At 61.7% G+C, this 112,326-nt stretch carries 109 protein-coding genes and 3 pseudogenes (2 of these 112 only partly in view); 65 read left to right on the top strand and 47 right to left on the bottom strand.

Translation table 11 applies throughout. From position 1 onward, the window contains the following. The 4 genes from EFB14_RS14270 to EFB14_RS14255 form a co-directional block, all read left to right on the top strand. Positions 1–95 carry the end of a LysE family translocator gene (locus EFB14_RS14270; protein WP_126826238.1) on the top strand. The gene continues 541 nt to the left of window position 1, outside the view, so 95 of the gene's 636 nt are visible here — the last part of the coding sequence; its start codon lies beyond the left edge, outside the window; it ends in the stop codon at positions 93–95. A 131-nt stretch (positions 96–226) separates the two neighbouring features. Continuing rightward, a complete protein-coding gene (locus EFB14_RS14265; RefSeq protein ID WP_126826235.1) occupies positions 227–667 on the top strand; it encodes a c-type cytochrome in 441 nt (146 codons plus the stop codon). Positions 668–861: 194 nt separating this feature from the next. Then, positions 862–1,776 carry a cytochrome c gene (locus tag EFB14_RS14260; protein ID WP_126826232.1) on the top strand — a complete coding sequence of 305 codons (915 nt, stop codon included), beginning with the start codon at positions 862–864 and terminating at the stop codon, positions 1,774–1,776. A 72-nt stretch (positions 1,777–1,848) separates the two neighbouring features. Continuing rightward, positions 1,849–2,124 (top strand): hypothetical protein, encoded by a 276-nt coding sequence (locus EFB14_RS14255; RefSeq protein WP_125846292.1) that lies wholly within the window; start codon positions 1,849–1,851, stop codon positions 2,122–2,124. A gap of 63 nt (positions 2,125–2,187) precedes the next feature. Here the strand turns inward: EFB14_RS14255 and EFB14_RS14250 are convergent, their stop codons facing one another. Continuing rightward, positions 2,188–2,682, bottom strand: coding sequence for a GNAT family N-acetyltransferase (locus EFB14_RS14250; RefSeq protein ID WP_126826229.1), 495 nt, complete (start codon positions 2,680–2,682; stop codon positions 2,188–2,190). Between the two features lie 336 nt (positions 2,683–3,018). Here EFB14_RS14250 and dmeR point away from each other — a divergent pair, with 336 nt between their 5' ends. The 3 genes from dmeR (at position 3,019) to bla (ending at position 5,344) form a co-directional block, all read left to right on the top strand. Next, the gene (gene dmeR, locus EFB14_RS14245; protein ID WP_126826226.1) at positions 3,019–3,291 is read left to right on the top strand and encodes a Ni(II)/Co(II)-sensing transcriptional repressor DmeR; all 273 of its coding nucleotides are present in this window, start codon (positions 3,019–3,021) and stop codon (positions 3,289–3,291) included. A 24-nt stretch (positions 3,292–3,315) separates the two neighbouring features. After that, entirely contained in the window at positions 3,316–4,320 is a 1,005-nt protein-coding gene (dmeF, locus tag EFB14_RS14240) for a CDF family Co(II)/Ni(II) efflux transporter DmeF (RefSeq protein ID WP_126826223.1), read from the top strand. 106 nt (positions 4,321–4,426) lie between these two features. Further along, complete coding sequence (gene bla / locus EFB14_RS14235) at positions 4,427–5,344, top strand: class A beta-lactamase (protein WP_126826220.1); 918 nt, start codon at positions 4,427–4,429, stop codon at positions 5,342–5,344. 57 nt (positions 5,345–5,401) lie between these two features. Here bla and EFB14_RS14230 read toward each other — a convergent pair whose 3' ends face one another. The 3 genes from EFB14_RS14230 to EFB14_RS14220 form a co-directional block, all read right to left on the bottom strand. Beyond that, the gene (locus EFB14_RS14230) at positions 5,402–5,866 is read right to left on the bottom strand and encodes a hypothetical protein (protein ID WP_126826217.1); all 465 of its coding nucleotides are present in this window, start codon (positions 5,864–5,866) and stop codon (positions 5,402–5,404) included. Between the two features lie 97 nt (positions 5,867–5,963). After that, positions 5,964–8,303, bottom strand: coding sequence for a glucose/quinate/shikimate family membrane-bound PQQ-dependent dehydrogenase (locus tag EFB14_RS14225; protein WP_126826213.1), 2,340 nt, complete (start codon positions 8,301–8,303; stop codon positions 5,964–5,966). A gap of 209 nt (positions 8,304–8,512) precedes the next feature. Next, positions 8,513–10,015 carry a protein adenylyltransferase SelO gene (locus EFB14_RS14220; protein WP_126826210.1) on the bottom strand — a complete coding sequence of 501 codons (1,503 nt, stop codon included), beginning with the start codon at positions 10,013–10,015 and terminating at the stop codon, positions 8,513–8,515. 275 nt (positions 10,016–10,290) lie between these two features. Here EFB14_RS14220 and EFB14_RS14215 point away from each other — a divergent pair, with 275 nt between their 5' ends. Continuing rightward, positions 10,291–11,745, top strand: a complete 1,455-nt coding sequence (locus EFB14_RS14215) for an MFS transporter (protein WP_126826208.1) — start codon at positions 10,291–10,293, stop codon at positions 11,743–11,745. A gap of 3 nt (positions 11,746–11,748) precedes the next feature. On the opposite strand, the gene EFB14_RS14210 is transcribed toward EFB14_RS14215, so the two are convergent. Together EFB14_RS14210 and EFB14_RS14205 are read right to left on the bottom strand one after the other, a co-directional pair. Then, complete coding sequence (locus EFB14_RS14210) at positions 11,749–12,273, bottom strand: DUF1697 domain-containing protein (RefSeq protein ID WP_126826205.1); 525 nt, start codon at positions 12,271–12,273, stop codon at positions 11,749–11,751. 92 nt (positions 12,274–12,365) lie between these two features. Next, positions 12,366–14,474, bottom strand: coding sequence for a S9 family peptidase (locus EFB14_RS14205; RefSeq protein ID WP_126826202.1), 2,109 nt, complete (start codon positions 14,472–14,474; stop codon positions 12,366–12,368). A 249-nt stretch (positions 14,475–14,723) separates the two neighbouring features. Here EFB14_RS14205 and EFB14_RS14200 point away from each other — a divergent pair, with 249 nt between their 5' ends. Both EFB14_RS14200 and EFB14_RS14195 read left to right on the top strand, forming a co-directional pair. Continuing rightward, positions 14,724–15,113 carry a DUF930 domain-containing protein gene (locus tag EFB14_RS14200; RefSeq protein ID WP_125846281.1) on the top strand — a complete coding sequence of 130 codons (390 nt, stop codon included), beginning with the start codon at positions 14,724–14,726 and terminating at the stop codon, positions 15,111–15,113. 102 nt (positions 15,114–15,215) lie between these two features. Then, a complete protein-coding gene (locus EFB14_RS14195) occupies positions 15,216–16,013 on the top strand; it encodes a polysaccharide deacetylase family protein (RefSeq protein WP_126826199.1) in 798 nt (265 codons plus the stop codon). Between the two features lie 34 nt (positions 16,014–16,047). On the opposite strand, the gene EFB14_RS14190 is transcribed toward EFB14_RS14195, so the two are convergent. The 3 genes from EFB14_RS14190 to EFB14_RS14180 all read right to left on the bottom strand — a co-directional run bounded on the left by EFB14_RS14190 (position 16,048) and on the right by EFB14_RS14180 (position 19,566). Then, positions 16,048–17,340, bottom strand: a complete 1,293-nt coding sequence (locus tag EFB14_RS14190; protein WP_125846279.1) for an NAD(P)/FAD-dependent oxidoreductase — start codon at positions 17,338–17,340, stop codon at positions 16,048–16,050. 18 nt (positions 17,341–17,358) lie between these two features. After that, positions 17,359–18,528 carry an AI-2E family transporter gene (locus tag EFB14_RS14185; protein WP_126826196.1) on the bottom strand — a complete coding sequence of 390 codons (1,170 nt, stop codon included), beginning with the start codon at positions 18,526–18,528 and terminating at the stop codon, positions 17,359–17,361. Positions 18,529–18,705: 177 nt separating this feature from the next. Beyond that, positions 18,706–19,566, bottom strand: a complete 861-nt coding sequence (locus tag EFB14_RS14180) for a VOC family protein (RefSeq protein WP_126826193.1) — start codon at positions 19,564–19,566, stop codon at positions 18,706–18,708. Positions 19,567–19,626: 60 nt separating this feature from the next. On the opposite strand from EFB14_RS14180, the gene EFB14_RS33425 reads away from it, so the two are divergent. The 5 genes from EFB14_RS33425 (at position 19,627) to EFB14_RS14155 (ending at position 22,655) form a co-directional block, all read left to right on the top strand. After that, positions 19,627–19,773 (top strand): hypothetical protein, encoded by a 147-nt coding sequence (locus tag EFB14_RS33425; protein ID WP_245438244.1) that lies wholly within the window; start codon positions 19,627–19,629, stop codon positions 19,771–19,773. 111 nt (positions 19,774–19,884) lie between these two features. After that, positions 19,885–20,304, top strand: a complete 420-nt coding sequence (locus EFB14_RS14170; RefSeq protein ID WP_125846275.1) for a universal stress protein — start codon at positions 19,885–19,887, stop codon at positions 20,302–20,304. A gap of 134 nt (positions 20,305–20,438) precedes the next feature. Next, positions 20,439–21,107: a PAQR family membrane homeostasis protein TrhA gene (gene trhA, locus EFB14_RS14165; RefSeq protein ID WP_126826188.1), complete on the top strand. Its 669-nt coding sequence runs from the start codon at positions 20,439–20,441 to the stop codon at positions 21,105–21,107. 181 nt (positions 21,108–21,288) lie between these two features. Next, positions 21,289–21,804, top strand: a complete 516-nt coding sequence (locus EFB14_RS14160) for a GNAT family N-acetyltransferase (RefSeq protein ID WP_126826183.1) — start codon at positions 21,289–21,291, stop codon at positions 21,802–21,804. A 149-nt stretch (positions 21,805–21,953) separates the two neighbouring features. Further along, positions 21,954–22,655: a pentapeptide repeat-containing protein gene (locus EFB14_RS14155; RefSeq protein ID WP_126826179.1), complete on the top strand. Its 702-nt coding sequence runs from the start codon at positions 21,954–21,956 to the stop codon at positions 22,653–22,655. A gap of 62 nt (positions 22,656–22,717) precedes the next feature. Here EFB14_RS14155 and EFB14_RS14150 read toward each other — a convergent pair whose 3' ends face one another. After that, complete coding sequence (locus EFB14_RS14150) at positions 22,718–23,245, bottom strand: GNAT family N-acetyltransferase (RefSeq protein WP_126826176.1); 528 nt, start codon at positions 23,243–23,245, stop codon at positions 22,718–22,720. A 110-nt stretch (positions 23,246–23,355) separates the two neighbouring features. After that, a complete protein-coding gene (gene msrB / locus EFB14_RS14145) occupies positions 23,356–23,769 on the bottom strand; it encodes a peptide-methionine (R)-S-oxide reductase MsrB (RefSeq protein ID WP_126826173.1) in 414 nt (137 codons plus the stop codon). Positions 23,770–23,956: 187 nt separating this feature from the next. On the opposite strand from msrB, the gene EFB14_RS14140 reads away from it, so the two are divergent. The 9 genes from EFB14_RS14140 (at position 23,957) to EFB14_RS14100 (ending at position 31,102) form a co-directional block, all read left to right on the top strand. Beyond that, positions 23,957–24,172: a hypothetical protein gene (locus EFB14_RS14140; protein WP_126826170.1), complete on the top strand. Its 216-nt coding sequence runs from the start codon at positions 23,957–23,959 to the stop codon at positions 24,170–24,172. Between the two features lie 129 nt (positions 24,173–24,301). Next, positions 24,302–26,668 (top strand): putative monovalent cation/H+ antiporter subunit A, encoded by a 2,367-nt coding sequence (locus EFB14_RS14135; RefSeq protein ID WP_126826167.1) that lies wholly within the window; start codon positions 24,302–24,304, stop codon positions 26,666–26,668. Positions 26,669–26,672: 4 nt separating this feature from the next. After that, entirely contained in the window at positions 26,673–27,092 is a 420-nt protein-coding gene (locus EFB14_RS14130) for a Na(+)/H(+) antiporter subunit B (protein ID WP_126826164.1), read from the top strand. Then, a complete protein-coding gene (locus tag EFB14_RS14125; protein WP_126826644.1) occupies positions 27,092–27,469 on the top strand; it encodes a Na+/H+ antiporter subunit C in 378 nt (125 codons plus the stop codon). The genes EFB14_RS14130 and EFB14_RS14125 overlap by 1 nt, the downstream gene beginning before the upstream one ends. Positions 27,470–27,527: 58 nt before the next feature. Next, positions 27,528–29,081 carry a Na+/H+ antiporter subunit D gene (locus tag EFB14_RS14120; RefSeq protein WP_126826161.1) on the top strand — a complete coding sequence of 518 codons (1,554 nt, stop codon included), beginning with the start codon at positions 27,528–27,530 and terminating at the stop codon, positions 29,079–29,081. Next, positions 29,078–29,551: a Na+/H+ antiporter subunit E gene (locus EFB14_RS14115; RefSeq protein ID WP_126826158.1), complete on the top strand. Its 474-nt coding sequence runs from the start codon at positions 29,078–29,080 to the stop codon at positions 29,549–29,551. The genes EFB14_RS14120 and EFB14_RS14115 overlap by 4 nt, the downstream gene beginning before the upstream one ends. After that, positions 29,548–29,901, top strand: a complete 354-nt coding sequence (locus EFB14_RS14110; RefSeq protein ID WP_126826155.1) for a cation:proton antiporter — start codon at positions 29,548–29,550, stop codon at positions 29,899–29,901. The genes EFB14_RS14115 and EFB14_RS14110 overlap by 4 nt, the downstream gene beginning before the upstream one ends. Then, entirely contained in the window at positions 29,898–30,230 is a 333-nt protein-coding gene (mnhG, locus tag EFB14_RS14105; protein ID WP_126826152.1) for a monovalent cation/H(+) antiporter subunit G, read from the top strand. The genes EFB14_RS14110 and mnhG overlap by 4 nt, the downstream gene beginning before the upstream one ends. Before the next feature lie 440 nt (positions 30,231–30,670). Beyond that, the gene (locus EFB14_RS14100) at positions 30,671–31,102 is read left to right on the top strand and encodes a Ros/MucR family transcriptional regulator (RefSeq protein WP_008528845.1); all 432 of its coding nucleotides are present in this window, start codon (positions 30,671–30,673) and stop codon (positions 31,100–31,102) included. 283 nt (positions 31,103–31,385) lie between these two features. On the opposite strand, the gene EFB14_RS14095 is transcribed toward EFB14_RS14100, so the two are convergent. Further along, complete coding sequence (locus tag EFB14_RS14095) at positions 31,386–31,808, bottom strand: SufE family protein (protein WP_126826149.1); 423 nt, start codon at positions 31,806–31,808, stop codon at positions 31,386–31,388. A 335-nt stretch (positions 31,809–32,143) separates the two neighbouring features. Beyond that, complete coding sequence (locus tag EFB14_RS14090) at positions 32,144–32,638, bottom strand: DUF5330 domain-containing protein (protein ID WP_126826145.1); 495 nt, start codon at positions 32,636–32,638, stop codon at positions 32,144–32,146. A gap of 412 nt (positions 32,639–33,050) precedes the next feature. Here EFB14_RS14090 and EFB14_RS14085 point away from each other — a divergent pair, with 412 nt between their 5' ends. From EFB14_RS14085 to EFB14_RS14075, 3 genes are all read left to right on the top strand, one after another. After that, the gene (locus tag EFB14_RS14085; RefSeq protein ID WP_210302824.1) at positions 33,051–34,631 is read left to right on the top strand and encodes a sensor histidine kinase; all 1,581 of its coding nucleotides are present in this window, start codon (positions 33,051–33,053) and stop codon (positions 34,629–34,631) included. Beyond that, on the top strand, positions 34,603–35,523 hold the full coding sequence (locus tag EFB14_RS14080) for a peptidoglycan-binding domain-containing protein (protein ID WP_126826139.1): 921 nt from the start codon (positions 34,603–34,605) through the stop codon (positions 35,521–35,523). Before EFB14_RS14085 ends, EFB14_RS14080 begins: the two co-directional genes overlap by 29 nt. Positions 35,524–35,672: 149 nt before the next feature. After that, positions 35,673–36,017 carry a DUF1491 family protein gene (locus EFB14_RS14075; RefSeq protein WP_126826136.1) on the top strand — a complete coding sequence of 115 codons (345 nt, stop codon included), beginning with the start codon at positions 35,673–35,675 and terminating at the stop codon, positions 36,015–36,017. A gap of 12 nt (positions 36,018–36,029) precedes the next feature. On the opposite strand, the gene EFB14_RS14070 is transcribed toward EFB14_RS14075, so the two are convergent. The 4 genes from EFB14_RS14070 to EFB14_RS14050 form a co-directional block, all read right to left on the bottom strand. After that, positions 36,030–37,079, bottom strand: coding sequence for a DUF2336 domain-containing protein (locus EFB14_RS14070; RefSeq protein WP_126826133.1), 1,050 nt, complete (start codon positions 37,077–37,079; stop codon positions 36,030–36,032). Positions 37,080–38,208: 1,129 nt separating this feature from the next. Next, positions 38,209–38,757: a DUF1254 domain-containing protein gene (locus tag EFB14_RS14060; protein WP_126826128.1), complete on the bottom strand. Its 549-nt coding sequence runs from the start codon at positions 38,755–38,757 to the stop codon at positions 38,209–38,211. Then, positions 38,750–39,337 carry a DUF1214 domain-containing protein gene (locus EFB14_RS14055; RefSeq protein WP_126826125.1) on the bottom strand — a complete coding sequence of 196 codons (588 nt, stop codon included), beginning with the start codon at positions 39,335–39,337 and terminating at the stop codon, positions 38,750–38,752. The genes EFB14_RS14060 and EFB14_RS14055 overlap by 8 nt, the downstream gene beginning before the upstream one ends. Positions 39,338–39,486: 149 nt before the next feature. Then, positions 39,487–41,649: a transglycosylase domain-containing protein gene (locus tag EFB14_RS14050; RefSeq protein WP_126826121.1), complete on the bottom strand. Its 2,163-nt coding sequence runs from the start codon at positions 41,647–41,649 to the stop codon at positions 39,487–39,489. Positions 41,650–41,845: 196 nt separating this feature from the next. On the opposite strand from EFB14_RS14050, the gene EFB14_RS14045 reads away from it, so the two are divergent. Continuing rightward, entirely contained in the window at positions 41,846–42,322 is a 477-nt protein-coding gene (locus EFB14_RS14045; protein WP_126826119.1) for a YcgN family cysteine cluster protein, read from the top strand. Between the two features lie 6 nt (positions 42,323–42,328). Here EFB14_RS14045 and EFB14_RS14040 read toward each other — a convergent pair whose 3' ends face one another. Beyond that, positions 42,329–42,889 (bottom strand): TetR family transcriptional regulator, encoded by a 561-nt coding sequence (locus tag EFB14_RS14040; RefSeq protein WP_126826116.1) that lies wholly within the window; start codon positions 42,887–42,889, stop codon positions 42,329–42,331. A gap of 115 nt (positions 42,890–43,004) precedes the next feature. On the opposite strand from EFB14_RS14040, the gene EFB14_RS14035 reads away from it, so the two are divergent. Then, complete coding sequence (locus EFB14_RS14035) at positions 43,005–43,919, top strand: SDR family oxidoreductase (RefSeq protein ID WP_126826113.1); 915 nt, start codon at positions 43,005–43,007, stop codon at positions 43,917–43,919. Positions 43,920–43,928: 9 nt separating this feature from the next. Here the strand turns inward: EFB14_RS14035 and EFB14_RS14030 are convergent, their stop codons facing one another. The 4 genes and pseudogenes from EFB14_RS14030 to EFB14_RS14015 all read right to left on the bottom strand — a co-directional run bounded on the left by EFB14_RS14030 (position 43,929) and on the right by EFB14_RS14015 (position 48,063). After that, a complete protein-coding gene (locus tag EFB14_RS14030; RefSeq protein ID WP_125846251.1) occupies positions 43,929–45,032 on the bottom strand; it encodes a fatty acid desaturase in 1,104 nt (367 codons plus the stop codon). 804 nt (positions 45,033–45,836) lie between these two features. Beyond that, positions 45,837–46,171: pseudogene (locus EFB14_RS14025) on the bottom strand (hypothetical protein). A gap of 26 nt (positions 46,172–46,197) precedes the next feature. Continuing rightward, complete coding sequence (locus tag EFB14_RS14020; protein WP_183604854.1) at positions 46,198–46,575, bottom strand: hypothetical protein; 378 nt, start codon at positions 46,573–46,575, stop codon at positions 46,198–46,200. Between the two features lie 93 nt (positions 46,576–46,668). Continuing rightward, positions 46,669–48,063, bottom strand: a complete 1,395-nt coding sequence (locus tag EFB14_RS14015; protein WP_125846249.1) for an MFS transporter — start codon at positions 48,061–48,063, stop codon at positions 46,669–46,671. A 124-nt stretch (positions 48,064–48,187) separates the two neighbouring features. Here EFB14_RS14015 and EFB14_RS14010 point away from each other — a divergent pair, with 124 nt between their 5' ends. Beyond that, on the top strand, positions 48,188–49,150 hold the full coding sequence (locus EFB14_RS14010; protein ID WP_126826111.1) for a LysR family transcriptional regulator: 963 nt from the start codon (positions 48,188–48,190) through the stop codon (positions 49,148–49,150). A 6-nt stretch (positions 49,151–49,156) separates the two neighbouring features. Here EFB14_RS14010 and EFB14_RS14005 read toward each other — a convergent pair whose 3' ends face one another. The 3 genes from EFB14_RS14005 to EFB14_RS13985 form a co-directional block, all read right to left on the bottom strand. Beyond that, positions 49,157–49,537 carry a VOC family protein gene (locus EFB14_RS14005; protein ID WP_125846247.1) on the bottom strand — a complete coding sequence of 127 codons (381 nt, stop codon included), beginning with the start codon at positions 49,535–49,537 and terminating at the stop codon, positions 49,157–49,159. 529 nt (positions 49,538–50,066) lie between these two features. Further along, the gene (locus EFB14_RS13990) at positions 50,067–50,396 is read right to left on the bottom strand and encodes a hypothetical protein (protein ID WP_125846244.1); all 330 of its coding nucleotides are present in this window, start codon (positions 50,394–50,396) and stop codon (positions 50,067–50,069) included. After that, positions 50,393–50,656, bottom strand: a complete 264-nt coding sequence (locus EFB14_RS13985) for a hypothetical protein (protein WP_126826103.1) — start codon at positions 50,654–50,656, stop codon at positions 50,393–50,395. Before EFB14_RS13985 ends, EFB14_RS13990 begins: the two co-directional genes overlap by 4 nt. A gap of 515 nt (positions 50,657–51,171) precedes the next feature. Between EFB14_RS13985 and EFB14_RS13980 the strand changes: the two genes are divergently transcribed. The 4 genes from EFB14_RS13980 (at position 51,172) to EFB14_RS32895 (ending at position 53,869) form a co-directional block, all read left to right on the top strand. Then, on the top strand, positions 51,172–51,489 hold the full coding sequence (locus tag EFB14_RS13980; RefSeq protein WP_126826101.1) for a co-chaperone GroES: 318 nt from the start codon (positions 51,172–51,174) through the stop codon (positions 51,487–51,489). 47 nt (positions 51,490–51,536) lie between these two features. Then, on the top strand, positions 51,537–53,171 hold the full coding sequence (gene groL / locus EFB14_RS13975; RefSeq protein WP_126826098.1) for a chaperonin GroEL: 1,635 nt from the start codon (positions 51,537–51,539) through the stop codon (positions 53,169–53,171). A 66-nt stretch (positions 53,172–53,237) separates the two neighbouring features. After that, entirely contained in the window at positions 53,238–53,630 is a 393-nt protein-coding gene (locus EFB14_RS13970) for a hypothetical protein (protein ID WP_126826096.1), read from the top strand. Between the two features lie 68 nt (positions 53,631–53,698). Further along, complete coding sequence (locus tag EFB14_RS32895; RefSeq protein WP_164737529.1) at positions 53,699–53,869, top strand: hypothetical protein; 171 nt, start codon at positions 53,699–53,701, stop codon at positions 53,867–53,869. Positions 53,870–53,948: 79 nt separating this feature from the next. Here the strand turns inward: EFB14_RS32895 and EFB14_RS13965 are convergent, their stop codons facing one another. Genes EFB14_RS13965 through EFB14_RS13955 form a run of 3 tightly spaced genes read right to left on the bottom strand, consistent with a single transcriptional unit; the run spans position 53,949 to position 57,001 of the window. Beyond that, positions 53,949–55,115, bottom strand: coding sequence for a Gfo/Idh/MocA family protein (locus tag EFB14_RS13965; RefSeq protein ID WP_164737528.1), 1,167 nt, complete (start codon positions 55,113–55,115; stop codon positions 53,949–53,951). 7 nt (positions 55,116–55,122) lie between these two features. Then, positions 55,123–56,046, bottom strand: coding sequence for a TIM barrel protein (locus EFB14_RS13960; protein ID WP_125846238.1), 924 nt, complete (start codon positions 56,044–56,046; stop codon positions 55,123–55,125). 40 nt (positions 56,047–56,086) lie between these two features. After that, positions 56,087–57,001, bottom strand: coding sequence for a sugar phosphate isomerase/epimerase family protein (locus EFB14_RS13955; RefSeq protein ID WP_126826094.1), 915 nt, complete (start codon positions 56,999–57,001; stop codon positions 56,087–56,089). A gap of 189 nt (positions 57,002–57,190) precedes the next feature. Between EFB14_RS13955 and EFB14_RS13950 the strand changes: the two genes are divergently transcribed. Continuing rightward, positions 57,191–58,195: a LacI family DNA-binding transcriptional regulator gene (locus EFB14_RS13950; RefSeq protein ID WP_126826092.1), complete on the top strand. Its 1,005-nt coding sequence runs from the start codon at positions 57,191–57,193 to the stop codon at positions 58,193–58,195. A 24-nt stretch (positions 58,196–58,219) separates the two neighbouring features. On the opposite strand, the gene EFB14_RS13945 is transcribed toward EFB14_RS13950, so the two are convergent. Both EFB14_RS13945 and EFB14_RS13940 read right to left on the bottom strand, forming a co-directional pair. After that, positions 58,220–59,125: a S1C family serine protease gene (locus EFB14_RS13945; RefSeq protein WP_125846235.1), complete on the bottom strand. Its 906-nt coding sequence runs from the start codon at positions 59,123–59,125 to the stop codon at positions 58,220–58,222. A 157-nt stretch (positions 59,126–59,282) separates the two neighbouring features. Next, positions 59,283–60,227 carry an AraC family transcriptional regulator gene (locus tag EFB14_RS13940; RefSeq protein WP_126826090.1) on the bottom strand — a complete coding sequence of 315 codons (945 nt, stop codon included), beginning with the start codon at positions 60,225–60,227 and terminating at the stop codon, positions 59,283–59,285. A gap of 124 nt (positions 60,228–60,351) precedes the next feature. On the opposite strand from EFB14_RS13940, the gene EFB14_RS13935 reads away from it, so the two are divergent. From EFB14_RS13935 to EFB14_RS13925, 3 genes are all read left to right on the top strand, one after another. After that, positions 60,352–61,305 (top strand): SDR family NAD(P)-dependent oxidoreductase, encoded by a 954-nt coding sequence (locus tag EFB14_RS13935; protein WP_126826089.1) that lies wholly within the window; start codon positions 60,352–60,354, stop codon positions 61,303–61,305. A 420-nt stretch (positions 61,306–61,725) separates the two neighbouring features. After that, positions 61,726–63,129 (top strand): aminotransferase-like domain-containing protein, encoded by a 1,404-nt coding sequence (locus tag EFB14_RS13930; protein WP_125846381.1) that lies wholly within the window; start codon positions 61,726–61,728, stop codon positions 63,127–63,129. Positions 63,130–63,387: 258 nt separating this feature from the next. Then, positions 63,388–63,756 carry a DUF983 domain-containing protein gene (locus tag EFB14_RS13925; protein WP_125846231.1) on the top strand — a complete coding sequence of 123 codons (369 nt, stop codon included), beginning with the start codon at positions 63,388–63,390 and terminating at the stop codon, positions 63,754–63,756. Here the strand turns inward: EFB14_RS13925 and EFB14_RS13920 are convergent. After that, positions 63,726–64,652 carry a LysR family transcriptional regulator gene (locus tag EFB14_RS13920; RefSeq protein ID WP_126826088.1) on the bottom strand — a complete coding sequence of 309 codons (927 nt, stop codon included), beginning with the start codon at positions 64,650–64,652 and terminating at the stop codon, positions 63,726–63,728. The two genes, EFB14_RS13925 and EFB14_RS13920, sit on opposite strands and share 31 nt — an antisense overlap. A 149-nt stretch (positions 64,653–64,801) precedes the next feature. Here EFB14_RS13920 and EFB14_RS13915 point away from each other — a divergent pair, with 149 nt between their 5' ends. From EFB14_RS13915 to EFB14_RS13900, 4 genes are all read left to right on the top strand, one after another. Further along, on the top strand, positions 64,802–65,413 hold the full coding sequence (locus tag EFB14_RS13915; RefSeq protein ID WP_125846229.1) for a glutathione S-transferase family protein: 612 nt from the start codon (positions 64,802–64,804) through the stop codon (positions 65,411–65,413). 46 nt (positions 65,414–65,459) lie between these two features. Then, on the top strand, positions 65,460–66,392 hold the full coding sequence (locus EFB14_RS13910) for a pyridoxamine 5'-phosphate oxidase family protein (RefSeq protein ID WP_126826085.1): 933 nt from the start codon (positions 65,460–65,462) through the stop codon (positions 66,390–66,392). 78 nt (positions 66,393–66,470) lie between these two features. Beyond that, positions 66,471–66,932: a nuclear transport factor 2 family protein gene (locus EFB14_RS13905; protein WP_126826082.1), complete on the top strand. Its 462-nt coding sequence runs from the start codon at positions 66,471–66,473 to the stop codon at positions 66,930–66,932. Positions 66,933–66,950: 18 nt separating this feature from the next. Beyond that, positions 66,951–67,511 (top strand): TetR/AcrR family transcriptional regulator, encoded by a 561-nt coding sequence (locus EFB14_RS13900; RefSeq protein WP_126826079.1) that lies wholly within the window; start codon positions 66,951–66,953, stop codon positions 67,509–67,511. Positions 67,512–67,671: 160 nt separating this feature from the next. Here EFB14_RS13900 and EFB14_RS33760 read toward each other — a convergent pair whose 3' ends face one another. Further along, complete coding sequence (locus EFB14_RS33760) at positions 67,672–67,803, bottom strand: hypothetical protein (RefSeq protein ID WP_281015403.1); 132 nt, start codon at positions 67,801–67,803, stop codon at positions 67,672–67,674. Between the two features lie 156 nt (positions 67,804–67,959). On the opposite strand from EFB14_RS33760, the pseudogene EFB14_RS13895 reads away from it, so the two are divergent. Both EFB14_RS13895 and EFB14_RS13890 read left to right on the top strand, forming a co-directional pair. Further along, positions 67,960–68,654, top strand: a pseudogene (locus tag EFB14_RS13895) (hypothetical protein); the annotation flags it as partial. A gap of 9 nt (positions 68,655–68,663) precedes the next feature. After that, a complete protein-coding gene (locus EFB14_RS13890; RefSeq protein WP_125846380.1) occupies positions 68,664–68,969 on the top strand; it encodes a Dabb family protein in 306 nt (101 codons plus the stop codon). 222 nt (positions 68,970–69,191) lie between these two features. Here the strand turns inward: EFB14_RS13890 and EFB14_RS13885 are convergent, their stop codons facing one another. Then, on the bottom strand, positions 69,192–70,415 hold the full coding sequence (locus EFB14_RS13885; protein WP_126826076.1) for an MFS transporter: 1,224 nt from the start codon (positions 70,413–70,415) through the stop codon (positions 69,192–69,194). Positions 70,416–70,493: 78 nt separating this feature from the next. Then, a complete protein-coding gene (locus EFB14_RS32890) occupies positions 70,494–70,649 on the bottom strand; it encodes a hypothetical protein (protein WP_164737527.1) in 156 nt (51 codons plus the stop codon). Between the two features lie 247 nt (positions 70,650–70,896). On the opposite strand from EFB14_RS32890, the gene EFB14_RS13880 reads away from it, so the two are divergent. From EFB14_RS13880 to EFB14_RS13815, 14 genes are all read left to right on the top strand, one after another. Further along, positions 70,897–71,145, top strand: coding sequence for a hypothetical protein (locus EFB14_RS13880; RefSeq protein WP_126826073.1), 249 nt, complete (start codon positions 70,897–70,899; stop codon positions 71,143–71,145). Positions 71,146–71,199: 54 nt separating this feature from the next. Then, positions 71,200–71,871: a response regulator transcription factor gene (locus tag EFB14_RS13875; RefSeq protein ID WP_125846223.1), complete on the top strand. Its 672-nt coding sequence runs from the start codon at positions 71,200–71,202 to the stop codon at positions 71,869–71,871. Continuing rightward, on the top strand, positions 71,861–73,264 hold the full coding sequence (locus EFB14_RS13870) for a sensor histidine kinase (RefSeq protein ID WP_126826070.1): 1,404 nt from the start codon (positions 71,861–71,863) through the stop codon (positions 73,262–73,264). Before EFB14_RS13875 ends, EFB14_RS13870 begins: the two co-directional genes overlap by 11 nt. A 118-nt stretch (positions 73,265–73,382) precedes the next feature. Continuing rightward, on the top strand, positions 73,383–73,805 hold the full coding sequence (locus EFB14_RS13865) for a hypothetical protein (RefSeq protein WP_125846221.1): 423 nt from the start codon (positions 73,383–73,385) through the stop codon (positions 73,803–73,805). Positions 73,806–73,886: 81 nt separating this feature from the next. Further along, positions 73,887–75,065 carry a c-type cytochrome biogenesis protein CcmI gene (gene ccmI, locus EFB14_RS13860; protein ID WP_126826067.1) on the top strand — a complete coding sequence of 393 codons (1,179 nt, stop codon included), beginning with the start codon at positions 73,887–73,889 and terminating at the stop codon, positions 75,063–75,065. Continuing rightward, on the top strand, positions 75,062–75,544 hold the full coding sequence (gene ccmE, locus EFB14_RS13855; protein WP_126826064.1) for a cytochrome c maturation protein CcmE: 483 nt from the start codon (positions 75,062–75,064) through the stop codon (positions 75,542–75,544). The genes ccmI and ccmE overlap by 4 nt, the downstream gene beginning before the upstream one ends. Next, positions 75,541–77,529, top strand: coding sequence for a heme lyase CcmF/NrfE family subunit (locus tag EFB14_RS13850; protein ID WP_126826062.1), 1,989 nt, complete (start codon positions 75,541–75,543; stop codon positions 77,527–77,529). The genes ccmE and EFB14_RS13850 overlap by 4 nt, the downstream gene beginning before the upstream one ends. Then, positions 77,526–77,981, top strand: coding sequence for a cytochrome c-type biogenesis protein (locus EFB14_RS13845; protein ID WP_126826060.1), 456 nt, complete (start codon positions 77,526–77,528; stop codon positions 77,979–77,981). Before EFB14_RS13850 ends, EFB14_RS13845 begins: the two co-directional genes overlap by 4 nt. A 231-nt stretch (positions 77,982–78,212) precedes the next feature. Next, positions 78,213–79,796, top strand: a complete 1,584-nt coding sequence (locus EFB14_RS13840) for a Do family serine endopeptidase (protein WP_126826057.1) — start codon at positions 78,213–78,215, stop codon at positions 79,794–79,796. 74 nt (positions 79,797–79,870) lie between these two features. Beyond that, positions 79,871–80,617, top strand: coding sequence for a response regulator transcription factor (locus EFB14_RS13835; protein ID WP_125846215.1), 747 nt, complete (start codon positions 79,871–79,873; stop codon positions 80,615–80,617). Next, positions 80,614–82,023, top strand: a complete 1,410-nt coding sequence (locus EFB14_RS13830) for a sensor histidine kinase (protein WP_126826054.1) — start codon at positions 80,614–80,616, stop codon at positions 82,021–82,023. The genes EFB14_RS13835 and EFB14_RS13830 overlap by 4 nt, the downstream gene beginning before the upstream one ends. Before the next feature lie 104 nt (positions 82,024–82,127). Further along, positions 82,128–82,493 carry an ArsR/SmtB family transcription factor gene (locus EFB14_RS13825; protein WP_126826051.1) on the top strand — a complete coding sequence of 122 codons (366 nt, stop codon included), beginning with the start codon at positions 82,128–82,130 and terminating at the stop codon, positions 82,491–82,493. Next, the gene (locus EFB14_RS13820) at positions 82,490–82,966 is read left to right on the top strand and encodes an SRPBCC family protein (protein ID WP_125846212.1); all 477 of its coding nucleotides are present in this window, start codon (positions 82,490–82,492) and stop codon (positions 82,964–82,966) included. The genes EFB14_RS13825 and EFB14_RS13820 overlap by 4 nt, the downstream gene beginning before the upstream one ends. 133 nt (positions 82,967–83,099) lie before the next feature. Further along, a complete protein-coding gene (locus EFB14_RS13815; RefSeq protein WP_126826048.1) occupies positions 83,100–86,057 on the top strand; it encodes a bifunctional [glutamine synthetase] adenylyltransferase/[glutamine synthetase]-adenylyl-L-tyrosine phosphorylase in 2,958 nt (985 codons plus the stop codon). A gap of 33 nt (positions 86,058–86,090) precedes the next feature. Here the strand turns inward: EFB14_RS13815 and EFB14_RS13810 are convergent. The 4 genes and pseudogenes from EFB14_RS13810 to EFB14_RS33755 all read right to left on the bottom strand — a co-directional run bounded on the left by EFB14_RS13810 (position 86,091) and on the right by EFB14_RS33755 (position 94,955). Further along, positions 86,091–88,036 (bottom strand): annotated as a pseudogene (locus EFB14_RS13810) (methyl-accepting chemotaxis protein). A gap of 478 nt (positions 88,037–88,514) precedes the next feature. After that, entirely contained in the window at positions 88,515–90,824 is a 2,310-nt protein-coding gene (locus tag EFB14_RS13805; protein ID WP_126826045.1) for a PAS domain-containing sensor histidine kinase, read from the bottom strand. 192 nt (positions 90,825–91,016) lie between these two features. Next, the gene (gene pepN, locus EFB14_RS13800) at positions 91,017–93,665 is read right to left on the bottom strand and encodes an aminopeptidase N (protein WP_126826042.1); all 2,649 of its coding nucleotides are present in this window, start codon (positions 93,663–93,665) and stop codon (positions 91,017–91,019) included. Positions 93,666–93,848: 183 nt separating this feature from the next. After that, the gene (locus EFB14_RS33755; protein ID WP_126826038.1) at positions 93,849–94,955 is read right to left on the bottom strand and encodes a methyl-accepting chemotaxis protein; all 1,107 of its coding nucleotides are present in this window, start codon (positions 94,953–94,955) and stop codon (positions 93,849–93,851) included. 340 nt (positions 94,956–95,295) lie between these two features. Between EFB14_RS33755 and EFB14_RS13785 the strand changes: the two genes are divergently transcribed. Both EFB14_RS13785 and EFB14_RS13780 read left to right on the top strand, forming a co-directional pair. Then, positions 95,296–96,234: a DMT family transporter gene (locus EFB14_RS13785; protein WP_126826034.1), complete on the top strand. Its 939-nt coding sequence runs from the start codon at positions 95,296–95,298 to the stop codon at positions 96,232–96,234. 246 nt (positions 96,235–96,480) lie between these two features. After that, positions 96,481–97,353, top strand: coding sequence for a hypothetical protein (locus tag EFB14_RS13780; protein ID WP_126826029.1), 873 nt, complete (start codon positions 96,481–96,483; stop codon positions 97,351–97,353). On the opposite strand, the gene EFB14_RS32885 is transcribed toward EFB14_RS13780, so the two are convergent. From EFB14_RS32885 to EFB14_RS13755, 6 genes are all read right to left on the bottom strand, one after another. Beyond that, on the bottom strand, positions 97,354–97,512 hold the full coding sequence (locus EFB14_RS32885; RefSeq protein WP_164737526.1) for a hypothetical protein: 159 nt from the start codon (positions 97,510–97,512) through the stop codon (positions 97,354–97,356). 45 nt (positions 97,513–97,557) lie between these two features. Beyond that, a complete protein-coding gene (locus EFB14_RS13775; RefSeq protein ID WP_125846203.1) occupies positions 97,558–97,749 on the bottom strand; it encodes a hypothetical protein in 192 nt (63 codons plus the stop codon). A gap of 132 nt (positions 97,750–97,881) precedes the next feature. After that, positions 97,882–98,769, bottom strand: coding sequence for a uracil-DNA glycosylase (locus EFB14_RS13770; protein ID WP_125846202.1), 888 nt, complete (start codon positions 98,767–98,769; stop codon positions 97,882–97,884). A gap of 68 nt (positions 98,770–98,837) precedes the next feature. Next, positions 98,838–100,130 carry an Hsp70 family protein gene (locus tag EFB14_RS13765; protein ID WP_126826024.1) on the bottom strand — a complete coding sequence of 431 codons (1,293 nt, stop codon included), beginning with the start codon at positions 100,128–100,130 and terminating at the stop codon, positions 98,838–98,840. Positions 100,131–100,346: 216 nt separating this feature from the next. After that, complete coding sequence (locus EFB14_RS13760; protein ID WP_126826019.1) at positions 100,347–103,463, bottom strand: efflux RND transporter permease subunit; 3,117 nt, start codon at positions 103,461–103,463, stop codon at positions 100,347–100,349. Continuing rightward, positions 103,460–104,755, bottom strand: a complete 1,296-nt coding sequence (locus tag EFB14_RS13755) for an efflux RND transporter periplasmic adaptor subunit (RefSeq protein ID WP_126826016.1) — start codon at positions 104,753–104,755, stop codon at positions 103,460–103,462. The genes EFB14_RS13760 and EFB14_RS13755 overlap by 4 nt, the downstream gene beginning before the upstream one ends. A gap of 268 nt (positions 104,756–105,023) precedes the next feature. On the opposite strand from EFB14_RS13755, the gene EFB14_RS13750 reads away from it, so the two are divergent. Next, a complete protein-coding gene (locus tag EFB14_RS13750) occupies positions 105,024–105,902 on the top strand; it encodes a phosphotransferase family protein (RefSeq protein ID WP_126826013.1) in 879 nt (292 codons plus the stop codon). A 10-nt stretch (positions 105,903–105,912) separates the two neighbouring features. Here EFB14_RS13750 and EFB14_RS13745 read toward each other — a convergent pair whose 3' ends face one another. Further along, complete coding sequence (locus EFB14_RS13745) at positions 105,913–106,701, bottom strand: SDR family oxidoreductase (protein ID WP_126826010.1); 789 nt, start codon at positions 106,699–106,701, stop codon at positions 105,913–105,915. 254 nt (positions 106,702–106,955) lie between these two features. On the opposite strand from EFB14_RS13745, the gene EFB14_RS13740 reads away from it, so the two are divergent. The 3 genes from EFB14_RS13740 to EFB14_RS33885 all read left to right on the top strand — a co-directional run bounded on the left by EFB14_RS13740 (position 106,956) and on the right by EFB14_RS33885 (position 109,732). Continuing rightward, positions 106,956–108,620, top strand: coding sequence for an electron transfer flavoprotein-ubiquinone oxidoreductase (locus EFB14_RS13740; RefSeq protein ID WP_125846196.1), 1,665 nt, complete (start codon positions 106,956–106,958; stop codon positions 108,618–108,620). Positions 108,621–108,754: 134 nt separating this feature from the next. After that, the gene (locus tag EFB14_RS13735) at positions 108,755–109,375 is read left to right on the top strand and encodes a L,D-transpeptidase (protein WP_126826007.1); all 621 of its coding nucleotides are present in this window, start codon (positions 108,755–108,757) and stop codon (positions 109,373–109,375) included. A 126-nt stretch (positions 109,376–109,501) separates the two neighbouring features. Continuing rightward, positions 109,502–109,732: a DUF6719 family protein gene (locus EFB14_RS33885; RefSeq protein ID WP_126826004.1), complete on the top strand. Its 231-nt coding sequence runs from the start codon at positions 109,502–109,504 to the stop codon at positions 109,730–109,732. A gap of 47 nt (positions 109,733–109,779) precedes the next feature. Here EFB14_RS33885 and EFB14_RS13725 read toward each other — a convergent pair whose 3' ends face one another. Beyond that, positions 109,780–110,685: a DMT family transporter gene (locus tag EFB14_RS13725; protein WP_126826637.1), complete on the bottom strand. Its 906-nt coding sequence runs from the start codon at positions 110,683–110,685 to the stop codon at positions 109,780–109,782. Between the two features lie 96 nt (positions 110,686–110,781). On the opposite strand from EFB14_RS13725, the gene EFB14_RS13720 reads away from it, so the two are divergent. Beyond that, positions 110,782–111,303 carry an Lrp/AsnC family transcriptional regulator gene (locus EFB14_RS13720; RefSeq protein ID WP_183604852.1) on the top strand — a complete coding sequence of 174 codons (522 nt, stop codon included), beginning with the start codon at positions 110,782–110,784 and terminating at the stop codon, positions 111,301–111,303. A 28-nt stretch (positions 111,304–111,331) separates the two neighbouring features. Here the strand turns inward: EFB14_RS13720 and mgtE are convergent, their stop codons facing one another. After that, a protein-coding gene (gene mgtE, locus EFB14_RS13715; protein ID WP_126826001.1) for a magnesium transporter crosses the window boundary here: on the bottom strand, positions 111,332–112,326 show its 3' portion. The gene runs 379 nt beyond the window's last position; 995 of the gene's 1,374 nt are visible here — the last part of the coding sequence; its start codon lies off the right edge, out of view; it ends in the stop codon at positions 111,332–111,334.

Here is a 112,326-nt window from a genome sequence, read left to right as displayed (position 1 = left end):
ATCCTGACGTCACGGCCTTTGTAGGCCGCTTCGCCGGGATGCTGCTGATCGCGGTTTCCGCTTTCAGTCTCTGGCAAGGCTGGAAAACCGCCTGAGTCATCGCGGCTTATCACATTGTTTTTATGTTGATACGGCAAAACGTGACTATCTCGGCGCATGGATTTTGGCATGCTCCCGGTGCAGATTGACCGGCGGCCGCCTTGGTCGAGGAAAAATGGAGAGGAATATGAACTGGAAAGCAGTAGCTGCGGCTGTGGCGATGGCCGGCATGGCCGTCGGCTCGGTGACCGCCGCTGACGGTACTCATGATTCACGCGTTGCGCTGATGAAGCAGATCGGCGGTTCTGCCGGGGCCTTAGCAGCCATCGCCAAGGGCACCAAACCCTATGACGCCGAGGCAGTGAAGACGGCGCTGACGACAATCGCCGCAACGGCCAAGGTTTTCCCCGATCAGTTCAAGCCGGGCTCGGACACGAACGACGAAGGCGCAAGCCCGAAGATCTGGGAAAACATGGATGACTTCAAGGCGCACGCCGCCAAGCTTTCCAGCGATGCCGAAACCGCGCTCGCCCAGCTTCCGGCCGACCCCGCGGCCGTCGGCGCCACACTCAACACGCTCGGCGCCAATTGCGGCGGCTGTCATAAGGCCTATCGCCTCAGCAAATGAGCGATAGGCCGTTCTGATCTAAAGCAATTCCAGCAAAGGCGTGCAGCGGTTTTGCGCCCCGGAATTGCGCAGGCGAAACATCCCCGATCCGCGCCGGCCTTGCCGCTGGCGCGGATCACCTTATTCTCCGCCCGTGCGGGCTGGTCGCAGAATCGCTCCGCGCAGGAAAATCTCGGCAAAAGGGGAGGCGGCGCATGGTCCGTAGGTTCATCCGGTTTCTGCTCTGTCTGATCGGCGTTGCCGTCCTCGGCGGTGGCGCCTTCTATCTCGTCACCGCGCCCGATCCGCTGCCGGAGAGCCATTGGGCCAATCTCGGCGCGCCGGATACGGCAAACGGCGAGATGGTGTTCTGGGCCGGCGGTTGCGTCAGCTGTCATGCCGCGCCGGGTTCGGAAGGTGACGCCAAGCTGACGCTTTCAGGCGGCCTCGCGCTGAAGAGCCCTTTCGGCACCTTCCATGTGCCGAACATTTCGCCGGATGAAAAAGCAGGCATCGGCGCCTGGACGTTTGCCGAGTTCGGCAACGCGATGAAGCGCGGCATCGGCCCTGACGGCAAGCACCTTTATCCGTCCTTTCCGTATGGCTCCTATTCCCGCATGAGCGACAAGGACGTCAACGATCTCTTCGCCTTCCTGAAAACCCTGCCAAAGAGCACGAACGTCGCGCCGCCGCACGAACTGCCGTTCCCTTTCAACATCCGGCTTGCGCTCGGCGGCTGGACGTTTCTCTATTTCAGCGATCAGCCGCGCGTGGCTCTGGCAAAGAGCGATGACAAAGTGAAGCGCGGACAATATCTCGTCGAAGGCCCGGGTCATTGCGGCGAATGCCATACGCCGCGTGATGCGCTCGGCGGCTTCAAGTCCGATATGTGGCTCGCCGGTGCTCCCAACCCGGAAGGGAAGGGCCGCATACCTGACATCACCCCGGCTTCAAAGAGCATCGGCAGCTGGAGCGAAGCCGATATCGCGAACTACCTCGAAACAGGTTTCACGCCCGATTTCGATTCCGTCGGCGGCTCGATGGTCGATGTGCAGAAGAATATCACTCATCTGCCGGCGCCCGACCGCGAGGCGATTGCAGCCTATCTGAAGGCGGTGCCGGGTCGCTAGACGATCCCGCTCCGGGCAAGCGTGGTGCTTCATTCTCGGCCATCGATGCAACGCGCCGTACCGTCAGGACCGATGAACGCAAGACCGACCCTCGAGCAGCTTGACCTCGTCATAACCCGCATGCGCGATCGGCTTGCCGGACGCAATGCGCTGCTCGCGGTCTGGTTCGTCGAGACCATGGCGGTGATGGAGGCACGCTTCGCCGAGGCGCAGGAAGATCCGCGGGATCTTGCGCCGGCCCGCGCAGCAGCGTTCGCCTTCGTCAAGGCTGCTCTCCATCAATGGGCGACACGGCCGCCGCACGAGAGACAGCCGGAGGCCGTGACAGGGAAACGTTCCGCGAAATAGGTGCAGGCGTCCAAAACGCGCAGCGTTTACGGATAGCATCGGACAATCCTGGTCCCATGCGTCTCAGCCGATCGACTGCATGTAGCGCATGCCGGTAACCGGACGCGGGGTGAAATCCAGCTGTTCGTAGAAGCGGTGTGCCAGCACGTTTCCGGTCGCCGCGCTGACGGAGAGGTAGCCGCAGCCGGCGTTGCGTGCGGTCTCCCGCGCCCGATCGACGAGCAATTGGCCGGTGCCGTGGCCGCGATGGCCGTCGCGCACGAAGAGATGGTGCAGGTCCATGCCGCGCTTGCCTTCCTGCGCCCTGTAGAGCGGCACCAGAATGGCGTAGCCGATCAGCCCTTCGCTCGTCTCGGCAACGAGTGCATGAATCCAGGGCATCGCGCCGAAGAGATCGCGCTCCAATTGCTCCGGCGTCGTGCCCGAGGGATCGCCGTGATGGGCGGCAAGCAGGGCGATCATCTCGTTGAGTTCGGGCAGGTCGCGCGGCTTGGCGGCACGGATCGTCACCACCGACGGGCGCATCAGTGAAATTTCGCTGTCTTCGATTTCGGTCATGGTCTTCGCGTCCTTTGATATTCTGCCGTCAGGACGCTGCCGATACAACAAAGCCGCCTGACGGCGGCTTGTTGACAATATGATCTTGTCCGGCCGCCCTTTACAGGTACAGCCAAAAATACGAGCGGCTCTGGTGCGCGTTTTTGATCATGGGCTCATAAATCGTCGCAAATGCGTTTTTTGTCAATGGCGGATTGCGCCGAGTATCAGCCTTCAGCGGCAAATGCTTCGCCAGCACGGGCTTTCGTCATGCTGAAGCGGCAGCGAGAGACATACCATTTCAGTGGACGGCATGTTGACGATAGTATACCCCCCTATATTAAATTGAGGCTTGCCATGTCCCACACCACCTTGCAGAAGAAGAAGCTCATTGCCCGCGTCAGCCGCCTCAAAGGGCAGATGGAAGCGGTTAAGCGCGCGCTGGAGGCCGAGCGTCCCTGCGGGGAAATCCTGCAGCTCCTCGCATCGGTGCGCGGCGCCCTGACGGGGCTGACCGGTGAGGTGCTGGACGATCACCTGCGCGAACATGTGCTGAATGCCGAGGATGATGCGGCAAGGGCGGAGGCGGTCGAGGAAATATCGGAAGTGCTGAGAACCTATATCCGCTGAATGCCTCTGAAGAAGGAGCCTGCAATGAGTGCCGGGATCGAGAAGGCTGCAATGGACGCGCTGGAACATGACCATGTTTTCCTCGGCGCCGACCACGCGCGCAACGAGCGGCGCATCTGGCTGGTGATCGCGCTGACGGCCGTGATGATGGTGGCGGAAATCGCCGCCGGCACCGTCTACGGCTCCATGGCGCTCGTCGCCGATGGCTGGCACATGTCGACCCATGCCAGCGCTCTCCTGATTTCGGCGCTCGCCTATCTCTTCGCCCGAAAGCAGGCGCACAATCCACGCTTCACCTTCGGCACCGGCAAGCTTGGCGATCTCGCCGGCTTCGCAAGTGCCATTATCCTTGCCTTGATCGCCCTGTTGATGGCCTGGGAAAGCGTGCTCCGCCTCGCAAATCCCGTGCCGATCGGTTTTGCCCAGGCGATCGCGGTGGCGGTCGTCGGCCTCGCCGTCAATCTTGCCAGCGCCTGGCTGCTGGCCGGCGGAGGCGGCCATGCGCATCATCAAGCGCATGGAGATCACGCACATTACGGGCGTGATCATTCGCGCGGCCATCACCACGGGCACCATCATCACGGTCACGACCATCATGGAAAAGGCGGCGACAACAATATTCGCGCCGCCTATCTGCACGTCATCGCCGATGCCTTCACCTCCGTGCTCGCCATCGCAGCGCTGACACTCGGCAGCCTCTATGGCTGGTCGTGGCTCGATCCCATCATGGGCATTGTCGGCGGCCTGATTATCGCCAACTGGTCATGGAGCCTGATGAAATCCTCTGGCGGCGTCCTTCTCGATGTCGTGCCCGAAGGCGAGACGCTGCCGGGGGAAATCCGCAATGCCATCGAGACGGGGGACGACCGGATCACCGACCTGCATGTCTGGCAGGTCGGCCCCGGCCATCATGCCGCGATCGTCGCCATCGTCACCGCCAAGCCGCGTGACGCGGCTTTCTACAAGGGAAGGCTTTTGGCGTTGGAGGAATTGTCGCATGTGACGGTCGAGGTCACGCGCGCCGCGTGATCGCCGCGTGAGCGTCAGGCCGCCATGGACGACAAAGGTCGCCGCGCTGACGAGATGCCGCCGCAATCGCCCTTTAGCTCTGTCCTCTCACCCGCCGGAGGATTTCATGGATCTCAGTTTGACCCGCCGCCTGCTGATAGGCTCGGCACTTTGCCTGCCTGCGATGGGCCTGCCCGCGCTGACGCGTCCGGCCAATGCCCAGGAGAAGGCCGAGAAGAATGCCGAAGAGGGTGACGACGACATCCAGCGCCGTCTCGCCGCCCTCGAAAAACGCACCGGCGGTCGTCTCGGCGTCTCCGTGCTCGATACCCAGACGAGTATCTCCTTCAATTATCGCGGCAGCGAGGCCTTTCCGATGTGCAGCACCTTCAAGGCGCTAGCCGCAGGCTTCGTTCTTGCCCGCGTCGACAAGGGGGAGGAGAACCTTCAGCGCCGGGTCAGCTACGGCAAGGACAAGCTCGTCGACTATTCTCCGCTCAGTGAAAAACATGCCGGCGCCGACGGCATGACGATTGCCGAGCTCTGCGAAGCGGCGGTGACCGTCAGCGACAACACGGCCGCCAACCTGCTGCTCGAAAGCTTCGGCGGGCCTCCCGTGCTAACCGACTGGCTGCGCTCGATTGGCGACGGCACGACGCGCCTCGATCGCACGGAGCCCACGCTGAACGAGGGGAGGAAGGACGATCCGCGCGACACGACGACACCGGATGCGATGCTCGACACGCTTGGCAATCTGACGCTTGGCTCGATCCTGACCGAAGCTTCCTGCGACAGGCTGATCGCCTGGCTAGTGGCAAGCACGACAGGCAAGGAGCGGCTGAGGGCCGGCCTGCCCCAGGATTGGAAGATCGGCGACAAGACCGGCACCGGCCCCAACGGCTCTCTCGGCAATATCGCGGTGATCTGGCCGCCGGATCGCGGCCCGATCGTCGCCGCCGTCTATATCGGCGAGGCGACCGTGCCGGTAAAGGAACTCAACCCGGTCTTTGCCGAGGTCGGTCGCATGATCGTCGAGATGGTTTGAATCATGAAAATGCGGCGGAGAGCGCTCTCCCGCCGCATCTTGACCTGGTTTTTTGGCTCAGGCCGCCTGAATGGCCTCGGCCGTCTCAGTGCCGTCATCCTCGATGCCGGCCATCTCGCGCTTGATCTGGTCGGCGATTTCCTTCTCGATCGCGGCGCGCTGATCGGCCGGCATGGCGGCCAGGCCGGCTTCGGTCAGATCATGCTGATCGAGATAGCGGGCGCGGATATATTCCGCCGGCGTCATGTTGCCCCATTTGGAGAATTCGTCGACCAGCGAGTCATGGGCCGCACTCGCTGCGGCCTCTTTGTCTGAAGGCGGATTGATGTAAGGGCCTTCGGTGCTTTGCAGAGTCCAGATGGTATTGGCGATCGAAGGCGGCGTGGTGCTCGGTTCGAGACCGGGCGCGGCGCCACGCGCAGTGCTGGCAAATTCCGTCGTCTGCTGATTCGTGGATTTGGCCGACCGGTCGAAAAGACCGCCGACCCCGTAGTAATTGCGAATACTGCTAGAGATTTCCATAAATGTTCTCCCCGAATACCGGAGAGAACATGGCGTTGCAACCCTGCCTAGAGCTTGTGCTCGTCCTTCTTCCTGGAGAGGAGAGGGAATTTTGGCATCAAGGCAGCGTATAGGCGATCACGTAGTCGCCGGGCTTGGTGCCGACCGATCCGTGGCCGCCGGCGACCATGACGACATATTGCTTGTTGTCATCAGCCATATAGGTCATTGGCGTCGCCTGGCCGCCGGCGGGAAGCCGTGCCTGCCAGAGCTGGCGGCCGCTCGTCACGTCGTAGGCGCGCAGATAGTTGTCGACCGCAGCACCCAGGAAGGCGACGCCGCCTTTGGTCAGCATCGGCCCGCCGATGCCGGGCACGCCCACCTTGAAGGGCAGGGGCAGCGGCGTCATGTCTCGCACGGTGCCGTTCTTGTGCATATAGGCGATCTTGCCGGTGCGCAGATCCACGCCCGCGACGTAGCCCCATGGCGGCGCCTGGCAGGGGATCTTGAGCAGCCCGAGGTAGGGACCCATGAAGACGCCATAGGGCGCGCCGTCATTGCGGTTGAGCCCCTGTTCACTGCCCTTCTCATCCTGGCCTCTCGGCGGAATGTCGGCGGCCGGCACCAGGCGCGAGGTGAAGGCGAGGTAGGTCGGCATGGCGAACATGATCTGCCGCTCCGGATCCACCGCGATCGAGCCCCAGTTGAAGGTGCCGAAATTGCCGGGATAGACGATCGTTCCCTTGAGCGAAGGCGGCGTGTAGCGGCCCTCGTAATAGTAACGGTGGAAGTCGATGCGGCAAGCAAGCTGGTCGAACAGCGACACGCCCCACATGTCCTTCTCCTTCAGCGGCTCAGGCGAGAAGGTGAGATCCGAAATCGGCTGCGTCGGCGAGGTATGATCGCCGGTAACAGCGCCGCCTGGCGCCGGGATTTCCTTGACCTGGATGATCGGCACGCCCGTGCGCCGGTCGAGCACATAGATATCGCCCTGCTTGGTCGCGCCGACGAGAGCGGGAACGACGGTGCCGTCCGGCTTCGTCAGGTCGATCAGCGCCGGCTGGGCCGGGACGTCCATGTCCCAGAGATCATGATGCACCGTCTGGCGCACCCAGCGCAGCTGCCCGGTGGCGATATCGAGCGCGACGATTGACGAGGAGAATTTCTCGACATTGTCGCTGCGGTTGATGCCGAGCTGGTCGGGCACCTGGTTGCCGAGCGGGAGGTAGACCATGCCGAGCGTCTCGTCGACGCTGAAGACCGACCAGCTGTTCGGCGAATTGGTTGTATAGGTCTGCCCGTTGGTGATCGGCGTCGTCACATCGGGGTTGCCGGAATCCCAGTTCCAGAGCAGCGCGCCGGTATTGATGTCGAAGGCGCGGATAACGCCGGACTGCTCCTGCGTGGAGTAGTTGTCGTTCACCGCGCCGCCGATGATGATCTTGCCCGCCACCGCGACCGGCGGCGAGGTCGAATAATAATAGCCGGCCGGATTGTAGCGCATGCCGGTTTCGAGATGCAGCACGCCCTGGTCGGCAAAGCTGGTGCAGATCTTCCCGTCTGTCGCATCGAGCGCAATCAGCCTGGCGTCCGATGTCGGCAGGTAGACGCGCTCGGCGCAGGGCTGGCCGGCGGCAACGGCGGGATCGGCATAATAGGTGACGCCGCGGCAGGTCTGATGCTGCCGGTCCGGGTTCATGCCGGAATTGGCGTCATACTTCCATTTTTCCTTGCCGGTCTTGGCGTCGAGCGCGATTGCCCAGTTGTGCGGGGTGCAGAGATAGAGTGTGTCCTTCACCTTCAGCGGTGTCACCTGGTAGGTCGTCTCGCTGATATCCTCCGGCCGTTTGACGTCGCCGGTCTGGTATCGCCATGCTTCCTTGAGCGTGGCGATGTTCTGCACATTGATCTGGTCGAGGGGCGAATAGCGCTGCCCGAAGGGCGTGCGGCCGTATTGGTGCCACTCGCCATCCGGCACACTGCCGCCGAAAGCAGGGTTGGCGGCAACCGCATCGGTGGGCAACGCACCGGCAAGATCGTGCGGGTCCGTCGTCATCGAATAGATGGCGACGAGGATAGCGAGGATGACGGGCACGGCGAGCGGCCACGGGTTGGCGCCATAGGTGATGCCCGTCGGGCTGCGCAGACCGAGCGGGTGGCGGATCCATGGCGTCAGCAGCCAGAGCCCGAGCAGGATGATCATGCCGCCGCGCGGGCCGAGCTGCCACCAGTCGAAACCAACCTCCCAAATCGCCCAGGCGAGAGCTGTGACGACAAGCGCCGCATAGACCCACAGCGCCACCGCCTTGCGCATCAAAAGCAAGCCGGCGGTGATGAGGAACATCAGACCGGCGAACAGATAAAAGATGCTGCCGCCGAGCGTCACGAGCCAGAGCCCGCCGCCGCCGAGGGCCAGCCCGATGACGATGAAAAAGATGGAAGTGATGACGATCGCCATAAGGCTGTCTCCCGCTAAGGTGAGCCGGGGTGAGGGATCGGCGGAAAAGCACCGCCGATCAGGCAGATAGCGCAAAGGAGATGCCTTTCAACGGCCACAATTGCCGCAGGCTACGGTCACGGTGCAGATGCGTCGGACTGGGCCGCCGGGCTTGAGGGAAGCGAATCGCCGTGGCCGGGCTGCTGCGATGAAACGGGCGCCGTCGACCGTCAGGTCCCGCAGAAGGTTTGCAGCACTCGCTCGTTCGGCTTCGGCGGCTCCATGTAGGCTGCAAAGGCCGGCTGGTCCTCGTAGGGATTCGAAAGCACTGTCAGCAGTGCCTCGAACAGCGAGAAATCGCCATCCTCCACTGCTGCATCTATCGCCTGTTCGACCCGGTGGTTGCGTGGGATGAAGGCCGGATTGACGCGGCGCATGGCGACGGCGCGTTCGCTGGCCGCTTGCGGATCGCGTGACAGTCTCTCCCGCCACCGCACAAGCCAGTCGCGGCAGGCATCCGGCTCGCGGAAACTCGCCGCAAAAGCAGGTTCTGCGGTATCGTCGCCGGCAAGATCCGACAGCCGGCGGAAGGTCAGCGTGAAATCCGCGACCTGGGCCTGCATCAGGGCCAGCAATGCCTGCACCAGTTCGAGATCGCCGTCCTCTTCGCCGGCAAGCCCGATCTTATGTCGCATGCCCGCCAGCCACTGCGCCTGGAAGCGTTCGCCATAGGCCCGGATCACGATATTCGCCTTGTCGACCGCGCTGTCCGGCTCAGCGTCGATCAGCGGCAAGAGCGTTTCGCCGAGCCTTGCAAGGTTCCATTGGCCGATGGCGGGCTGGTTGGCATAGGCATAGCGGCCATGCTGGTCGATCGACGAGAACACGGTTGCCGGATCATAGCTATCCATGAAGGCGCAGGGGCCGAAATCGATCGTTTCGCCGGAGACGGTCATATTGTCTGTGTTCATGACGCCATGGATGAAACCGACATGCAGCCAGCGTGCAATCAGCGCCGCCTGGCGGTCTGAGACCGCATCGAACAACGCGAGATAGGGATTGTCGGCCTCTTTCAGCGTGGGATAATGCCGGTCGATCACATGGTCGGCTAGCGCCCGAACGCCCCCTGTATCGCCCCTTGCGGCGAAGAACTGGAAGGTGCCGACCCTGATATGGCTTGCCGCCACGCGGGTGAAAACTGCGCCCGGGAGCACCTCCTCGCGATAGACCGGCTCGCCCGTCGTCACGGCCGCCAGCGCCCGCGTCGCGGGAACGCCAAGCGCAAACATGGCCTCGCTGATGATATATTCGCGCAGCACCGGCCCGAGCGCTGCCCGCCCGTCGCCGCGGCGCGAAAAAGGTGTTGGCCCCGCGCCCTTCAACTGGATGTCGAAGCGCTTGCCCTTGGCATCGACCACCTCGCCGAGGAGGATCGCCCGTCCGTCACCGAGCACAGGCGAGAAGCCACCGAACTGATGCCCGGCATAGGCCATGGCCAGCGGCTGAGCCCCTTCCGGAACGAGATTGCCGGAAAAGATCGCCGCGCCGTCGCGGCGCAAAGCTTCCACGTCGAGCCCGAGTTCAGCGGCGAGCGGCTCGTTGAGCTTGATCAACCACGGCTCGGTCACCGGCGTCGGCGATTGGGGCGTGAAGAAACGCTCGGGCAAGCCGACATAGCTGTTGTCGAATGGAAAGGCCGCGCCGGGCCGGTTTTTCTGCAGGGCAGGGGTCATGGTTCATAGGTAGGGCCGGGATGCCTGCGGTGCAAGCCGGTTCTGTCGCGCGCAAGACCTTCGCGCGGGAGTGACAACCTTCACGAAGAACAGGCCGATGCAAGGAATCGTGATCTGCCTTTACCTCTCGTCAAAGCTGCCTTGCCATAAAGGACATAGCGCCGCCATGATCGCAGGCGTATAGCAAATCGTCTCCCCTTGGCCTTGCGCCATGTCATCCCCGCGGCCTTGCTGCCTCGTGTGCTCCGCCGCGCCACCGCGAGTGATTCCGGACGATGTCGGATCAGATTTACCAGGCGCCGATGGTTCGGCGCGCCGCGCCCAATTTCCGGGTGATCGCGGTGATTGTCGCAAGTGCGATGCTGATGGAAAACGTCGATGCGACCGTGCTTGCGACCGCGCTGCCCACCATGGCGCGCGATTTCGCCGTCAGCGCGCCTGCCATGTCGATCGCGCTGACGTCCTATCTCCTCAGCCTGGCGATCTTCATTCCCGCAAGCGGCCGGATGGCCGACAGTTTTGGCTCACGCACCGTTTTCCGTGCGGCCATATCAGTCTTCGTCGCCGGCTCCATCCTCTGTGCGCTCGCGCCGACGCTGTCCTTCCTGGTGCTGGCGCGGCTGCTGCAAGGCATGGGCGGCGCGATGATGATGCCGGTCGGCCGTCTCGTGCTGATGCGCAGCGTCGACCGCAAGGACATGGTCAGCGCCATGTCCTGGCTGCTGGTGCCGGCGCTGATCGGCCCGATCGTCGGCCCGCCGCTCGGCGGGTTTATCGTCACGTATCTCGACTGGCGCTGGATCTTCTACATCAACGTGCCGATCGGCATCGTCGGCATGATCTTCGTCTCGATCTACATCGACGAGGTGAAGGGCAAGGCAAGCGGCCCCTTCGATACGATCGGCTTCGTCCTCTCCGGCATCTCGCTCGGCTCGATGCTCTTCGGCTTCGAAATGTCGAGCCATGAAGGCGAGGGCGCTTTCTCGATCTTCCTGATCGCTCTCGGCCTCATCTTCGGCATCGCCTATCTCAAACATGCCCGCAAGCATCCGTCGCCGATCATGGACTTCTCGCTGATGAAGGTGCCGAGCTTCGGCACATCGGTCGTCGCCGGTTCGCTGACGCGCATCACCCAAGGCGCTCAGCCTTTCCTGTTGCCGCTGCTCTTCCAGATCGGCTTCGGCCTCTCTGCCGCCGCGGCTGGTCAGATCGTCATAGCGACCGCACTTGGCGCACTCGCCATGAAGCCGATGGCAAAGGCCGTCTTCAGCAGGCTCGGCTTCCGCAGGAGCCTCATCATCAACGGCATCCTCGGCACGATCGGCTACGGCCTCTGTGCCGCGTTCCGGCCCGATTGGCCGATGCCGCTGATCTTCGTCGTCCTGATGCTCAGCGCCTTCTTTCTGTCGTTCCAGTTCACCGCCTATAACACCATTGCCTATGATGAGATCAGCAAGGAGCGGATGAGCTCGGCCACCAGCTTCTACACCACCTTCCAGCAGCTGATGCTGTCGCTCGGCATCTGCATCGGGGCCTTAGCGCTGCACGGCTCCATGGCCTTGTCAGGTGTCGAAACGCCTGCCCTTGGCGATTTCTCAACCGCCTTCGTCGTCGTCACGCTCATCTCGATCACTGCGACCTTCTGGAACCTGCGCTTCTCGCCGACTGCCGGCGAGGAGATCAGCGGCTACAAGGCCAAACGGGCGAAAGGCGCTGCCGCCAAAGGCTGACCTTCAGCCGCTGCCTTCCATCTCAGCCGCCATTTCAGCGAGCTTGCGCACGGTATTGAGATTGCGGGACGTGCCCGGCTTCAGCGCCGGGAGCTTCAGTTTCGAGCGGCCCGAGCCATTGGGATAGTGCACATAAATTTCCCGGCCGGCGAGCTTTGCTTCTTCGCCGTCGGGCGCCACCATCTTTTCCAGCGCATCGCCGGACGCCTTCTCGGGAAGGAAGTAGACCAGCAGGAAGTTCGGCTTGGCATCGGGGAAGGGCGCGTCGGTGGCGATCTTGTCGAGCTCCCTCCGGCTGCGCACCATCACCCCGGGCCGCTTGCCCATCTTCTCGCCGAGGGCCTTGTCGAGCCGCTCCTCCACCGTCTTTTCCGTTTCATCCGAACGGAAAAGCACATTGCCGTTCTGGATGTAGGTCTTCACGTCGATAAAGCCGAGGCCTTCGCAGATCGCTTTCAGTTCGGCCATAGGGAGGGAGCCGGTGCCGCCGACATTTACGGCGCGGAGTAGGGCGACATAGACGGGCATTTCTCTCTCCTTCGACGGCGCACTGTGTAGAGCCCCTCTGGCCGACAGGGCAGAGGGGCATCCAGCGGCACGACCCAAGCCGGGTCTAGCGTTCACATCTTGCCCGCCACCTTGATCGCAAATGCATACTCGAACGCAATCTCTTCCAGCCGCTGGAAGCGCCCTGACGCGCCGCCGTGGCCGGCGTCCATATTCGTCTTGAGCAGGATCGGCGCGTCGCCCGTCGTCTTGTCCCGCAGCTTGGCAACCCATTTGGCCGGCTCCCAATAGGTGACGCGCGGGTCCGTCAAGCCGCCGAGCGCCAGGATCGGCGGGTAGGACTTTGCTTCGACATTGTCATAGGGCGAGTAGGAAGCGATCTGCTCGTACTCTTCCTTGCTGTCGATCGGGTTGCCCCATTCCGGCCATTCCGGCGGGGTGAGCGGCAAGGTGTCGTCAAGCATAGTGTTGAGCACGTCGACGAAGGGAACGGCGGCGATGATGCCGGCAAATTTCTCCGGTGCCATGTTGGCAACGGCGCCCATCAGCATGCCGCCGGCCGATCCGCCCTCGGCGATGATCTTCGCGTACGACGTGAACTTCTCCTGATTCAGATAGTCAGCAGCAGCAATGAAGTCCTTGAAGGTATTGGTCTTCTTGTTCATCTTGCCGTCTTCGTACCAGGAGAAGCCCTTGTCCTTGCCGCCGCGGATATGCGCGATGGCATAGACGAAGCCGCGATCGGCAAGCGACAGGCAATTGGTGTTGAAGCCGGCCGGAATGGTGATGCCGTAGGCGCCATAGCCGTAAAGCAGGCAGGGTGCTGTGCCGTCGAGCGCGGTATCCCTACGATAGAGCAGGGTGACCGGCACCTTCTCGCCATCCCAGGCCGGGGCGAAGACGCGGCGGGTGACGTAATCGTCGGGATTGTGGCCCGACGGCACCTCCTGCGTCTTGAGCAGCCTGCGCTCGCGCGTCACCATGTTGTAGTCGTAGAGCTGCGACGGCGTCGTCATCGAGGAATAGGAGAAACGGATGACATCCGTATCGTATTCCGCAGCTCCCGAGAGCCCCAGCGAATAGGCTTCCTCGGCAAAGGCGATCGCATGTTCCTCGCCGGTCTCCCGGTCGCGGATCATGATCTGCGGCAGCCCGTCCTTGCGCTCCAGCCACAGGAGATGGCGGGCGTAGGCCATGTGGCTGATGATAAGGGTGCCCGGCTTGTGCGGCACGACTTCCCGCCAGTTTTCCTTGCCCGGCTTATCAACCGGCGTTTCCATGATCTTGAAATCCTTGGCGCCGTCGTCATTGGTGAGGATGTAGAAGACATCGCCGCCCTCGGTCAGCGAATATTCGATGCCTTCCTCGCGCGCCGCCACCAGCTTGGGCTCGGCGGAGAGGTCCTTGGTCGACAGCAGGCGGTATTCGCTGGTCTCGTGGTCGTGAACGTCGATATATATGAAGTCGTCGAGCAGCGAGCCGCCGACGCCCATGAAGAAGCCGGCATCCTCTTCCTCGTAGACCAATCGATCCTCGCTTTGCGGTGTGCCAAGAATGTGGTGGAACACCTTCGATGGCCGGTGGTTCTCGTCGAGCGCCGAATAGAAGAAGCTCTTGCCGTCGGGCGCCCAGACACCGCCGCCGCCGGTATTCTCTATCCGGTCGCTAAGGTCTTCGCCCGTTGAGAGGTCACGCACTTGTAGCGTGAAGAATTCCGAGCCCTTGTCGTCATAACCCCAGATGCCGCGGCTGTGGTCGCTTGTATGGTCGAGGCCGGCGAGCCGGAAATAGGCCTTGCCGGCGGCCTCCTTGTCTCCGTCGAGCAGAACCGTGCGGATCGTCTCGTCGGCGACGTCGCCATCGCGGGCGATGCGGAAATAGCGCGGCTGCTCGCCGCCTGTGACATAGAAGGTGCCGTAGGCATAGGCGCCGTCCTTCATCGGCACCGAGCTGTCGTCCTCCTTGATGCGGCCGCGCATTTCGGAAAACAGCGCCTTCTGCAGCGGCTTCGTGTCTTCCATCGCCGCGTTCAAATAGGCGTTTTCGGCTTCGAGATGCCGGCGGATGTCGGGATCGAGGATCGAGGGATCCTTGAACATCGCTTGCCAGTTGTCGGCGCGCAGCCAGGCGTAATCGTCCGTGCGGGTAATGCCGTGGCGCGTATCGGAGGCGGGTTTCTTCGGTGCGGCAGGCGGGGTCGGCAGGCTCTTGAAAGCGGACAAGGAATGGCTCCGTGGGAATGTCGGGTTGGCAAGAGATAGAGGCGCACCGGCGCCGGATCAAGCGGCAAGGCTGCGCCAAGGGTACGGGTGACCTTCCACAGACAAGGAGGACGCGCTGCCCGCATTGCCTTGATGTCACCACATTGTTTAAGAAAGTCCGCTATCTCAGCGAAATTGCACGTGCCAAGCCTCCGGCAAGCTGTCGGCGGTAGGGTGAGAATTGCAGAACAGTAAGGGATTTTGTCCGCAATGCCGAAACGTCTGATCCTGTTTGTGTCGCTGGTCGGCCTTGCCGGCCCCGCCCTTGCCGTCGATCCCGCGATCAAGAAGCAGCTCGAAAAGCTCGATCCTTCGACCCGCCTGGAACAGAGCTGCGACACCGAGGCGATGAGCCGCATCAACAGCGACAGCACCGGCTTCAAGCCCGACAAGGTGATCGCCTATACCTTCAAGGATCCGATCCCGGGCGACAATTCGCTGCAGGCGCCGGGTGCGGTCTTCCGCAGCAAGGGCGACTGGTACCATCTCTCCTACAATTGCATCACCGGCCCGCAGCATATCAACGTGCGCGAACTCGACTATCAGATCGGCGAAAAGGTGCCGCGCGAGAAGTGGGACAAGTATTATCTCTATGATTGATGCCGGCGCATGTGTCCCAGCGGCTGCGGTGACATCCGGCCACATGGCGGCAGACGAAAGCAATCGCTAAAATAGGCAGCTCGAATCATAGAAATCGACGATATGAACCGCATCCTGCTCGCTTCGGCGTTCCTTCTGGCTACCCTATCACCTGCGTCAGCGGACGAAATACCGTCGGCGCTGCCGGCTCCGGCCGCAGTGGGTTCGGCCCCGAAGGCTCCAGCGCCAAAACTCGTCGAACCGCATCTGCATATCGCCCGTTCCAATATCGCTGGCCATGTCCGCATCGCGCTCACTTTCGATGCCTGCATGGGGCGAGCGGACGAGCGCATTCTGTCGACACTGGTGCAGGAACGCATTCCGGCAACGATCTTCGTTACCGCCCGCTGGCTGAAGCACAATCCCGCTGCCGTCGCCGTCCTCCTGCAGAATCCCGATCTCTTCGAACTCGAAAACCATGGCGAGAACCATATTCCGGCCGTTGACACGCCGACGCTGATCTACGGCATCGCCTCCGCCGGCTCGCCGCAGGCTGTCAGGCAGGAAGTCGAAGGCGGCGCGGCCGCCATGGTCGCGGCCGGCATTCCGGCGCCGCATTGGTTCCGGGGCTCGACCGCCAAATATGACCTTTCCGCCATCGGCGAGATCCGTGCCATGGGCTATCGCATTGCCGGTTATTCGGTAAACGGCGACGGCGGCTCGCTGCTCGGAGCGGCAATCACCGAAAAACGCATCGCCTCCGCCAAGGACGGCGACGTCATCATCTCTCACATCAACCAGCCGACCCATGCGGCGGGTGAGGGGGTGGCGAAAGCGCTAGTCGATCTCAAGGCCAAGGGCACGCAGTTCGTTCGCCTCGAGGATGTCGAGGATACCGGCGACGACAAGACGACGGAGTAGTTCCGCCGCACGGCCCGCTATCCATACGGCGTCCTTACCTCAGCTCATTCCGGACCCGCACGATATCCTCTCCAAAACGCGGCATGCGCGGCCCGTCGCGGTCGAGCGCAAAATCCTCGAACCAGTCGCGGTGCATGCCGGCAAGCATGGCGCCGATCATCTGAGCGGCGAGATAGGAAAAGGTAATGCCGTTGCCGCCATAGCCATAGGCGGCAAAGACATGCGGCATCTCCGGCACCGGGCCGATCAGCGGCAGGCCGTCGGCCGTCTCGCCGAAGGTGCCACACCAGGCATGGGCCACGCGCGTATCGGCCTTCGGCCACAGCCGCTTCATCTTTTCCTGAATCGCCACGGTCTTCGCCGGCAGCTTGCGGTCGCGCGCTTCTGGATCGGTCGTGCCGTCGTCCTCGCCGCCGGCGACGATGCGGTTATCAGGCGTCGTGCGCATGTAGAGATAGGGGTGGCTATCCTCCCAGATCAACGCCCTGTCGCGCCAGAAATTTGCCGGGTCCTGCGGCACGGTCGCGAGCGCCCAGCTCGAACTCGATCGATGCAGCTTCGGCATATCGAGGCCGGGCATCGCATAGCCGGTCGCAAGCACGACGTGCCGCGCCTCGATGACGTGGCCGTCGTCCGTCTCGACTGTCACGTGATCGCCCTCGCTGTAAAGCTGAGCCACGGATGCGCTGACAAGCCGCGCGCCGCGCCGGACGGCCATCTTGATCAATCCCCAGGTCAAAAGCAGCGGATCGCACTCCGCCGAACCTGGAGAATAGATCGCGCCATCCCGGTCGAGCTCGAACTGTGTGAAGAGATCGGGATGTTCGAGATAGACGCCGGGCAGGCCCGCCCGACGGCGAAGCTGACGTTCTTCCAGGAGATTGCGCGCGCCTTCGCGGCCGTCGGCCAGATAGAGCGTATTGCGCGGCCGAAAGCCGCAGGCGATCCCGTTTGCGGCGATCAGCTTGGAAAGTCCGGCGACCGCCGCACCGCTGTGGCGGTAGATCCTGGCCGCGCGCTCGAAGCCGTAATAATCCTCGAGCTCGGTGAGCGTGCTGTCGATTTCCCATTGCAGCATGGCCGTGCTTGCGGCGGTGCTGCCGAAACCGGGTTCCTCCCGGTCGATGACGACAACGGAAAAACCGCGCGCCGTCAGGTGTTCGGCAACCAATGCGCCGGTGATGCCGCCGCCGATCACGGTGACGTCGATCGAAAAGCTCCGCTCGATCGGCAGCCAGTGCGGCCGGATGCCGCTTTTCCCCCAGAGAGAACGGCCGCTGACCATCTGGTCGTGATCGGATTCGGCAAGATCGAGATCAGATGCCACGAACGTCCCCCCGGTTGATCATTTCGGCAACTGCGGCTGCGGCTTTTCTTCGATCAGCAGCTCGTCGATAACAGTCATGACGATCAGCGAGAGAGGTAGTGCCAGCATCGCGCCGACGGCGCCCCACATCCATGTCCAGAACAGGATGGCGAGGAAGACGACGAAGGGATTGATCTCGAGCCGCCGTCCCATCACCGCCGGGAAGATCAGGTTCTCCATGAGGAGATGCACGGTGAAGAAGGCCGCTGCCGGTATCAGGCCGATGAGGAGGCCATCATGGGTAAGGACGCCGGCGATGGCGATGGCAAGCGTCATCAGCGTGATGCCAAGATAAGGAATGAAGCTCGACAGAAAGGCAAAGAAGCCCCAGAGCATCGGGGCGGACAGCCCGCCGGCGTAGGCGATGACGGTCATGACGACGCCGAGCCCGACATAGATCAGCGAGGCCGTCGCGAAATAGAAGCCAAGCACCTGCTCGACGGCGTTGATGACACGGATTGCCGCCAGTCGTTGCGTGCGAGTGCGGAAGGTCATGATGATCGACTTGCGCAGGTTGACCCGACTGGCGAGGAAGAACAGCAGCGCTGCAAAGAAGATCATCCCCTGCACCAGTGCCGGCGTTAGGCTGCTCGTCACCACATGCAGCACGTTGCCGGTATTTTCGAGCAGTGCACCGATCGACATCGACCCGCTTTCGAATGTCGCCGGCGTGATATGCAGCCATTTGATGTGCTCCAGGTAAGGCATGACGCGGTTGATGGTTCGCTCGGCAAAGGCCGGGCCCTCATTGGCAAACGTCATCAGCGGGTCGGCAAGCGAGTTGATCAGCAGGAAGATCACCAATGCGACGCCGCTTGACAGCAAGAAGGCATTGGCAAGCCGCGGCACCCCCATCTTGCTGAGCTTTTCGGCCGCCATGCCGAGGATCATGCCGACGACGACGGCAAGTGTGATGGGGATGAGGATGAGCGACATCAGATAGACCGCGGCAAGGAAGAGAATGCCGAAGATGCCGATGATTGCCCAGGCCATGCTGACGTCGAGACCGTCCTTTTCCAGACGGTGCAGCGGCGGCGGCGGCGGTAGCTCTTCCGCTGCTTCCTTCAGCGATTGTGCCCAGGCGCTGGTATGGCGTTCGCCGATGGCGATCTTCTTTGCTTGTTTGCGGATGCCATTGGCGATGCCCATGCGGCGAGGTCCCCGAAGCCCGATTGCTTCGTCACGGAAACGCGCCGATGCGGTTCAGGTTCCCTGAGGGCGCCGGCCGTCCGGCAAAGCGCAAGCGGCATGCCTTCACGCGCATGGCTTTGCTCGCCTGGCGTCAACGTCTTCAACCGTCGTGGTTGGTCCATTGCAACGTGGAAATTACGCCGAAAGTGTCAGGCCGATGCCCCAGGGATCGCGCAGAAACACGCCGCCATCACGCCTCTCGCTCTTGATCTCCAGTTGATCGAGCTTGGAGACTGCCGCATCCAGCGTCGCCTTGTCGTTGAAACGGATCTTGTAGTCGGAAAGCCCGGTCATGTTGCCGGCGCGCGCCGTCGCGCCGCGGCTGTTCCAGATATTGGCGGCGAGATGATGGTGGTAGCCGCCGGTCGCAAAGAAGCTCGCGCCGGGACGGCTCGCCATCAGCGTCAGGCCGAGAACGTCGCGATAGAAGGCGTCGGCCTGGGGGATGTCGCCGACCTGCAGGTGCAGGTGGCCGATCGCCGTCCCATCCACCATGCCGCCCCAACGCTCATCGGGCGCGCTATTGTAGAGCGCCTGCAGGTCGAGGCGCAGCGTTGCCATCTCTACCATGCCGTCCTGGTGGAATTTCCATTGTTCGTGCGGCCGGTCGGCATAGATTTCGATACCGTTGCCTTCGGGATCTGAAAGATAGATCGCCTCGCTGACGAGATGGTCCGAGGCCCCGTCCAGTGCGACGTTGTAATGGGCGGCATGGCGCAGCCAGCGGGCCAGTTCGGAGCGGTCAGGCATCAGGAAAGCGGTATGGAAAAGGCCGGCGGCATTGCGCGGCGCGATGCGGGCATCTCTCGCGTTGGTCAGCGTCAGCAGCGGCACGCCGCCGACACCGAGCACTTCCCCGCTTCCCGTCTTCTCGATGACCTTCAGGCCGAGCATCGATTGATAAAAGCCGGAAACGAGACCGAGGTCTGTCACGACGAGGTGCGATTGGTCGATATAGGCGGGCCGCGTCAGCGCATAGGACGTTTCTGTCGTCATGGGTTGTTCTCCTGGCTCCGAATTGGCCCTCGAGCAATTCCCCGGTGGGGAATGCTCGGGATGGATGACGCACCGGCGGTGGCGGCAAACATGCCGCTGGTGGCAAGCCCGAGGAAGTTTCGCCGGTTCATTCGCTCTGATGTCTCGGTTGCCGTACTTGGCCTCTATATGGCGGATTCCGATTGTTCACAGAAGACTCGTTTTTGAGGATGAAGCGTTGAGCAGGTGTTGACGATCCCCTCCGCTCACTTGATTGCGGTCAATGCGCCCATATCTTCTTTAGAGGAAGCTTATGCATGCATCGTCATGGAGGGCAGCATGTACAGGAAGATCATCGTAGCGGTCGCAATCGGAAACATGGACAAGGGAGAAATAATCCTGCGCAAGGCCGCCTCCCTGCTGGATGAAGGCGGCGAGATCGTCTTGCTCAATGTCATCGAGGATGTGCCGACCTATGTCGCGGTCGAACTGCCGGCCAATATCGTCGAGGACGCGATGAGGGACGGCCGCGAGAAGCTGGAAGGGCTGATCGCCCGGACCGGCATCCGGGCAACCGTCGAAATCCGCAACGGTCCACCGGCAAAAGCCATCATTTCGTCCGCCGAAAATCTGGGCGCTGATCTAATTATCGTCGCCTCGCACCTTCCGGACTTTTCCAACTACTTCATCGGCGCCACGGCCGACCGCGTCGTGCGTCATGCCAAATGCTCGGTACTGGTCGACAGGCAGAAAGTTTGATTTCACATAGCCGGATACGTCGGCGGGCTCTTGCGGTCTGTCACGAAGATTTACCGCCGCTCGGTTCGTCGCAGTTGCGCACCCGCCCGTTCGATGAGACGATCTCATTCGGGTTGTGAAACGGACGGGCGTGCATGGCCGAGTTCAACGGCATTCGCTGGGCTTACGACAGATACGAACTGATCGCCGACGGCATCGTCCACGGCGTCGGCCTTGTGCTGGCGCTGATCGGAGCGACCGTGCTGATCTTCTATGCTACGGTCTGGAGTTCTTACGGCGCGCTTGCCGCCGCCTGGATCTACAGCGTCGGGCTGGTGCTGACGCTTGCCATTTCCTTTTCCTACAACGCTTGGCCGGTCTCGCGCACGAAATGGTATCTGCGCCGTTTCGATCATTCGGCGATTTTCATCCTGATCGCCGCCACCTATACGCCGTTTCTCGAACGCGGCGCCGATGAGCCGCTGCTCCTGTTCATGCTGGTCGCGATCTGGCTGTTCGCCGCCGCCGGCATTATTTTGAAATGCGTCTTTCCCGGGCGCTATGACCGTTTTGCCATCCTGCTTTATCTCGCCATGGGCTGGAGCGGAATTGTGGTCGCCGAGCCTGTCGCCTCGCGCATTCCTTTCACCTCGATGCTGCTGATCATCATCGGCGGCATCATTTATTCGCTCGGTGTCATCTTTCACGTCTGGGAGAAGCTGCGGTTCCAGAACGCCATCTGGCACGGCTTCGTCGTCACCGCCGCCGCCGTGCACTATTCGGCTGTTTTCACCTGTTTCAGCCTGTCGCCGCCGGGTCTCTGAACGACGATCATTCCTCAGTTGTCCGTCTTTCGCATCCGCCGTTTACATCTCCCGATGCGGAGCGTATGCCCGCTTAGAGCGCCGCGCTTACTTTCAAACGTGCAAAGACGCTCTAACACTTTCAATCCTCACGTCATGCTTTCCCAAAGACGCGGTAGCAGGCAATTCGAACCAGGCAATCATGACAGACGCCGTTCTCCTCCGCGATGCCACCGAGGCCGATCTTTCTGCCATCCGGGATATCTACAATCACGCCGTCGAGCACACGACGGCGATCTGGAACGACACGCTTGTCGACCTCGAAAATCGGCTGGAGTGGTTCAGGGCGCGCAAGGCGCGCGGCTTTCCCGTCATCGTAGCCGAGATGTCAGGCAAGGTCGCAGGTTATGCCTCTTATGGCGATTGGCGTGCCTTCGATGGCTATCGCCACACGGTCGAGCATTCCGTTTACGTTGACAAGGACTGCCGCGGCGCCGGCATCGGCGAGCGCCTGATGCGGGAGCTGATCGCGCGGGCCGCAGCCGGCAATATCCATGTCATGATCGCCGGCATCGAAGCGGAAAACGCGGCGTCGATCAGGCTGCACGAAAAGCTCGGTTTCCGCATCGCCGGCAGATTTTCCGAGGTTGGCACCAAATTCGGCCGCTGGCTGGATCTCACCTGCATGGAGCTTCGCCTGCCCGGCAAGACGGATTGATCCGACTGCCTGGCAAGACGGATTGATGCGGCAAATCCATCGTCAGCGAGCGTTCGCCATCTTTTTATTGTAGTCTGAGCTGTGTAGAAATGAGTGACGGCCTGCTTCGCGAGAGGTGGCCTGAAAGCGTCACGGAGGTAAACAGTTCAATGGCAATGCACGGATCGCCGCTCGGCCTCTTTGCTCTCGTTCTTCTTGCCTTTGCCCCGATCTCCACGCGAGCTGCCGAGTGCGGCAGCATGGCTTCGCCGAAGCTCGACTGGCAGGAATGCACCAAGAAGAACCTGATGTTGCAGGGCAGTGATCTCGAGGGCGCCAATCTCTTCAGCACGGATTTCTCGTTGACCGATCTCAGCGGCGCCAACGTCAAGTCCGCCAATCTTGAGAAGGCGACGCTGGTGCGCGCCTCGCTCGAGGGCGCCCACGCCGAAGGCGCCAACTTCGCCAAAATCGAGGCCTATCGGTCCAGCTTCGCCAATATCGCCGCCGAAGGCGCTTCCTTTGTCGGCGCGGAGTTGCAGCGCGCCAATTTTGCAGGCGCCCAGCTCTCCGGCGTCACCTTCGAAAAGGCCGAGCTCGGTCGCGCCGATTTCGACAAGGCGGTGCTGACGGGAGCGAAGTTCTCTTTCGCCAATCTCTCTCGCGCCGACCTCTCCGGGGCGACCTTCGAAGGCCCAGTGATGTTCGACCGCGCCTTCATGTTCCTGACCCGCATCGAGGGCCTTGACCTCTCGGCGGCCGCCGGCCTCGAGCAAGCGCAGATCGACCTTGCCTGCGGTGACGCCTCGACCAAGCTGCCGACGGGCCTCTCCGCACCAGCAACCTGGCCTTGCCCCGCCGATCACGAGTGATCGGCGAACTGGCGTCGCCAACTGTCGAGCTGCACAGGCATCGGCTCACAACGGGATCAGCTCTATGTCCTGTCCGTGATGTAGAGGTAGAACTCTGTCCCGCTGTCGTCGGGACGTGCTGATTTGAGGAATGTTTCCCGCCGTCGATGCACCCGCCCGGCCACGCGCTGGGAGGGAATGTTGTCGGGCCTGACGATCGAGACGATGCGCGCAAGGCCAAGGGTTTTCAGCGCATGGTCCCGGCAGGCGGTAGCCGCTTCGACGGCATAGCCCTTGCCCCAATGATCGCGCCACAGGTGGTAGCCGATCTCCGGTTCCAGGCCGGCGGACGTTTCTTGGAGCGTAATGCCGCAATCGCCGAGCAACGCGCCGCTCTTTCGGTCAACCACGGCCCAGAGGCCGAAACCGTGATTGGTATAGCTGTCGAAGGCGAGCCTGCGAAACCAGCTTTCGGTCTCGTCGAACGTCTTTATGCCGGGGTAATAGCGCATGCATTCTTCATCGCCGAAAATGCGATGAAGGAACGGCAGGTCGGCGGGCGTGATCTCCCGCAGTCGCAGCCGGTCGGTGCTCAGAATATCTCGCGTCATCGGCCTTATCCTGCAGGGGGAATCGCCGGCTCATCGACAGCGCGAGCGACGGAGAAAATCAGCGGCTCATCGCATCGGATGAGCCGCTTGCCGATCACAAGACCCGGTGCTTACTTCCCGGGTTCGAACACCATGGCGTGGCCGTTGATGCAGTAGCGCAGGCCGGTCGGCGGCGGGCCGTCGGGAAACACGTGACCGAGATGGGCATCGCAGGCGCCGCAGCGGATTTCGGTGCGCACCATGCCGTAGGTGGTATCGCGATGCTCGGTCACTGCATCTGGTGATACTGCTTCAAAATAGCTCGGCCAGCCGCAGCCGGCATCGAATTTCGTGTCCGAGCGGAAAAGCGGCGCATTACAGCCGACGCAGCGGTAAAGCCCTGTCTCGAAAGAATCCCAGTAGGGGCCGGTGAAGGCACGCTCGGTGCCGTGCTGGCGCGTGATGCGATATTGCTCGGGAGTGAGCTGCTCTTTCCATTCGGCATCGGTCTTGTGGATCTTGGCGGTGGTTGCAGTTTCGGACATGACGTGCTCCTTTTGCCGAGGGGCGGTTCCGTTTCGCGAGAAATGTGGTGCGTTGTCCTGGTTTCATCAAGTCTGCGGCGCAGAGTCGCGAGATTCGCAGCATACCGCAATGAGGGAAGACGTTTGCTTTTACATCCGTTAGGGATTTTCCGTTAGGGTTAATGTGACGTGCATTGGAGAGTCACTGTTGTTTGAAGCTGCAATCTTCCTGCTCTACGGCCTCGTGGCCGTGGCCGCCATGGCGGTCACGATGTTGGAAGGCTGGGCCAATCACGACGGTTTGACGCTGTATCGTCTCGCCGGGCTCTTGGCCTGCCTTGTGTGGCCGCTGACGCTTTTGCTTTTCATCCTGCACGGCTGCCTTGCCCGGCTGCTGACACGTCTTTCCCGGTCGATGGCCTGATACGCTTCGAACAATGACAGGCAGCTTCGCCCTGTGATCGAAATTGCTTGAGACCCTCTACCATTTCGCCTAAGTCAGGAAATGAGCTGGCCCCGCCGGCCTTCGTCTGTTGCCGGTAGAGGAGGAGACATGGCCGATGTCACGGCTCTGACATTTCTGGCCCTGTGTCTGCCGCTCGCCGGCGCTGTCGCTGCTCCCTTCGTTATCCGCGTCTTCGGGGCAAACGGTGCCTGGCTCCTGGCGATCGCTCCTTTGCTCGCCTTCCTGCATTTCCTCCGTTTCGTTCCTGTTGTCGCGCGCGGCGAGGTCGTCGCCGGCGGTTATGTCTGGGTGCCGAGCTACAATCTCTCCTTCTCCTGGTTCCTCGATGGCCTGTCGCTGGCTTTCGCGCTCCTGATCACCGGTATCGGCACGCTGATCGTGCTTTATGCCGGCGGTTACCTGAGAGGTCACAAGGATCAAGGCCGCTTCTTCTCCTTCATCTTCCTCTTCATGGGCGCGATGCTTGGTGTCGTCGTTTCCGACAGTTTCCTGATGTTCTTCATCTTCTGGGAACTGACATCGATCACCTCCTTCCTGCTGATCGGCTTCGATCACGAGCGCGAGGCGGCTCGCCGCGCCGCCTTGCAGGCGTTGGTCGTCACGGGCGGGGGAGGGCTCTTCCTGCTGGCCGGACTGCTGCTCCTCTGGAACATGTCGGGCGTCACGCAGATGTCGCTGCTCATCGGATCCGGCGATGTCGTGCGTGAAAGCCCGTTCTATCTCGCCGCTCTCATTCTGGTCCTGGTCGGCGCCTTTACCAAATCGGCGCAATTTCCCTTTCATTTCTGGCTGCCGAACGCCATGGAGGCGCCGACGCCGGTTTCGGCCTACCTCCATTCGGCCACCATGGTAAAGGCCGGCGTCTATCTGCTGATGCGGCTCAATCCGGTCATGGGCGCGACACCCGCCTGGGAAATCCTTCTGCCCTTCTTCGGCGGGTTGACGCTGGTGGTCGGCGCAGCGCTCGCCATCGGCCAGACGGACCTCAAGCTCAAGCTCGCCTATACCACCGTCTCTTCGCTCGGCTTGCTCGTCCTGCTGGTCGGCTTCGGCTCGGAATATGCGGTGGAGGCGGCAGCACTCTATCTGGTGGCGCACTCCCTCTTCAAAGGCGCGCTCTTCATGGTCGCCGGCATCATCGATCATGAGACCGGCACGCGCGATATCACCGGGCTCGGTGGCCTGATGCGGGCGATGCCGCTGACATCAGCCATCGCGCTTGCGGCCGCATTCTCCATGGCTGGCCTGCCACCCTTCTTCGGTTTTCTCGCCAAGGAGGAGATCTATGCCGCACTCGTCGGTGGCGATATCCGCGCGCTGACCTTCACTTCAATCACCGTCTTCGGCAATGCTCTAATGTTCGCCGTCGCCTTCGTCGTGGCGCTGAAGCCCTTCCTCGGTCGACCGGTGGAGACGCCGAAACATCCGCATGAAGCGCCTGTCCTACTCTGGCTCGGCCCGGCCATCCTCGCCGTCCTGGGTCTGTTTGCGGCAGTCTTTTCAAACTTCACCCATGCAGCTCTGTCCTCGCCAATATCAGCTGCCATCCGCGGAGGCCCGACCGAAATAGACATCTCGCTCGCGCCGCATATCGGCCTGCCGCTGGCGCTCTCCGTCCTGACGGTGCTGCTCGGCATCGGCGTCTACTGGCAGTTCGCCCGCGCCCGCTTGCTGATGGCCGTCCTTCTGCGCTCGGCGGGGCGGGGGCCGGATCACGGTTTCGACCTTGCTGTATCGGGTCTCGTGCGCCTCGCCGGCCGCATCACGCGTTTTACCCAGCCGGGGCGGCTCGATATCTATGTCACCTGCACCTTCGTCTGCGTCGCAGCCATCCTGTTGGTTCCGCCCGTCGTCTATGGCGAACTGCCGCGCCTTCCCATCTGGCCGGCCGATGTCAGGCTCCATGAATGGGCGGTGTTCCTGATCGCCGCCGTCGGCCTTGCCGGCGTGCTCATCGCCCGCGACCGGCTGACGGCGATCGTCTCTCTCGGCATTCAGGGTTTCGCCGTCTCCATCATCTTCCTGCTGTTCGGCGCACCGGACCTCTCCTTCACCCAGTTCATGGTCGAAACCCTTTCGGTGGTCATTCTCGCCCTCGTCATGACCAGGCTTCGCCTTGTCTCCGCCGACCGGCGCCCGCCCGGCCGCAGGATCTTCGACGGTACACTCGCGCTTGGCTGCGGTCTCGGTTTCACGCTTTTGCTGATGCGGGCGACGCAGATGCCGTTCAACGATACGCTGACAGCCTTCTTCAACGCCTACTCCAAATCGATCGCTCACGGCGCCAACGTGGTCAACGTCATCATCGTCGATTTCCGGGGCACCGATACGCTCGGCGAAATCGCCGTCGTTGCCGTCGCCGGTCTTGCCATCCTGGCGCTGATCCGCATCCGCGCCGGCACGGAGCGCAAGCTTGCCGCCAATGATCCTGACTCAGTCGAGGCGGAAGGCTGATCGCATGAACACCCTGATCTTCCGCACCGTCGCTCCGTTCCTCACCGCGCTGATGCTGCTCTTTTCCGTCTTCGTTCTGTTGCGCGGCCATAACGAGCCGGGCGGCGGCTTCATCGGCGGGCTGATCGCCGCCTCTGGACTGGCGGTCTACGGCATTGCTCGCGGCGTTTCCGCCGTTCGCCGTGCGCTGTTCTTCCATCCACTATCGATTGCCGGCGCCGGCCTGCTGCTTTCGACGATGGCGGGCCTTCTCTCCATCTTCTTTGCGGTTCCCTTCATGACCGGTCTCTGGATCTATCCGAGGCTTTTCGGTGTGGAGGTACCGCTGTCGAGCGTCCTGCTCTTCGATATCGGCGTCTATCTGGTCGTGCTCGGCGCCATTGCCTCGATCGCGCTGGCGCTGGAAGAAAGGGAGGTGGAATGATGGAACCGCTTCTTTCGATCCTCGTCGGCCTGTTCTTCGCCGCCGCCATCTATCTGATGCTGTCGAAATTCTCGATCCGCATCATGCTCGGCATCGCCATCCTCGGCAACGCCGTCAACCTCCTGCTCTTTACATCGGGCCGGCTGACACGCGAAGTGCCGCCGATCATCCCGGCGGGTCTCGACGCCTTGCCCTCCGGCACGGCGAACCCGCTGCCGCAGGCGCTCATCCTGACCGCGATCGTCATCTCCTTCTCTTTCCTCGCCTTCCTGCTGGTGCTGACCTACCGCGCCTATCAGGACCTCGGCACCGACGACACCAGCGAAATGCATGCGGCCGAGCCCGACGACCGGCTGTTGCCGCCATTGGGGTATTGAGGCGGATGTTTGTGCGGATGCTCACCCCCCTCTCTTCCGATAGTGGAGGCGCCACCTGATGGCCGCCCCAGCCTCCACCGTCGATCTCTCCGCCGCCATGATCGCCGCACCAGTGCCGATCGGGCACTGGCTCGCCATTCTGCCGGTCGCCCATTGCCTCACGCTCGGCGCCGTCCTGCTGATGGTGCGCGCCTATCCACGGCTGCAGGCCTGGCTTGCCATATCGGGTCTCATGCTGCTGACGCTGATGGATGCGGCGCTGCTGGCCAAGGTTGCGACAGAGGGACCGCTCACCATGGTCATGGGCCGCTGGCTGCCGCCCTTCGGGATTGCATTCACCATCGACCTTTTCGGTGCGCTGATGGCGTTCACCGCAGCTCTTGCCGCGCTCGCCGGAGGCATCTATGCGCTTGCCGATATTGGTGAAAGCGGCCGGCGGTATGGTTTCTTCCCGCTGCTCATGCTTTTGATGGCAGGCGTCACCGGCGCCTTTCTGACCGGCGATATCTTCAATCTCTACGTCTGGTTCGAGGTGCTGCTGATCTCCTCTTTCGGGCTGATCATCCTCGGCTCCGAACGCGAACAGATCGACGGCGCGCTGAAATATGCGGTGCTCAATCTCATCGCCACGACCTTGTTCCTGGCCGGCGTCGGCATTCTTTATGCCATTTTCGGCACGCTCAACATGGCCGATATCGCCGCAAAGGCGACGGACTTGCGCGGCACGGCGCCGCTGATGACGCTTGCAAGCCTCTTCCTGCTCGCCTTCGGCATGAAGGCAGCGGCGTTTCCGGTCAATTTCTGGCTGCCGGCCTCCTACCATACGCCGCGCATCGTCGTCTCCGCGCTCTTTGCCGGCTTGCTCACCAAGGTCGGCATCTACGCCCTGATCCGGGTGATGGTCATGCTGCAGCCGGTCGAGCGCGAGGAACTGGGCTTCCTGATCGCGCTCGCTGCGGCTGCGACCATTCTGGTCGGCGCCCTCGGCGCGCTTGCCGAAAACGACATCCGCAGGCTGTTCGGCTATGTCGTCATCTCGGGCATCGGCAACATGCTCGCCGGTGTGGCTCTCGGCGGGGTTGACGGCATCAGCGGCGCGGTCTTCTATGCGGTCCATTCCATGGTGCTGATGACGGCGCTCTATCTTGCCGCCGGCCAGATCGCCCGGCGCGGCGGCGGCTTTTCGCTCTCGGCTCTCGGCGGGCTCTACAGGCAAAGCGGCGGTTTCACCGCAGTCTCCTTCGTGCTCTTCCTTGCCGCCTGCGGCCTGCCGCCCTTTTCCGGCTTCTGGCCGAAAGTCATTCTCGTCAAGGCTTCGCTCGATATCGGCGCCTGGTGGCTGGCGGCCTCGATGCTCACCGGAGGTTTTCTGACGACGATCGCCTTCGGGCGCCTCTTCCTGCTCGCCTATTGGCGCCCAGCGCCGATGGCGCTCGCCCCGTCGAGGAGGTGTTGGCGCACCGGGCTGTCGCTCGCTGCGCTGACGGCGCTAGTTATCGGCTTCGGCATCATGCCTGAACAGCTGTTGCGATTGTCGCAATCGGCCGCAGCCGGTCTTGTCGACCGCCAAGCCTATGTTCATTCGGTCTTTCCGGAAGGGCGCGCGCCGTGACGGCCTTCCTCTTCAACCTGCTGCTCGCCATTGGCTGGGTTGCCGTCACCGGCAGCGTCTCGCTGCTCAATCTGATCTTCGGCTTCCTGCTCGGGGCCTTGGCGCTCTTCATCATCCGCGAACCCTTCGGCGGCAAGACCTATCCGCGCCGCCTTCGGCCGGTGCTCTCGCTTGCCGCTTTGTTCCTGAAGGAATTGTCGCTGTCGGCCTGGAAGGTCACGATCACGGTTCTCTCGCCCGACATGAAGCTGAAGCCCGGCATCTTTGCTTTCCCTTTGACGGTAACGAGCGATTTCGAGATCACTCTGCTCGCAAACCTCATCACACTGACGCCAGGCACGCTTTCGGTCGACGTCTCCACAGATCGCCGCACGCTCTATGTCCACGCGCTCGATTGTTCCGATCCCGAGACGACGAGGCGGAACATCGCCAACGGTTTTGAACGCAAGATCATGGAGGCCTTCCGGTGATCACGCCCGCTGCCATCATCACGGCCGCATCCTCGGGCGCCCTCGTCATCCTTGGCCTGGCGCTGCTTCTGACCGTCTGGCGGGTCATTGCAGGTCCGACATTGCCGGATCGCATCCTCGCCCTCGACATGCTGACCGGCATAGCGATCGGCTTCATCGCCGTCATCGCGATCAAGACCGGTTTTTCGCTCTATATCGATATCGCCATCTCGCTCGGCCTTGTCGGCTTCCTGGCAACCGTCGCCTTCGCCCGCTTCGTGCTGTCGCGCGGCAGCATCAAATCACCACCTTCCGCCGCGGCGGCGAAAGGCAAGGCCAAAAAACGCCGGACGGGGAGGAAGAGGCAATGATGGATTATGTCGTCGCAGCCGTCACGGCCCTGCTGCTGATCGCCGGTGCGCTCTTTGCGCTTTCGGCGGCGATCGGCCTCGTCAGGCTGCCCGATCTCTATACCCGTATGCATTCGGCCTCGAAGGCAGGGACTGTCGGCTCGGGATTGCTGCTCTTTGCCGCCGGCCTTTATTCCGAAGATTCGGTGATTCTCGCCCGCGCCCTTGCCGGCTTCATCTTCTTCCTGCTGACGGCGCCGGTGTCCGCACATCTGCTTGCGAGGGCGGCCCACCGCTCGGGATATGATCTCGGCGATATCTCGGTACGCGACGATATGGCCAAGCGCTGACAGATATGCTGTTTGGCGACTTTACCAGATTTATGCAAAACTTATGCACAGGAAGCTGTGAGTAAAGCTTGATAGCGGGCCCCTCAATTCTTCGTCAGCTATTTTTTCTCAAGAAAAACGACAAATAATAATTGGCGTTTCGGCCAAACGATGGTATTTGAAAATGCAAGTAGAGTTCTGATTGTGAATTACAATCCTACTGCTTCCAAGTCCCTCAGTTTTGATTTTCAATGTCTAACTGAGGCCATCGCCTGGGGCACGACGTAGTGGTTTTCGATCAGGCAGTATAAGAACAGGTCTCGGTCTTCGGAATCTAGGGGTGGATTTCGTGTTTTTCGGAACAGAAGGTCGCTTCCTGTACTTTTGCTGTTTGCTTCTACGAGGAGGGTCTTTGACGCGTCAGTCAAGGGCCGTTTGAGCATGCTAACAGGAGAAAGAATATGACGGATATAGCGACCGGCAATGGGCCGGAGCTGCTTGTGGAACTGACGGCCGACATCGTCGCGGCTTATGTCAGCAACCATGTTGTACCGGTCAGCGACCTGGCCAATCTGATTTCCGACGTGCATTCGGCACTCAGCAACACGTCCGTACCGCAGCCCGCTGCGGCGATCGTCGAAAAGCAGAAGCCTGCAGTTTCTGTCCGCAAATCGGTGCAGGACGAGCAGATCACGTGTTTGGAATGCGGCGGCAACTTCAAGTCCCTCAAGCGTCACCTGATGACGCATCACAGCCTCTCGCCGGAGGAATACCGCGAGAAGTGGGACCTGCCGACCGATTACCCGATGGTAGCGCCCGCTTATGCTGAAGCGCGTTCGCGCCTGGCAAAGGAAATGGGCCTGGGGCAGCGCCGCAAGCGCGGCCGCGGCTGAGCTTTTTTGAAAGCAACCAACGACAAAAGCCGGGTCTTACGCCCGGCTTTTTTGTATTCATTCAGGACGAGGAAAATTCTCTCCAGTATTTCGCGCCCTTTGGCAGCGGATCCAGGCGCGGGAGCTGATATTGCGAGGTCTCCCGTCTTTTGCTTCACCGGGAGGCGCAGAATGTATTCCTGTATTATGAGCAAGTGTTAATATACTCGGATGCCAGGACGGCGCTTCCGAATCGATCGGTTTGCGGCGAACGTTTCTCGACGCCGATCAGCTCCAATCGCGTTCAAGCCGCGGCGCGAACCCTTGCCTCTTCGCGGATCCTGTTCACCATCGATCGCAGTCCGTTCGAGCGCTGCGACGACAAATTCTCCACCAGACCGATCTTCGAGAATATCTCGAAGGCATCGAGGCCGGCGATCTCGGATGCCTTCTTACCGGAATAGGTGGCAAGCACGATGGCGACCAGGCCACGCACGATATGGGCGTCCGAATCACCCTCGAAACTCATGACGGGATTGTCGGGGTCGCCTGTCGTATGCGTCACCAGCCACACCTGGCTGGCGCATCCCATCACCTTGTTCTCGGAGGTGCGCTTCTCCTCCGGTAGTTCGGGCAGCGCCTTGCCGAGCTCGATGACGTAGCGGTAGCGGTCTTCCCAATCGTCCAGGAAAGTGAAGTCGTCGATGATCTGGTCGAGGGATGCCATGGAAAAGCCTTTCACCGTTCAAGCAATTCCAGCAAAAGTGCGCAGCGGTTTTGCATCCGGAATGCGTCAGGAAAAGCTCTTGAAGTGCATATAGGTGAAAGACCAGCGGATTTGAACCGTTAAAGCAATCCCAGGCAAAGCGCGCAGCGATTTTGCCGCGAATTACGCAAGCAAATAGAAAAAACGCCGTGAGGGATGGGCATCCTCACGGCGCAGCAACATGCTGAATTGAACAGGGCAGGCACGTCAGGCATGGGGCATTTCCGCGTCATGCGGACCACCGATGCAAGCTAGAAAACCGAAGGTGTTGTGGGCATGTGCCCGCGAAAGTTTCGTCAAGTCGCCGGTTTCGGCGTCGGCAGCGGAATAGCGCCTGTTACGACAGTCGCGGCTGTATCCTCGTCATCGACCGGCGGACGATAAGGCATCGGCTGGTTCAGCGCGGCTTTTGCCTCGCGCACCTTCTCCTGAAGCGAAGGCGCGGCGAGGGAGGGAATGTTGAGTGCGATCGGCGTCTGCGGTCCGGCAAGTTTCGCTGTCGCCGGCGCCTCGTCCTTGAATTGGCTGTCGAGGAGTTCATAGGCGACGCGGGCGCCTTCACGAGCCCGGTAGCCGAGCGCTGTGAAGGTCTCCGCGCCCTTGGCGCAGACCTCAGGTTTTTCCGAGCACATGCCTGTGAGATAGTCATAGGCGCCGCTTGCCGCCGTCAACGCGTCCGAAAGCTGCAATTGTGGGCCATTGGCCAGCTTGTCGGAACTCTCCGTGCTGAAGACGGAAAGAAGCACGAGCACAAGGCCAAACCAGAAGGATCCTTTGATCAGAAACCACATTGTCGTTGCCCATCCTGTTTTCCCGTCCGGTTCTTGTCGCCGAATCAGGCCGGTTGTCCGGTGTGCTTTCACCCTACCGCCAAGTTGCGAATGCCGCTTTTCGAAACTCACCCGCATTTGCGGCAAATTTAGTTCGAATTTTAGCGAAGGGTATTTGAGCCGCATTTAATTCGAATGTGAGCGATTGCCGTTAAACATCAGGGCAGCACCTCCTTGCAATTGCAGGGCTTTTGCCCGCTCGCCTTGCCACAGGAGTTAACGCGATACTGAAATATGAGGAAAATCCGTCGCTTACCCCCCATTAACCACAAAAGGCAAAGAGCCTTCCATATGCCTCAAAACGGGAATTTCGGCCCTTTCAGGCTGTGAACAGCGCTTTTGCCTTATCCTTTCTTTAAGTCGCCGGGGCCTATTGTCCGGATCGATAGACAGCCTTTTCGGCGGGTATTGCGTGCGTGTATTGAGTGACATTGGCGGCTGGGCGACGGCCCTCGTAGACCGGGCAGCGACAAGCTGGCTCTCCCGGACGGGAGGCGGCGAAGCCGTGCGCCAACGCGAGCTAGCAATTCTGCGCCGCCTCGTCCTCATGTCGTCGGCCGCTCTCGTTGCTGCTCCGATCGGCCTGTCGGCCGTCACCAGCCCTGCCGTCGCCTTGCCGGCGGGTGTCGCCATGGTTTGCGCCGCCTTTCTCTTTTCTGCCGTCGGCAGCATCGCGCTCGCCCGTCAGGGTTCGCCCGCCGGCATCGCCACGCAGTCGGCCGAGGATTTTTTCCTTACGGCCACTCCGGGCCTCGTCTTCTTCCTCGATCCGCACGGCAGTGTGGTGACCGTCGGCGGCCGCGACCGCCGCGATTTCCTCGCCTGGATGCGCGATCCCAAGGGCAGGGGCTTCCTCGAACAGGTGCATGTCTCCGACCGCATCCTTTTCCTGCGGGCACTCGATCTTCTGCGCCGGGGCGAAGATGCTGCGAGCGTCGATCTCCGTCTCGACCGGCCTTCGGTCTCGCGCGATCAACGTCAGTTTGCACATTTGAGAATGGACATGACCGCCCGCCGCGACGCGGACGGCGAGCTTGCCGCCGTCATCGCCCAGCTGCGCGACGTCTCCGTCGAACAGCAGCTGCGTGACGAAGCCCAGAACCGCGCGGCCGATGCCGAATCCGCAAACGATGCCAAATCGCGCTTCCTTGCCGCCGTCAGCCACGAGCTGCGCACGCCGCTGAACGCCATTCTCGGTTTTTCCGATATCCTGATCGGTGAATATTTCGGCAAGTTCGAAAACGACCGCCAGCGCGAATATGTGGGACTGGTCCGCGAATCCGGCGCGCATCTGCTGTCCGTCGTCAACACCATGCTCGACATGAGCAAGATCGAGGCTGGTCGTTACGAACTGATTCTCGAAGCTTTCGATATCGCAAGCTCGGTCAAATCCTGCGAATCGATGCTAGCATTGCAGGCCAAAACCAAGGGCGTCACCCTAACGAGCCGTATCCAGCGCGGCCTCGGCGAAATCGTCGCCGATCAGCGCGCCATCCAGCAGATCCTCATCAATCTTGTCGGCAACGCCGTAAAGTTCACCGAGGCCGGCGGCGTCGTCTCCGTCGATGCAGCGGCGCGCGACGGCATTCTGAAGCTGACGGTCAGCGACACCGGCATCGGCATTCCGGCCGATAAGCTGGCGTTGCTCGGCCAGCCCTTCGTCCAGATCCAGAATGACTATACCCGCCGGTTCGAAGGCACCGGCCTCGGCCTTTCGCTGGTCAAGGGGCTGGTCGCACTGCACGGTGGAAACTTCGCCATCGCCAGCCAGCCCGGCGAAGGCACGATCATTACCATTGAGATCGCGGTTGACGGCTCGGGCGCCAAGCGCGCAGAAGATGCCGGTCATGCCGCGACTGTCGAGTTTCCTCCGCGGCTGAAGGGCGCGGTCAACACCGGGGTAGAATTGGAAGAGGGGCTTTTCGATGGCCGTGCGCAAGCGAAAATCGCCTAAGGGTAAAAGAGGTCGGCAGCAGCCGGGCCTTTTGATAACGGGCGCCGCCGCCCTCGGCGGTCTCGGCCTGCAGGGCGCATCCGTGCTCGGCGGCGTCATCGGCCGCAATCCGTCGGTCGCCGGCGGCACGATCGCCTTCGTCGTCATCTTCTCCTTCGTCGCAGCCAACGCACTGTGGTATCAGCCGGGCTCGCACCCGCACCCGATTTTCCGTACCCGCGACCCGCAGTTTCCGAATGTGCTCGGCGCCCATCGCCCGGCCGAGGAACAACAGGGCGACGTCACCACATTCCGGATCGAACGGCCGCAGGACGCAACCGCCACCAACGCGACGCCGGCGCCTGCCGCGCCCGGTCAGCAGCCGAGCCAGCTCGTCATGGACATCCAACAGCAACTGGTGCGTCGCGGCCTCTATAACGGCATCCCCGACGGCATTATCGGCCCCCGCACCAGTGCGGCCATCCTCTTTTTCGAGGAGACGGTCGGCATGGCTCAGACCGGGGATGCGACGCCGGAGGTCCTGGCGGCGCTGAAAACCGATGCTGCCGGTCCCTCGACCGTGCCCCCCGAAAAGCCGCATGAGGATGTGAGTTCGAAAGCGTCGGCGGAAGATCCGGTCGCAGCCGCGATCCGCAGCGCCGAAAAGACGATCAAAACGGCCCCATCAGCCGCAAAGCAGGTTCCGTCGAGCGAAGTCACCAATGTCGATCTGGTGCTGAAGATCCAGAAGGGTCTTTCCAACATGGCCTATGCCAATGTCGGCGTCGACGGCGTCGCCGGCGAGCAGACCCGCGCGGCCATCCGCCATTTCCAGAAGCACTACAACCTGCCCGAAAACGGCGAACCGAACGAAGCGGTGCTGAAGAAACTCAGGGAAATCGGCGCGATTTAGCACCAAGGCCGCCCCCGCAAGCGGAAGTTCTTGCAGTCGTAGCCGCCAGACGACGTCATCTGGAACATCCAACCGTCGCATCTTCGGCCTTACCGGATCAAGGCTGACCCCGGATTGCCGCAGCCTGCGCGCCGGTCTATACCGCGCCGATGAGATTACGCGCCGACATTTTCGTTTCCGCCCTCCTGCGCCGCGTCTTCGCCAGCGGCGATTTTGCCGCCGTCGAGAAAAAGGGCGCGGAGGAGGCCGGTGCGATCTTCATCCGCCAGCACTTCCGCGACGGCCTGGAAACGCTCTACGCACCCGCGCCGCAGACCGCCTTCGACGAAGACCAGGCCGGCGACCGCCTGTTCGAGATCCGACTGACGCGAGCCGAGCCGGAGGCGATACGCGCTATGCTGGAGCGCGAACGCAGGTTCGATCCCGATCTCTGGATCGTCGAGCTCGAGGCGGAGGAATTGGGCGATATCATTCCGCTCGCGCGGGACGGCTGATGGCCTTTAAACTCAGCGAGACCGCCGCCCCAAGGCGCGCATGTCGCGCTGCGGCGGCGCCTGACGGATGACGCGATAGTTGGCCGCTTCCGATGGCGCGGACGTATGGGGCACGTCCGATTTGTAAGTGTAGCGATCCGCGCGTCGCCAGGCTTCCACACGTTCGTGGCACTCTTCCGGGTCGAGCGCATCGAGTACCATCCAGCCGCGCGTGACGTTGTGCTGCTGTTCGGCAAGGTGCGGATAGAGCTTTTCAAGCACGAAGACGGAGTCGAGAAAGCCCATACCGAGGCTCGTCAGCGTCGTGGCAAGCTGCTGGCCTGAAAGATCGAGCATGATGCGCTCCGCAAGCCAGCGGCTGGCGGAAAGCGCATTGGCAAGCGCCGTTGCGAAATGCGTCGCCTCGCGGGAGCGGGCGAAGCGCACCAGCAGCGCCTCCTGAATGTCGGTGAGCGTCCGCAGGCCGAGCCGGTCCTCATCGTTGCGGCCGAGATGACCGGCAAGGTCGAGGATGCGCTCACGCAATGCTGTTTCATTGGCAACCCGCTGTCCCTCCAGCGCATCTGCCTCATTCGTTTCGGTCGGTATCGGCGAAAGCGGCACGGCCGGTGTTTCGGTAATGGGAGCCACCGGGGCAGCGGACCTCGGGCCGGCCTGGCGCAACGCCACCAGGGCGTCGATGACCTTCGGCGAGAGCGAGTCGCGGCTGACGATCGCCTTCACATGCGCCTTGCCTTGCGTGCGGGCGATAGTGATCAGCGTATCGTCGCTGATTGCCTGTGAGGCGGTAAGGAAAGGAGCCGCGATTTCGATCGGCTGGCTGCCAATGAACAGCGCCACGGCTGCAGGCATGTGTTCGCATTGGGACAGAGCGGCAACCGCCTGGCGCCTGGCCTCGTCGGAGGAAGCCTGGAACAGCGGGGTGAAAAGCTCGGCAAACTGGCGCAGCTCGGATCGTGTCGGATGAGACAGATTCTCGAAACTGCTGACAGTCGCCATCAATACCACGTCCTTTTTCCTGACGGCCAAGGGGCCCTCTAGGTCTCTAAACCGGTCACGCACAAGCACACCCTGAAAACGCAGAACAAGGGGAACCACGGGCCAATATGCGCTGGCGGAACGCATGTCAGGCCATACGGTTATGAACAAATCCTACACCGGTACGGTTAATGCATGCTGAAGATTTTATTAAAATGCAACAGAAATACACACGTTTAGCGTGCTCTAATATTATTAGCCGGCAATATAAATCGACTTGTTTTTGAAGGGGCATTGCGGCGATTGAGCATCGAGTTGTGGCTCTGGAAAAGGTCAGGTGTTCCGCTGATCGCGCAGTGCGTGCGGCAGCTCTGGCAGCTGTCGTGACCGGCGTGACAAAGATCGAAATGCCCTGGATGCGTCAGATTGCGCCCCGATGCTCTTGATGTCGGCGCGCGTCCGCTCAGCTGGTATCCAGCGCGGCGCGACAGCACAGCGATCCCGGGGCGAGAACATCGCTTGCCCTCAGCATTTCCGCCAAGGGGGTGAATGATCCCTGATCGATCGCTGCCCGGAACGATTGATCGACACGGGCGAAAATACGAATATTTTCGTGACGTATATTTGCAACACCATCCCTGCGCCCCGGCTAAACCAAGCGCATTCTCGCCAACCATATGAATTTCTTTTAATTTTATGGTTCGATTCACGTGGTGCTTTTGTGCAGATGGCGTGAAACCAAAATAACTGTCTACGCGTTACAAGCAAATCACGGCAACTATGTTTGGCATCAGCCAAATATTAGTAAACTGTTAACTGTCATGTGTCTCAATTCGGATAGGAACGACGCGATTTGAGTATCTGGATCGTTGAAACTCCGCATCACGGTATTTCGATCAGGTGCCGTGGGAAAGGCGCGAATGCCCTCGGTCCGGTCATCCCGGCATCGCAGGACGCGCCGGCCCGCAGATTGGCGGGCAGGGTGAAATCCATCGCAAGTTCATCCGTCTCGGGCAGTGCATGGAGACGAGAATGGCAATAATAGTCGCATTGGCGGATCGGCAGCCACGGACGCCGCGTCGCCCGGATAAAGAGCCTCGTGAAGGCAAAATCCTATGGTTCACCGGCGTTCGTTATGAGCGTTTGGCCGAGAGCCCGAAACATCGCCCGGCGCCTGCGCCGCGCGTCAACAAAAAGTAACGCGTCTTCAACCTCAGCGCGTGGTGAATTGTTCGCAGCCCGCTTCCGAGAGGAAGTTCCGCGCGGATTCATCAAAACTCGTCTGCGGCGCCAGCGTCCGCAGCACGGCATAACCGTCCGGCCGCGCCATTTCCACCAGGATTGTCTGCTGCAGCTCCTGCGGCAGGTTCTTGCGCAGGTCCGTAAGCTGGATCGGGCCGCCGGCCAGCACATCGAGCGCGCCGCCGACCGATGTCCGGTCGTTCATGCTGAAGACCTCGTTGGAAGCGCTGTCATAGATCGCGATCGACCAGAACGGCACTTTGCCCTTGGCCGTGAAGTGCACCGGGGCATCCTCGACATCGAAGGAACAGACGGCGGTGCGCACGAACGGGTCGCCGTTGGCAAGGCCGGCGTCGTCATACGCGTTGCTCAGCAGGTAGAAATTATTGAGGTCGCCTTCCGCCTCTATGCGGGTCGCTGCGTCCTTGCCGGTGAAATGGGGCAGCGAAAGGATAATGATCAGATGCAGCAGCGCTGCGCCGAAAAGACCGGTGAGGACGGCGAAGAATATCCTAAGCATTGCCGCATCCGGTCTTCGTGAGCTTCGGCATGGCGAGATCGATCACGCCGGAACTGCCGGCAGTCGGCGTGTCGAATAGCGTCAACACCAGCCGGAACGTGCCGGCCTGCGGCAGCGCCAGCCAATTGCCCGGCTGCGCACCGGCCGATATTTCGATCGAGAAGCTGCTGTCGGGTTGGCGCAGCACCGTCCATGAGTTCAGGGCTGAGGGAAGCCCGGGTTTCATCGCCGCCGGATTGCCGCCGTTGTCGGCGGTGAAGAGGGTCCAGAGCCGGGCAGGGGGCGTCTGTCCGCTGATGCGGTAGCGGCAGCCGGCATTCAACCGCGCGCCTTCGTCATCGACGCTTGCCGTGAAGGTCAATCCCTCAGCGCTGCCGTAAAGCAGCTTGCCGGCGCGTGCCCGGTGCGACTTGGCGTAAGGGTCGGCATCGACGGTCTGCAATGCCGGAAAGGCTTCCCAGGCGCCGAGCTTGATCGCCCCAAAACCCTGTGTCGCATCCAGTGCGTAGAGCGTGATCATGATCCCGCCGCCGAAGGCGACGATCAGCGTGACCAGGATGAAAAGGGGAAATCGAAACACATCATGACCTTGGAAACCACATCGGATGAAAGGGTTACCACTGATTCTGGCAGGGTGGAATGCCGGGCCGGGAGATAGGCGCCGATCTATCCACGGTCACGCCCCGCGTGGGAGTGCCGGCTTACGCAATTTGAACATGCGCACGCCGGCTACTCGGCGCTCGCGACCTTCTGCGGCGCAAGCGGGGCGGCGCTCTTTAGCTTCTCGCCGAGATTTTTGAGGAGGTCGGTCGATTGAACCGAGAGCATGCGCGGCCGGATGAGCTGCGGCAACCCGTCCTGCGGTTTGGCGGCGGCTGTTTTGGCGAGGTCCTTCTCCGAAGGCAGGGCATTTTCGATGCCGGGGATGGCTCGCAGCGTGACACCTTGATGAGCATAATCCATGGCGCGCTTGAAGGTCATCGCGGGCAGTGAGCCGCCGGTCATGTTGTTGGTCGAGGTGTAGTCGTCATTGCCGAACCAGACGGCGCAGGTGTAATTGCCGGTGAAGCCGACGAACCAGGCATCGCGATAAGCCTGGGTCGTACCGGTCTTGCCGGCTGTCACGATGCCGTTGTCGAGGGCTGCCTTGCGTGCCGTGCCGACATAGGGAACACGCGATAGCATCTGGTTCATATAGGCGTCGGCCTGTTCGGACAGCACACGCTTCGGAGCAGGCTCGTCGTGATCGAAATCGTAGAGCACGTCGCCGCCGTAATCGAGGATCTGCGTGATGCCGTGGCGGCGCGATTGGTAGCCGCCGGCCGGGAAGGTGGCATAGGCGGTCGCCTGATCGAGCACCGTCACTTCGGATGTGCCGATCGGGATGGTGACGTCGTCGCGGATTGGCGTCTCGACGCCGAGGTTTTTCGCCATCGCCCGGATTGGCTGGATGCCGAGCTTCTCCTTGGCAAGCCGTACCGGCACGGTGTTGATCGACTGGGCTATCGCGGTCTCGAGCGTTATGCGGCCGGCATAGCGGTTGGCATAATTGTGCGGGCTCCAGTTGCCCCAGGAGATCGGCGCGTCGACGATCGTCGTCTGCGGCGTCATCCCGCTCTCCATGGCCACCGAATAGGTATAGACCTTGAATGAGGAGCCCGGCTGGCGCAGCGCCTTGGTGGCGCGGTTGAACTGGCTCTCGCCATAATCCCGCCCGCCGACCATGGCGCGCACCGCGCCGCCATTCTCGATCATCACCATGGCGCCCTGCTTGGCGTGATAGGCCTCGCCATATTCGCGCAGCGAAGTTTCGATCGAATCTTCGGCCGCCTGCTGGATGCCCATGTCGATCGTCGTGCGCACGATCAGCGAATGCTGGTGGAAGCGTGGAGAAAGCCGCTGTACCTCGTCGAAAGCCCAATCGAGGAAGAAATCGGGCGATTCCACCTCGTCGCGGTCGACGACGGTCGCCGGGTTGCGCCTGGCGGCGATCACCTGGCCTTCTGTCATCAGCCCGCTTTGCACGAGATTGGTCAGCACCTCGTTGGCGCGCGCACGTGCCGCCGGCAGGTTGACATGCGGCGCATATTTCGCCGGCGCCTTGAACAGGCCGGCAAGCATGGCGGATTCGGCAAGGTTCACGTCGGTGATGTTCTTGCCGAAATAGAATTGCGCCGCGGCAGCAGCACCAAAGGTACCGCCGCCCATATAGGCGCGGTCGAGATAGGTGGAGAGGATTTCCTTCTTGGAGAGGTTCGCCTCCAGCCACAGGGCCAAGAAGGCCTCGGTGATCTTGCGGTCGATCGAGCGCTCGTTGGAAAGGAAGAGGTTCTTGGCGAGCTGCTGCGTCAGCGTCGAGCCGCCCTGCACGACTTCGCCGGCCTGGGCATTGGTGACCATGGCGCGGAACAGGCCGATGGCGTCGATGCCGAAATGGTCGAAGAAACGCCGGTCCTCGGTCGCGATGACTGATTTGATCAGCGAATCCGGCAACTCGTCGATCGGTACGGAATTCTGGTGGATGACGCCGCGATGGCCGATGACGTTGCCGTAGCGGTCGAGGAAGGTGACGGCGAAATCGCCGCGGTTGCGCCAGTCTTCCTTGGTGGCTTCGAATGCCGGCTGGGCGAGCGCCAGCATCAGTACCATGCCGGCAGCGCCGAGCGTCAGCCCTTCGCCCGCCAGTTCGAAAACCATGCGCTTCCAGCCACGGACGCGGAAGCGGCGGAAGAAGATGGTGGTATCTTCCCAGATCTCGGCGGCGCGGAAGCCGGCATTCCAGACGGTCGAATCGATCCACGAATCGATGCGCAGCAGAATGTGACGGCTCTTCGCCGGCCGCTTGTCCGCTTCCTTTTCTGGCCCGTTTTCTGGGTTGTCCGGATCTTGCACGTCCTGTATTCCCGCCTGATCGCGCTTCGGTCATGCCCGGCTGCCGGAAAGCGGCGAAAGCGCGAAGCCACCATAGGGCCGCAAAGCTCCCCGATACTAGGAGCATGCTGAAGAATTGATTGATTTTGCGGCTGATAACAAGAGAGATGAATGGCGGTCACGTGAATTTGCGGGCCGCTGTTGCAAGAAACGAACGATGAACGATCTGCCCTTCTGGAAGAGCAAGACGCTTGCCGAAATGACCGTCGCCGAGTGGGAAAGCCTCTGCGACGGCTGCGGCCTCTGCTGTCTCAACAAGATCGAGGAATGGGATAGCGGCGATATCTATTTCACCTCCGTCAGCTGCAAGCTGCTCGACGGCCAAAGCTGTCGCTGCTCCAGCTATGAGAACCGCTGGGAATTCGTGCCAGATTGCGTGCAGCTGACGAAGGAGAACGTGCCTGACATCGCCTGGCTGCCGCCCACCTGCGGCTACCGGCTGGTCGGCGAGGGGCGCGACCTCTACTGGTGGCATCCGCTCGTCTCCGGCGATCCCGAAACCGTCCACGCTGCGGGTATTTCTGCGCGAGGACGCACGATCAGCGAAAGCGAGATCGATATCGACGATCTCGAGGATTATGTCGTCGACTGGCCGCTGACCGTCGGCGAGGAGAAGGACGACGAGAAAGCGTAAGCGGGCTTAGGATTTCACGGCTGCGAGGAAACGTTGCAGCTCGGTTTCCACATAGGTAGAGATCGGCCCGTCTGCGCCAAAACCCCACCAGAGCAGCGAGCCCTGCCATTGCGACAGCATCAGCCGGGCGATCGTCTCCGGCGCCTGCGCCGATCCAAAACATTGGACGAGAGCGGCCCTCAGTGCTTTGCCCCACGCTGCACCACGGGCGCGCAGCACGGGATCGCGGAAATCCTCGCGTAGCACCAGCAATCCCTCGCCATAGGCCGCGGCATCGTCGCCGTAATCCTGAGACAGGCCGACGAGCAGCGCGACAGCGCCCCTCGGCGTTTTCGGCACCGTCTCGGCAAGCCGAGCCGTCTCCGCGTCCAGCCTGTTCCAGGCATAAAGCAGCGCGGCGCGCAGCATTGCCGCCTTCGTCGTGAAACGCTGCACGAGTGTCGAGCCGGAAAGACCGCTCGCTTTCGCCACTGCCGCAAAGGTTGCGGCATCCGGCCCTTCGGCCTGGATCACCGCCAGCACCATGGCGAGAAGCTGCTCATCGGAAAGGGTACGGCGGCGCGGCATGAAATTCCTCTTGCATATTTATAAACGATCATTCGTTTATATGCAACGGACGCCGGTTGCGGCCGATCAATTCCCATCGCGGCATGAATGCCGTTCTAGCGTGGAGGAGGGAAAGATGACAGCGGACTTGCGGGACAAAGTGGCTTTGGTGGCGGGCGCGACGCGCGGCGCCGGCCGTGGCATCGCGATAGAACTCGGTGCCGCCGGCGCCACTGTCTATGTGACGGGGCGGACGACACGTGCGCAGCAATCTGAATATGCCAGGCCTGAGACGATCGAGGAGACGGCTGAGCTGGTAACGGCCGCAGGCGGAACGGGAATTGCCGTGCGGGTTGATCATCTCGTCAGGCAGGAGGTCGAGGCGCTGGTCGCCCGTATCCGCGGCGAGGCCGGTCAGCTCGATATCCTCGTCAACGACATCTGGGGCTGCGAGAAGCTGTTCGAATGGGACAAATCAGTCTGGGAGCATTCGCTGGACAAGGGCCTGCGGATGCTACAGCTCGGCATCGAGACGCATCTGATCACCGCCCACTACGCCCTGCCGCTGATGATCGAGCGGCCGGGCGGGTTGCTGGTGGAAATGACCGACGGCACGGCCGAATACAACGCCACGCACTATCGGCTTTCGCCCTTCTACGATCTCGTCAAAACGGGCGTCACCCGGATGGCCTGGGCGCATGCCCAGGATTTGGCAAAGCACGGGGCCACAGCCGTCTCGATCACACCCGGCTGGCTGCGCTCCGAAATGATGCTGGAGGCCTATGGTGTGCGAGAGGAGAACTGGCGCGACGCGACGAAGATTCAGCCACATTTCGCCATTTCCGAAACGCCGCGCTTCGTCGGCCGCGCCGTCGCGGCCGTCGCCGCCGATCCCGACCGCGCTCGCTGGAACGGTCAGTCGCTGTCGAGTGGCGGAATGGCAAAGATCTACGGCTTCGACGATATCGACGGTTCACGGCCGGATTGCTGGCGTTACCTGGTCGAAGTGCAGGAGCCGAGCAAGCCGGCAGATGCGACGGGCTACCGCTAAGGCCGCTCACTATCCCGCGGCGGCGAGCCGCGCCGCATCGCGAAACGAGACCAGCCGCTTCGTCTGTTCGTCCCACAGCACCAACTTGACGCAGCGCAGGCTTTCCATGAGCGTGATGCGGCCGATCTCGGCAAGTTCCGGATGGTCCCGCAGCACCTCAGGCAGCCGGTAGTAGGGCACCCGGCTCGACAGATGATGCACATGGTGGATGCCGATATTGCCGGTAATCCAGCGCAGCACCGGCGGCAGATCGTAGTGCGAGGCGCCGTGGAGTGCCGCGTGCTGGAACTGCCAGTCCGGCTTCTTCGACCAATGCGTTTCCTCGAACTGGTGCTGCACATAGAACAGCCAGACGCCGGCTGCGCCCGCAAGCAGCACGATCGGCAGATGCACCAGGAGAAACGGAATGATCCCGACCGTCCAGATCAGAAGTGCGGCGGCCACTGCGATGGCAAGGTTGGTCGCCATGGTCGAGATCCATGGCAGTGCGCCGGAGCGCATCATGCCGAAAGGCAGGCGCTGCTTGATGATGAACAGCCATGCCGGTCCGATCCCGAACATCACGATCGGGTTCCGGTAGAGCCGGTAGCCGAGCCGGCCCCAACGCGACAGCGCGTTGTATTCGGCGATCGTCAGCGTCTCGATGTCGCCAACGCCGCGCTCGTCCAGGTTTCCGGCCGAGGCGTGGTGTTCCGCATGCGCCCGGCGCCAATAGTCGTAAGGCGTCAGCGTCAGGATGCCGATCACGCGTCCAACCCAGTCGTCGACGCCGCGATGGGCAAAAAACGAGCCGTGACCGCAATCATGCTGGATCATGAACAGCCGGAGCAAGAAAGCGGCGGCAGGGACGACGAGGATCAGGCCGGGCCAGAAGCTGTAATGAACCGCCGCCCATGCGGCAGCCCAGAACAGTGCGAAGGGAACGACGGTGACGGCAAGCTCGAAAGTGCTCCGTCCGGCTCTCGGCTGGCGATATCCGGCAAGGATCTTCAACCAGCGTTTTTCGGCAAAAAGGGCGGCATCTCCTCCGGATCGCTCCGGGTTTTCGCCAGGCTCGCCCGAAGGCGCAACTCGGATTTCCTCGTACTCGTTACGGCGCGCAGATTCGATCACAGAGCGCCGCCATGAAAGGCCGCGATGGCTGAAAAGCCGAGTGCAATCACCACGGCCGAGCGAATGAGGAAGAGCGGATAGTCGAAGTGGTACATCGTATGGAGAGTGATCATGGTTGCAGCAATTCCTGTTTTTTCCAAAGCATGTCAATGGATGATAATGTCGCGCTGGAGCGCGGCGCATCCGAGAGGGCGCGCTATCACTTTGAATTCACGCATAATGCTCTCGCAAATCGATCCTGCTGCCACGCGCTGCGAGGGCGAAAGCCGGCGGCTCGATAAGAGGCTTATTTCTTTGGAGCACTGCCGTGTGGCGCGGTTTGGGTCGCCGTCTTCATCTGATTGGCGAATGTGCTTTCCACCTTCGCGGCCTGCTTGTCCTTCTTCGGCTTCCGGACCTCGCGATTGCTTCTGACTTGTCCTTTTGCCATCGATGATATCTCCCTTTGAGATCGAAATTGAAAGCCGCAGCCTGCGTGGTATTCGCCCCGCTTGTCGATCGCGATTGGAGATCGCGGGATCGTCATGAGGGGCAGCCCGACAACACCGGGCCGCAGGGGTGAAATGAAAATGATGCCTGCTGAAACCGCATCGCAGTCTGGAGGCGGATGACCGGAGAGGTCACCGAAAGCCAAACCCGACGTTGAGACGGGACGTCACCATGCTTTCGCGATCGGGAAAATGGCGGGCCGGAAATCCGGTCACCGCAAATGCCGCATCGGCCAAATCAGCGAGCTTTTCCTATAGAACAAAATTGAGGTGCCATTAAGGCCGCTGCCGCAGGAAAGCCACATTTCCACAGGGCTTAGTCAAGCATGGGAAACAGGCGGATCAGCTTCGTTTTTCCATGTCCGCTCTGCCCGATGCCGACATGATGTCGCGAGCCAGGCAAAGCTCTATGTCCCTTCCGATGTCGAGTGGCACCTGCATGCCGCCGGCCTTGAGCAGGCGGTCGGTCATCGACAGAAGCAGATCGACCCGTGCCTGGCAGCCGTCAATTTTGAGGAGCGCCACCCGGCGCTCCCTGTCGATGTCTGCAAGATCCCGTGCCTGCTGTCGTTGTTGATATGCCTCGAACTGCATCCATCCGAAATAACCGGCCGCTGCGACCGAGATACAAGGGAGCAGGGTTTTCCGCATAACGATCCTTCGGAGGTGGGCGGCGCTTAGCTGGCGACGCGTCTTTCACGCGGCAATCCCTGTATCGCATATCGGTTGAAGACGGGGGTCACCGCTTTCGGCGGCGTCTTTGACTTGCCGAAATGGTATTCGAGCGCCCGTGCCAGCATGGCCGGCGAGGTGACGCCCTCCTGAAACAGTCTGATCAGCAGTATAGCCGCGACGTTGAAGACCCGTTCGTTGTCGATCAGGATTTTGGCGTCATAGCCGGCATCGTCGAGCACGCCCTGAAGCATGTCGAGATCGGATGAGGTCAGATATGGCTTTTCGGAAGTGGAAGACATCGGTCCTCCTTTCGTCGGGGCGAGGGGATAAGGACCCTCAGTCGGCAGCGCCCGTACAATGGCTGCCGAAGGTGGGACCATGCGCCTTTCGCCGAGGCGGAGCAACAGGATTCTTGCATATATCGCTTCTGTTCATGAGGAGCCCGCACCGGTCAGGGTGCGGGCCGATGATGGTCATTCCGCCGCCTGATAGGCGGGCGCGACCGATGTCCGCGGGCCGGCGGCCGCAAGCAGGGTGATCGCCACCGCAAGCAGCGCTACGAAGGCGATGCCGGCGACATAGGGATCCCATCCGAATTGCGGCGATGCACTGAAGACTGCCGAGGCGGCTGCAAGCACGATGCCGCCGCCGATCTGGAACGAAGCAAAGAGCAGTCCGGAGGCGAGCCCCGACTTATTCTCTTCCACGTCGGAAAGTGCCGCAACCTGCACCGAGGGGTAGGTCATGGCGTAGCCGAGGCCGAGCGGGATCTGCGAGAACAGGACGAGCAGGATCGGGTCGACATGGCCGAATGCGGTCACCCAGAAGATGTAGCTGAACGCCTGCAGACCGACACCCGTAGCCATCAGGCCGGTGGTGCCGCGATTTTGCGCCAGCGTCGCAAAACGCGGCGCCAGGAACATCACGAAGACGCCGCCAAGCGCGAAGCAGAAGCCGGTGGTGAAGGCCGACCAGCCTATGACGTTCTGGTAGTAGAGCGTCGCCAGGAACTGGAAGCCGACATAAGCGCCCTGGAAGAGGGCGGCAACCGCATTGGAATGCCGCAGCCTGGCCCGGCGGAACATGCCGAGCGGCACCATCGGATCGGCATGGCGCGCTTCAACCAGCAGGAAGAGCAGGATCAGCACCAGCGATGCGAGCAGCGAACCCCAGGTCGGGAAGGCTTGCCAGCCGGTGGCCGCGGCATTGGTGATGCCGAAGACGAAGAGCAGCAGGCCGGGCGTGATCGTCAGTGCCCCGGCCCAGTCGAAGGCAGGCCGCGGTCCCGTCCTCTTCGGGTCGGCGGGCAGCACCAGCGGCGCAAGAACGAGCGTCAGGATGGCAACAGGCGCGCCCATGACAAGCGTCGCCCGCCAGCTGAAGATCGTCGCCGCGCCGCCGAGCACCATGCCGAGCACGAAGCCGGCGGCGCCGGTGGAGGAGAAGACCCCGAGCGCCTTTGCCCGCGCTTTTCCCTCGCCAAAGACCGAGAGCAGCAGGGCAAGGGCCGCAGGCGCCGTGAAAGCAGCGGCAATGCCCTTGATCAGTCGGGCGGCGATCAGGGTCGGCCCGCTGTCGACGAAGCCGCCGGCGATACTGGCGGCCGCAAAGATCGCCAGCGACCAGAGGAAGACGCGGCGGTGGCCGAAGACGTCGGCAACCCGGCCGCCAAGCAGCAGGAAGCCGCCATAACCGAGTACATAGGCACTGACGGCCCATTGCAGCGAGGTCGCCTCCATGCCGAGTTCGGCCTGGATGGCGGGGAGCGCTACGCCGATGGTGGAGACATCCATGGCGTCGAGAAAGTTGGCGGCGCAGAGCAGCAGCAATGCCAGCCCCGCTCCGCTTCGCGATTTGGAAAGAGTCATCGAAATCGTTCCTTCTTTGCTGCCGCCTTATCGGGGGAGGTTTGCCGGGCGGCAGGGAACGAGAAAATGTACAGCTTCCTTTCCTATTGCAAATTGATAGTAGCCATGTCAGGTATTACTCACGATGATGAATGACGCCACTCTTCGTAAGATCGACCTCAATCTTCTGCTCGCCTTTTCGGTGCTGATGCAGGAGCGCAATGTCAGCCGTGCTGCCGAACGCCTGCTGCTCGGTCAGCCAGGTCTCTCGGCCGCTCTGCGGCGCCTGCGCGAGGCGCTGGACGACGAACTGTTCGTGCGTGTCGGTCGGGGCCTGCAGCCGACGCCGCGCGCGCTTTCCATCGCCCCGGCAATCGAGAATGCGCTATCGGGCATCGAGTGCGCCATCCGCCCGCCGGAGGAATTCAATCCGGCGACCTGGCAGGGCGAGTTTCGCATCGGCATGTGCGATAATCTCGAATCCGCTTTCTTCGGCCCGCTCGCGGCTCGCCTTCTCCAGCTTTCGCCCGGAGCCCGGCTTATCGGCATCGCGGCAGAAAAGCGCGATGCCGCCCGCCGGCTGGACGAGGGCGTCTTCGACTTCAGCGTCTCCGTGCACGAGGAGCCGGCCTCCTGGCATATTCGCGCGCCGCTGTTCGACCAGGTCTTGGTCTGCATTTACGACAGCGCTCAACTCGGGCTGAAGGCGCCGCTGAGCCTCGATGACTTCGCTAATGTCGCGCATGTCACTGTCTCGTTCGAAGGTAATGCCGCAACCGGCATCGACATCGCGCTCGGAAGCACCGGCCGCAGCCGCCGTGTGGTGGCGACCGTCCCGCGTTTCTCCGCTCTGCCGACGGCGCTGAGGGCAATGCCCGCCATTGCTGTCGTCCCGGAATCGATCGGCCGTTGCATGGCGCAATTGCACGGGCTGACGATCTGCGAGCCGCCGCTTTCGCTGCCGGCCGATCCCGTGACAATGCTCTATCGCCGGGTGGACCAGGCGGACGGGCGCGCGCGCTGGTTCCGCCGCCTGTTCATTGAGGTCGCCAACGAGGCGCTCGAAGCTTCGGGATGCTGCGTATCGATATCGAGAACAGCGGCCTGACGGTTCTTACAGTTCGCCTTTGTGGAAATAGGCTTCGAGGCGGTAGCCATCGGGATCGATGATGAAGGCGGCATAGTAGAACCGCCCGTAATCCGGCCGGATGCCCGGTTCGCCGTTATCTGTGCCGCCGGAGGCGATGGCGGCCGCATGAAAGGCGTCGACTGCGGCTTCATCAGGGGCGACGAAGCAGAAATGCAGTCCGGATTGCATGTCGGGGACGATAGGATGATCGACCTGCATGACCCAGAGCCCGACCCTCTCGGGACCGTAGCCGATCATGGCGTCGGAATTGGACAGGCGCTCATATCCGAGCGGCGCCAGTGCGGCGTCGTAGAAACGGCGGGCTCTTTCAAGATCTTTTACGCCGATGGAGACATGATCGAACATGAACCGCAAACTCCTTCACGCCGGTTCATCCCAAGAGATGGACTGCCCATCCCCGAGGTGGCACGACGTCACCATCTTTCAAGCGATATCCGAAGTCAACGAGGTCCTGCCGCGCTGGTCAACCCGAAGGGGCGGGCATCCCTAGCCAGGATCAGAAGCGATCGGCTCGGACGTACCAAGAGGTATCCCCATCGCCAGAGGCTCTAGCGCCAGGGGTGAACCGGCGGGGCCTCATGAGCGCCCCGGTTGGCGCCTGACAGCCTGATCCATTCTTTCCGGTATCCTATGTTGAGAAGGTTGAAGGACATTATGTCTTTTCTGGCCTCGGATCGGCTCTCGCCGATCACGGCTTGGTCCGCGTGCACTGGAACACGCGCAGAGACATGATAGACGGACCACGAACGGGCGGGTTCCATCCGACGGTCGCGTTCGATGTTCATCGAGTAGCGGCCGCTCGCGCCACCCTTGTTCGCCCTAGTGGCGACGGCAAAAGCATTCCGTCTTTGTTCGACTTCGTCTTCATGGCTGTTCACGATGTCACCCTTCCGTCATTCGGGCCGTGGCCAAACGTCTTCTCGATCAGTGTTGCGCCGTTGCCGGCGGGCGACATGTTGACCAGCTCCAGGCTGTCTTCGGTCGCGACCCGCTCATGACGCTCGTCGTCACTGTGGATGCGGTATTGCATCATATTTCCTCTGGGCGGCAGCGTGGCGGTAATGCGGTATGTGTCGGGGAGCTTGGAGGGGACGACAAAGAACCCATCCTTCAACCGGACGGTCTGCCCCACCTTGAAGATATGTGTCGCTGCCTCGCGTCGGATCGGACGTCCATTGGGTTGCCGGTTGCTTGTCGCGGTCATGGCTGCTTCTGGTCCTTTTCGAGTGCGTTTTCGAGATCCGACAGGTGGATCGGCATCATCTGCTGCGTCGAACTCTGCGTGGCGATCGCCGGCAGATGGATGAAGGCGCCGACGCGTTGCCAGGCAAGCCGCGAAATGCCGTCAATCAATTCCTCGTCATAATCGACCCGATATTCTCCGGCCGGCTGCGCCATATCGAAGCCCGGCAAGCGAAATGGAGATGAAAAGCAGACGACGGTTTGTGTGGTGCGAATTGTCATGATTCAGGCCTCCGCAGGAATACGCCCATGCGTTTCCTGTATCGTTGACATCCGAACCGAAACGATCCGGACGCTGCCGGTACATCCGCGGTCAGCGCCGGATTCATCCCGGATCGAACAAGCGATATGAGCGCCGGAACGGCGTTCTATATTCGCTATCGACAATTCGGTGGTGTATGGCGGGTCGTAGGTCTCTGACACCGCGAAGCCAAGTCGGCCAAATCAACGAGCTTTATCGGTACGCCTTAATTGAGTTTAAATCAAGATAAATTCGGATTCGTTTATGAAAAACACCGAATTAATTCTTTGTCTCAGCGAATAAAAATGCCGCACGATGGCGCAGAATTTCTTTTCGTTTCATGTTTATTACAAAATATCCGGATGGATCGATTTCTTGAGTTTTTCAAGAAATTTCCGTCCGCGAATAATATTTCTTGGCACTCCTATCAATCGAGTGCCACGAGTGTTATTTATGTATTGCAGCCGCCCTATGCGCCGGCAGCAGAAAGACCTCAATGAAATTCCGTTCACTTCACGACCGCGTCGTCATTCGGCGTGCGGAAGGCGATGTCAAATCCAAGGGCGGGATCATCATACCAGACGCCGCCAAGGAGAAGCCGCAACAAGGCGAAGTGGTCGCAGTCGGCCCGGGCCTGCGCGACAATAGCGGCAACCTGGTCCCGCTCGATGTCAAGGTCGGTGATCTCATCCTCTTCGGAAAATGGTCCGGGACAGAAGTCACGATCGATGGCGAAACCCTTCTGATCATGAAGGAGACCGACATCATGGGCATCGTCGAAAAGACCGAAGAGGCCGCCGACAAAGCCGCCTGAGGGGCGAATTTCGCCCCAGATCTCAAAACCGAACAGGACGAAACATCATGTCTGCCAAGGAAATCAGATTCTCTACCGATGCGCGCGATCGCCTGCTGCGCGGCGTCGAGCTGCTCAACAATGCCGTCAAGGTGACGCTCGGTCCCAAGGGCCGTAACGTCGTCATCGACAAGGCCTATGGCGCGCCGCGCATTACCAAGGACGGCGTTACCGTCGCCAAGGAGGTCGAGCTCGCCGACAAATTCGAGAACATGGGCGCGCAGATGGTGCGCGAGGTGGCCTCGAAGACCAATGATCTTGCCGGCGACGGCACGACGACCGCGACTGTCCTTGCCGCCTCTATCTTCCGCGAAGGCGCAAAGCTCGTCGCCGCCGGCATGAATCCCATGGATCTCAAGCGCGGCATCGATCTCGGCGTTGCCGCCGTCGTTAGGGAAATCCAGGCGAGGGCCACGAAGGTCAAGTCATCAGGCGAGATCGCCCAGGTCGGCACCATTGCCGCCAATGGCGACGCCGCCGTCGGCGAGATGATCGCCAAGGCGATGGACAAGGTCGGCAATGAGGGCGTCATCACCGTCGAAGAGGCAAGGACTGCCGAGACCGAGCTTGATGTCGTCGAAGGCATGCAGTTTGACCGCGGCTATCTCTCGCCCTATTTCGTCACCAATGTCGAGAAAATGCGCGTCGAGCTGGAGGATCCCTACATCCTCGTTCACGAGAAGAAGCTCGCCAGTCTGCAAGCGATGCTGCCGATTCTCGAAGCCGTCGTGCAGACCGGCAAACCGCTGCTTCTCATCTCGGAGGATGTCGAAGGTGAGGCGCTGGCGACGCTTGTCGTCAACAAGCTGCGCGGCGGCCTGAAGGTCGCGGCCGTCAAGGCGCCAGGCTTCGGCGACCGCCGCAAGGCCATGCTGGAAGACATCGCCGTGCTCACGGCAGGCGAGATGATCTCCGAGGATCTCGGCATCAAGCTCGAGAACGTCACGCTCGATATGCTCGGCCGCGCCAAGCGCGTGCTGATCGAGAAGGATAGCACCACCATCATCGATGGCTCCGGCGATAAAGCCGCCATCCAGGCACGCATCCAGCAGATCAAGGCGCAGATCGAGGAGACCACCTCCGACTACGACAAGGAAAAGCTGCAGGAGCGCCTGGCGAAACTCGCCGGCGGCGTCGCGGTCATCCGCGTCGGCGGCGCGACCGAGACGGAGGTCAAGGAAAAGAAGGACCGCATCGATGACGCGCTGAACGCCACCCGCGCGGCCGTCGAGGAGGGCATCGTGCCCGGCGGCGGCGTAGCTTTGCTGCGCGCGAAGTCTGCACTGACAGGACTGACCGGTGAGAATGCCGACATGACGGCGGGCATCTCGATCGTGCTCAGGGCGCTCGAAGCCCCGATCCGCCAGATCGCCGACAATGCCGGGTTCGAGGGCTCGATCGTCGTCGGAAAACTCGCCGGCAGCAATGATCACAATCAGGGCTTCGACGCACAGACGGAGACCTATGTCGACATGATCGAGGCCGGCATCGTCGACCCTGCCAAGGTCGTGCGGACTGCCCTGCAGGACGCCGGTTCGATTGCGGCACTTCTGATCACCGCCGAGGTGATGATCGTCGACATTCCCGCAAGAGACACTGCCCCTGCAGCCGGAAATGGCGGCATGGGCGATATGGGATACTGAAAACAGCCTGAACCGTTCCGGCGTCGCCGGACGGCGCAACCCGCACAATAGACAGGGAGAATTCCAATGTCCGTGCAGAGCAGCAGCAAGACATCGATCACCCAGCGTTTCGACAGTTACCAGCCATCCAAGACGCTTCTCGTCTGGGCCTGCGTCGTCACGGCGATCGCCACAATGATTATAGGCTTCAGCTGGGGAGGCTGGGTAACAGGCGGGACGTCAAGCAAAGCGGCGGCGACGGCCGGCGACATCGCACGCGGAGAGCTGGCGTCGGCCATTTGCGTTGAGCGGTTCAATGCGGCGCCGGATGCGAGCGCGAAACTGATCGAGTTCAAGGCACTTAACGACGGCTACAAGCAGCGTCAGTTTGTTGAGGCCGGCGGCTGGGCGACCATGCCTGGGCAGACCTCGCCCGACAGCCGAAGTGTTCAAGGCTGCGCCACTGCGCTTGCGGTCTGACGCCGATTTTTCGAGGGCGCTCCGATATGTGTGCGGAGCGCTGTCACCGTCATAGCAGGAAATGACCCATGATCCGTTTCGTGAAAAAGAGCGACCCCGAGCCCACGGCAGAAGACCGCGGCGACAACAGCTTCCAGCAAATCCGCGAGGCAGCTGCCGACGAGCATAAGAAAGCCGCCACCGGCAGCACGCGTCGCCGAGCGCCGCGGGCGGCGGAAGATGACGACCGGCTTATCTGATTGCATGTATCGCCGTCGACCAGGCCTCCAGCACGTACATGGCGCGATCTGAGGAAAGGGCTGCACCGCTGTTGACGACCTAGTGATAGTCCAGCCAGAGCCCGCCGGCATCGGCGGAACGCACGCAGTTCTCAACCCAGCGCACCCCCTCCAGGCCGGCATCGACATCGGGGAAGACGAGGTCTTCGATACCGGCCGGGGCAAGACCGCGATGTTCGTCGATCGCGAAGCCGAAGCGGCGATAGAGGTTCGCCCAGGCTTCGAAGAGACCTTCCGGGTGACCGCCGCCGATGCGATCGTCGATCCTGGCTTCGGGATAAAGATAGTCCATGCCACGCTCGAGAATGCGTGCCGGCTCGCCCTGGATTTCGTAGGAAAGCTGGTTCGGCCGCTCGTCCCACCATTCGATACTGGCCTTCGAGCCGACGATGCGGACTTTCTGGCCGTGCATGGAGCCGGCATTGACGGCGCTCGACCAGATGGTGGCGATGGCGCCGTTGTCATACGCCATCAGGGTCACCGCATTGTCTTCGAGCGGCGCGCGGCTTTTGACGAAGCTCTGGCGGGTGCACAGCAGCCGCTTGATCTTGAGATGCGGCAGGATGACCTTCGCGATGTATAGCGGGTGGGTTCCGACGTCGCCGAGGACATAGCTGGGGCCGGCGAATCTCGGATCAACGCGCCATCGCGTCGAGGGGTTCTGATCCTCTACCGCAGCACTATGGAAGCCATGGGCGAATTGCAGGTTGACGATGCGAATCTCGCCGAGATCGCCATTCCTGACCATCGCGCGCGCCTGCTCGATCATCTGGTGGCCGGCATAGCCATAGGTCACCCCCACGATACGGCCCCGCGCTTCGGAAAGCGCCTTCAGCTCTTCGGCTTCGGCGACCGTGAAGCAGAGCGGCTTTTCGCAGATCACATGCAGATCATGCTCGAGTGCGGCCTTGCAGATCGCGAAATGCGTGTTGTTGGGCGTTGCGATCGAGACGGCCTCGATGCCATCCGCACGCCCGGCTTCGGCCGCAAACATCGCCGCATAGTCCGGATAGCTCCTGCCTTCGTCGAGCCCGAGATCGACGCCGAAGGCGCGGCCGCGCTCCGGATCGATGTCGAAGGCGCCGGCCGCAAGGGAAAAGACATCATCGCGATGAGCCGCCGAGCGATGGATATAGCCGATCTGGCTGCCTCTGCCGCCGCCGACCATGCCCCAGCGGATTGGCTTTCTCCTGTCATTCGTCATCATGTCTTTCCTAAAATCCAACCGACCTGAGGTAATCCAGGCTTTGTTTCACATCTTCGAGGCTGCCGGCGACATTGAGAGGATCGCGCTCTTGCTCGACGGTGATGAAACCGTGATAGCCGATCTCCTCAAGCGTTCGCCTGACGGCGGGATAGTCGATGACGCCGCGGCCGATCGGGCACATGACGCCCTGTCCGCAGGCTTCGAAGAAACGGATCTTCTCGCCTAGCACGCGGTCGAAGACAGCCTGGTCGATATCCTTGAAATGGACGTAGTCGAGCCTGTCGGCATAGCGGCGAAGCGTGTCGACCGGATCCATGCCGGCATAATAGGTATGGCCCGTGTCGAGGCAGAAGCCGGCAATTTCCCGCGGAATGTCGTTTGCCACCCGCTCGATCTCGTCGGCGAATTCGATATAGCCGCCCGCATGCGGATGGATGACGGCGCGCACGCCGTATTTGCGCGCTGCGAGCTCCGCAATCGCCGTGATATTGGCGATCATACCGGCCCAGGCACCGTCGTCGAGGCGCGGCGCGCGGTCGGAATGGCCCGCCGCATAGTCCCGCTCGTCATGGCCCCAGTCCATGACCGTGAGATAGGGCGTCCTGAACCGTTGGCCCGCCGCCTGTGCCGGCTGCGGCAGCCGGGTGATGACGGCGCAGATTTCGTCCGTCTGCCGTAACAAAGTTTCTCGGTTGCCGGGGGAGACGAGATCATCGAAGATCGTGCCGGCGACGATGAAGAGATTGCGCTCGGTGAGCGCCTTGGCGACGAGCGCGTCATCGAGCGGCACATAGCCATAGGGTCCGAGTTCGAGGCCGCCATAGCCGGCGGCCGCCGCCTCGTCGAAGACACGCTCCCAGGCGGGAAGGTTCGGATTGCTGACGTCATCCACGCCCCAGCAGCAGGGGGCGGTCGTAATCGTGATGGTCACGGTCTTATTCCTGATAGTGGGGTGCATGAGATGCCGAGGGTCAGCCCAGTTTGCCGGGCCAGTATTTGTCGACGTATTTCTGGATTTCGGAGCGCATGAAGCGGCCGGACTCGTCGGCGCGGTCCTCCCAGCCGAAAACGCAGGCGGTGATGATGCCGTCGAAGCCGACCCCGGCGAGCGAGGAGAAAAAGACGTCCCAGTTGATCTCACCCTGATACATGTCCATGTGCTGATGGATCGTGACCTTCGCGCCCGGCGGATTGACGATGTAGCGCAGGCCTGACGATTTCTTGTGATTATAGGTATCGGCCACATGCACATGGGCGATCAACGATCCGGCATCGCGGATCATCTGCGCCATGTCGTCACCGAAATAGAAGGTATGCGGTGCGCAGTAGAGGAATTTGACGTTCTTCGAGCCGATGGTCTTCAGCATGTCAATCGCCGGATGCAGCGTCTCGCACCAGTCTTCCGGGTGCGGTTCCATGTTGAGCGTGACGCCCTCGCGCTCGAAGACGGGAACGAGCTCTTCCATCGAACGCCACCAGGCGGCCTCGCTGTGCTCATGCGCGTGCATGCCGCCGCAGCAGCTGGAGCGGTGGCCGCGATCGGGCGACGGCCCCCGGCCGAATTCCGAATTCATCGTATCGCAGCCCATCTCCGCCGCGATCACGATCGCTTCCTTCCAGTAGCGGACCGCCGCCTGCCGTTCGTCTTCGTGCGGGCTTGCCCACCGATACATCGGCAGGATCGAGGCGAGCTGGACGCCATGATCCTTCAGCGCCGCCTTGAATTCCGCGATGCGTTCCTTGTGTGCCCTCGGGCGCACCCACCAGGGCAGGAAATCGTCGCGCGGCGAAAGCTCGATGTAGTCAAAGCCAAGGTCCGCCGTCTTGCGGCAAAGATCGCGCAGGTTGAGGTGACGATGCATATGGGGGTCGAGTGCGATCTTCATGTGGTTCCTCCGTCATCCCGCGCCGGCGGGCGATTCCTTGAGTTGTTTCGGGCTCCGGTGCTCCTCCCGAATTGCCGGCACGATACTGCTCGCTTGCCTCCGCGCTCCAATGCTTCCTTGATCAAATTTGATCATTGACTGCGTGGCTTGCCGATGTTCTGCTGTGCCAGGTTGAGGAGCAGGTGGCCCGTGACGAAGGTGACTTTGAAGGATGTCGCCAGGGAAGCCGGCGTTGGCACGGCAACCGTGGAGCGCGTGCTGAACGGTCGCGGCGGCGTGCGGCCGGAGACTGTGGAAAAGGTATTCGTCGCGGCAAGACGGCTTGAATACCGGCAAAGCCTGCAGGTCGCCCATCGCGGCCTCATCCGGATAGAGGTGATCCTCGTCCGCCCGGAAACCCACTTTTATTCGCGGTTGAACCGGGCCTTTGAACGCATCGCCGCCTCGCTCGACGACAGCATCGTCGTTCATCGAACCTTCGTCCGCGAAGACGAGCCGGCGCAGTTTGCGCGCTATATTGCCAACCCGACGGCGCGCCGCTCGGCACTGATCGTGGTTGCGCCCGACCATGTCGATGTCGTCACCAGCGTGCGAAAGGCCGCGGATCTCGGCATTCCCGTTGTCCAGATCATGACCCGTCCGGCTCCCGAACTGCCCTATGTCGGCATCGACAATTATGCCGCCGGCCGCACGGCAGCGCATTACATGTCGGGCATGCTGGCGAAACGTCCCGGCTCCGTCGTGGCTCTCTGCCACAGTGGAGCCTATGAGAATCACAAGGAGCGGATCCGCGGCTTTTCCGCCTATCTCGCGGAGAGAGGTTCGAACGAACACCGTTTCATCGAGGTCATGTTCGACCTCGATGATGAACACAATGCGATGGAACTGCTGCGATCGGCGCTCCGGCGGGAGCCGGGCATCATCGGTGTCTACACTGCCGGTGGAGACAACAAGGGTATCGCGCGGGTGGTCGAGGCAAGCGGAACGGAGCGGCCCTTCTGGGTCGGCCACGAATTGACGGCAGAGACGCGGGACTATCTGCGCCGTGGCATCATGTCGATCGTGCTCGACCAGGCGCCGGAGGTGCAGGCCAGACGATCGATAGACCTGGCCCTGAACCGGCTAGGCCTCATCGAGGTGGAAGTCAGCTCCGAACCCGTGCGTTTCCTGACGATCACGTCGGAGAATCTTTAAAGCGGGATAAGGATATCCGAGGACCTACTGCAATTGCGGCTTTCTGAGAAAGCTGTTGCGGTCGGCGGATTTGATGCGCAGCCATGCTTCCCGGCCGTTCCTCAAAATCCGCAGGGGAATTTCGGCGCCGGCGGGGCCGCTGCTCCATACCTTGCGATAAAAATCGGCCAGTCCATCGACCTCTTCGTCCCGGATCTCCGAGATGATATCGCCCTGGCGTAAGCCGGCCTGAGCTGCCGGGCCACCTTCGGCCACGCTCATGACCACGACGCCGCCATTGCTCTCGGCGGAGAATGCACCCAACCAGGGCCGCGGCGGCCTGTTGACCTGGCCCCGGTTCAAGAGGTCGTCGAGAATCGGCAGCAGCAGGTCGATCGGCACGACCATATTGATATCGGCGGTCTCGCCGCCCTGGCTCATCTGCAGCCGAAGCGAACCGATGCCGAGAAGCTTGCCGTCCGAGCCGATCAGCGCCGCGCCACCCCAGGACGGATGGGCCGGTGCAGTGAAAATTGCCTCATCAAGCAGATATTCCCAGTAGCCGGCGAATTCCTGCCGGGCGACGATGTTGGCCTCGACGAATTCACCGATCCCATCAGCAAGCACGACGGGATCACCGGGCTTGGCCCCGGTCGCGTCGCCCAAAGCCACGGCCGGCGCATCGAGGTTGCCGAGCGCCTGCACCAGGCCGAAGCCGCTTTCCTGATCGTAGGCGAGGGGGTGGGCAGGAACCACGCGCCCATCCTGGGTCGTCAGCCAGACTTCTTCTGCTTCGGTGATGAGATAACCGATGGTCAGCACCAGCCCGTTGTCCCGGATGACCACGCCGCTACCCTCCCGGATGGTGCCCAGCGTCTCCGCTGTGAAGGCATTTTCCGGAATTGAGGAACGTACGGCCACGACTGACCGCAAAATCGGATCGATATTCATGCTTTCATCCCATGGGGCGCCGGCACGGAAGGCTGAAAGCCGGCGCATTCCGCCTTAAATAGGTAAGAAGATGGAGGGGCGGGCGCAAGACCGTATCGGACGGAATTTCGGCAGGCCAACGCGCGACCTCCCTGTGATGCCTGCACCAATCAAGGGTTCACTGAACGCCGAGACTATCTCGCATGGCACCGGCGGGCGGCTGAGCGCGACCATATTGCCGCGGCGAGCATCCCATCACTCTCTTGAAAGCGGTGCTGAATGCGCTTTCGGATTCATAACCGAGCGACAGGGCGACACCGGCAATTGCTTCGGCCGAGTTTGTCAATCGGTCACCTGCGAGAAGCATGCGCCAGCGCGTCAGATAATCCATCGGCGCAAGCCCGACCTTTTCCTTGAAGTGGAGAGCAAAACTTGACCGGGACATCGAGGCCCGTTCAGCCAGCGACTGCAATGTCCACTTGCGGGCTGGATCGGCATGCACGGCACCGATGGCCGCACCGATCCGCCGGTCGGTAAGCGCGAAAAGCCAGCCGACGCCGCGCGCATTCGGCGATGCGATATGGAGGCGCAATACCTGCATGAGCATGACATGAGCAAAATGCTCCGCCATCAGAAAGCCGCCCGGCTGCTGGTCGCGCAATTCGCGCGTCATCCGATCGAGACACCAGCGCAGCACGGCGGCGTGATCAGAATCCCTCTTCACATGGACGATTGGCGGCAGGATTCCGAGTAGGATGTCCGAATTTCCTCCCGAAAAGGAAAAGCGGCTGCCGATCAGGAAGAAATCGCCTCCGCCGTTGCAAGTCGCAATGCCGTCGCGGGCGATCGAATAGATCGCATCGGACGGGATCGCTTCGAGAGCCGGATCGCTGGCGAGACGAAAGGCTCGGCGGCTCGTCAGCAGAAAGCAGTCGCTTTCCTCCAGGCGGACAGCTTCGGGGACGCCATCGACGCTGAGCCAGCACGCGCCTGATATCACCGCGTTGAACTTGATGCCATCAGGGGGCGGAAAATCGATCGCCCAAGCGCCGCCAGCGTCAAGCCCCGCGGAAACATAGCTGCGCGGTTTGAGCAATGCGAGAACATCGGATAATGGATCCATGCAAAAAATCCGGACGATGGCGAAGATATGCCGGACTTTAGCGCATGGATCGTCTGGGGACCACGCCTTATTCTCGCGACGTCGCCCCGAGCGACGGCACCTTCGCAGAACAAAGGCAACTATCATGAATGACAAACAAGTCCCGATCGGCTCCGGATTTGGAGCCCACACGACTGCCGACGAGGTTCTGGCCGGTCTCGATCTTTCCGGCAAGCGCGCCATCGTCACCGGCGGCCATTCCGGCCTCGGGCTCGAGACCACGCGCGCTCTGGCGGGCGCCGGCGCTAAGGTGACCATCGGCGCAAGGAACATCGAGGTGGCGCGCAGCGCGGTCGCCGGTATCGATGGCGTAGAGATTGATCGGCTCGACCTTTCCGACCTCGAAAGCGTGCGCGTCTTTGCCGAGCGGTTCGTCGCGTCTGGCCGCGGCATCGACATCCTGATCAACAGCGCCGGCATCATGGCCTGCCCGGAAACGCGTGTCGGCAACGGATGGGAGGCACAGTTCGCGACCAATCATCTCGGCCATTTCGCCTTGGTCAACCGCCTTTGGCCGGCGATCTCGCGCGGCGCTCGCATCGTTTCGGTTTCCTCCGGTGGCCATGGCAACTCCGCCATACGATGGGAGGATGTGCAATTCGAGACCGGTTACGACAAATGGCGGGCCTACGGTCAGTCTAAGACCGCCAACGCACTTTTCGCCGTGCATCTGGACAGGCTCGGGTGCGACACCGGCATCCGCGCCTTTTCGCTGCACCCGGGCAATATCTTTACCCCCTTGCAGCGCTATCTCGCAAAGGAGGAAATGGTTAGTGCCGGCTGGATCGATGAGGCCGGCAATCCGATTGATCCGACATTCAAGACGCCATCCCAGGGCGCCGCCACGCAGGATTGGGCGGCGACCTCGCCGCAACTCGACGGTATGGGGGGCCTCTATTGCGAGGACTGCGATATCGCCATCTGCGCAACGGATGGAGAACCCGGCGGCGTCAGCGGCCATGCAGCCGATCCCGAGGAGGCGGCACGCCTCTGGATCTTGTCGGCAAGGCTGACCGGCATTGACGCTTTCGCGGCGTAGGTCTGAAGCCATAGCTCGCGGTAAACCCTCGTCAATGCGCGCTGAAGATGCTGCCGATTGTGTTGCCGTTCTCGCGCCTCACCCGGGCCTTCTCGGGTGAAAGCTCGATCAACTGGATCCGCGGCGCCTCGCCCAGGCGGAAGCCGCGCAATGGCTTCGCGCTTGCGGCAGCAAGCGGAGCGGATCGTCAGCACGTCATCGGCGCGCACGCTGCCGAATCGGCCTGCGACAGCGCGGTGGCGCAGATAGCAGTCAAATCCACGCATTCGTCATTAAAACGTACTAAGGCATGCGCAAGAGCTGGGGCATTCCGTCCTGCGTCGCTCTCCGGACTTGGCGCGCGACATTTTTCGTGACAGCAGTTGTGTGCAACAATATACAGTCAATCCTATCAGGAATCAGACTGGCACGGATCGCGAAATGAAAGACTGGCATCCCGATCTCAGCCGCAGCAGCAGCCCCCGTTATATGGCGATCGCCGATTTGATCGAAATGGATCTGCGCAGCGGGCATCTGGCGGTCGGGGACCGGCTACCGCCGCAACGCGAGCTCGCCAAGCGGCTGAATGTCGATTTCACCACCGTGGCCAGAGGCTATGTGGAGGCGCAGAAACGCGGGCTCGTGGATTCGCATGTCGGCCGCGGCACTTTCGTCACCGGTAGCGCGGGCACGGAGAACCAGGGTCTGACGCTCGACATGGCGCCCGATCCCCGCCGCGCATCCGTCGTCGATCTCTCGATGAACATGCCACCGGAGCCTGACGATCCGGAACTCATTGCCCGCATGCGCGATGGCATGTCGGCGGTGGCCGCAAACCTTGTTCCGCTTCTGCGTTATCAAGGTTTCGGCGGCTCCGGTATGGACAAGGAAGCCGCCGCCGCCTGGCTCGGTCGCCGCGGGCTCAAGCCCTCGCAGGAGCGGATATTCGTCACGCCTGGCGCCCATCCGGCGCTGCTGGCGATCTTCGGCCTGCTCGCAAAACCCGGCGAGACCGTGCTTTCGGAGATCGTCACCTATCCCGGCATGCGCTCGATCGCTGCCCAGTTGCGGCTCAATCTCGCCGGCCTGCCGATGGATGAGGCGGGTATCCTGCCCGACGCCTTCGCTAGAGCCTGCGAGAGGCTGAAGCCGAAGGCGCTCTATCTCAATCCGACGCTGCAGAACCCGACGACACTGACGATCCCGGCCAAACGCCGTGAGGAGATCTGCGCCGTTGCCCGCAAATATCAGGTGCCGATCGTGGAGGATGACGCCTACGGCTTCATTCCGCTGCAAGGCCCGTCGCCGCTTGCGGCGACAGCGCCTGATCTGACCTGGCATATCGGCGGACTGGCGAAATGCATCGGTGCAGGTCTGCGCCTTGCCTATGTCGTGGCGCCGGATACCAAGGCCGTCTGGCCCTTCGTCAGCGCCATGCGCGCCAACAATGTCATGGCCTCGCCGTTGAACATGGCGCTCCTCACCCGCTGGATCGAGGACGGCACAGCCGATGCGATCCTGCGCTTCATCCGTTCCGAGGCCGCAGCCCGCCAGCAGATGGTCGCCGCCATCCTGCCCGCCGGCAGCTACCGCGCCGATCCGCTCAGTTTCAACATCTGGCTGCCGCTGTTGAACGGCTGGACCCGCTCCACCTTCGCCAGTCACATGCAATCCTCCGGCATCGCCGTGCTGGCAAGCGATGCCTTCACGGTCGAGGGCCCTGCACCGGAAGCGGTGCGGGTCTGCCTCGGCGGCCCGGTCACCCGGGAGAAGCTGCAAGGCGCATTGGAATTCATGGCGCATGCGCTCGAAGGCCCGCCGGAGATGGCGGCTTCATTTTTCTGACAGCAGGTCGACAACCTGCCTGCCGACGCGGTCGAACGTCGGGGCGGGGGTCAGATCGACCGCGACATCTGCCTTCCGGCCCGTCTCGGCTCTCAAACTGAACTTGCGAAACCGCGATCAGCTCGCAACCTGCTGGCGGGCATCTGCGTCATTCTGGCAAATTGATTGGACAATCTCGCATAGTGTAATTATATTGAATGCATACATTCAAGGACATTGATCGCATCAATGTCCGCGGCGCACGAAAGCGAGATCGTTATGGACACCGAATATCCTCCGCTTCCTCCAATGCAGACCGGCATCAGGGGACGCTGCCCGCGTTGCGGCCAGGGACACATGTTCAAGGGCTTCCTGACATTGCGGCCGGAATGCGAGGCTTGCGGCCTCGACTATTCCTTCGCCGATCCGGCCGACGGCCCGGCTTTCTTCGTCATCTGCTTCGCCTGCATACCGAGCGTGCTGCTTGGCGTCTGGCTTGAGGTGGCGTTCTCTGCGCCTTTCTGGGTGCAGCTCCTCGTCACCGGTCCCTTCATGCTCGCGACCTGCATTCCGCCGCTACGGCCGCTGAAGGGTTGGTTGGTCGCCAGCCAGTATTTTTACAAGGCGGAAGAGGGCAAGCTCGCCTGATCCTTGCTCAGCGTCGCCCGCAGGCGCGGCGTCGCGAAATCGATGAGCGCCCGCAATTTCAGGGGCACCAGCCCTTGCGAGGGATAGACGAGATGCACCGGTGCCGGCTGCGGTTCGAAATCGGCAAGCAGCGGCACCAGCAGCCCCGCCATTTCGGCGAGCGCGGCTTGATAGGAGAGCACACGCGTGACGCCGAGGCCGGCGACGGCCGCATCGACCGCGGCCTCGGCGGTATTGACGGCAAGCCGTGAGCGTATCGGCACGGCGAGATCGCGTTTTCCATCCGTGAATGTCCAACTCACCGTCGAAGCCATGCCCTCGAAGGTGATACAGTCATGTGTCGCGAGATCGCCCGGATGCCGGGGTGCGGCGTGCCGTGTGAGATAATCCGGGCTGGCATAGACCGTGCGGCGGATCGCGCCGAGCCTTGTGGCGATCAGGTTGCTGTCCGGCAGGTTGCCGATCCTGAGAGCCACATCGATATGATCCTCGACCAGGTTCGATAGCCGGTCGCCAAGCATCAGCCGCAGATTGATATCGGGGTAGGCTTTGAGGAAATCGACCACGACGGGCAGGACATGCAGTCGCCCGAAGACGATCGGCGCGGTCATCGTCAGTTCGCCCTTCGGTGCGCTGTATTCGCCAGCGGCCGTCCGTTCCGCCTCTTCCACTCGATCGAGAATTTCCCGCGCTGCCTCCACATAGGAGCGACCGGCCTCCGTCAACGCGATCCTCCTGTTGGTCCTTTGCAGCAGCTGGGCGTTGAGGTGTGCTTCCAGTTCCGAAACCTTGCGGCTGACGGTGGCAAGCGGCGAGCGCAGATGCCGTGAGGCCGCCGACAGGCTGCCCTGTTCGACAACGGCAAGAAGCACGGTCATGGCGTCGAGGCGGTCCATTCCAGCCTTCCATAAATTGGTAGTTTTCCTTCCAAATTAGCATTCTACTGCAGCTGAGTGGAAGACATTAAATTCCCATGCAGATGGTTCGAAGCGGCCATCGCCGGAGGCGCAGGCCCTGCCTCCATCAGAAGACCAGAGGAACCGTCATGAAACTTTATCATCACCCGCTTTCCGGCCATTCGCACCGGGCTCACCTGTTCCTGTCACTGCTTGGCGTGCCCTATGAATTGATCGAGGTCGACATGGCGGCAGGCGCTCACAAGTCCCCGGACTTTCTGAAGCTCAATCCCTTCGGCCAGGTGCCGGTACTCGACGACAATGGTGTGGTCATTACCGATTCCTCGGCCATCCTTGTCTATCTGGCGCGCAAATACGGCCGCACCGACTGGCTGCCGGAAGAGGCCCTGGCCGCGGCGCGGGTACAGAAATGGCTCTCGGTCGCCGCGGGCGAGATCGCCTACGGGCCTTGTGCCGCTCGTCTGGTCACAGTCTTCGGCGCCGATTTCCGCGTCGAGGAAGTCATCGCCCGGGCGCACCGCATCCTCGCACTGGTCGAGGCGGAACTGGAAGACCGCCACTTCCTGCTCGGTAACAATCCTGTCGTCGCCGACATCGCGCTCTATAGCTACATCGCCAACGCACCGGAGGGGAATGTCGATATTTCGGCCTATCCAAACGTCCGCGCCTGGCTGGCGCGCATCGAAGCGCTGCCGGGGTTCGTCGGCTTTCGCAAGACGAAGATCGGCCTTGCCGCCTGAAGATCGCCCTCCCGCTTTCCCGAATGTTACCTGGAAGGAAGCCACAATGCTGGAACAGACAAGACAGGATGGCACATCGCCCTGGCATGAGGGCGAGCTTGCCATGCAGCGCAGCGTCGGCGTCGTCGAACGCATGGACGGGCCTGGGCGGAATTTTGTGCGCCGGGCCATGCCGGAACAGCATCGTGCTTTCTTTCCGATGCTGCCTTTCGTCGTACTCGGCACGGTCGATGCCAGGGGAGATACCTGGGCAACGGTCCGGGCTGGGCGGCCGGGTTTCCTGTCCTCACCGGAGCAGGAGATCCTCGATGTCAGCCTGCCGCGCGACGCGGCCGATCCCGCCGATGCCGGTATGGAAGAGGGCGACGCAATCGCAATGCTCGGCATCCAATTGGAGACCCGGCGGCGCAACCGGTTGAACGGCGTGATACACAGGACCGGCGTGGAAAGTTTTTCGGTACGTGTCGGCCAGAGTTTCGGCAATTGCCCGCAATATATCCAGCTTCGCTCTTCCGCCTTTGTCCGCGATCCTGATCTACCCACAGCGATGCAGCGGCTTCATTCCGCCCAGCTCGACGATCGGGCGCGGCGGATGATTGAAGGCGCCGATACGTTTTTCGTCGCTTCTTATGTCGATCGCGACAATGGCGAGCGGCAGGTCGATGTGTCCCATCGCGGCGGCAATGCCGGCTTCGTGCGCGTCGGCGCCGATGGCGTGCTGACCGTTCCCGATTTTCCCGGCAATCGGTTCTTCAACACGCTCGGCAATTTCCTGGTCAACCCCAGGGCGGGGCTGGTCTTCGTCGACTTCGAAACCGGCGACGTGCTGCAGATGACGGGAAGGGTCGAGGTGCTGCTGGATTCGCCCGAGATTGCAACCATTCAACGGGCGGAAAGGCTGTGGCGTTTCACGCCCGAACACATCGTATTTCGACCGGATGCTTTGCCGCTGCGTTGGAGCCTGGGTATCGACCTCTAACGCCGGATGCCACCAAAGGCGCCTTGCCAATTATTGTACCGATAGGTACAGTGCTAGCTGATCAGTACAGGAGATCTCATGTCCAGCCTCGTTCCACCCTTCACCCTGGAGACCGCCACCCAGAAAGTCCGTCTTGCCGAAGACGGCTGGAACAGCCGCGATCCCGAGCGCGTCTCACTTGTCTATACGCCGGACAGCCGCTGGCGGAACCGCGCCGAATTCATCACCGGCCGCCCCGAGATCGTCGCCTTCCTCACCCGCAAATGGGCGAAGGAATTGGACTATCGGCTGATCAAGGAAATCTGGGCCTTCACCGATAATCGCATCGCGGTCCGCTTCGCCTATGAATGGCACGATGACAGCGGCAACTGGTTCCGCTCCTACGGCAACGAGAACTGGGAGTTCGATGCCGCCGGCCTCATGCAGCGCCGCTTCGCCTGCATCAACGATCTGCCGATCCGGGAGTCGGAGCGCAAATACCATTGGCCGCTCGGCCGGCGACCGGACGACCATCCCGGCCTGACCGAACTCGGCCTCTGAAGCCGGGGAAAGCCTGAGGTGAAGACCGTCTATGAACGCGGAGACGTCGTGCCATTGCTGGCGGAAATCTTCCGCGAGTTCGGCTACGAGGGCACGTCGCTCAGCCGCATCACCGAGCGAACCGGCATCGGCAAGGGCAGCCTTTATCACTTCTTTCCTGGTGGCAAGGAGGAGATGGCGAGCGCTGTTATCGCCGAGATCGATGGCTGGTTTGAACAGGCGATCTATCGGCCGCTGAGAAATGACGACGCCCGTCAGGCGATCGCGGCGATGTGGGTGAATGTCAACGATTATTTCCGTTCCGGCGGTAGGATCTGCCTTGTCGGAGCCCTCGCGCTTGACGAGACACGGGCGCGGTTTTCGGTGGCGATCGGCGACTATTTCATTCGCTGGATCGACGCATTGCGAGCGGCGCTGGTGCGGGCTGGCTGCCCTGAGGAGGAGGCGCGAGCACTCGCCGAGGAAAGCGTCGCCGGCGTTCAAGGCGCGCTGGTGCTGTCGCGCGCACTTGATGATAAAGCGGTTTTTATCAGGTCGCTGCAAACGCTGGCGAAACGGCTTGACGCTACGGCGCGATGAGCCTGTCGCGGTTAGACATACCCGGCCGCCATGAGCTGGCCGGGGTATTGGTCGGGCGTCGACGGCACACAAGCTGGGGAGGCGGCGAACCGCGAAGAGAGGCGAATAAGCGGCTCGATTAAGGGCTCCCCTTACATCGACACCGCTTTGTGTATATTTCTCAGCGTTGTTGTTGAGGTTGCTGCGCCGGACGGGGATTTTCCCGTTCAAGGCGAATCTGGCGCCACTCATTTTCCATCTGGTCGACCAGGTGCTGGGGAATGGTGGTTTGTGTGTTGGCGGGCGTCTGCATCGGAAGTCTCCTCTTTCGGGGTCAAGGCTTCAGGGCAGGAAGATGCATTGCACAAGACAAAAGGCGTGTAAATCAGTGGCTTAAACACTTTAAACGATTAAATGGATTTTAATCGATTAAGACGGTTTTAACCATGATATTTATGGGAAGCGCGGAATGGTTGTCCACATGGACCGGGTATTCTTTTTCGATGCGGTGCGGGACGGGCTCTTCAAAGGAAAGCTGACTCAGCCTCAGGTAGTGGGTATCACGGCGATTCTCGACGCCTGGGAAAAACGCTTTTCTCATGCCGATCGGCGGTGGCTCGCTTATATCCTCGCAACCGCCTACCACGAGACCGCCTATACGATGCAGCCGGTGCGGGAGACGCTGGCGGAAAGCGATGCGCGCGCGGTCGAGATCCTGGAGGCGGCCTTCGCCGCGGGCAGGCTTTCCTGGGTGAAGACGCCCTACTGGCGGCCGGACGAGGACGGCCGCAGCTGGCTCGGGCGCGGCCTGGTGCAGCTCACCCACAAGCGGAATTATGAGGCGATGAGTGTGCTGACGGGTATCGACCTTGTTGCCGATCCTGACCGGGCGATGGAGATGGAGGTGGCGGTGACGATCCTGATCGAAGGCATGCTGCAGGGCAGCTTCACCGGCCACAAGCTCGAAGATCACCTGAATGCTACGACCGAGGACTGGGTGAACGCGCGCCGCATCGTCAACGGCACCGACCGGGCGGAAAAGCTCGCAAGCTATGCCGCGGTCTTTGATGCGGCGATACGTCCGGATCCCTCACGCACGCGATCGAGCGGTTGAAGGCCCGGGGCGCGCGTGTTATCGCGCGGCTCACCGCCTCATCTGACAGGAGCTCCCGCGTGATCCGCCATATCGTCTTCTTCACCGTGCAGGAGGAACATCTGGAGGAGGTGAGGGCAGGGCTTTCGATCCTGACCGGCATTCCGCATGCACGGCTGCTAGAGATCGGCACCAATGTGAAGACCGATCAGCTGGGGACCGAGATCGATCTCGTGGTCTATGGCGAATTCGACGATGAAGCGGCCCTAGCCGCCTACAAAGCGCATCCCGATTATCAGCTCTCGATCGAGCGCGTGCGGCCGCTTCGGGAAAAGCGGATCGCCGCCGATTATGACAGCCATGCAGCGGTGACGCGGCCGCTCTGAATTTCGTGAGATTCCGCAGCGCGGACTGCTATTTCATCGGAAATTCAGATGGATGACCGGCTCTCCCGAATCCGGCCGTTGCGACGTTGAATCAACTTCTAAGCCGCTGGACTCAACTCTTGAAAAAGCGGCGGCAAGCGTTTCAAAAGATTCGCCAAAGCGGCTGCACGTTTATGGAAAGTCGGTCGTAGCGGCCCGTCTGCCTGGACACAAGGACCCGTATCACGAAACGACCGGGCTCGGCTCCGATGTGCGAGCCCCGCGCACCAGCGCCATCAGCATCACCACGAAGGTCAGCCCCAATGCTGCGAGAACGGCGCAGCCAAGGAGTGCCGGGCCGGTGCCGGCGCGGTCAAGAATGGCGGTGACGATAACGGGGGCGGCGGCATTGGCGAGGTTTTGCGGCAGCGACAGCCGGGCCGATTGCAGGCCGAATTCGCGCGGTGAAAACAGCGCCAGCGGCAGCAGCGCGCGGGCGACGGTCATGACGCCGGAGCCGAAGCCATAGAGCAGGACGAAGGTGATGAGGAGCGGCGTCGAAGGACTGGCGACCAGCATCATCAGGAAACTTGCCGCCATCAGGCTGATGCCCATTGCAGCACTGAGGATGGGGTTGCCGCGTCGACCGAGCAGCATGTCGAGGAAACGCGCCGAGATGCCGAGGACGCCGCGTGCCGAGCCGAGCTGCAGCGCCAGCGCCGGTGAAGCGCCGGACTGCCGGAAGATTTCGAGCAGCGATGGCGAGAGACCGAAGGTGACGAAGGTCGAGATCGTCGTGGCTGCGGCAATCAGCAGGAAGGCTTTGCGCTGCGCCGTCTTTGAAAGCGGCACCGGGGCGATTTCCGCCGTGCCGCCTTCGACATGCGCTGCAATCGGTTTCGGCAGGGCGAAAAGATGCAGCGGCAGGCAGACGAAGAATTGCAGCGCCGCGCAGGCGAGGAAGGTGAGGCGCCAGCCGATCGCCTCGTTGAGCAGGCTGAGGATCGGCCAGAAGATGGCGCTCGAAAGCCCGGTGAACAGCATCAGGATGGCAATGACGCGTTTGCCATTCGCCCCTTCGCGCTCGACGACGGCGGTATAGGCCGGCGCCGAAAGGCCGAGTGCGCCGCCGATGCCGATGATAGTCCACGCTACGGCATAGAGCGCGATGCCGTTTGCGGCGGCAAGCAGAAGCTGGCCGAGCGCGAAGATCAGCGAGGCGGCCGAAAGCACGCGGGCGGCGCCATAGCGGCCAAGCCAGCGGCCGGTCGCAGGACCGACAATTGCGCTGACCATCATCATGATCGTGAGACCGGCAAACACCACCTCGTTCGGCAGCCCGAGATCGGGCGCCACGACACGGCCCATGACGCCGAGCATGTCGAATGTCGTGCCCCAGCCGATGAGCTGGGTAATGGCGAGGACGATGACTGTCTGCGCCGAGCGGAAGCGGAGGGATTTAGGCATCAATGCTGGAACGGTTTGAAATGCGGGGTAGCAGGAGCGTAACAGTTTCAATCGGGCGGTGAAAGCTATGGCACGCGGTCACCCGTGCTTTTCCATAAACGCGGGAAACGATGAAATGATGACATGAAACATCGGTACAATTTCAGGGCGACCGGCGCGGCTGGGCGTCTGCTGCCATCTGCCGGTATGCCGGGGCATCGACACGGGCGCGGCCGATTCGGCTGCGGCGGTCATGGTGAAACTCGTCGGCTTGCCTTTGTGAAAAGGGGGGAGCGAACTCGCTGAGCCTGTGTTGAGGAGTTTTTTCCGCGGGGAAGACCGCCAACGCTTGCTGCAGAGGCGGTTTCCCGCGGCGAAAATCGATCGTCCCGAACGGTCGAGAACAGTTCTAAACACCCTGGATTACCGTGCATTCATTTGCCATTCAGGTCGCGTGAGTACATATTCGGAACAAGTTGGCATTACCTTGAAAGCATAAGACATGGCCTTTCCTCTGAGCGTCGCAGCATTGGCCGCCGGACTGGTGGTATCGGCGCCCTCACCGGACGCGACGGGCACTTTTGTCGTGCGCGTAGCAGGCGATTGCAGCGCCGCCGCAGCCCAGGTCGTCGAGGAGACGGGCGGCCAGCTTCTGTCGGTGCAACCGGTGGGCGATACCTGCATCATCACCGTTCTCGTACAGGGCAACGGACAACGTCCACGCAAGGTGACGGTAAAGGTTCCGATGTAAGCGGAATCGGCTTATTCAGGACATAATCGATTTGAAGCGGACGAAGGCGGACCGATGCGCATCCTGGTAGTCGAAGACGACGTTAATCTGAACCGGCAGTTGGCCGATACGCTGAAGGAGGCCGGATATGTCGTCGACCAGGCGTTCGACGGCGAGGAAGGTCATTTCCTCGGTGACACCGAACCCTATGACGCCATCATTCTGGATATCGGCTTGCCCGAGATGGACGGCGTCACCGTTCTCGAAAAATGGCGGGGCGCCGGCCGCGGCGTGCCGGTGCTGATCCTGACGGCGCGCGACCGCTGGAGCGACAAGGTCGCCGGCATCGATGCGGGCGCCGACGATTACGTCACCAAGCCCTTCCACGTCGAAGAGGTGCTGGCGCGCATTCGGGCGCTGATCCGCCGTGCGGCAGGACATGCCTCCTCCGAGATCATATGCGGGCCGGTGCGTCTCGACACCAAGTCCTCGAAGGCGACGGTCAACGGCACCACGCTGAAGCTGACCTCGCATGAGTATCGCCTGCTTGCCTATCTTATGCATCATATGGGCGAGGTCGTCTCGCGCACGGAACTGGTCGAGCATATGTACGACCAGGATTTCGACCGCGATTCCAACACGATCGAAGTCTTCGTCGGCCGCCTGCGCAAGAAAATGGGCGTCGACCTGATAGAAACGGTGCGCGGTCTCGGTTACCGCATCCAAGCGCCGAAACATGCGAATTAAGTCGCTCACAGCACGTGTATTGCTGCTGACCACCGTCTGGTCGACGGTGGCGCTTGTTGTGATCGGCCTGCTGATTTCCACGCTCTATCGCAAGAGCGCCGAACGCGGCTTCCAGGATCTGCTGCGGGCGCAGCTCTATAACGTCATCAATTCGGTGACGATCGGCGATCAGGGGGCGTTGAGCGGCAGTCCGCAGCTCGGCGACCTGCGCTTTGCCCAACCGAAGACCGGCTGGTACTGGGTGGTGGAACCGCTCGGCACCTATACGACCGCCCCTTTGGTATCGCCTTCGCTCGGCTCGGCGCTCATTCCGGTTCCTTCCGTCGTCGAGGCGCCCTTCGACAAGAATTACGAGCGTTACTACCAGGTGACGGATGCCTCCGGGAACCGCGTGCAGGTGGCCGAAACCGAAGTGGTGCTCGATACCGACGGGCGCGCCGCGCGCTTTCGCGTCACCGGCAATGTCGATGTCGTCGAGGACGATGTCCGCAACTTTTCCCACAGTCTCTATCTGGCGCTCGCCGGCTTTGGCGTCGGCAGCCTGATCGTCAATGCGCTGGCAATTCTCTACGGCCTGAAGCCACTCGACAAGGCGCGCGCAGCACTTGAGCGCATCCGCGCCGGCGAGAGCGAGCAGCTGAAGGGTGATTTCCCGCGTGAAATCCTGCCGCTTGCCAACGAGGTCAACGCCCTGATCGACAGCAACCGCCGCATCGTCGAGCGGGCTCGTATGCAGGTCGGCAATCTCGCCCATTCGCTGAAGACGCCGATCGCCGTGCTCCTGAACGAGGCGCGCCTGCTGGAAAAATCCCATGGCGAGCTGGTGCGCAGCCAGGCGGAATCCATGCAGGGGCAGGTGCAGTCCTATCTCAACCGGGCGCGCATCGCCGCACAGCGCGAATCCGTGCTCGCCCGCACCGATGCCGAACCCGCACTGGAGCGGCTGGTGCGCGTCATGCGCCGGCTGAATGTGGATACCGAATTCGATCTCGTGGTTTCGCCGCCACATCTCGCCGTCGCCATGGAGCAGCAGGATCTTGAGGAGACCGTCGGCAATCTCCTGGAAAACGCTGCGCGTTTTGCCAAAAGCAGGGTGCGGCTTTCGGCCGTGGAAGCCGGCGAGGACGTGAAGGGGACGGAGGCGAGCGCACGCCGCCACTGGGTGGAGCTCGCTGTCGAGGACGATGGGCCGGGCCTGGAGCCTGACCAGATCCGCGAGGCGCTCAAGCGCGGACGTCGGCTCGATGAAAGCAAGCCCGGAACCGGGCTCGGTCTTTCGATCGTCACCGAGATATCAAACGAATATCAGGGGCGGCTCGAGCTTTCCCGCGGCGAGTGGGGCGGGCTGAAGGCGAAGCTTATCCTGCCCGGCGTCACAAAGGATGTTGCATGAGCAACTACTTGATGTCACAAAGATAGTGGCAAATGTATAGCATGCTTTGCCTTAATGCTGACACGGGGACGCTGCACTTCGATCGGCTGAATTTGACCTCTGATCGTGGTTCGACGCAATGATTTTTCGCTCGCAGGGCATGATCGTTTCCGCCCTTTTCGTCGCCGTCGCGCTGTCCGGCTGCGTGACGACGAAAGGCGCCACGTCACGCGGCATTTTTTCGAGCAAGCCCTCGGCATCGACCGCTTTCATCACTGCGTTGCAGGGCGGCCTCGTCGGCCGCAGCGGCGTGACGCTCAGCGACAGCGACAAGCAGCGGGCGCTCGAGGCGGAATATCGGGCGCTGGAGGGAGCCGCCGTCGGCCAGCCGATGCTTTGGACCGGCAAGGACATCAGCGGCAAGGTTGTCGCGGCAGCACCCTATCAGGTCGGCTCACAGAATTGCCGGCAATATACCCACACGCTGACCGTTGACGGCAAGGATACCGTGGTGCGGGGCGCTGCCTGCCGCAACGACGACGGCAGTTGGTCGCCGCTCTGAATTGCGGCTTATAGCCTCAAATCTTCGTCATTCGAGCTTTGGCAGTTGGAATGAGGCCGCGCTTCAAGTATTTGGGCCGATATGCTGTTCTGGATTCTCGTTGCCGTTCTGACGGCAGTCGTCGCCGCCATCCTGCTTTACCCTCTTTTGCGCGGAGCGAAGGCGGCGGAGAATAGCCGCGCAGGCGAGGCGGCGGTCTATCGCGACCAGTTGCGCGAACTCGACCGGGATCTCAATGGTGGCCTGATTACGCCGGAGGAGGCTGATTATGCCAGGGCCGAAATCGGCCGGCGGCTGATCGCCGTTTCTGCCGATGAGCCGGTTCAAATTCCGAAGGCGGCAAGGCATCACCGTTTCACTGAGGCCTTTGTCCTCTTGCTCCTGCCGGTTCTCGGGCTCTGCCTGTATTTGACGACGGGCCGGCCGGATTTGCCCTCGCAGCCGCTGGAAGCGCGGCTGGAAAACCCCGGCGACGACGTGGCCGTGCTGATCGCCAAGGCGGAACGCCATTTGGCGCAGAATCCCGATGACGGCAGAGGCTGGGATGTGCTGGCGCCGATCTATTTCCGCACGATGCGGGCGAATGACGCGCAGACCGCCTACCGCAATGCCATCCGGCTTCTCGGCCCGAGCCCGATCCGGCTTGACGGCCTTGCCGAGACGCTGATGGCGGTCTCCGACGGCGTGGTGACGGAAGAGGCGCGCGGGGTGCTCGAGCAGTCGCTGACGCTGGAACCAAACAATCCGCGTGCCCGCTTCTACATCGCCCTCAGTATGGAGCAGGCGGGACGGCCCGACGAGGCGCGCCAGGCCTTCGAGGCGCTGGCGAAACAATCGCCCGCCGATGCGCCCTGGCTGCCGCTTGTCAACGAGCATATCGCCATGAACGGTGGCCCACCGGCAAATCCCGGCGCGAATTCAGCTGCCTCGGGCGCTGCGGCTACCCCCGGCGCGCCGGCGCGCCCCGGCAACCCCACGCAGGAAGATGTGGCGGCGGCTGAGAATATGAGCGCCGGCGACCGGCAGCAGATGATCCGCGGTATGGTCGAAAGCCTCGATGCCAAGCTCAGCCAGGATCCGAAAAACTTCGAGGGATGGATGCGGCTCGTCCGCTCTTACGCCGTATTGAACGACAAGGATCGCGCCGCCGGCGCCTTGAGGCGCGGGCTGGCGGCATTTCCGCCGCCCGGTGAGCAGGGTAGGCAATTGCTGGCGCTTGCCAGGGAACTCGGTATATCTACGGAAGGATCGACGGAGTGACGCGCAAGCAGAAACGCCTCGCGGTCATCGCAGGCGGCATGGGCTTCATCGCCGCCGCCGTGCTGCTGGTCATGTTCGCCTTCAGCCAGTCGGTCGCCTATTTCTACATGCCGGCGGATCTCGCCAAGACGCCGGTGGCGCCGGAAACCCGTATCCGGCTTGGCGGCCTGGTCGGCGAGGGCAGCGTCGTGCGCGATACGGGCTCGACGGTGGAATTTTCCGTCACCGACGGCAGCACCAATGCCGTAAAGGTCAGATATACCGGCATCCTCCCCGATCTCTTCCGCGAGGGACAGGGCGTCGTCACCGAAGGCATGTTTACGCCGGGAACGAACATCTTCGTCGCCGACACCGTGCTTGCCAAGCATGACGAGACCTACATGCCGAAGGACGTGGCCGACAGGCTGAAAGCCCAAGGGCTGTGGAAAGAAGGCCAGGGCCAGGAAGGTTCGGGGAAGGAAGCGAAGGCGACGCCATGATCATCGAGATCGGCCATTACGCGCTGGTGCTGGCGCTTGCAACGGCGCTCATCCTCTCCATCGTGCCGGTTTTGGGAGCTCGCCGTCATGATTCCGCGATGATGGATGTGGCGACGATCGGCTCGGTCACGATGTTTTCGCTTGTCGCCTTCTCCTTCGGCGTTCTGACCTATGCTCATGTCGTCTCGGATTTCTCCGTGCAGAACGTCTGGGAGAATTCGCATTCGCTGGTGCCGCTGATCTATAAATATTCGGGCGTTTGGGGCAATCACGAGGGATCGATGATGCTCTGGCTGTTGATCCTGACGCTGTTCAGCGCGCTGGTCGCCCTATTCGGGCGCAATCTGCCGGAGACGCTGAAGGCCAACGTACTGGCTGTGCAGGGCTGGATTTCGGTTGCCTTCACGCTGTTCATTCTGCTGACCTCCAATCCCTTTCTCCGCCTCGATCCGGCGCCAGCCGAAGGCCGCGATCTCAATCCGGTCCTTCAGGATGTCGGTCTCGCGATCCACCCGCCGCTGCTCTATCTCGGCTATGTCGGCTTCTCCGTCTGCTTCTCTTTTGCGGTCGCGGCCCTTCTGGAAGGGCGTATCGATGCTGCCTGGGCCCGTTGGGTGCGGCCCTGGACGCTGGCCGCCTGGACTTTTCTGACGCTTGGCATCGCCATGGGCTCCTACTGGGCCTATTACGAGCTCGGATGGGGCGGCTGGTGGTTCTGGGATCCGGTGGAAAACGCCTCCTTCATGCCGTGGCTTGCCGGTACCGCGCTTCTGCATTCCGCACTCGTCATGGAAAAGCGCGAGGCGCTGAAGATCTGGACGGTGCTGCTGGCGATCCTCACCTTCTCGCTGTCGCTGATGGGCACATTCCTCGTGCGCTCCGGTGTGCTGACCTCGGTGCATGCCTTTGCCAGTGATCCCTCACGCGGCATCTTCATCCTCTGCATCCTGCTGATCTTCATTGGCGGCGCACTGTCGCTCTTCGCCTTCCGCGCGCCGCGGCTGTCGGCCGGCGGGCTGTTTGCGCCGATTTCGCGCGAGGGCGCGCTTGTCGTCAACAATCTGATCCTGACGGTTGCCTGCGGCACGGTACTGACTGGCACGCTCTATCCGCTGTTGCTGGAGACGCTGACCGGCGACAAGATTTCCGTCGGACCGCCCTTCTTCAACATGACCTTCGGCCTGCTGATGGCGCCGCTGATCCTCATCGTGCCCTTCGGGCCGCTGCTCGCCTGGAAGCGCGGCGATCTGCTTGGCGCCCTGCAGCGGCTCTACGTCGTGGCGGGGCTGGCCTTCGTTGCGGCGCTGATCTTCTTCTATATCGAACATGGCGGGCCGGTGCTTTCGGTGCTCGGGCTCGCCGCCGGGCTGTTCCTCGTCCTCGGCGCTATGGCCGATCTCTGGTATCGCGCCGGCCTCGGCAAAGTGGCGGGTGGTGTCGCCTGGCGTCGTCTAACTGGCCTGCCGCGTTCTGCCTTCGGCACCGCCCTTGCCCATGCCGGGCTCGGCATCACCGTGCTCGGCATCGTCGCCGTCACGACCTTCCAGACGGAGCACGTCATCGAGATGAAGCCCGGCCAGACGGTGGATGCCGGCGGCTACAGCCTGAATTTCGACGGCATGCAGCCGGGCAGAGGGCCGAACTATACCGAGGATCGCGGCCACTTCACCGTCCGGCGCGCCGGTGTTGCAGTCGCAGACACCTGGTCGGCCAAGCGCCTTTATACGGCCCGCCAGATGCCGACGACGGAGGCCGGCATTCTGACCTTCGGGCTCAGCCAGCTTTACGTCTCGCTCGGCGATGCCACCAAGGACGGCGGCATCGTTGTGCGCATCTGGTGGAAGCCGTTCATCCTCTGCATCTGGGGCGGAGCGCTGGTCATGGCCTTCGGCGGTTTCGTCTCGCTCTCTGACCGGCGCCTGCGCGTCGGCGCCCCGCGCAGGAAGGCGAAGCCGGCAGCGTCTGCAATGGAGCCGGCGGAATGATGCGACGTCTCCTCCTGGCTTTCGCTTTGCTGCTGATGGCGGCCCCCGCCTTCGCCGTCAATCCGGACGAGGTGCTGGCCGATCCGGCGCTCGAGGCGCGGGCTCGTGCTCTTTCGGCGGAACTGCGCTGCATGGTCTGCCAGAACCAGTCGATCGACGATTCCAACGCCGATCTGGCCAAGGATCTGCGCCTGCTGGTGCGTGAGCGCATCACCGACGGCGACAGCGACGAGGCGGTGCTCAACTATATCGTCTCGCGCTACGGTGAGTTCGTGCTCCTGAAGCCCCGTTTCAGCGTGAAGACGGCGCTGCTCTGGGGCGCCCCGGTGCTGCTGGTGCTGGCCGGCGGACTGTCGCTGCTCCTCTTTGCGCGCAAGAGGGCGGGCAAGCCGACCGGCAGCAAGCTGACGGCCGACGAACAGGCACGGCTGGGCGAGCTGCTGAAGAAATAGCCGACCGAACGGCAATTTTCCGTCGCGACGGGTCGAGCTGGGCGACGACCAATTCCGGCCGTGTCCGGTGAAGCAGTTGGGGCGAGCTCGGCCCTCCGCCAAACATTTTAAACATTACGAATTTTTCATTGGCCGGACAGTTCGCAGTAAGGTGCGACGTCCTATATCTTCAGTCATCGACTGATCCGGCGCTGCCGGTCTGAAGATCTAAGAACAAGAGAAGGTGCTCCAATGCTCAAGAATTTCAACGGACGTCCGTCCCTCGCCACCGTGCTCAAGGCTTCTACCGTCGCCGGTATTGCAGCCGCTGTGCTCGCAACCGGCGTTCCGCTCGAAATCACCCGGTCTTATGCCGAAGCTGTCAAGGTTCAGGCGCCTGCCGTTCCGAGCTTCGCCAATGTCGTCGATGCCGTTTCACCGGCGGTCGTTTCCGTCCGTGTCGAAAACCGCGTCAATCCCGTCGCCGACAACAATGAAGGCTTCTCCTTCGATTTCAACGGCCGCGGCTTCGATGACCTTCCCGACGATCATCCGCTGAAGCGCTTCTTCAAGCAGTTCGGCCAGCAGGATCCGAATGACCAGCAGGGTCATCAGCACCGCTTCGGCCAGAACGGTCCCGGCGGTCCGAACGGCAAGGGTCGCCTGCGCCCCGTCGCCCAGGGCTCCGGCTTCTTCATCTCTGAGGACGGCTACATCGTCACCAACAATCACGTCGTTTCCGATGGCCAGGCTTTCGTCGCCGTCATGAATGACGGCACCGAACTCGATGCCAAGCTGATCGGCAAGGATCCGCGCACCGACCTCGCTGTCCTGAAGGTCGACGGCAAGGGTAAGAAGTTCACCTACGTCAACTGGGCCGACGACAATAACGTCCGCGTCGGCGACTGGGTCGTCGCCGTCGGCAACCCCTTCGGCCTCGGCGGCACGGTCACCGCAGGCATCGTCTCGGCCCGCGGCCGCGACATCGGCTCCGGTCCTTATGACGACTACCTGCAGGTGGATGCCGCCGTGAACCGCGGCAACTCCGGCGGCCCGACCTTCAACCTCAGCGGCGAAGTCGTCGGCATCAACACCGCAATCTTCTCGCCGTCGGGCGGCAGCGTCGGCATCGCCTTCGCCATTCCGGCCTCGACCGCCAAGGACGTCGTCGCCGACTTGATGAAGGACGGCCAGGTTTCGCGCGGCTGGCTGGGCGTCCAGATCCAGCCGGTGACCAAGGATATCGCCGAATCCATCGGCCTCTCCGAGCCGAGCGGCGCGCTCGTGGTTGCCCCGCAGGCCGGATCGCCGGGTGACAAGGCCGGTATGAAGGCTGGCGACGTCGTTACCGCCCTCAATGGTGAAACGATCAAGGATGCGCGTGACCTCAGCCGCCGCATCGGCGCGATGCAGCCTGGCAGCAAGGCCGAGCTTTCGGTCTGGCGTGCCGGCAAGGCGCAGTCTCTCACCGTCGAACTCGGCACATTGCCGGCCGACCAGAAGGATGCGTCAGCTGATGACAACAACCAGCCGCAGCAGCCCGAGGCACCGGCTTCCGAGAAGGCGCTCGCCGATCTCGGCCTGACGGTCGGTCCCTCCGATGACGGCAAGGGCCTGGCGATTACGGGTATCGACCCGGACTCCGACGCTGCCGACAAGGGCATCAAGGAAGGCGAAAAGATCACCTCCGTCAACAATCAGGAAGTCTCTAGCGCCGCCGATGTCGTCAGGGTGCTGAACCAGGCCAAGAAGGACGGCCGCACCCGCGCGCTCTTCCAGATCCAGTCCGGCGAGGGAAGCCGTTTCGTAGCGCTTCCGATCAACGGCCAGGGCTGATCCCCGGGAAATAGCAGCCGCGCGGACGAAAGTCCGCGCGGCTCGATTCCTCTGATCTTTGAAGGACGATCTCAATGAGCGCCGCCCCGCAGGAACATGCTTTGAGCCTTGCCGAAACGCAGCCGGTGGGTAATGTCGGCCGCATGAAGATTCTCATCATCGAAGATGATCTCGAAGCCGCAGTCTACCTCACGAAAGCCTTTCGTGAGGCAGGCATCGTCGCCGATCACGCCAGCGACGGCGAGAGCGGCCTGTTTATGGGGTCCGAAAATACCTACGACGTCATCGTCATCGACCGCATGCTGCCGCGCCGGGACGGGCTGTCCGTCATCAGCGAGCTGCGCCGCAAGGCCATCCATACGCCGGTCCTCATCCTCTCCGCGCTGGGTCAGGTCGATGACCGTGTGACCGGTCTCCGCGCTGGCGGCGACGACTATCTGCCGAAGCCCTATGCCTTCAGCGAATTGCTGGCGCGAGTCGAGGTGCTCGGCCGCCGCAAGGGCACGCCGGATCAGGATGTCGTCTATCGCGTCGGCGATCTCGAGCTGGACCGGCTTTCCCACGAGGTGCGCCGCGGCGGCAAGGAGATCCTGCTGCAGCCGCGCGAATTCCGCCTGCTCGAATATCTGATGAAGAATGCCGGCCAGGTGGTGACCCGCACCATGCTGCTCGAAAACGTCTGGGACTATCATTTTGACCCGCAGACCAACGTCATCGACGTGCACGTCTCGCGCCTGCGCTCGAAGATCGAAAAAGACTATAGCCAGCCGCTCCTGAAGACCATTCGGGGCGCGGGGTATATGATCAAGGATGAGGGATGAGCCGCTTCAGGGTTCTCTTCAAGTCCACCGCAGTCCGCCTTTCGGCACTCTACATCCTGCTTTTTGCCATCTGCGCCGCGACACTCGTCTTTTATGTGACGGCGATGTCGGAACGGCTGCTGACCGGCCAGATCCGAGACGCCGTCAGGCAGGAGGTGGAGCAGGTGCAGCGCGCCTATGACACCGGCGGCATGAACCTTCTCCTGCGCACCATGGAGCGGCGCGCCCGCCAGCCGGGCGCCAACCTCTACATCATCGCCGGTCCCTCCGGCGATATCCTCGCCGGCAACGTCGCCTCGGTGCAGCCGGGTGTCTTCGAGGAGATCGGTTGGACCTCCGCCCCCTTCATCTATCAGCGTTATACCGACAGCGGCATCGAGCGCCGCCACAGAGCGATCGCCAATATCTTCGTGCTCGACAACGGCCTCAGAATTCTGATCGGCCGCGACCTCGGCGATCCCGAGCGGTTCCGTCTGCTGGTGCGCCAGGCGCTGATGGTGGCTTTGGCGATCATGGGGCTCGGCGCGATCATCATCTGGTTCGCCATCGGCCGCAACGCGCTGAAACGCATCGACCGCATGTCGGATGCAAGCAAGAAAATCATGGCCGGCGACCTGTCGCAGCGCCTGCCGGTGGGCGGATCGGGCGATGAATTCGACCGGTTGTCGGTGTCTTTGAATACCATGCTCGAACGCATCGAGAAGCTGAACGAGGGCCTGCGGCAGGTCTCCGACAACATCGCTCATGATCTCAAGACGCCACTGACCCGCCTGCGCAACAAGGCGGCCGATGCGCTCGATCTAACCGACGGCGATACCCGGCGCACAGCTCTCGAAGGCATCATTTCCGAATCGGACCAGCTGATCCGTACCTTCAACGCGCTGTTGATGATCTCCCGTGTCGAGGCGGGATCAGTCGCGGCGGAAATGTCGCCGGTCGAGCTTTCGGCGATCGTCTCCGATAGCGCTGAGCTTTACGAACCGGCGGCGGAAGAGGCCGGGCTCGACCTCAGCTCCAGCATCGAGCCCGATGTGGAAGTGCAGGGCAATCGTGAACTGATCGGCCAGGCGATCTTCAACCTGCTCGACAATGCGATCAAATATTCCTCCGATACGGAAGGAGCGGGCGAGGTGTCGCTGAAACTTGCTCGCCATCCTGATGGTATCTGCCTTTCGGTCGCCGATCACGGGCCGGGTGTTCCGGCCGAAAGGCGGGACGACGTGGTGAAGCGCTTCGTCCGCCTGGACGAAAGCCGCTCGAAGCCCGGTACGGGACTTGGGCTTTCCCTAGTTGAAGCGGTAATGGAGCTGCACAACGGCCGGCTGGAACTCTCCGATACCGATCCCGACAAGCCTGAACGGCGCGGATTGACGGTCAGCATGATCTTCCCGGCCAAGGCCGCCTGACTTTACCGATGTCAGTCAATATGGCGGGCCGCCGCGAGGGGCTTGACCGCCTTCGGTTAGCCATTTATATAGCCAGTAAGTTATAAAACTAAAAGGTTATATAAATGCTTTCGACGTCGGGACTGGATGCAACATTCGCCGCTCTTGCCGATCCGACACGGCGGGCGATCCTTGCCCGCTTGCTCGAGGGCGAGGCATCGGTGCTGGAACTTGCCGAACCTTTTGCGATGAGCCAGCCGGCTGTTTCCAAGCATTTGAAAGTCCTGGAGAATGCCGGGCTGATTACGCGCGGCCGCGATGCCCAGCGGCGACCCTGCCGGATCGAGGTTGAGCCTCTTACCCAGGTGAACCATTGGCTGGACCGTTACCGCACCCTCTGGGAGGCGAAGTTCCAACGGCTCGACACGTTGCTGGAAGAGTTGAAGGACGAGGAAAAGGCCATGAAGGCCGAAGGAGGAAATGAAGCATGAGCAAGACAGATCTGGAAGTCAGCCTGCCGAGCGACCGCGAAATCAGCATGGCGCGCAGCTTTGATGCCCCGCGCGAAATGATCTTCAAGGCCTATACGATGCCGGAGTTGCTGAAGCGCTGGCTGGTGCCGTTCGATTCCGAACTTGCCGTCTGTGAGGTCGACCTCCGCGTCGGCGGAAAGCTGCGTCTCGTCTGGAGGATGGAAGGCCAGCCGGACCTCGGCCTGACAAGCATCTTCAAGGAAATCGTTCCGCCGGAACGTCTGGTCGCCACCGAAATCTTCGACGGCGGCGCGGAATCGCTGTCGACGCTGATCTTCGAAGAGAGGGGCGGACGGACCGTGATGACCAACACCATTCTCTACGACAGCAAGGAGACGCGCGACTTCGTGCTGAAAACAGGCATGTCGACCGGCGTTTCGGATGCTTACGACAAGCTCGAAGCGCTGTTGGCGACTATGCCCGCCGCCTGAGTCCTTTGTCAGATACCATCGGTCGAATCGCGTATTGGCGGTTTGCCGCCAAGACCCTAGTTTAATGCCGGTCGAAGGAGGTCGTCCACGATTCTGCGTGGTACTTCCTTCGGCGGTAAGGCTAGGAGAGCGCATGCTGACGAAATCGACGCATGGTCTGAAGGATGTGGCCGAAGGATTATTGCGTCCGCTGAACCAGACGGAGCTGAAGCTGGCGCTGGCCGACCTTCAGGAGGCGGGCAGACACGAGCCGTCGGTGGCCACGATGCTGAAGACCGAGGGGCCGTTGCGCGATTTCATCGCGGCGGTGCTGACGCTGTCGCCCTATCTGCGTGAAATCGTCAATCTCGACCCCGCCGTTCTTGCCGGCGCCGTCAGCGAACCGCTGGAACCGCAGATCGAAGCGTTGATCGCCGAGGCGCGGCGCTGCTGGCAACCTGATGGCGAAGGCGCCGCACCTGCGGAATCCGTGGTGATGACCAGGCTGCGCACCATCAAGCGCAAGGTGGCCTTCCTCGTTGCCGTTGCGGATCTTGCGCGCATCTTCGACGGACGGGCGACGACGGCCTGGCTGAGTGAGCTTGCCGAAGCATCGGTTGCCGCCGCAATAGACCATCTGCTGCTGGCCGCCCATGAGGGCGGAAAGCTGCGGCTGCTGGATCTGGCGGCGCCAAGCAAGGGCTCGGGGCTAATCGTGCTTGGCATGGGCAAACTCGGCGCCTGCGAGCTCAACTATTCCTCCGATATCGACCTCGTGGTCTTCTTCGACGAGCAGGCGGGTATCGTGCCCGACCCGGATGACGCGATCGAGATTTTCCCGAGGATGATGCGCCGTCTGGTGCGTATCCTGCAGGAGCGCACGGCTGACGGTTACGTCTTCCGCACGGATCTCCGACTGCGTCCGGACCCCGGCTCGACGCCGCTCGCGATCCCGGTCGATGCGGCGATGATCTATTACGAGGGCAGGGGCCAGAATTGGGAGCGGGCAGCTTTCATCAAGGCGCGGGCCGTTGCCGGCGACCTTCCTGCGGGTGCAGAATTCCTGCGCGGGCTCGCCCCTTTCGTCTTCCGCAAATATCTCGATTATGCGGCGATTGCCGATATCCATTCGATCAAGCGGCAAATCCATGCGCATAAGGGCTACGGCGCGATCGCGGTGAAGGGCCATAACGTCAAGCTCGGCCGCGGCGGCATCCGCGAGATTGAATTCTTCGTCCAGACGCAGCAACTGATCGCAGGCGGCCGCATGCCATCGCTGCGCGGCCGGGTGACGGAGGAGACGCTCGGCGAACTCACCAAGGCGAAATGGATCGATGCGGAGACCCGCGATGAACTGACGGAGGCCTACTGGTTCCTGCGCGATGTCGAGCATCGCATCCAGATGGTGCGCGACGAGCAGACCCACCTGCTGCCGGAGACGGATGCCGACCTGAAACGTATCGCCTTCATGATGGGCTTCACCGATACGCCGAGTTTCTCCGAACGGCTGGTCGGTGTGCTGAAGACGGTAGAGCGGCGTTATGCCCAGCTGTTCGAACAGGAGAGCAAGCTTTCTGCCGAGACCGGAAACCTCGTCTTCACCGGCCAGGGCGACGACCCGGATACGCTGGAGACGCTGAAGAAACTCGGTTTCAACAGGCCGTCCGACATTTCCCGCATCATCCGCACCTGGCACTATGGCCGCTACCGCGCGACGCAATCGGTCGAGGCGCGCGAAAGGCTGACGGAGCTGGCGCCGGAGCTGCTGCGCGTCTTCGGTGAAAGCAAGCGTGCCGACGAAGCGCTATTGCGCTTCGACAGCTTCATTTCGGGCCTTCCCTCCGGCATCCAGCTCTTCTCGCTGCTTGGCAGCAACCCGGCGCTTTTATCGCTGATCGTCAATATCATGTCCTCCGCACCACGGCTTGCCGAGGTGATCGCCGCCAAGCCGCATGTCTTCGACGGCATGCTCGATCCCGGCCTGATGGCCGAGCTGCCGACGCGCGAGTATCTCGGTGAGCGGCTGAAGGGCTCGCTTGCCCAGGCGCGCCACTATGAGGAAGTGCTCGACCGGCTGCGCATCTTCGCTGCCGAACAGCGCTTCCTGATCGGCATCCGCCTGCTCACCGGCGCGATCAACGGCGCGATGGCCGCACGCGCCTTCACCCATCTGGCCGACCTCATTATATCAGCGGCGCTCGATGCCGTGGTGAACGAGATGCGGGCAGCCCATGGCGACTATCCCGGCGGGCGCATCGCGATTGCTGGCATGGGCAAGCTCGGCAGCTTCGAGCTGACGGCAGGTTCAGACATCGATCTGATCCTGCTCTACGACTATGACGACGCCGCTGCCGAATCCGATGGGCCGAAACCGCTCGACGCAACGCGCTATTTCACCCGCATCACCCAACGGCTGATCGCCGCCTTCTCGGCGCCGACTGCCGAGGGTGTGCTCTATGAGGTGGACATGCGGCTGCGCCCCTCCGGCAACAAGGGACCGGTCGCCACCCGCATCAATTCGTTCGGCAAATACCAGCGCGAGGAGGCGTGGACCTGGGAGCATATGGCGCTGAGCCGCGCTCGGCTGATTTGTGGCAACGAGAGCCTCGTCGCCGAGGCGGAGCAGATCATTCGGGAGGTGCTGTCGGCCGATCGCGACATTGCCAAAGTGGCGCATGACGTCGCCGAAATGCGCGAACTGATCGACAAGGAAAAGCCGCCATCAGGTCCCTGGGACCTGAAGCTGATCCCCGGCGGCGTCATCGACCTCGAATTCATCGCCCAGTATCTGGCGTTGATCGCCCCGACCAGGGGCGTTGGCATTGCCGTGAACGGCATGAGCACCGGCGAGGCCTTGAAGGTGCTTGGTGACAGGCTGATGGCGACGGCCGATCTCGACACATGCCTCGAGGCCTTCGCGCTCTATACCGGCCTTTCACAATTGATCCGCCTCTCCATCGACGGCTCGTTCGATCCGAACGATGCACCCGCCGGCCTCACCGAACTCGTCTGTCGCGCCGGCGACTGCCCTGACATCAAAACGTTGGAGGGGGAGGTGAAGCGGCTTTCGAAAGCGGTCAGGAAAATATTCCTGACCGCTGTAAAAGCTTAGCAATTCCAGTTCAGCCCAGCAGTTGAGCGCTCATCAAAATTCTTCCCACGTCTGAGCGGCGACAGCCGTACTCCCGCGGCCGAAGGCGCCGGCAATTTTCTGAGTCAGTGCGCGGGCAGGCGAAGTGACTGGCTGGCTGGCATGATTGGCCATGCGCGGTGCGGCCGCCCCGAATTTGAAGCGAGCGACTAGGTCGCGAAGCTTCGCGGCTTCCTGTGCCAGGCTTGATGCGGCAGCCGTCGATTCTTCCACCATCGCCGCATTCTGCTGCGTGCTCTGGTCCATCGAATTGACCGCTGTGTTGATCTCCGCCAAACCTGTCGCCTGCTCCTTTGCGGAGACGGAGATCGAGCTCATATGGTCGTTGATCTGCCTGATGAAGCTACCGATGACGTTCAATGCCTCTCCGGTATCGTGCACCAGCTTCACGCCGCCTTCCACTTCGGCCGTCGAATTTTGAATGAGGTCCTTGATCTCCTTGGCTGCCTTGGCCGAACGTTGCGCCAGTTCGCGCACTTCCTGCGCGACGACCGCAAAGCCCTTGCCTGCCTCGCCGGCACGCGCCGCCTCGACCCCGGCGTTGAGCGCCAACAGATTGGTCTGGAAGGCGATCTCGTCGATGACGCCGATGATGTTGGAGATCTGCTGTGCGCTCTGCTCGATCCGCCGCATCGCCTCTTCGGCCTGTGAAACCACCTCGGCGGATTTCGCCGCACTCTGGTTGGCCTGGGTAGCGACGGTGCGGGCTTCTTCCGTCGTCTTCATCGACGAGCTGACATTGGCGGTGATCTGATCGAGCGCGGCTGCGGTCTCCTCCAGCGAGGCAGCCTGCTGCTCGGTGCGTTTGGCGAGATCCCCGGCGCCAGTGGCGATCTCGCGGGTGCCGCCGTCCATTACTGTGATGCTCTCAGCCATCGTCGACAGAGCCGCATTCAGCTGGCGGACCGACTCGTTGAAGTCATGACGCAGAGGTTCGAAGTCGGGTGCAAAAGCCTCGTTCAGCTGAAAGGCCAGGTCACCGGCCGCCAAGCGCTTCAGGCCGCGCCGAGATGTTCGGAGGCAAAGCGCAGTTGCTCGGCTTCCATTTCCATGCGCTTCTGCGTAGCGGCCCGCTCGGCGTCCTGTTGTTCGCGCGACGCCCGTGCGTCACCTTCGAGACGGCTGTTGGTGATGGCCGCTTCCCGGAACACATCCACCGCGGCCGCCATTGCCCCGATCTCATCCAGACGACCGACGAACGGGACCTGTGCCGTTGTATCGCCGGAAGCGAGATTGCCCATCGCGCTGGTGATCCGCGCAATCGGCTTGGCGATAGCGCGGCTGCCGAAAGCAGCGGACGCTGCAAGGGTCATGAGAACAAGCATGCCAACACCGAGATTCAGCTTCTGGGCCAAACTTTGGATCGCGATCTTGTCAACGTCTGCTTGCTGCGCACTCTCCTTGGCGGCGTTAACGCCCTCGTCCAACGTCTTGGTCGCATTTTGAGCAATTCCCAGGAGCTTTGCCCTAAGTTCTTCCTCTTGCCCTTTCAGGCTTGTATCAGTCGCCGATTGACCGAGCTTTGCGCCGATGACCTTCGCGAGAGCGCCCGCCAAGGCGAAGTAAGCGTCGGTCATGCCCTTGACCTTCTGCATTCGATCCGAGTCGACACCCACTGCCATGGCGGACATCGCCTCGTTCAGGTATTTGCTCGCCGATTCGTGGTTCTCGGTTATGAAGGCAACGGCAGCCGCAACCTTGTCCGTCGAATCGGCAAGGCGGAGGTCGCGTACGCCGACCTGCATGCCTCGAACAGAAGCCTTGGTATCCACGGCATTGCGCGAAATGATCAGCTGTTGCCGTTCGAGACTGGAGCTTTCGCCGACCATTCGGTTCGTCAGCCACGTGGTCGTCAGCATGGTGATGACCATGACCATTCCGAGACCAGACTTGATTGCAAGTTTGGAGCTGATGCGGGAGAAGAAGGATGACGGCAACATTAGATTTCTGTGTATGGAGCTGACGGGATGTCGTCATGATCCCCCGTCTTAAGATCCTGAGAATAGCTCGCAGAAACGGTAGTCGGATGAGTGATTCACCCGACGGAAATTGATTTGCCTAAGCTGAGCAGGCAGATGAAGAGTGTTTGTCAGCTACACGCCTGTTATCGGTTGCGGCAGTTGCTAAATCGTTACCTTCGCATATCTGCATAAATTGCGCTGCTTAAACGCAATTTTTACTTCGCATTTTGGATACTTTAGCACTTCTGCGTTTTCTATCCGTTGATGCGGGGCCTCGTAGAGCCGTATGGCGCAGGTATCACAGGGACGGGCAACGACGGGCGTTAGATGGAGTTCAAAACCATTGCCGGACCACGTGATCCACATCGCCGATTGCCTCGAGGCAGAGGGATAACCGCCTAATTCATCGGGGGCTTGATGCCATGGTCCTGAATCTTTCGTCCAATGTGGAGCGACCCTAGACATCATCCGGAATGCGCAGCGAGATCACGGTGCCGATCGCTTCGCGAGAGCGGATCTTCATGCGCCCGCCATGCAGTGAGGTCAGCGAGCGGGAGATGGCGAGCCCGAGGCCGGAGCCGCCCTTGCTCTTGGCATACTGGCTCTGCACCTGTTCGAAGGGCTGGCCGATCTTGGAGAGCGCCGAGCGCGGAATGCCGATGCCGGTGTCGGCTATGGTGACGACGACGGTGCCGTCGATGCGGCGTGTGCGCACCGCAATGCGACCGCCATTGTCGGTGAATTTCACGGCATTGGAGAGCAGGTTGAGCAGCACCTGTTTCATCGCCCGGCGGTCGGCCACTAGCGTCAGGCCGGAGCAGATGCGCTGGTCGATGACGATATTCTTCTCAGCCGCCGGTATGGCGGTGAAGCGCAGGCTTTCCTCGATCAGCGGCACGAGGTCGATGCGCTCGCGATGCAGCCTGAGGTGTCCGGCCTCGATCTTCGACATGTCGAGAATGTCGTTGATGACGTTGAGCAGATGTTTGCCACTGTCATGGATATCACGGGCATATTCGTCGTATTTCAGTGAGCCGAGCGGCCCGAACATCTGGTTCTGCAGGATTTCCGAGAAACCGAGAATGGCGTTGAGCGGCGTGCGCAGCTCATGCGACATGTTGGCGAGGAATTCCGATTTCGCCTTATTGGCGGCCTCGGCGCGCTCCTTCTCCGCCTGGTAGTTGGCGTTAGCAGTCGAAAGCTCGGATTTCTGGGCCTCCAGCGTCTGGCGCGAGGCGGAGAGATCGCCGATCGTCGCCATCAGCCGGCGTTCGGATTCGCGCAGCCGCTCCTGGTGGCGTTTCATCAAGGTGATATCGGTTCCGACCGAGACCCGCCCGCCGTCGCGGGTGCGCCGTTCGTTGATCTGCAGCCAGCGCTCGTCGGCAAGCTGTACCTCGGTCGTCCGCGAATAGCCGGAGCCGTCGGCATCGGCGATCCGCCGCTCGATGACAGGACGGGCAGCAGCGGCATTGACGATCGAACGCTCGGTACCGGGCACGAGCACGCTGTCCGGTAGCCCATAAGCCTGCTGGAAATGGGTGTTGCACATGACGAGCCGATCGTTCTTGTCCCAGAGCACGAAGGCTTCCGAGGTGCATTCGATGGCGTCGGCGAGCCGCTGGTCGGCTTCCGCATAGCGCTGGGCAAGCCGATGCTGTTCGGTTACGTCCATGGCGATGCCGATCAGGTGCATGCGGCCGGAATTGCTGCGGATCACCTGGGCGCGGGCACGCATCCAGACGTAATGGCCGCCGGCATGGCGCATGCGGAAGATCTGGTCGACCTGGCCGGAGTGGCCATTGGCGATGGCGCGCGCGATCTCGTACAACCCACCGTCATCAGGATGCATCAGCCGCGCTGCCTCGCCGAAGCCCATCGTCTTGTCGGAACCAGGCAGGCCGAGCATGTCGTACATGGAGCGCGACCAGAAGAATTCGCGGTTCTCGAAATCGAAATCCCAGAGGCCGCAGCGGCCGCGCGACAGCGCCGTCTCGACCCGCAAGTTCGATTCCAGGAAAATGTCGTCGGCGTCGCGGGCGCGCTTCACCTGCGTGTAATAGGCATAGAGGATAACGAGCAGGATCGAGGAGATGCCGGCAAACAGCGTAACGTTGAGCGCCAGTTCCTCGCGCCAGAGCCGGCCGATCTCGTCGAGCGAGGTGGCGGCGACGATATAGCCGCCGGCATTGCCCATCAGCGTGATCTCGGCATAGTGCGGCACGCCGCCGATCGTCGTTTCGATGACGCCGGCGCGATCGCCGAAACGCCGGATCGCCGAGACCTCGGGGAAGAAATCGCCGACATTGCTGCCGACATGCGAGAGCCCGGCGGTCGTCGCGGCAAAAACCTTGCCGCTTGCCTGCACGAGCAGCACGAAGGCGCCACTGTCCAGCCGGTCCTGCGGCAGGAACTTCGCAAGCCGGTCCTGCGCTTGGGTGATATCGCCGCTGTCGAAGATATCGGCCGCATCGGCAAAGACGGCAGAAGCGGTTGCCGCCGAAAGGGCGGTGGCATGGCGGGCTGAGGCCTCCATCCGGCTATATTCGCTCATCATGCCGAAGAAATGCGAGGCGGCGACGACAGTAAGGAAGGCGACGATCAACGCCGGAATGGCGCGCTTCAAGATGAGCTCCGCCTTTGGCAGATGACGAAGCAGCGGCTCCGATGTCGCATGACCGGAAAGGCTGTCTCGCCAGGCTTTCAGCCCGTCAAAATCGACACGCAGCCGTCCTCCGGCCACGGTTGCCCGCCGCACGCCCATCATCTCTTCGCCTTGTCCCTCATGTGATTCGCGCGCCGCTCGCTCGAACCTGACCTAGAGAATCATGGGTGATTCGCCTTGTCCAGAGGCAAAGGTAAAAATCCGTTAACTATTTATATTTTCGGGTTTTTCCGGATGATTCGAATCATTTGACGGCCCGCCGCCGCATTTTGTGCGGCGGCGGGCCGAAACAAATTACCCCTTAAGCGTGCGTTCGACGATGTCGCGCACGTCGGTCGAAAGAGCCGGAGCCCGTTCGATCTCAAGGAGCGCGGCGCGGGCATGATCGGCACGCGCCGGTTCGAGAGAGCGCCAGGAGCGCATGGAGGTGAGGATGCGTGCGGCAAGCTGCGGGTTGCGCCCGTCGATATCGAGAATCTGGCTGGCCAGAAAGCGATAGCCTTCGCCGTCGGCGCGGCCGAAACCGGTCGGATTGCTGAAGGCGAAGCTGCCGACGAGAGAGCGCATCCGGTTGGGGTTGGTCCGGCTGAAAAGCGGATTGTCCATCAGGGTGCGGACCCGATCCAGAGTTTTCGCGCCTGGAATGCCGGCCTGGATCGCAAACCACTTGTCGATGACGAGCGCATTCTCCGCGAAACGGTCACGGAATGTCGCCAGTGCCTCGCTCGTCTCCGCGCTGTCGGAGAAACGATGGGCCAGGATCGTCAGCGCATGGCTGAGATCGGTCATGTTGTTGGCCGCATCGAAAGCGGCCTTGGCGCGGACCGGCGTCTCTTCGGCATGCGAGAGATAGGTGAGGGCGGCATTGCGCAGCGCGCGCAGGCCGGCGTTTTTCGCGTCCGGGCTGAAATCGCCCGATGTCGTCATCGTTGCGTAGAGGGTGGCAAAGACATCCCTTCCGGCATCGGCGATCTGTTTCAGGATCGCTTGCCGGCCGGCATGAATGGCATCGGGATCGTTGTTGCTGCCGAGTTCGCGGGCGATGTCGGATTCGCTCGGCAGCGCCAGCGCCTGGGCGCGGAAAGCGGGCTCGAGGCTCTCGTCAGCAGCTGCCGCAATCAGCGTCTCGACGAAGGTCGCCTCGCAGACAACAGGCTTGCCCTCGCGGGCGTCGCGCGCCGCTTTCAGGAGATTCGGCAGTGCGAGGTCCGTCAGCGCCTGCCAGCGGGCGAAATGGTCCGTCTCATGGCGGGCGAGATGGGCGAGATCGGCCGGGCTCTGATCGAAATGCAGGTTGATCGGCGCCGAGAAACTGCGGTTGATCGAAACGACCGGCCGCGATCCAACGCCATGGAAGACCGCGGTCTGCGTGCGGCCAGTGAGATGCAGCACTTCGCCGGCATATTCGGCGCCCTCGACCAAGGTCGGCTCGATCTTGCCGCCGTTTTCGCCGAAGAGCGCGACGCTCAGAGGAATATGCATCGGCTCTTTATCAGGTTGACCGGGGGTAGCAGGCGTCATCTGCTCGAGTGACAGGGTGAAGCTGGCGGCCGCGGCATCGTAGCTGCCCGATGCGGTGACGAGCGGCGTGCCGGCCTGGTGGTACCATAGCGAAAATTGCGCGAGGTCGCGCCCGCTCGCCTCTTCGAAGCATTTGACGAAATCCTCGATCGTCACGGCCTGGCCGTCGTGGCGGTCGAAATAGAGGTCCATGCCCTTCTTGAAGCTGTCCTTGCCGAGCAGCGTCGCGATCATCCGCGTGACTTCGCTGCCCTTCTCGTAGACAGTCGTCGTGTAGAAATTGTTGATCTCGCGATATTTCGTCGGCCGCACCGGATGAGCGAGTGGGCCGCTGTCCTCGGGAAACTGCTCCGATTTCAGATGACGCACCTCGGCGATGCGCTTAACCGGGCGCGAGCGCTGGTCGGATGAGAATTCGTGGTCGCGATAGACCGTCAGGCCTTCCTTGAGGCAGAGCTGGAACCAGTCGCGGCAGGTAATGCGGTTGCCAGTCCAGTTGTGGAAATATTCATGCGCGATGATCGTCTCGATATTGGCGTAATCGGCATCGGTCGCGATCTCGGGGTCGGCAAGCACGTATTTGTCATTGAAAATGTTGAGACCCTTGTTCTCCATCGCGCCCATGTTGAAGTCGGAGACGGCGACGATCATGAAGATATCGAGATCATATTCGCGGCCGAAGACCTCTTCGTCCCACTTCATCGAGCGTTTCAGCGCGTCCATGGCATAGGCCGCGCGCGGCTCCTTGCCGTGCTCGACATAGATCTTCAGCACCACTTCACGGCCAGACATGGTCGTAAACGTATCTTCGACGACGCCAAGATCACCGGCGACGAGTGCGAAGAGATAGCTCGGCTTCGGATGAGGGTCGAACCAGGCGGCGAAATGCTTGCCGGGGCCGTAGCCCGCGCCGCCGAGGAAGTTGCCGTTCGACAAGAGCAGCGGGTTGGCGTCCTTGTCGGCGATGATGTTGACCGTGAACGGCGCGAGCACGTCCGGCCGGTCGGGGAAATAGGTGATGCGGCGGAAACCTTCCGCCTCGCACTGCGTGCAATAGATTCCGCCTGTGCGGTAAAGGCCCATCAGTTGGGTATTGGCCTCGGGATTGATGATCGTGGTGATCGTCAACTCGAACGGCGCGCTTTCCGGCAGGTCGCGCACGGTCAGGCTTTCCGGCGTCGCGTCGTAGCGCGAAGCTTCCAGCTCCACCTGGTCGAACAGCAGCCCCGACAGCGTCAGTTCGTCGCCGTCGAGGACGATCGGGGCTGTGGGATCGGCGCCTGGGCGACGGTGAAAGATGAGACGGGCCTCGACCTTTGTCTCTGTGGGGTCGAGTTCGAAGGTCAGGTCCACGCGTTCCAGTACGAAGTCGGTGGGGCGGTAGTCTGCCAGATGAATAACCTGGCCGGTATCTGTTCGCATGGTGGTTCCTGAAGACCGTTATTGGACAATCGCGGAATACAGAGGCGGGCGCACTCTGCCATAAATTTGCCGGGCATGATTACATTAAAGTCTGAACTAAAGTTAAAGCAAATTGCCCTTGAACATGAAGTTCCCGGTCAAATAATCCGTTTGAAACCAGTGGGTGCGGCTGCTTTGATGCGACTATTTAAGATTGAGTGCCATCTTGATCGCCGCATCGCTTTCCGTCCGTTGCACGACGACGCCATACCAGCCGAGCCCGTCATAATCCTCATAGCCGAGGGTGCGCGCGAAGGCGACGATCGAGCCGTTGTTGTCGTAGTAGCTGCCTTTTGCCTGGCCGGATGGGTTGGCGAGCGCGAAATGGGAAAAGAGCAGCGCGGGATTGGTGGTAGCGATGACCCGGCTCTTGCCGTCGAGCAGCATGACCGTCGTCTTTTCCGCCAGCTGCGGCGGCAGGTTCGCCTCTTTCTCGACGATCGCCTGGCCCTGGTTCTGCCAGTCGAAATAGACGCCGAGCGTGCCGATCAGTCGCCCGTCGAGCTTGCCGTTTTCGCGAATGCCGGTGGCATAGACAAGCGCATGCCTGTTGTCATGGAGCGGGCTGGATTTGACCTCGTCGACGATATACGCGTCGCCCGAAGCACAGGTCGATGCCGCACGGAACCACGGATCGCCGGAAAGGCTCGTGCCGGCGATCTTGCGCTGGAAATGCGGATTGGCGGAAGCGATCACCTTGCCCGAGAGATCGGTCATGACGAGATCGAGATAGACGGTGTAGAAACGGTTGATAGCTCCGAGACGCTCGGCCGCGAAGGCGACGGTTTCCCGGCCCGGTTCCTGCAGCGCCTGCCAGAGTGCCGGGTCCGTTGCCCACCAGCGCACATCGGCCGTGCGCTCGAAGAGATTGCGGACGATGAGCTGCACCAGCGTCTGCGCGAGATCCGTCAGGCGCACGCCCTCCATCTCCTCGACAAGTGAATCGGCCATGGCGCGGCTGAGGCCGATGCGGCCGAGGACGTTGCTCTCGAACCTGCCGGTAATGTCGGTTGCGATCTGTGCCAGCCGCTGTACCTCGTTGGCGACGACTGCAAAGCCCTTCCCGGTCTCGCCCGCTCTCGCCGCCTCGATCAGCGCATTGATCGCAAGCAGCTTGATCTGCTTGACGATATGCGTGTTGTCGGCGCTGAAGCGCTCAAGATCAGTGCTGATGCCGTCGGTAACGACGCGCATGGAACGCGGTGTCGCATTCTGCGATTGGGCAATTGTTTCTGCGCTAAGCGGCTTCATCAAAGTATCCTGGAGGGTGGGCAATCGTTTGGCGGTGAAGGTGTTTTTCAACTAGATGACGAAAAACGATGCTCGGCTATGGTTTTCAATTGGTTAATGCCAAGCGGCCGTGGGCGGACATTTTAGGGGGAATGACCTCAAGGAAGAGAGTTTTCGACGCAATGCGGATGTACCTGCGCAGATCGAGCAGGTGCGGAAGTGATTTTGCGATTCTCCTGGATTGCCTGCGGTTTTTTCGCCCATCGGAATTTTCTTTCGTTACGATGCCGGAAATCATCCGCTGCGTTCCCGAGTCGAACGCGTCTCCCACCCTGTTAAGTCAGCATCAAGAGCCAGGATCATGCACTCGGTTCTCAGAAATCCGATGAGGGGCATTACGCTCAAAGTCTCGTCGGTCGTGGTCTTCCTGGCCATGCAGACTTTCATCAAACTGGCCGGCTCGGATATTCCGCCGGGGCAGGTCACCTTCTGCCGGTCCTTCTTCGCGCTCTTTCCGATCATGGCGTTTCTCGCCTATAACAGGCAGTTGCAGTCGGCTTTCTATACGGCCAATCCGATTGGGCATCTCAAGCGCGGCACGATCGGCATCATGTCGATGGGTTTCGGCTTCTATGGCCTCTTGCACCTGCCACTGCCGGAGGCAATCGCGCTCGGCTACGCGATGCCGCTCGTCGCCGTCATCTTCGCCGCAGTTTTTCTCGGTGAGACCGTGCGCATCTATCGCTGGAGCGCCGTGTTGTTCGGCATCGTCGGCGTCGCCATCATCTCCTGGCCGAAGCTTACGCTGTTTCGCGACGGCGGCATGGAGGCCGAACAGGCGGTCGGCGCGCTCTCGGTGCTGCTCTCGGCCGTTCTTGGCGGCATGGCGATGATCCAGGTGCGCCGCCTCGTCGAGGAGGAGAAGACCACGACGATCGTGCTTTATTTCTCGATCACCGCCTCGGTCTTTTCGCTGGCGTCTCTTCCGTTCGGCTGGCTGGTCCTGCCATGGCCTTCGGCGCTCTGCCTGATCGCGGCCGGCTTTTGCGGCGGCGTCGCGCAGATCCTGCTGACGGAAAGTTACCGTCATGCCGATGTCTCCACGATCGCGCCGTTCGAATACACGTCGATCCTGCTCGGCGGCATCGTCGCCTATTTCGTCTTTGGCGACGTCCCGAGCGTTACCATGCTGATCGGCACGGTCATCGTAGTCGCTGCCGGCATCTTCATCATCTATCGCGAGCACCAGTTGGGTATCGGGCAGAAGGAGGCGCGCAAGGCCACCACGCCGCAATCCTGAGCGGCGGCAAGCTCATGATATAAAAGGTTTTAACCCAGGGATTGCCATGGTGCGAAACTTGCGATCAAAGAGCGAAAAGAATGGTGAATTCTTGGGATTTCCCCGGTCCGTGAAATATGATTGTTGAACGTGAGAGACTATCATTTATTCGAAGCTGTGCATGTTTGAATAGCTGCTGATGCCGGGGGAGCTTCCGGCATCGCTGCTCCGAACCCTGGCCTGCGAGCGGAGGTGGAGAAAAGCATAATGGCATTCACGGCGGAGCAATTGGCGGGGAATTCTTCCTTCCTGATGAGCATCCGCTTCTTGGCCGGGCAGACGCGTACCATGTTCGATGCCGGCCCGCGGCTGGCGCGGCTGCTCGCCTCCCACCAGCGCTGGCTTCTGACCCAGACGGCCTATGCCCTTAACCTGGAATATGATCCGCGCGACCCGACGTCGGGTTTCACCGCCGTGCGGCTCACCGGGCGCATCACCGCGCACAAGGTAGCGAGCCGCAACACCGTGCTTGCCTTCATCGAAGAACTTCATACCTACCGCTTCATTGTGCACACGCCCGGCGACGAGCGGCGGCGGCCGCGCCATTTCGAACCGGCCGAAGTCAGCCATCAGGCGATGTTCGGGTGGATTCTTGCCAATCTCGCCGCGCTCGACCTGCTCGACGGCGGTCAAAGGGCAGCTTTTTTTCAGGCAAACCCCGCTTTGATGAAGCTCGTCCAGCCGCGCATTGCTCGCCATTGCCTGGAAGATGCCGCCTGGCGCGAACCGCCGGAGCAGGTGGCGCTGTTTCTCTGGACAGAGGCCGGCGGACTCGTCGTCGACCACTTCATGGCCCGGATGGACATCGAAAACGCGGAACCGGACAGGTTTCCTGTCGGGCGCGTCGAAACCCGCGCGCTCGCGAGCGATTTCATGATGTCGCGCACTCATCTACAGCGGCTGCTGGCGAAGGCGGCGCAACGCGGCTGCGTCGCCTGGCACGACGAAACGCGCAAGACGCACCTTTGGTTATCACGGGATTTCGTAAAGGAATATTGCGCCTGGCAGGCGGTCAAGTTCGCCTATGTCGATGAAGCCTTCGAATGGGCGACAGCCCAAATCGAGGAAATGACCGTCTGATCAAAGAACGATTGCAGCAGTGCCTGCGCCAATTCGCTCGCTGGCATCTGCCGGCTTGACCGAAAGCTCGCGCTCATATTCCCGCGCGGCGCAGACCGCTGCGCGAATGTGCTCGAACGTATCGATGTTGCACAGAAGCGATATCAGGATCGTGGACATTTCAGGCTACTCTTGACGGGAAAGGGCAGGCGAAGCGCCTGCCGCTCAATATTGCTGGAAGTCCGCAAAAATGGCGGTCGGGCGCGCGATGCGGCTGCTAACGCCGGTGCCGCGGGCAACCATCTGTTCGTTCGTGGCAAAGCCGAAACGGCCGTAGCCCTGAGTGGAGCGAACTTGGTCGCCGGCGAGGCGGAGGGTTTCAAACCCGCAATGGATAGGACGAAAACGCTTGTTCATGGCCTTGGTTCCTGTGATTCCTCCCAAGACACAAGGTTATATTGCAATGCAGCATGCATTTTGCAATGCATCATGATGCGATGCAGCTATTCCAAAAACGCATAGGATGTTTCACAAATTATTCAACTTTGGCTAATTTCTAAGCAGGGAGAGTGACTTAAGTCTCGCCTGAAAAGCGAGCAGATCATTCCAGGCCAGCCGTTTGTTGACAGGTGCGGTTAACAGATCCTGAGGATGCAGGCTGGCGATTGCGGGAATGACATGCTCCGCAACGGCGATTTCCCTCCAGCGGCCGCGCAGGCCGTGAATCGTATCGTTTTCCCCGAAGAAAAAGCGCGCCGAAAAATTGCCGAGCAGCAGGATGACCCGAGGTTCGGCCAGTGCGATCTGCCGCTCGATGAAGGGTCGGCAAATGTCCATTTCCGCCGCCGAGGGCGCACGGTTGCCGGGCGGGCGCCAGGGGATGACCTGCGTCAGCAGGACACTCGAACGGGTCAGTCCGATCGAGGCCAGCATCTTGTCGAACAATTGGCCGGATTTTCCCGAGAAGGGCGTGCCTTCGCGATCATCTTCGGCGCTCGGCGCCGAACCGATCACCATAATGCCGCTTTCGGCATCGCCGTCGGCAAAGATGGTCGAGCGGGCGCTATGCTTGAGATTGCAGCCGTTAAAGGCTTCGATCGCTGTCTTGAGCTCGCCGAGAGATCGTGCGCTTTCGGCGACGAAACGCGCCTGCTGCACGGCCTCGCCGTCGGGAATGGCAGGTTGCGGGCCGGAGGTTGCGCGTTCGGCCGGAGCCGGGCGCGCCGCCGCATTCGGACGCGGCGATATCTGACGTTCCCCTGCAACAGGGCTCTCCTGCTGCGCCGCTGTCGCCGGACGGCGAGCAGCCTTCATCGCCTCGAACTCGGCGAAGCGGTCGATCGCCTCTTCCTCCAGCAGCCATTCCACACCGGCATCCGCATGGAAATGCAGAAGCGCTGCAAGCTCGGCGGGAGAAAGGTCGTTGGCGGAGATCATGCGGCAAGTCTAGCGGAGGGAAGTGGGCATTGAAAGGGCAGGCGGCATATTGCTTGCCTTTGCCCGTTCTATTGTACCGTCCATTGCGAGATGTCGTCGCGCTCGCCGATCAGCGCCAGGCCGTGAGCGATCGACAGCAGTTCGCCGCCGCTTTCGATCCGGTCGCGCTCGAAGCGCTCGGTGAAGATCCGGCGCACCGCCGGCACGAAGGAGGTGCCGCCGGTCAGGAACACCTTGTCGATTTCCCCAGACTTCGTCTCGGTCTTGTCTAGCACTTCGTCGAGCGCTCCTTCGATACGGGCGAGGTCATCGACGATCCAGCTTTCGAAATCGCTGCGCTTGATCGTGCGACGACCGCCGCGGCCGAGTGGGGCGAAATCGAACGGAGCCTCTTCGGCGGAGGAAAGCGCCATCTTCGTTGCAGAGACGGCCTGATAGAGCGGATAGCCCTCGTCATGGTCGATCAGGTCGACGAAGATTTCCAGTTTCTCCGGTTCCAGCGCCGTGCGCACCAGCTTCTTGAGATCCTCGAATTCCCGCGAGGTCTTGAAGATCGACAGCTGGTTCCAGCGGCTGAAGCTCGCATAGTAGTTTGACGGCACCTCAAGGACCTTGTCGAAACTCTTGAAATGGCTGCCCTTGCCGATCTGCGGCGCGACGATGTTGTCGATCATGCGCGCATCGAAATGGTCGCCGGCCACACCGACACCCGAATGGCCGATCGGCGTTGCCGTCAGTTTGCCGGCCCTGGTCTCGAAGCGGATCAGCGAATAGTCCGTCGTACCGCCGCCGAAGTCGGCGACGAGCACGGTCGCATCGGACTTCAGGTTCTGCGCGAAGTAGAAGGCGGCCGCAACCGGCTCGTAGACATAATGAATTTCCGGAAAGCCGAACCGCGTCAGTGCCTCGTTGTAGCGCTGCACCGCAAGCGCCGGGTCCGGATTGGCGCCGGCGAAATGCACCGGACGGCCGGCGATGATGCGGCTGGTCTCATCGGGCCAACTCTCGCCTGCGTAATGGCGAAGGCGCCGGATAAAGATTTCCATCAGGTCTTCGAAGCTCTGCCGCTTGCCGAAGATGATTGTGCCCTGGAAGAGCGCGCTTGCCGCAAAGGTCTTGATCGACTGCAGGAAACGGCAGTCGCCGGGATTGTCGATGAACTGGCGGATCGCCGCATGGCCCGCCTCCACCTTCAGCGCCGAAGCCCCGAGCTGCGCGTCCTTCATGAAGGACAGCGCCGTGCGCATGCTGTCGGTCATGCCTGCCGTGCTCGTGAACGCCATCGAGCGTGTCGCCCCGCCATCCGCCATGGCGAGAACCGTATTCGTCGTGCCGAAGTCCAAACCCAGCGCCTGAGCCATGCCCGCACCTCTTCATGTCGATTGTTATTGGAGACGGAGCGTTGCTCCGCAAGGGCGTGCGAACGCCCGGATCAAGGATGGCGGGTGATGCCACAGAGGCGTGACACATTCAAGAGGAGCGGAAGTTGATGCGATTGCAGGCGCACTTCTTCTCCCGGTGGAAGAAGAAGTGCGCCGCAAGGGGCAATCGGCAATGCCGAATTCAGAGGGCCGTCATCACTCGGCGGCCATTGCCCTTGCTTCCTGCACCTCGGGTTCCTCGACCTTCTTCTCGCCGATCAGCCGGCCGAGGAAATTGCCGAAGCGGTCCATCTCGACGAAGATGACGGGGGTGATGAAGAGCGTCAGCAGCTGCGAGACGATGAGGCCGCCGACCACCGCGATGCCGAGCGGCTGACGCAGCTCGGAGCTTGCGCCGGTGCCGAGCGCGATCGGCAGGGCGCCGAGCAGGGCGCAGAAGGTCGTCATCATGATCGGCCGGAAGCGTCGCACGCAGGCCTCGTGGATCGCCGCCGTAGCCTTTTCGCCGGTCGTGCGCATCGTCTCCACCGCCACGTCGATCATCATGATCGCGTTCTTCTTGACGATGCCGATCAGCATCAGGAGCCCGATAAGGGCGATGATCGACAGGTCGAAGCCCATGATCTTCAGGGCCAGCAGCGCGCCGAACGCCGCCGCAGGCAAACCGGAAAGAATGGTCAGCGGATGGATGAAGCTTTCATAGAGCACGCCGAGGACGACATAGATCGTCAGAATGGCCGCCAGGATCAGATAGGGCGTGTTGCCCTGCGACTGCTGGAAGATTTCGGCCGTACCGCCATAGGAGGTGAAGACGTCTGTCGGTGTCGCGATGTCCTTCTTGATCTGGTCGATCGCCGCTGTCGCATCGCTGAGCGAGACACCTTCCGGCAAGTTGAAGGAAACGGTGGTCGAGACCAACTGGCCCGTCTGGTTGACGGTGACCGGGCCGGTGGTGCGTTGGACGTGCGCGAAGTTCGAAAGCGGCACCAGGCTGCCATTGGCCGAGGCGACACGGATTTCCGAGAGCTTCTGATCGTCCCAGGGTTTGCTCGTATCATATTCGACGATGACATTGTAGCTGTCGCCGGTCGACTGGATTTCCGCCGCTGAGTATCCGCTGAAGGATTCCTGCAGCGTTTTGCGCAGCGTGCCGTTATCGATCCCGTAGGCGGCTGCCCGCTCCGTATCGATGACGATATTGGCCTGGAGCGCGTTGTTCTGGGCGTCCGACGTCACGTCGGTGAACAGTCGATCCTTACGCATCGCCGCCTGGATCTTGCCGGCCCAGAGGTTGGTTTGATCAGCACTCAGCGCCTGTACCACCAGCTGATACTGGCTGGCGGTCTGGCGGCCGCCGAAGCGCAGGCTCTGGTTCGGCGTCACGAAGGCCTGCAACCCCGGGATCTTGTTGATCGCGGTACGCAGCTCGCGCAGCGTCTGGTCAAGCGGCGGACGCTCCGTCTTGTCCTTGAGTTCGACGAACATCGAGCCGTTGTTCTGCGGTTTGTTCGGGTTGCCGCCGATCGTCGACATCACGTGGTTGATCGCCGGGTTCGCCTTGACGACGGCTGCCGCCTGCTGCTGCAGTGCCTCCATGGCGGGATAGGAAATGTCCTGCCGGGCCTGGGTGCTGATCGTCAGGCGGCCGATATCCTCCTGCGGGAAGAAGCTCGTCGGCAACGTCATGAAGAAATAGACCGTCAGCGCCACCGAACCGAGGAAAACCCCGAGGATCGTCACGCGATGACGAAGGCACCAGCCGACCGCCCGGTCGTAGCCGCGCAGCGTCCGCTCGAAGCCGGCATCGAAGATGCGGATGAGGAGCGGTGGGCGGCTCTGGTGGTTGGACAGACGTGAGGCGAGCATCGGCGTCACGGTCAGCGAGACGATCGCCGACGAGATGATGGCGATGGCGACCACCATGCCGAATTCGTTGAACACGCGGCCGACGACGCCACCCATCAAGAGGATCGGGATGAAGACCGCAATCAGCGAAACCGACATGGAAATGATGGTGTAGCTGACTTCGCCCGCACCCTTGATCGCCGCCTCCCGCACCGGCATGCCTTCCTCGACATGGCGCAGGATGTTTTCGAGCATGACGATCGCGTCATCCACCACGAGCCCCACCGCGAGCGTCAGCCCGAGCAGCGATATATTGTCGATACTGTAGCCAAGCACATACATCATGCCGAAGGTCGAGATCAGCGACAGCGGGACGGCAAGGCCCGGAATGATCGTCGCTGTGGCGTGGCCGGTAAAGAGGTAGATGACGAGGACGACGAGGCCGATCGTCAGGAGCAGCGTGAACTTCACGTCGGCAATGGCGGCGCGGATCGGTTTTGCGGCGTCGTTCATGACGACGGTGTTGACCGAAGGCGGGATTTCGGCGTGAAGCTGCGGCAGCTTGGCGTTGATCGCATCGACGACGTCGACGGTGTTGGCATCCGGCTGACGCTGAATGGCGAGGATGATGCCGCGCTGGCCGTCATACCAGCTGCCGGTATACTGGTTCTCGACGCTGTCCTGTACATCGGCAATATCGCCGAGATGGATCGGCGCACCATTCGGATTGGCAATGACAAGCGAACGGAATTGATCGGCGTTGGTGCGCTGCGTATTCGCGGTAATGGTCATGGCCTGCGAATTGTTCTGCAACGTTCCCACAGGCTGCTGGCTGTTGGCGGCAGCAAGCGCCTTGTTGACTGTATCGATGCCGATGCCGCGGGTCAGCAGCTTGCTGGGATCGACCTCGACGCGCACGGCATAAGTCTGCGCACCGTAGACGCTGACCTGGGCAACTCCGGGAAGGGTGGAAAGCGACGGCGAGATGATGTCTTCGGCGATCTCGTCGAGCTTGCTGCGTGGCATGGTGTTGCTCTGCACGGAGAGCAGCATGACGGGCGCATCGGCCGGGTTCGTCTTGCGGTAGCTCGGCGGCGTCGTCAGGTTGTCGGGCAGCTGCCGGGTCGCATGCGAGATCGCGGCCTGCACGTCCGCTGCCGCCGCGTCGATGTTGCGGTTGAGGTCGAACTGCAGCACGATGCTGGTGCTGCCCAGCGAGCTCGATGCGCTGATTTCGCTGATGCCGGGGATAGTCTCGAACTGCTTGATCAGCGGCGTGGCGACCGACGTCGCCATCGTCTGCGGCGAGGCGCCGCTCAACTGCGCCGAAACGTTGATTGTGGGAAAATCGACCTGCGGCAGGGCCGCGACCGGCACAAGCTGATAACCGGCTAGACCGGCCAGAATGGCGCCGATGGCAAGCAGCGTCGTCGCGACGGGGCGCTGGATGCAGAAATTGGGGATCATTGCTCAGCTCCCACCGCGATCGTCTCGGACTGCTGCTGTTGCCGAGGCTTTTCGGCGGACGCGACATCAAGCGTCTTTTCATCGAACTGCTCGTTGATGGCCTGCTGGTCGCTGAGCTGGCCCTGGCCCTCGACGACGACGTGATCGCCTTCCGAAAGGCCTGAGGCAATTGCAGTGAAGCCGCCATTCGCGCGGGCAACAGTGACGGGCGTCAGATGCGATTTGCCATCCTTGGCGACGAAGGCGAAGAAACCGTCCGGACCGGGGCTGACGGCAACCGTCGGCACGACCACCTGCTGTTCCGCATTGTGGAAATGCACCACGATATTGACCGACTGGCCGGGCCAGAGCGCACCGGAGGCGTTCTCGAACTTCGCCTTGGCGAGGATCGTGCCCGAGGCCGTGTCGACCGTATTGTCGTAGAAGCTGATCTCGCCCTTGCGGACCTGTCCCTTGGTGGAAGAGGGGACCGTGCTGACCGCGACCGGACCGGCTGCCAGAGCGGCCTTCAGTGCGCGCAGATAGCGCTCCTGCAGGTGGAATTTCACATAGATCGGATCGTATTTGGCGATAGTGACGATTGCTGCGCCGGCATTGAGGAAAGCGCCCTTGCTGATGGCGATATCGCCGAGCCGGCCGTCGAAGGGAGCGCGGATACTAGTGTTTTCGAGTATGATCTGATCCGCGGCGAGTGTCGCCTTATCGGCTTCAACCGTCGCTGCGGCGCTGTCGCGCGCGGCTCTTGCCTGGTCGAGGCTCTGCTGGGTTCCGGCTTTCTGGTCGAAAAGATCCTGCGCGCGCACCAGCGCGGTTTCAGCTTGCGACAGGGTCGCCGTATCCCGCACGATCATCGCATTGTCCTTGTCGACGGTAGCCTTGGCCGTCCGGTCGTCCAGCTTGGCGATGAGGTCACCGTCTTTGACGGTCGCGCCGTCCTTGGCGTTGATGCCGACGATCAGGCCCTGCTCCTGCGCGGCAATGGTCGTGTTGTCATCGGCGTCGGCCCAGCCGGTCGCAGTCACATCCGTCGGCAGCACGGTTTTCACGGCGGCAACCGTCTTGACGACAGTTGGACCGCCACCGCCGCGTCTGCGGCCGCCGCCCTGATGCTGCCCGCCGTCTGGAGCTTGATCAGCCTGGGCCTGCTGCTCACCGCCATTGCCGCCTGCCGGCTGCTTGATGATCTGCGAGAGGTAGGGAATGCGGGAGGCATAGGGGATGAGATTCCCGAATTGCCAGAGGCCGACGGCGGCGACTGCGATAAGGCTGACGGTGATCCAAAATTTCTTCATGGGCGAGACCGGACTTTGGGCAAGGTTGCGGGGGGCAAGGGTGCAAATTTTATGCACTGATTGAGCCGCTTATATTGCGGCGCAAAAAAGACATAATTGTCCGGACACGATCACTAAGTGGTTATAACGGCTTAAATTTTTGTAATGAATATTCCGTAATATTCAAACTGTACTAATATAGGAGCGCGCAACTTGATGCAGTCCGACGGCTGTAAGCGTATGCCTTTGTTGCGCGGAAGAACGCAGAAAACAGAAAAGGCGGGTTGTCATGGCTGAGTTGGACGCCAGCGAGTTTCGCTCTCTCATTATAAGCGTGTTTCCTCATCTCACCGGCGCGGTCTTCAGACTGGCAGCAAAGGGTTGGGATTCGATCGCGATTGACGTCGATGACACGCTGATTTTCAAGTTTCCCCGCAATCTCACCGCAGAGCGGGCGCTTCAGAAGGAAGCTGCCTTGCTCGATGCCATTCGGCCGTCGCTTTCGATGGCGATTCCCGATATGCGAATTCACGACGGGCCACCGGTCTTCTCCAGCCACACCAAGATCGAGGGCGAACATCTCATCGCCGAAGACTACGATGCGCTCGGGGGCAGCGATCGTCAGCACCTGGCGGAAGACCTCGCGCGATTTTACGCCGAACTGCATGTGCTCGATGCCGACCGCATGCGGACGGCCGGCGCGGCGGCAATCCTGCCCTGGCAATCGCCCGAGGCTGTGAGAGCGAAGGCTTTGCCGCTGCTGCCGCCCGACATTACGAGCTTTGCGCGGGCCGTCGTTTCGGATTTCGAAGCCTTGTCGCCCGATCCTTACGGCAACATCTACGGCTTCTTCGGCGGCCATGGCTGGAACATGGCCTTCGACCACGCGCAGAGGAGGCTCAACGGCATCTACGATTTCGCCGATTCCGGCTTTGGCCCGTTGCACCAGGAATTCATCTACTCGAATTTCATTTCGCCCGATCTGACCGCCCGCATCGTATCGGCATATGAAATCCTGACCGGACGCAGGCTCGACCGACGGCGCATCGCGATCCTCACGGGTTTCCATCGTCTGTCCGAACTCGCCGAATTTGCGGACGATCCGGCTTACGTCGAAGAGATGATCCGAAGTGTCGCGACTTGGGCCGCGGCGGCCCGCGTCGGCTGAGGCGCAGCCGTCAGACGGATCGCGCCGCGCCGCCGTCGCAGCGGATGAGGGAACCGGTAATGTAGCTTGCCGGCTGGCTGCACAGGAAGGCAGCCGCTGCGGCAAATTCCTCCACCCGGCCGTAGCGGCCGGCTGGAATGCGCGCTTCCTTGTCGGTGCGGATCTCCTCGAGGCTCTTGCCCGTCCGTTTTGCCGCAGCCCCGTCGAGATCGTCGAGCCGCGCCGTCAGGATGCTGCCCGGCAAAAGCAGGTTGGTGGTGATGCCGAAGCCCGCCACTTCGGAGGCAAGCGTCTTGCTCCAGCCGGCAAGGGCCGGGCGCAGTGTATTCGACAGCGCCAGGTTGGCGATCGGTTCGATCACGCCTGACGAAGCAACGGTCAGGATGCGGCCCCAGCCCTGCGCCCTCATGCCGGGCAGCAGCGCATTGGTGAGCGTGATCACGCGGGCGACCATGGAGAGGAAATAGGTCTCGAGCTTTTCGGCCGTCATGTCTTCGGTCGTGCCGGGCGTCGGTCCGCCGGTATTGTTGACGAGGATATCGAGCCCGCCGAACTTCTCTTTCACAGCCGTCGTCGTCATCTCGACGAAGCGTTCATCGCCGAGATCGGCCCAGATCCAGTCGGCCTTGCCCCTGCCTTCGGCATTGATCGCCTTGCAATTGGCCTCCAGCTGTTCGCCGCTGCGCCCGCAGAGCAGTACGTTTGCGCCCTCCCGCGCCAGCGCCACGGCGATGCCGAGGCCGAGGCCGCGTGAGGAGGCGAGAACGAGCGCGCGTTTGCCTTCGATGCCGAGATCCATGAACTTTGCCCTCCGATATGTCCGAGCGATGTATAAGGCGCAAGCGGCGGAAAAGGAAAGGGAGTGCGATCGGTTCGGCGGCGTTTGATAATTGACGTTAACGTAAACGTCATATAATCCTGATGCGGGATGCATATCATTGTGCGAATTGGAAGATCGGCTGTCGTATCCCGGCTCGACAATCCCTTCTCGTTTTGACAAGAAAGTGCCGATCAGGGGATGATGGCCGCCGGCGGCCAAGTGGAGACGAATGGATGACCGAGGTGAGTGAGCTGCCCGAACGCGAAAGCATGGAATTCGACGTGGTGATCGTCGGTGGCGGACCTGCCGGTCTGTCTGCGGCGATCCGTCTGAAGCAGGTCAATCCGGAGCTGTCGGTTGTCGTTTTGGAGAAGGGCTCGGAAGTCGGCGCCCATATCCTGTCCGGCGCCGTCGTCGATCCCGTTGGCATCGACCGGCTGCTGCCCGGCTGGCGCAGCGAGAGCGACCATCCCTTCAAGACCGAGGTGACATCAGATCACTTCCTGGTACTCGGCCCCGCCGGCTCGATCCGCCTGCCGAACGTGCTGATGCCGCCCTTGATGAACAATCACGGCAATTACATCGTCTCGCTCGGCAATGTCTGTCGCTGGCTGGCTGGTAAGGCCGAGGAACTCGGTGTCGAGATCTATCCGGGCTTTGCCGCGACCGAAGTGCTCTACAATGACGAAGGTGCGGTGATCGGCGTCGCCACCGGCGACATGGGGATCGAGAAGAACGGCGAGCCCGGCCCGAACTACACCCGCGGCATGGAGCTGCTTGGCAAATATGTGCTGATCGGCGAAGGCGTGCGCGGCTCGCTCGCCAAGCAGTTGATCGCGAAATTCGATCTGCAGAAAGACCGCGAACCCCAAAAATTCGGCATCGGCATCAAGGAGCTCTGGCAGGTCAAGCCGGAGAACCACCGACAGGGGCTGGTGCAGCACTCCTTCGGCTGGCCGCTTGGTTTCAAGACCGGCGGCGGCTCCTTCCTCTACCACCTTGAAGACAATCTGGTGGCGGTCGGATTCGTCGTCCATCTGAACTACAAGAACCCTTATCTCTATCCCTTCGAGGAATTCCAGCGCTTCAAGACACATCCGGCGATCCGCGGCACCTTCGAGGGCGGCAAGCGGCTCTCCTATGGCGCGCGCGCCATCACCGAGGGCGGCTACCAGTCGGTGCCGAAGCTTTCCTTCCCCGGCGGAGCGCTGATCGGCTGTTCGGCCGGTCTCGTCAACGTGCCGCGCATCAAGGGCAGCCACAATGCGGTTCTGTCGGGCATGCTGGCGGCCGAGAAGATTGCGGCTGCGATCGAAGCCGGCCGCAGCCATGACGAGGTCGTCGAGATCGAAAATGAATGGCGCAAGGGCGACATCGGCCGAGATCTGAAGCGGGTTCGCAATGTCAAGCCGCTGTGGTCGAAGTTCGGCACGGCCCTCGGTGTCGCGCTCGGTGGTCTCGACATGTGGACGAACACGCTGTTTGGCTTCTCCTTCTTCGGCACGCTGAAACATGGCAAGACCGATGCCCAATCGCTTGAACCCGCCTCGCAGCATAAGCCGATCGCCTATCCGAAGCCGGATGGCGTCCTGACCTTCGATCGGCTGTCCTCGGTGTTCCTGTCGAACACCAACCACGAGGAGGATCAGCCGGTGCATCTGCAGGTGAAGGACATGGGCCTGCAGAAGCGTTCCGAACACGACATCTATGCCGGTCCATCGACGCGTTACTGTCCGGCCGGCGTCTATGAATGGGTGGAGAAGGACGGCGAAGAGGTCTTCGTCATCAACGCCCAGAACTGCGTGCACTGCAAGACCTGTGACATCAAGGACCCCAACCAGAACATCAACTGGGTGCCGCCGCAGGGCGGTGAAGGACCGGTCTATCCGAATATGTGAAGCGGATCGGCATCGCAGCCGGCATTTCACGGGGCTGACGCTTTCGTGATCGCTTGCCGGCTGCGGTCCTTAGTCATTCGTTAACCATAAATTCCTTAGCCTGCGACATCTCTCGACGCACTAAGGACACTTTCATGACGATCTCCCGCCGGGGCTTTCTGATTGCTCTGCCCCTTGTCGTGGCCGGCTGCTCCTCGACCGGTTTGAACAGCCAGACGAATTACGCGGCACTTCCTGATGAAAAATTTCCGCTGAGGCAGGTGCCGATCGACAAGATCAAGCCGGAGCTCCGTCGCCAGGAAGTGGCTTATGAAACGACGCATGCAGCGGGGACCATCATCGTCGATACGCCGGCGCGTCGCGCCTACTACATCCTCGGCGATAACAGGGCGATGCGCTATGGCGTGGGCGTCGGCCGCGAGGGGCTGGCATTTGCCGGCGACGCCTATATCGGCCGCAAGGCCGAGTGGCCGAGTTGGACGCCCACCGAAAACATGCAGCGCCGCGAAGAACGCTATCGCAAGCTTGCCGGCGGCATGCCGGGCGGCCCGAACAATCCGCTCGGCGCGCGGGCGATGTATCTCTATCGCGGCGGCGATGATACGCATTTCCGCATCCATGGCACGAACCAGCCGGAATCGATCGGCCTGGCGATGTCGAGCGGCTGCATCCGTATGATGAACCACGACGTGATCGATCTCTATGGCCGTGTCGATGTCGGCGCCAGGGTTGTCGTCATTCAGGCTACGGCCTAAGCCCTAGGGCCGAAAGCAAAGCCATGCCCTCAGGGAGAGCAGAGCGAACATCGCTGATGGAAGTGAATTGACGAACGGGACAAGTATGCTCAGTATACTGCGGTATATTCATAGAGGGAGGCCGCAATGCGTAGTATAAGCATAATAGTTTCTATCGTGGCATTGTCTACATTTGCCAGTGCTTTACCCGCGCTGGCGGCCATCAAGACCGTTACGCAGAGGCCGACAACTCAGTCATTGCCGGCGGGGCATGCGGTGCTTTTTAATGACGGGCAGTGTCCTGCAGGGCAGATTGCCAAATTCGTGCATAAAGAGAAGTCGGGTCAACTCAAAAAATCCTGCGTTCATTCGAATTGAACCGCCGCAGCATATCGCTAACGGCGGCTCTTGATTGATCGAAACGCTCAGCGACGCTTGGCGGCAATGCCGGTCGAAAGTGCCACGCCGATGCCTGTGATCACGGCGGCGCTGATTTCGGTAACGCCGATCTGTTCGCCAAGCAGCAAGCCGCCGCCGAGGGTTGCCAGCACGGGCGTCAGGGCCGTGAAGGCGGCGGCCTGCGTTCCGCCAAGTGTTCTGACGGCGGTGCCGTAGGCCACCATGGCGACGAGGCCGGAAAGAATGCCCTGACTCAGCGTCTGAAGGCCGATTTCCTGCAGAGGAACCTGAGGCAGCGAGATGCCGAAGATCAGCGCAAGCGCGCCCATCATCAGGAAGGACCAGACGGCAATCAGGGCGCTCGCCTGCACGGCCGTCAGACCGGAGCGGCGGAAAGCATGGGTATAGCTCGCCCAGAGAAGGGCGCCGGCCGGCAGCAGCACGAAGCTCGTCCACGGCAATGAGGCGTCCGCAAGGCTGCGCGTGAGCAGGATCAGCACGCCGGCGACGATCGCGACGAGCCCCGCGATGCGTGTACCGTCAGGCCTTTCGCGAAACAGCGCAGCCCCAATCAACGCCGTGGCGAGCGGCATGGAGCCGCCGAGCAGGATGCCTGAAGAGGCGGCCGGCGTGGAATGAATTGCAAAAGTGGTTAGAAGGAAGAAGATGGCGCCGGAGCCGGACACCATGATGGCGAGCAGGTGAAGCGGCACGGCCTTCGGCAACAGGCCTGTTATCATCCAGATGGGCGCAAGCGCGATGGCTGGAATGCCGAAGCGGATCAGCCCGATGTCGATCGAGCCGAGCGGCGTTGTCGCACTGTGGCGCGTGACAAGAAACCATGTCGCCCAGATCAGTACGGTGATGGTGCCCCCGGCATAACCGATTGCCTGCGATGGCGACTTGTCGTTCGAGAATGCAATGGTGGTCATCATCCTGTCCTTTCCCTAGTCCGGAGCCTGTCCGGTTGAGGAAAAGATTAGCGCCAGAGGCCGGGGCATGTCCTTGCTATCTGTGGCTCAAAAATCATGCTACACGCAATCTTCTGCCAACTTGCGCCTATGGATATCGTGAAAATGCCAAATCTCGATAAATTCGATATTGCCATCCTGAAATGCCTGCAGGAGGATGCGCGGGCCACCAATGTCGAGATCGCCGAGAAGGTGAATCTCTCGCCGTCGCCCTGTCTGCGCCGCATCCGCAATCTCGAACGTACCGGCATCATCCGCGGATACACCGCCGATATCGATCGCAAGGAAGTCGGCCTCGGCCTGACCGTCTTCGTGGAATTCAAGGTTGTTCATCACAGTCGCGAGAATTCGGAGGCGCAGCAGAAGGCGCTGCTCGCCATCCCCGAGATCGTCTCCTGCTTCCTGATCTCGGGTACCGCGGATTTCTTGGCCGAAGTGGTGGTGGAGGATCTCGCCGCCTATGACCGGCTTCTAACCGAGACGCTGCTGACCCTGCCGAATGTCAGCGACATCCGTTCGAACTTCGCCATCCGCAGCATCAAGACGCACGGTCCGTTGAAGTTGCCCGAGGGAAAATAATTCCCCTCGGGCTTGCCGTATGCATGCTCTACAGCAGCGTACCGCTGAGGATGAGCAGCGCCACCGAGAAGTAGATGACGAGCCCGGTGACGTCGACCAGCGTGGCGACGAAGGGAGCCGACGCGCTAGCCGGATCGAGCCGGAGCTTCTGCAACAAGAAGGGCAGCATCGAGCCGCAGATCGAGCCGAAGGTGACGATCCCGATCAAGGCGGCAAACACCGTGATGGCGACCATCTGCCAGTGCGGGCCGTAATCATAGAGGCCGGCCGACTGCCAGAAGACGATGCGGATGAAGCCGACGAGGCCGAGGATCGCACCGAGCACGATGCCGGTCGGCAATTCGCGCAAGAGCACCTTCCACCAGTCCGAAAGCTTCAATTCGCCCAGCGCCAGCGCCCGGATGATCAGCGAGGTCGCCTGCGAACCGGAATTGCCGCCCGAGCTCATGATCAGCGGGATGAACAGCGTCAGCACCACAGCCTTCTCAAGCTCGCCTTCAAAATGCTGCATGGCGCTTGCCGTCAGCATCTCGCCGAGGAAAAGCGCTGCGAGCCAGCCGGCGCGCTTGCGGATCATGCCGGCGAAGTTGATCTTCATGTAGGGCTGGCCGAGCGCTTCCATGCCGCCGAACTTCTGGGCTGCTTCCGTCGTGTCCGATATCATCGTGTCGATTACGTCGTCGACGGTGACGATGCCGAGCACCTGCCCATGTTCGTCGGTGACGGGCAGGGCGAGCAGGTCGTGTTTGCGGATCAGCCGGGCGACATCTTCCTGCTTCATCAGTGGATCGGCCGAAACCGGCGTGCCCTTCTGCGCCACCGAGAGGATAGACGCGTCCGGCTCGCCGGTGATGAGGCGGCGGAGCGTCACCACATGCATCAGTGCATGGCTCACCTCGTCGAGCACGTAGATGGCATAGACCGTCTCGCGCGAGCGTTCGACCTGGCGCACATGGTCGAGTGTCTGGGCGACGGTCCAGCTATCAGGCACGCTGACGAATTCCGTCGTCATGATGCCGCCGG

The sequence above is a fragment of the Rhizobium fabae genome, assembly GCF_003985135.1.
Taxonomy (GTDB): Bacteria; Pseudomonadota; Alphaproteobacteria; order Rhizobiales; family Rhizobiaceae; genus Rhizobium; species Rhizobium pisi.
This window is presented reverse-complemented; position numbering and strand designations above follow the sequence as displayed.

Excerpts from the sequence above, each read along its gene's own strand:
- EFB14_RS14265 (WP_126826235.1), top strand. The coding sequence starts at position 227 with ATGAACTGGAAAGCAGTAGCTGCGGCTGTGGCGATGGCCGGCATGGCC.
- EFB14_RS14260 (WP_126826232.1), top strand. The coding sequence starts at position 862 with ATGGTCCGTAGGTTCATCCGGTTTCTGCTCTGTCTGATCGGCGTTGCC.
- EFB14_RS14255 (WP_125846292.1), top strand. The coding sequence starts at position 1,849 with ATGAACGCAAGACCGACCCTCGAGCAGCTTGACCTCGTCATAACCCGC.
- EFB14_RS14250 (WP_126826229.1), bottom strand. The coding sequence starts at position 2,682 with ATGACCGAAATCGAAGACAGCGAAATTTCACTGATGCGCCCGTCGGTG.
- dmeR (WP_126826226.1), top strand. The coding sequence starts at position 3,019 with ATGTCCCACACCACCTTGCAGAAGAAGAAGCTCATTGCCCGCGTCAGC.
- dmeF (WP_126826223.1), top strand. The coding sequence starts at position 3,316 with ATGAGTGCCGGGATCGAGAAGGCTGCAATGGACGCGCTGGAACATGAC.
- bla (WP_126826220.1), top strand. The coding sequence starts at position 4,427 with ATGGATCTCAGTTTGACCCGCCGCCTGCTGATAGGCTCGGCACTTTGC.
- EFB14_RS14230 (WP_126826217.1), bottom strand. The coding sequence starts at position 5,866 with ATGGAAATCTCTAGCAGTATTCGCAATTACTACGGGGTCGGCGGTCTT.
- EFB14_RS14225 (WP_126826213.1), bottom strand. The coding sequence starts at position 8,303 with ATGGCGATCGTCATCACTTCCATCTTTTTCATCGTCATCGGGCTGGCC.
- EFB14_RS14220 (WP_126826210.1), bottom strand. The coding sequence starts at position 10,015 with ATGACCCCTGCCCTGCAGAAAAACCGGCCCGGCGCGGCCTTTCCATTC.
- EFB14_RS14215 (WP_126826208.1), top strand. The coding sequence starts at position 10,291 with ATGTCGGATCAGATTTACCAGGCGCCGATGGTTCGGCGCGCCGCGCCC.
- EFB14_RS14210 (WP_126826205.1), bottom strand. The coding sequence starts at position 12,273 with ATGCCCGTCTATGTCGCCCTACTCCGCGCCGTAAATGTCGGCGGCACC.
- EFB14_RS14200 (WP_125846281.1), top strand. The coding sequence starts at position 14,724 with ATGCCGAAACGTCTGATCCTGTTTGTGTCGCTGGTCGGCCTTGCCGGC.
- EFB14_RS14195 (WP_126826199.1), top strand. The coding sequence starts at position 15,216 with ATGAACCGCATCCTGCTCGCTTCGGCGTTCCTTCTGGCTACCCTATCA.
- EFB14_RS14185 (WP_126826196.1), bottom strand. The coding sequence starts at position 18,528 with ATGGGCATCGCCAATGGCATCCGCAAACAAGCAAAGAAGATCGCCATC.
- EFB14_RS14180 (WP_126826193.1), bottom strand. The coding sequence starts at position 19,566 with ATGACGACAGAAACGTCCTATGCGCTGACGCGGCCCGCCTATATCGAC.
- EFB14_RS33425 (WP_245438244.1), top strand. The coding sequence starts at position 19,627 with ATGGATGACGCACCGGCGGTGGCGGCAAACATGCCGCTGGTGGCAAGC.
- EFB14_RS14170 (WP_125846275.1), top strand. The coding sequence starts at position 19,885 with ATGTACAGGAAGATCATCGTAGCGGTCGCAATCGGAAACATGGACAAG.
- trhA (WP_126826188.1), top strand. The coding sequence starts at position 20,439 with ATGGCCGAGTTCAACGGCATTCGCTGGGCTTACGACAGATACGAACTG.
- EFB14_RS14160 (WP_126826183.1), top strand. The coding sequence starts at position 21,289 with ATGACAGACGCCGTTCTCCTCCGCGATGCCACCGAGGCCGATCTTTCT.
- EFB14_RS14155 (WP_126826179.1), top strand. The coding sequence starts at position 21,954 with ATGGCAATGCACGGATCGCCGCTCGGCCTCTTTGCTCTCGTTCTTCTT.
- EFB14_RS14150 (WP_126826176.1), bottom strand. The coding sequence starts at position 23,245 with ATGACGCGAGATATTCTGAGCACCGACCGGCTGCGACTGCGGGAGATC.
- msrB (WP_126826173.1), bottom strand. The coding sequence starts at position 23,769 with ATGTCCGAAACTGCAACCACCGCCAAGATCCACAAGACCGATGCCGAA.
- EFB14_RS14135 (WP_126826167.1), top strand. The coding sequence starts at position 24,302 with ATGGCCGATGTCACGGCTCTGACATTTCTGGCCCTGTGTCTGCCGCTC.
- EFB14_RS14130 (WP_126826164.1), top strand. The coding sequence starts at position 26,673 with ATGAACACCCTGATCTTCCGCACCGTCGCTCCGTTCCTCACCGCGCTG.
- EFB14_RS14125 (WP_126826644.1), top strand. The coding sequence starts at position 27,092 with ATGGAACCGCTTCTTTCGATCCTCGTCGGCCTGTTCTTCGCCGCCGCC.
- EFB14_RS14120 (WP_126826161.1), top strand. The coding sequence starts at position 27,528 with ATGGCCGCCCCAGCCTCCACCGTCGATCTCTCCGCCGCCATGATCGCC.
- mnhG (WP_126826152.1), top strand. The coding sequence starts at position 29,898 with ATGATGGATTATGTCGTCGCAGCCGTCACGGCCCTGCTGCTGATCGCC.
- EFB14_RS14100 (WP_008528845.1), top strand. The coding sequence starts at position 30,671 with ATGACGGATATAGCGACCGGCAATGGGCCGGAGCTGCTTGTGGAACTG.
- EFB14_RS14095 (WP_126826149.1), bottom strand. The coding sequence starts at position 31,808 with ATGGCATCCCTCGACCAGATCATCGACGACTTCACTTTCCTGGACGAT.
- EFB14_RS14090 (WP_126826145.1), bottom strand. The coding sequence starts at position 32,638 with ATGTGGTTTCTGATCAAAGGATCCTTCTGGTTTGGCCTTGTGCTCGTG.
- EFB14_RS14080 (WP_126826139.1), top strand. The coding sequence starts at position 34,603 with ATGGCCGTGCGCAAGCGAAAATCGCCTAAGGGTAAAAGAGGTCGGCAG.
- EFB14_RS14075 (WP_126826136.1), top strand. The coding sequence starts at position 35,673 with ATGAGATTACGCGCCGACATTTTCGTTTCCGCCCTCCTGCGCCGCGTC.
- EFB14_RS14060 (WP_126826128.1), bottom strand. The coding sequence starts at position 38,757 with ATGCTTAGGATATTCTTCGCCGTCCTCACCGGTCTTTTCGGCGCAGCG.
- EFB14_RS14045 (WP_126826119.1), top strand. The coding sequence starts at position 41,846 with ATGAACGATCTGCCCTTCTGGAAGAGCAAGACGCTTGCCGAAATGACC.
- EFB14_RS14040 (WP_126826116.1), bottom strand. The coding sequence starts at position 42,889 with ATGCCGCGCCGCCGTACCCTTTCCGATGAGCAGCTTCTCGCCATGGTG.
- EFB14_RS14035 (WP_126826113.1), top strand. The coding sequence starts at position 43,005 with ATGACAGCGGACTTGCGGGACAAAGTGGCTTTGGTGGCGGGCGCGACG.
- EFB14_RS14020 (WP_183604854.1), bottom strand. The coding sequence starts at position 46,575 with ATGGTCCCACCTTCGGCAGCCATTGTACGGGCGCTGCCGACTGAGGGT.
- EFB14_RS14015 (WP_125846249.1), bottom strand. The coding sequence starts at position 48,063 with ATGACTCTTTCCAAATCGCGAAGCGGAGCGGGGCTGGCATTGCTGCTG.
- EFB14_RS14010 (WP_126826111.1), top strand. The coding sequence starts at position 48,188 with ATGATGAATGACGCCACTCTTCGTAAGATCGACCTCAATCTTCTGCTC.
- EFB14_RS14005 (WP_125846247.1), bottom strand. The coding sequence starts at position 49,537 with ATGTTCGATCATGTCTCCATCGGCGTAAAAGATCTTGAAAGAGCCCGC.
- EFB14_RS13990 (WP_125846244.1), bottom strand. The coding sequence starts at position 50,396 with ATGACCGCGACAAGCAACCGGCAACCCAATGGACGTCCGATCCGACGC.
- EFB14_RS13985 (WP_126826103.1), bottom strand. The coding sequence starts at position 50,656 with ATGACAATTCGCACCACACAAACCGTCGTCTGCTTTTCATCTCCATTT.
- EFB14_RS13980 (WP_126826101.1), top strand. The coding sequence starts at position 51,172 with ATGAAATTCCGTTCACTTCACGACCGCGTCGTCATTCGGCGTGCGGAA.
- groL (WP_126826098.1), top strand. The coding sequence starts at position 51,537 with ATGTCTGCCAAGGAAATCAGATTCTCTACCGATGCGCGCGATCGCCTG.
- EFB14_RS13970 (WP_126826096.1), top strand. The coding sequence starts at position 53,238 with ATGTCCGTGCAGAGCAGCAGCAAGACATCGATCACCCAGCGTTTCGAC.
- EFB14_RS32895 (WP_164737529.1), top strand. The coding sequence starts at position 53,699 with ATGATCCGTTTCGTGAAAAAGAGCGACCCCGAGCCCACGGCAGAAGAC.
- EFB14_RS13965 (WP_164737528.1), bottom strand. The coding sequence starts at position 55,115 with ATGATGACGAATGACAGGAGAAAGCCAATCCGCTGGGGCATGGTCGGC.
- EFB14_RS13955 (WP_126826094.1), bottom strand. The coding sequence starts at position 57,001 with ATGAAGATCGCACTCGACCCCCATATGCATCGTCACCTCAACCTGCGC.
- EFB14_RS13945 (WP_125846235.1), bottom strand. The coding sequence starts at position 59,125 with ATGAATATCGATCCGATTTTGCGGTCAGTCGTGGCCGTACGTTCCTCA.
- EFB14_RS13940 (WP_126826090.1), bottom strand. The coding sequence starts at position 60,227 with ATGGATCCATTATCCGATGTTCTCGCATTGCTCAAACCGCGCAGCTAT.
- EFB14_RS13935 (WP_126826089.1), top strand. The coding sequence starts at position 60,352 with ATGAATGACAAACAAGTCCCGATCGGCTCCGGATTTGGAGCCCACACG.
- EFB14_RS13930 (WP_125846381.1), top strand. The coding sequence starts at position 61,726 with ATGAAAGACTGGCATCCCGATCTCAGCCGCAGCAGCAGCCCCCGTTAT.
- EFB14_RS13925 (WP_125846231.1), top strand. The coding sequence starts at position 63,388 with ATGGACACCGAATATCCTCCGCTTCCTCCAATGCAGACCGGCATCAGG.
- EFB14_RS13920 (WP_126826088.1), bottom strand. The coding sequence starts at position 64,652 with ATGGACCGCCTCGACGCCATGACCGTGCTTCTTGCCGTTGTCGAACAG.
- EFB14_RS13915 (WP_125846229.1), top strand. The coding sequence starts at position 64,802 with ATGAAACTTTATCATCACCCGCTTTCCGGCCATTCGCACCGGGCTCAC.
- EFB14_RS13910 (WP_126826085.1), top strand. The coding sequence starts at position 65,460 with ATGCTGGAACAGACAAGACAGGATGGCACATCGCCCTGGCATGAGGGC.
- EFB14_RS13905 (WP_126826082.1), top strand. The coding sequence starts at position 66,471 with ATGTCCAGCCTCGTTCCACCCTTCACCCTGGAGACCGCCACCCAGAAA.
- EFB14_RS33760 (WP_281015403.1), bottom strand. The coding sequence starts at position 67,803 with ATGCAGACGCCCGCCAACACACAAACCACCATTCCCCAGCACCTGGTC.
- EFB14_RS13885 (WP_126826076.1), bottom strand. The coding sequence starts at position 70,415 with ATGCCTAAATCCCTCCGCTTCCGCTCGGCGCAGACAGTCATCGTCCTC.
- EFB14_RS32890 (WP_164737527.1), bottom strand. The coding sequence starts at position 70,649 with ATGACCGCCGCAGCCGAATCGGCCGCGCCCGTGTCGATGCCCCGGCAT.
- EFB14_RS13880 (WP_126826073.1), top strand. The coding sequence starts at position 70,897 with ATGGCCTTTCCTCTGAGCGTCGCAGCATTGGCCGCCGGACTGGTGGTA.
- EFB14_RS13875 (WP_125846223.1), top strand. The coding sequence starts at position 71,200 with ATGCGCATCCTGGTAGTCGAAGACGACGTTAATCTGAACCGGCAGTTG.
- EFB14_RS13870 (WP_126826070.1), top strand. The coding sequence starts at position 71,861 with ATGCGAATTAAGTCGCTCACAGCACGTGTATTGCTGCTGACCACCGTC.
- EFB14_RS13865 (WP_125846221.1), top strand. The coding sequence starts at position 73,383 with ATGATTTTTCGCTCGCAGGGCATGATCGTTTCCGCCCTTTTCGTCGCC.
- ccmI (WP_126826067.1), top strand. The coding sequence starts at position 73,887 with ATGCTGTTCTGGATTCTCGTTGCCGTTCTGACGGCAGTCGTCGCCGCC.
- EFB14_RS13850 (WP_126826062.1), top strand. The coding sequence starts at position 75,541 with ATGATCATCGAGATCGGCCATTACGCGCTGGTGCTGGCGCTTGCAACG.
- EFB14_RS13845 (WP_126826060.1), top strand. The coding sequence starts at position 77,526 with ATGATGCGACGTCTCCTCCTGGCTTTCGCTTTGCTGCTGATGGCGGCC.
- EFB14_RS13840 (WP_126826057.1), top strand. The coding sequence starts at position 78,213 with ATGCTCAAGAATTTCAACGGACGTCCGTCCCTCGCCACCGTGCTCAAG.
- EFB14_RS13835 (WP_125846215.1), top strand. The coding sequence starts at position 79,871 with ATGAGCGCCGCCCCGCAGGAACATGCTTTGAGCCTTGCCGAAACGCAG.
- EFB14_RS13830 (WP_126826054.1), top strand. The coding sequence starts at position 80,614 with ATGAGCCGCTTCAGGGTTCTCTTCAAGTCCACCGCAGTCCGCCTTTCG.
- EFB14_RS13825 (WP_126826051.1), top strand. The coding sequence starts at position 82,128 with ATGCTTTCGACGTCGGGACTGGATGCAACATTCGCCGCTCTTGCCGAT.
- EFB14_RS13820 (WP_125846212.1), top strand. The coding sequence starts at position 82,490 with ATGAGCAAGACAGATCTGGAAGTCAGCCTGCCGAGCGACCGCGAAATC.
- EFB14_RS13815 (WP_126826048.1), top strand. The coding sequence starts at position 83,100 with ATGCTGACGAAATCGACGCATGGTCTGAAGGATGTGGCCGAAGGATTA.
- EFB14_RS13805 (WP_126826045.1), bottom strand. The coding sequence starts at position 90,824 with ATGATGGGCGTGCGGCGGGCAACCGTGGCCGGAGGACGGCTGCGTGTC.
- pepN (WP_126826042.1), bottom strand. The coding sequence starts at position 93,665 with ATGCGAACAGATACCGGCCAGGTTATTCATCTGGCAGACTACCGCCCC.
- EFB14_RS33755 (WP_126826038.1), bottom strand. The coding sequence starts at position 94,955 with ATGAAGCCGCTTAGCGCAGAAACAATTGCCCAATCGCAGAATGCGACA.
- EFB14_RS13785 (WP_126826034.1), top strand. The coding sequence starts at position 95,296 with ATGCACTCGGTTCTCAGAAATCCGATGAGGGGCATTACGCTCAAAGTC.
- EFB14_RS13780 (WP_126826029.1), top strand. The coding sequence starts at position 96,481 with ATGGCATTCACGGCGGAGCAATTGGCGGGGAATTCTTCCTTCCTGATG.
- EFB14_RS32885 (WP_164737526.1), bottom strand. The coding sequence starts at position 97,512 with ATGTCCACGATCCTGATATCGCTTCTGTGCAACATCGATACGTTCGAG.
- EFB14_RS13775 (WP_125846203.1), bottom strand. The coding sequence starts at position 97,749 with ATGAACAAGCGTTTTCGTCCTATCCATTGCGGGTTTGAAACCCTCCGC.
- EFB14_RS13770 (WP_125846202.1), bottom strand. The coding sequence starts at position 98,769 with ATGATCTCCGCCAACGACCTTTCTCCCGCCGAGCTTGCAGCGCTTCTG.
- EFB14_RS13765 (WP_126826024.1), bottom strand. The coding sequence starts at position 100,130 with ATGGCTCAGGCGCTGGGTTTGGACTTCGGCACGACGAATACGGTTCTC.
- EFB14_RS13760 (WP_126826019.1), bottom strand. The coding sequence starts at position 103,463 with ATGATCCCCAATTTCTGCATCCAGCGCCCCGTCGCGACGACGCTGCTT.
- EFB14_RS13755 (WP_126826016.1), bottom strand. The coding sequence starts at position 104,755 with ATGAAGAAATTTTGGATCACCGTCAGCCTTATCGCAGTCGCCGCCGTC.
- EFB14_RS13750 (WP_126826013.1), top strand. The coding sequence starts at position 105,024 with ATGGCTGAGTTGGACGCCAGCGAGTTTCGCTCTCTCATTATAAGCGTG.
- EFB14_RS13745 (WP_126826010.1), bottom strand. The coding sequence starts at position 106,701 with ATGGATCTCGGCATCGAAGGCAAACGCGCGCTCGTTCTCGCCTCCTCA.
- EFB14_RS13740 (WP_125846196.1), top strand. The coding sequence starts at position 106,956 with ATGACCGAGGTGAGTGAGCTGCCCGAACGCGAAAGCATGGAATTCGAC.
- EFB14_RS13735 (WP_126826007.1), top strand. The coding sequence starts at position 108,755 with ATGACGATCTCCCGCCGGGGCTTTCTGATTGCTCTGCCCCTTGTCGTG.
- EFB14_RS33885 (WP_126826004.1), top strand. The coding sequence starts at position 109,502 with ATGCGTAGTATAAGCATAATAGTTTCTATCGTGGCATTGTCTACATTT.
- EFB14_RS13725 (WP_126826637.1), bottom strand. The coding sequence starts at position 110,685 with ATGACCACCATTGCATTCTCGAACGACAAGTCGCCATCGCAGGCAATC.
- EFB14_RS13720 (WP_183604852.1), top strand. The coding sequence starts at position 110,782 with ATGCTACACGCAATCTTCTGCCAACTTGCGCCTATGGATATCGTGAAA.